This is a genomic window from Nocardiopsis gilva YIM 90087 (assembly GCF_002263495.1).
Classification (GTDB): Bacteria; Actinomycetota; Actinomycetes; order Streptosporangiales; family Streptosporangiaceae; genus Nocardiopsis_C; species Nocardiopsis_C gilva.
On sequence record NZ_CP022753.1, the window covers coordinates 615601 to 729078 of the forward strand.

Sequence of the window (113478 nt, forward strand, 5' to 3'; positions counted from 1 at the left end):
CAGGTGCGGTTCGGGTTCGAGGTCGGCGAGCGCGGGCAGCAGGTCGGCCCCGGCGACGATGAGGGGCGCCTGGGACCAGTCGCGCCCGGCGTGGGCGGTGGTGTGCGCGACGGTGACGTCGATGGCGGCGGCTGCGGCCAGCCGCAGCAGGTCGTCGAGGAGTTCGGGGGCATCGGTGATGACGAGGGGGCGCGGGGCGGTCGGGACATCCATTGTGGGTTCTCCCTGCGTGTGCGGTCGGGAGAACCACGATCACCGGCCACGGAGCATCCGGGAAAGTTCGATCCACAACCTGTGGATGACTTTCCCGAATGGCGGCGTGGAGTCTCTCGATTGGCGCCTTCGGCCCGGCGGGTGCGGAGGAGAAGCGGCGGCGAAGAGATAGGGAAGGGCCCGGAATAGCCGACAGGAATGGCAGCGGACGTGGCGACGGCCCCGCCGGGGGATGGCGGGGCCGTCGTACGGTCCGGCTCCGGGGGGTAGAGCCGGCTCCGTATTCCAGGGAGGCTTACAGAAGCGGCGGCCGGGAACTCGCTCGGGCTCCGGGCCGGTGACCACATCGTCACACGAGTTGGGGAGATGCGCTAGGTGCGCAGACCATAACGCGGGGAACTAGGGGTGCGCTCCGACGACCCGGAATCGACTTCGTGGCAGGGGATCCACGCCGAGACGGATGATCGGACATACTCTCAATCCAAGTGACAGACCTAGCACGTAACGTTACCACGATGGCCGTCGCGGGGTCCGGGTGAGGGGAAGGCGATGGGAGATTGCCGAGACGAGGGGTCTTTTCAAAGCCCCTGATCAGGCGTAGAAAGGAATTGAAGGTGGACACGGGCCACCAGACACGGCTCCCGGGTACCCACGCGTCACTAAGCCGCGGGAGGCAGGTCCAGGCCAGACGTTTCGCCTGGTCGGACGATATAACTTGCACGCATGATAACTCGTTGAGACGTGTCAGCGGCGGCGCCTTGAATCGGCCACATCGGGTCGGCGGGGCGCCGCTCGCATGTTCCGCGCACCCCCACTGAATGCGCGGAGTAGCCGTTCTCGTCGTCGGAAAAGTAATCCAACCGAGACCCGTGGCGCCCGTTCGTATGTTCCGACCATTCACCGCGTCCGCGGCCCCCGGTGCCGAGTCCGTGGATCGTGGATGTCAGCCGCGTTTCAGCGCCTCACACGTCGCCAGCGAGTCCCGCGCGCCGGCCTCCACCGCCCGGCAGCAGTACACGACCCACGCCCCCACGCCCTCCGGTGTCGCGGTCAGGTAGCCGCGCAGGGCGGGGCCGTACTCGTCCCGCAACTCCTCATGCCCCAGCTCCGAGGGCACCAGCGACTTCGGGTCCAGCCCGCGCTCGATCAGCGTGAGGCGCTCGGCGGCGCGCGCGATGATCCCGTCGCCCCACCCGAACGGGCGCAGCGCGGCCAGTTCCCCGTGGACGACCGCGCCCACCACCAGCGCAGGAACCGACGACCGGGTGGAGAGCAGCCTGTTCAGGGCGCGCAGCCGGGCCGCCACCTCGGCGGTAGTGGGCGCGGTACCGATGCCCAGCGGATCGTCCGCCGACTCCTCCTGCGCGCGGGGCCGACCCAGCCGCTCCGCCGGAACACCGTCGGCGGCGGCCAGCGTGTGCAGCCGCGCGAGCACCTGGTGTGGGGCCTTCGGCCACGTCTCCGTCAGCGTGCCCAGCTCACCGGAGACGCGGAGCGCGCCCTTGACGCGAGGATCCTCGCTCGCCCCGGAGCGGACGTGCTCCAGGGTCTCCACGGCGGCGTCGGCCCCCTCAAGAAGCGCGGACGCGCGTGCTCCCCGCAACGCCGACTCCATGGAGACGTCGGAGCTCCGACGGCGCAGCACGCGATGGCCGAGAAGGCGGTCGACGACGTCCCGCGCCTGCTCAACGGCCTCGCCGACGCCGGGAAGTTCCGCGATCCGCTGCAAGGGATCCACTGACGATGCACTCACAAACCCAAACCCTACGCGTGAGTAATAGCTGGGTGGTCCTCACCTCCCCTTGTGGGTAACACCACCCGCTTGATGAAGTGGTCTCGACCACATGGTTTATTGAGTCATACGACACACCAGTGAGGAGACCCAACAGTGGCTGAGACTCCCCAGGGGCAGGGGCACGAAACACTGTCCAACCTTCTTCAGGAGTCGCGGAGGTTCCCCCCGCCTGCGGACCTCGCCGCTCACGCCAACGCCACGGCCGACACCTACACGGCCGCTGAGGCCGACCGCCTCGGCTTCTGGGAGGATCAGGCGCGCCGGTTGACGTGGGGCCGGCCCTGGGACACGGTGCTGGAGTGGAACCCGCCCTTCGCGAAATGGTTCACCGGCGGCACGCTCAACGCCGCCGTCAACTGCCTTGACCGGCATGTGGACGCGGGGCGCGGCGACCGGGTCGCCTACTACTGGGAGGGCGAGCCCGGCGACACCCGCACCATCACCTATGCCCAGCTCAAAGACCAGGTTTGCCAGGCGTCCAACGCGCTGCTCGAACTCGGCGTGACCAAGGGCGACCGCGTCGCCATCTACATGCCGATGATCCCCGAGACGGTCGTCGCCATGCTCGCCTGCACCCGCATCGGCGCCGTGCACATGGTGGTCTTCGGCGGTTTCTCCGCCGACGCGCTCGGCACCCGGATCGACGACAGCGAGGCCAAGGTCGTCGTCACCGCCGATGGCGGCTACCGGCGCGGCAAGGCCAGCTCCCTCAAACCGGCCGTCGACGAGGCCGTCGCCAGCCGCCCCACGGTCGAGCACGTCCTTGTCGTGCGCCGCACCGGCCAGGACGTCGACTGGACCGACGGGCGCGACGTGTGGTGGCACGAGGTCGTCGACCGCCAGAGCACCGAACACGCGGCGGAGGCGCACGACGCCGAGCACCCGCTGTACATCATGTACACCAGTGGCACCACGGCGAAGCCGAAGGGCATCCTGCACACCACCGGGGGCTATCTCACCCAGGTCGCCTACACCCACTGGGCGGTGTTCGACCTCAAGCCAGAGACCGACATCTTCTGGACCGCCGCCGACATCGGCTGGGTGACCGGCCACTCCTACATCGTCTACGGCCCGCTGTGCAACGGAGCCACCTCGGTGATGTACGAGGGCACCCCCGACACCCCCCACAAGGGCCGCTTCTGGGAGATCGTGGAGAAGTACCGGGTCTCCATCGCCTACATGGCGCCGACGGCCATCCGCACCTTCATGAAGTGGGGCGAGGACATCCCCGCCGGGTTCGACATGTCCTCCCTGCGGGTGCTGGGCTCGGTGGGCGAGCCCATCAACCCCGAGGCCTACATGTGGTACCGGAAGAACATCGGTGGCGACCGCACGCCCATCGTCGACACGTGGTGGCAGACCGAGACCGGCGCGATCATGGTCTCCCCGCTCCCCGGCGTCACCGAGGGCAAGCCGGGAGCCGCCATGCGTCCGGTGCCCGGCATCGTCGCCGACGTCGTGGACGAGGAGGCCAAGCCCGTTCCCAACGGGGGCGGCGGGTTCATCGTCGTCCGCGAGCCCTGGCCGTCCATGCTGCGCGGTATCTGGGGCGACCCGGAGCGCTACAAGGACACCTACTGGTCGCGGTTCGAGGGCCTGTACTTCCCGGGCGACGGCGCCAAACGCGACGAGGACGGCGATATCTGGCTGCTCGGCCGCGTCGACGACGTCATGCTCGTCTCGGGCCACAACATCTCCACGACCGAGGTGGAGTCCGCGCTGGTCTCCCACTCCAAGATCGCCGAGGCGGCGGTCGTGGGTGCCAGCGACCCGGTCACCGGACAGGGCATCGTCGCGTTCGTGATTCTGCGCGGCGAGGCGGGGGACGGCGGTGACGGCCTCGTCAAGGAGCTGCGCGACCACGTCAGTGCCTCGCTCGGCCCGATCGCCAAGCCCCGCCAGGTCATGGTCGTGCCGGAGCTGCCCAAGACCCGCTCCGGCAAGATCATGCGCCGCCTCCTGCGCGACGTCGCGGAGAACCGGCAGCTCGGCGACGTCACCACCCTCACCGACTCCTCGGTGATGGACGTGATCGCGGCGAAGCTGCCCGAAGCGAAGGGCGACGAGTAGCGGCCGCGAGCAGCTACGAGGGCGCGGGAGGCCGGAAAAGATCAGCGGTCCAGCGGGTCTTCGGATAGCGCGGGCAACGAGCGAACGGGCACCCGGCGGGACGCTCGGGCGACCCCGTGCGGGCGCCCCACCGGGCACCGCGTCCGTGCCCGCCGCCTCTCCCACGCCCTCCCGTGCCCCGGCGCTACGCCGGGGCACGGCTTCTCACCGATCGGGTGCGCCCGTCCGGTCAAGCGCGCCTCGTGAGGTGCACGTGGCGCGATATGTGCAAGGATGCGTGTGACGTTTGCCGGAATGAAGGGAGCCACCTCGATGCCCGAGACCCGATCGGGTGGCCAGGGGCCTGAGGCGCCCAATACCGATGAGCGCTCGCTGGGAGAGCTCGTCTCCGAGGCCAGCGGGAACCTCTCCCGCCTCATGCGCCTGGAGCTGGAACTCGCGAAGCTGGAGATCGCCCGGGACGCGCGGCAGGTCGCCAAAAGCTCCGTGCTGTTCATCGTCGCCGCGGTCATGGGCCACATGGTGCTCATCCTGGCGTCGATCACCGCAGGCCTCGCCCTGTATGCCCTCGGCCTCGCCCCCTGGCTGGCCTTCCTCATCGTCACGGCCTTCTACGTGGTGATCGCCGGGATACTCATCTTCATCGGCCAGCGCAAGCTGCAACGGCTCCAGGGGATGCCCCGGACCAGCTCGACCATGGCCACGACCATGGCGGTGCTGCGGCGCGAGCACCCGGCCGATCTCTGAGCCGCGCGCCGCGGGCGAGGGCCGGGTCAGCCAATGAGCCATGACTGAGGAGTCCGCCGTCCTGATCGATGGACCCTGGACGCACAGGACGGTCAGTGCCGCCGGCACCCGCTTCCACGCGGCCGAGGCCGGAACCGGCCCCTTGGTTCTGCTGCTGCACGGATTCCCGCAGTTCTGGTGGTCCTGGCACGAGCAGCTGGTGGCCCTCGCAGAGGCCGGATACCGGGCGGTCGCGGTGGACCTGCGCGGCTACGGGGCCAGCGACAAGCCGCCGCGCGGCTATGACCTCGTCACCCTGGCATCGGACGCCGCCGGGCTCATCCGTGCCCTCGGCGAGGGCGAAGCCGTCGTCGTCGGGCACGCCTCCGGCGGCTTGCTCGGCTGGACGATGGCGACGTACTTTCCGAAGTCGGTGCGGCGCCTGGCGGTCCTCTCCATGCCCCATCCCCTGCGACTCCGCGGGGCGCTGGCGTCCTCCGGACAGGCCTGGGCCGGGCGGCACCTCCTCGGCTTCCAGGTGCCGATGCTCCCCGAACGCCGTCTCGTCGCGCACGACGCCGCGCGCGTGGCCGAGATGCTGCACGACTGGTCGCGGCCCGGATGGCCGGACCCCACGACGGAGCGCCGCACCCGCGATGCCTTCCAGATCCCCGGGGTGGCGCACAGCTCCCTGGAGTTCCACCGCTGGCTGTTCCGCTCCCAGGTGCGCCCGGACGGACGGCGCTACATGCGGCGCATGCAGCGCCTCATCGGAGTGCCCACCCTGCACGTTCACGGAGCGCTGGACTCCTACCTGCTCCCGGCGACGGCGCGGGGGTCCGGGCGCTACGTCAACGCCCCCTATCGCTGGCGGGTGATCGAGGGGGCCGGGCACTTCCCGCACCAGGAGCAGCCGCAGCGCGTCAACTCCGCTCTCATAGGCTGGTTGAACGACACCGAGCCCGACACGTGAGCGGCTGATCGGCGGGCGAACCGGGGGCGCGAGCACGCGAATCGGAGCATGCGCGCAGCGCGGGGGAGGAAAGGAACGGCATGAGCGGCACGAGTGGTGCAGGCAGTACCGGCAACACCGGCGAGAAGGACACGGCGCAGGCCGCCCGGGACCGCGATCCCCAGGGCCGGGCGCAGAACCAGCGCCCGCGCGACCGCTTCGGGCGCCCGCTCCCGCACGGCTCCCCCGGGGTGCCACGCGTGCCAGATGACGCGGTCTTCACCCCGGAGGAAGGGCTCACCGAGGCCCAGCGGCTACTGGACGACGGCTACGCCTTCAACGCCCACGAGGTCCTGGAGGCCGTCTGGAAGGCGGCCCCGGAGCCCGAGCGCGAACTGTGGCGGGGGCTCGCTCAGGTCGCCGTTGGGCTGACGCACGCGCAGCGAGGCAACCGCGTCGGCGCCGAGCGTCTGCTGCGCCGTGGCGCCGAACGTGTGGCCGCCTATGGGCCGTCAGCTCCGCACGGCGTGGACGCGCTGGGGGCCGCCGCCCAGGGGCGTGCGGTGGCCGACACGCTGGCCGATGGGACACAGCCAGCGGAGGGGATCGGCGGCGGTTTAGCGGACGAGGACGGCAACGGTGACGCAGCCGTGATCCCGGTCGACACCTCCGCACTGCGCCTGCGCCGCGCCGATCCGCGGAGCGGCGCCTAGCAAACCCGCGACAGGCGGCGCCAAAGCCAGTCTGACCTGCGCAGTTACCGGGTATGCGGTACGTACAACCGCATTCACCTCGGCGTGCGCTGAGCCACATCCTCGCCGAATCGCTGGCGGATGACGTCGAAGTCGGGTTGGCTAGGGACCGTATTGGGGGGCATCGCCATTATCGCCCGCGGGTGTTCACCCGCTGCGGCCGTTGGCTGTTACTGATGTTACGCATTCCGCTTTTGCGGCAGTATGTGGATTTTTACCCCTAATGTCTCGTTGCTTCAATTCTGATGGTGGACGAGAATTATGTCCGCCCATAAAGGTAAATTTCCTACTTTGAAGATCACCGTGTGATCACATATCCAGAGCGGTGTGCGGAAGATTGCGCCCCGCCCTCACTTTTCGCGTCGGCGGTGCGTAGAATCCCCGAGCATCGTGCCCGTTGAATGCGGCGGAATCGATGAATTTAATACATACATCAGTGGTGGCACCCCGCAAGACCCTGCTGCGCGTGCCGATGACCCTTCTGTTCGGGGCCACTCCGGACGGCGGTGCGCACAAGCGCGGGTCCGGAACGTGCCCGTCTCATAGGAGGACGGTTTGTCTGGGCTTAGCCTCGCTGCCGTAGGTGGCAACGGCCTGGCTCTGGAGGGCATGAATTTCACGCTGGTCATCGTGGTGCTGGTGGTGGCGCTCCTCGCGCTCGCCGTTGCCGGGATGCTGGTTCGTGAAGTTCTCGCCGCGGGCCAGGGAACCGAGCGGATGCAGAGCATCGCGCTTGCGGTACAGGAAGGGGCGGGGGCGTATCTCAAGCGCCAGTTCCGCACCCTGATCATATTCGTCGTCGCCATTCCCCTACTTCTCCTCCTTCTGCCCGCCGACAGCGAAGCCGTCCGTTACGGGCGATCGCTGTTCTTCGCGCTCGGCGCGATCCTCTCCGCGGTGACCGGATTCATCGGAATGTGGCTTGCGGTGCGGGGAAATGTCCGGGTCGCGGCCGCCGCGCGTGAGGGCGGTGAGAACAGCGGGCGCACCGCGATGCGGATCGCGTTCCGCACGGGCGGCGTCGCCGGCATGATCACCGTCGGCCTCGGGCTCCTCGGCGCCTCGATCGTCGTCCTGACGTACCAGGGCGACGCCCCCTTGGTGCTGGAGGGCTTCGGCTTCGGTGCCGCGCTGCTCGCGATGTTCATGCGTGTCGGCGGCGGCATCTTCACCAAGGCCGCCGACGTCGGTGCCGACCTGGTCGGAAAGGTCGAGCAGGGCATCCCGGAGGACGACCCGCGCAACGCCGCCACCATCGCGGACAACGTGGGTGACAACGTCGGCGACTGCGCCGGTATGGCGGCCGACCTGTTCGAGTCCTACGCCGTGGTGCTCGTCGCCTCACTGATCCTCGGCCGGGTCGCGTTCGGCGTGGAAGGCCTGGTCTTCCCGCTGCTGGTGCCGATGATCGGTGTCATCACCGCCATGATCGGGATCTTCGTCGTCGCACCGCGGCCCAAGGACAAGACCGCGATGGCCGCGATCAACCGGGGCTTCTTCATCTCGGCGATCATCTCCGCCGTCCTCGTCGCCGGTACCGCCGTGGCCTACCTGCCGAGCACTTTTGACGAGCTCGGCGGCGTCAGCGCGGAGATCGCAGCCCACGACGGAAACCCGCAGCTCATCGCGATCGGGGCCGTGCTCGTCGGCCTCGTCCTCGCGGCCGCGATCCAGCTACTCACCGGCTACTTCACCGAGACCAACCGGCGACCGGTCCGGGAGATCGGGGAGAGCTCGCAGACGGGCGCTGCCACGGTGATCCTCTCCGGCATCTCGGTCGGTCTGGAGTCCGCCGTCTACTCCGCCGTCCTTATCGCCGCGGCGGTCTACGCGGCCTTCCTGCTCGGTGGAACGTCCATCACGGTCAGCCTGTTCGCGGTCGCCCTGGCCGGTACCGGGCTGCTCACCACGGTCGGTGTCATCGTGGCCATGGACACCTTCGGGCCGGTCTCCGACAACGCCCAGGGCATCGCCGAGATGTCCGGCGATGTCGAGGGCAAGGGCGCCGACATCCTCACCAGCCTCGACGCCGTCGGCAACACGACCAAGGCCATCACCAAGGGCATCGCGATCGCCACAGCGGTGCTCGCCGCGACCGCGCTGTTCGGGGCGTTCCGCACCTCGGTTGAGGAGGCGCTCGGCGCGCAGGCCGCCACGTTCAGCCTCTCCATCGACCAGCCCAACGTCCTCGTCGGCGTGATCATCGGTGCCGCGGTGGTGTTCCTCTTCTCCGGCCTCGCCGTGATGGCGGTCGGCCGAGCGGCGGGACGTGTGGTGCTGGAGGTTCGCGACCAGTTCCGCAACCGTCCGGGAATCATGGACGGCACCGAGAAGCCCGAGTACGCGCGGGTCGTCGACATCTGCACCCGCGACTCCCTGCGCGAGCTGGTCACGCCTGGACTGCTGGCGGTGCTCACCCCGATCGCCGTCGGCTTCGCCCTGGGATACGCCCCCTTGGGCGCGTTCCTCGGCGGCGCGATCGCGGCAGGTGCGCTCATGGCCGTGTTCCTGGCCAACTCCGGCGGCGCCTGGGACAACGCCAAGAAGCTCGTGGAGGACGGGCACTACGGCGGCAAGGGCTCCGAGGCCCATGAGGCCACGGTCATCGGTGACACGGTGGGCGACCCGTTCAAGGACACGGCCGGCCCGGCGATCAACCCGCTGCTGAAGGTGATGAACCTCGTCGCGCTGATCATCGCACCGAGCGTGGTCATCTACGCGGGCAACGTCGGCCTCCGCGTCGGTGTCGCGGTGGTGGCGGTGGCGATCATCATCGGCGCGATCGTGTGGTCCAAGCGCCGTTCCGACGGCGGCCCCATGCCGACTCCGGTCGCGACGGGCGGGGACACCCCGGCGGTTGAGTCCGCCGAAGAGGGCGTCGATCCCGCGGCGCCGTCCCTCAACGGCAAGAAGTCCGCACCGGCTGGCGAGAGCGACGGCGACAACGACGACAAGGCGGAGGCGCGTGCCTCCGACGGCGGAGTCACGGAGTAGTCGCAAGGACCAGGCGGCAAGGAACAAGAAACGATGTTCCGACGTGTCCTTATCCAGATCAAGCTGCCAGAGGATGGCATCAGCGGATGCCCCGGGTGACAAGGAGGCGCGACCCGGGTCATCCGTCACGGACAACTAGATAGGAGGGTGGCCGTCTGAGCCAGAGAGGCTTCGGGCGGCCACCTTTGTGTGTCTGCCGAGCCACAGTTGCGTGTCTGAGCGTGGAGGGGAGGGAGACGGTTCCCCCAGGGACAGGTGGATGATCTGGATCTGCTGTCGCGCCACTGCGAGGGTGGGTTCTGTGGAATGCAGGGGACGCGGCTGAGTGAGAGATCCAGCCTCATAGGCTGGAGAAACCTAGCGCCGGAGTGACAGAGACAACGAGGGAGTGGCGGCTGGTGTCGGGAGCCAAGGGACTCGCCATCGTCCTGGCGGTGATGGTCGGCTTCATGGTCGCGCTGGCGATCATCGCAATGCTGGTGTCGCCATGACGACAGGTAAGCGACTGATCATTCTCCGGCACGCCAAGGCCGAGCACGGTTACGTCGGCACAGACCATGAGCGGGAGCTGACGGACAAGGGGCGCAAGCAGGCGCAAAAGGTAGGGGCGCTGCTGACGGAAGCGGACTGCATCCCCGACCACGTCATCTGTTCCACCGCCGTGCGCACCCGCCAGACACTCGACCTGGCGATGGAGCGGATGCCCCGTCGGCCGACGGTGGACTACGAGAGCGCCGCCTACATGGCGGGGATCGACACGATCTTCGACCTGATCAACGTCGTCGATGCGGACATCGAGACCCTGATGGTGGTCGGCCACAACCCGACTATGGCCCAGCTCGCCGCAGCGTTCCTAGAGGACGAGCCGTTGATGTCGTTCCCGACGGCCAGCGTCGCCCTCGTCAACCTGGAGGTCGACTGGCTGTACGCCGCACCGGGGATTGGGACGGCGCAGATCCTGACGTGACGGAGGCCCCGCCGTGAGGGGAGTTTCGCAGGTGAAGGGCGCGATGTATTGCGCCTGATGTCCGAGTTGGCGCAAACGGTAGCGACGGGTATAGTTCACCGAGTCGCTTCAAGGGGTCCGGCGGAGTTCGGGTCCTGGGGCGGCGGTCTTCTTTCCGGTCGCACGCGGGCCTGGCCCGGTGGGAGCGGCCGCTCTTCGCACGGTTCGACGCACGGATTTCGCCTGGCATACTGGCGTGTGCCCGGACAGCAATTCCGTGTCGGAAATCGTGTGCGGGCGGGTTTTATCGGGAGAGCGAACGCGAAACCGCCGATTTGGCGGGGCCCGCAGCCACCTGATAAAGTGAAGACACAACAAAGCGGAACGCACCGCCTCAACAGAAAAGCCAGACCAGGCAAATGACAGGTCGGCTCGTATGGGATGAGCGGTTGTTTCTTGAGAACTCAACAGCGCGTGTTTGTTTTTCTTTCAGCCAAGTTTGTTTTGGCCCCTTTTGAGCACACGGAACCCTTGGTGGTTGCGGGGTGCTCGGGGTTCCTTTGATTGGCCATGATGCGAGTCATGGTCGGTCAGGGTTATCTCTTCCAGGTTTACCCGCCATGCTTCGGCACGGCCGGGTTGTTTGGCCTTTGATGGAGAGTTTGATCCTGGCTCAGGACGAACGCTGGCGGCGTGCTTAACACATGCAAGTCGAGCGGTAAGGCCCCTTCGGGGGTACACGAGCGGCGAACGGGTGAGTAACACGTGAGCAACCTGCCCCTGACTCTGGGATAAGCCGTGGAAACGCGGTCTAATACCGGATACGACACCCTGCCGCATGGCGGGGTGTGGAAAGTACTTGTCGGTTGGGGATGGGCTCGCGGCCTATCAGCTTGTTGGTGGGGTGAAGGCCTACCAAGGCGATTACGGGTAGCCGGCCTGAGAGGGCGACCGGCCACACTGGGACTGAGACACGGCCCAGACTCCTGCGGGAGGCAGCAGTGGGGAATCTTGCGCAATGGGCGAAAGCCTGACGCAGCGACGCCGCGTGGGGATGACGGCCTTCGGGTTGTAAACCTCTTTTACCACTCACGCAGGCCCGGGTTTTCTTGGGTTGACGGTAGGTGGGGAATAAGGACCGGCTAACTACGTGCCAGCAGCCGCGGTAATACGTAGGGTCCGAGCGTTGTCCGGAATTATTGGGCGTAAAGAGCTCGTAGGCGGTGTGTCGCGTCTGCTGTGAAAGGCTGGGGCTTAACCCTGGTTTTGCAGTGGATACGGGCATGCTAGAGGTAGGTAGGGGAGACTGGAATTCCTGGTGTAGCGGTGAAATGCGCAGATATCAGGAGGAACACCGGTGGCGAAGGCGGGTCTCTGGGCCTTACCTGACGCTGAGGAGCGAAAGCGTGGGGAGCGAACAGGATTAGATACCCTGGTAGTCCACGCCGTAAACGTTGGGCGCTAGGTGTGGGGGCTTTCCACGGTTCCCGTGCCGTAGCTAACGCATTAAGCGCCCCGCCTGGGGAGTACGGCCGCAAGGCTAAAACTCAAAGGAATTGACGGGGGCCCGCACAAGCGGCGGAGCATGTTGCTTAATTCGACGCAACGCGAAGAACCTTACCAAGGTTTGACATCACCGGTAAACCATCGGAGACGGTGGGTCCTTTTGGGATCGGTGACAGGTGGTGCATGGCTGTCGTCAGCTCGTGTCGTGAGATGTTGGGTTAAGTCCCGCAACGAGCGCAACCCTTGTTCCATGTTGCCAGCACGTGATGGTGGGGACTCATGGGAGACTGCCGGGGTCAACTCGGAGGAAGGTGGGGATGACGTCAAGTCATCATGCCCCTTATGTCTTGGGCTGCAAACATGCTACAATGGCCGGTACAGTGGGCGTGCGATGCCGTGAGGTGGAGCGAATCCCTAAAAGCCGGTCTCAGTTCGGATTGGGGTCTGCAACTCGACCCCATGAAGGTGGAGTCGCTAGTAATCGCGGATCAGCAGTGCCGCGGTGAATACGTTCCCGGGCCTTGTACACACCGCCCGTCACGTCATGAAAGTCGGCAACACCCGAAACCTGCGGCCTAACCAGCTTGCTGGGGGGAGTGGGTGAAGGTGGGGCTGGCGATTGGGACGAAGTCGTAACAAGGTAGCCGTACCGGAAGGTGCGGCTGGATCACCTCCTTTCTAAGGAGTCTTATGGGCTGGTCGTGACATCGGCTGTTGTGGTCGGTGGCGGTCGGCGGACTCGAAAGTGGACCCAGGAGCAGGGTTTAGGCCTCGGTCTGGACCTGGCGCTGCTGGGATGGCTGAACTGAGAGACGAACTTCTGCACCTCGTCCTGGAAGACGGGGTGCGGGCGCGCTGTTGGGTGTCTGAGGATGCAACCGCTGGTTGTGTTCCTGCGTGCCACCCTGACGAAGACCCGCGTGGTCGCCTCGTCTCGCTGGTGCTGGTCGGCTGTTTCTCGGTTGGCTGGTGGTGCAGCGGGTGAGGGTTTGATCGCAGTGTGCGGTGTTGTGGTTGGGTGTGTGGCTGGTGTTTTGATTCGTGGATAGTGTGCGCGAGCATCTTGTATCTGTGGTGGCCAAGTTAGTGTGGCATACGGTGGATGCCTTGGCACCAGGCGCCGATGAAGGACGTGGGAGGCCGCGATAGGCCGCGGGGAGCTGTCAACCGAGCTGTGATCCGTGGGTGTCCGAATGGGGAACCTAGCCCGAGTTGTGTCGGGTTGCCGCCGTCTGAATGTATAGGGCGGTTGGTGGTGACGCGGGAAGTGAAACATCTCAGTACCCGTAGGAAGAGAAAACAACAGTGATTCCCTGAGTAGTGGTGAGCGAAAGGGATGGTGGCTAAACCGTGCGCGTGTGATAGACGGCAGTTGTTGCGTGTGCGGGGTTGTGGGATGTGCATGTTCGGGCCTGCCGGCCCGGAGCGCTGATGGTTGTTCTAGCCGAAGCCGTTGGGAAGCGGTACCGGAGTGGGTGAGAGTCCCGTAGGTGAAGGAACAGCCTAGGCGTTTGCATTCTCCCGAGTAGCGCGGAGCCCGAGGAATTCCGTGTGAATCTGGCAGGACCACCTGTCAAGCCTGAATACGTCCTGGTGACCGATAGTGCACAAGTACCGTGAGGGAAAGGTGAAAAGTGCCCCGGTGAGGGTCGTGAAATAGTACCTGAAACCGTGTGCTGTCAAGCCGTCAGAGCTCCTGCTTGCAGGGTGATGGCGTGCCTTTTGAAGAATGAGCCTGCGAGTTATGGTGTGTGGCGAGGTTAACCCGGGTGGGGTAGCCGTAGCGAAAGCGAGTCTGAAGAGGGCGAACATAGTCGCATGCTGTAGACCCGAAGCGGGGTGATCTACCCATGGCCAGGGTGAAGCGGCTGTAAGAGGTCGTGGAGGCCCGAACCCACCAGGGTTGAAAACCTGGGGGATGAGCTGTGGGTAGGGGTGAAAGGCCAATCAAACTCCGTGATAGCTGGTTCTCCCCGAAATGCATTTAGGTGCAGCGTCGTGTGTTGCTTGCCGGAGGTAGAGCGACTGGTTGGCTGATGGGCCCGACAAGGTTACTGAGGTCAGCTAAACTCCGAATGCCGGTTTAAGTTATAGCGCGGCAGTGAGACTGCGGGGATAAGCTTCGTAGTCGAGAGGGAAACAGCCCAGATCATCAGCTAAGGCCCCTAAGCGTGTGCTAAGTGGGAAAGGTTGTGGAGTTGCTGAGACAACCAGGAGGTTGGCTTAGAAGCAGCCATCCTTTAAAGAGTGCGTAATAGCTCACTGGTCAAGTGATTCTGCGCCGATAATGTAGCGGGGCTGAAGCACACCGCCGAAGCTGTGAAGCCCGGGCTTAGGTCCGGGTTGGTAGGGGAGCGTCGTGCGTCCGGTGAAGCCTCGGGGTGACCTAGGGGTGGAGGGTGTGCGAGTGAGAATGCAGGCATGAGTAGCGAAACACACGTGAGAAACGTGTGCGCCGATTGACTAAGGGTTCCTGGGGCAGGTTAATCCGCCCAGGGTGAGTCGGGGCCTAAGGCGAGGCCGACAGGCGTAGTCGATGGATAACGGGTTGATATTCCCGTACCCGTTCACACGCGCCCAGTACCGAGTCCTTTGATGCTAACCACCACTGAAGCGGTGGTGTGCCTTCGGGTGCGCTGTCGTGGAGGCGTGGGACCCAGGAGGGTAGTAGGTAAGTGATGGGGTGACGCAGGAGGGTAGCTCTACCGGGCGGTGGTTGTCCCGGGATAAGCGTGTAGCCCGAGAGATAGGCAAATCCGTCTCTCGTTACATGGGTGAGGCGTGATGTCGAGCCGTTTGTGGTGAAGTGAGTGATCCCGTGCTGTCGAGAAAAGCCTCTAGCGAGTGTGTGGGCGGCCCGTACCCGAAACCGACGCAGGTGGTCTGGTAGAGAATACCGAGGCGTTCGGGTGAACCATGGTTAAGGAACTCGGCAAATTGTCCCCGTAACTTTGGGAGAAGGGGAGCCCTGTCTGGTGATGGCCTTTGCGGTCTGAGCTGGGTGGGGTCGCAGATACCAGGGGAAGCGACTGTTTATTAAAAACACAGGTCCGTGCGAAGTCGTAAGACGCGGTATACGGACTGACGCCTGCCCGGTGCTGGAACGTTAAGAGGACCGGTTAGACGCGTTTACGTGTCGAGGCTGGGAATCTAAGCGCCAGTAAACGGCGGTGGTAACTATAACCATCCTAAGGTAGCGAAATTCCTTGTCGGGTAAGTTCCGACCTGCACGAATGGCGTAACGACTTCCCCGCTGTCTCAACCATGGGCCCGGTGAAATTGCACTACGAGTAAAGATGCTCGTTTCGCGCAGCAGGACGGAAAGACCCGGGACCTTCACTATAGCTTGACATTGGTGTTTGGGATGGTTTGTGTAGGATAGGTGGGAGCCGGTGAAGCCGCCACGCTAGTGGTGGTGGAGGCGTTGGTGAAATACCACTCTGGCTGTTTCGGGCATCTAACCCGCACCCGTGATCCGGGTGGGGGACAGTGTCTGGTGGGTAGTTTAACTGGGGCGGTTGCCTCCTAAAGGGTAACGGAGGCGCCCAAAGGTTCCCTCGGCCTGGTTGGCAATCAGGTGGTGAGTGTAAGTGCACAAGGGAGCTTGACTGTGAGACGGACGTGTCGAGCAGGTGCGAAAGCAGGGACTAGTGATCCGGCACCGGCGTGTGGAAGCGGTGTCGCTCAACGGCTAAAAGGTACCCCGGGGATAACAGGCTGATCTTCCCCAAGAGTCCGTATCGACGGGATGGTTTGGCACCTCGATGTCGGCTCGTCGCATCCTGGGGCTGGAGTTGGTCCCAAGGGTTGGGCTGTTCGCCCATTAAAGCGGCACGCGAGCTGGGTTTAGAACGTCGTGAGACAGTTCGGTCCCTATCCGCTGTGCGCGTTGGAGACTTGAGAAGGGCTGTCCCTAGTACGAGAGGACCGGGACGGACGAACCTCTGGTGTGCCAGTTGTTCCGCCAGGAGCATGGCTGGTTGGCTACGTTCGGGAGGGATAACCGCTGAAAGCATCTAAGTGGGAAGCTTGCTTCGAGATGAGGTCTCCTGCCCCTAAGAGGGGGTAAGGCTCCCAGTAGACGACTGGGTTGATAGGCCGGGTGTGGAAGCCTTGTGAGGGGTGGAGCTGACCGGTACTAATCGGCCGAGGGCTTGTCCACCGCAGATGGCTGGGTGCTCGCGCACACTATTTCATCACTCTTGAAGGTAGGGGTGGTGGAGCGTGATGATCGCACACGAATCGTTTTTGTTCTTTTTCATATGGTTGCCGCTCGTTGCGGCCCTTGGTTTTCCCGACACGGATCGTGTGGTTCGTGGTTTGGGGTTAGGGTTGCGGTGGTTTTTGCGAGGGGGTCACACCCGGTCTCATTTCGAACCCGGTCGTTAAGTTCCTCAGCGCCGATGGTACTGCCTCCATGGTGGGGTGGGAGAGTAGGACGCCGCCGCGCATTCTTTGAGGGAGGGGATCACCTGTTGGGGTGGTCCCCTCCTTTTTGTCGTGGTCTTTGTGATTTTGTGAAGAGAAACCGAGTGGACATCACTACGGCTCCCCCTCTAGCGTTATGGGCATGAAGCGCGCTGCTATGACGACGACGCCGGAGAGTGTCCCGGCGCGCTGATCCTTGTCTTAGTTCGAAGCCCGGGCGAGTGCCCCGGGGCTTCGGCGTTCGGTCACTCGCCCTTTGTACGCGAGGAGACCGTCATGTATGACCACCGCAAGCTCGGTCGCGAGCTGGAGCTGTTCGACACCAGCCCCCTGATCGGCTCTGGGCTGCCGTACTGGTTGCCTGACGGCGCGGCCGTGCGCCACGCCCTGGAGGAGTACATCCGCACTGTCGAGCAGCGGGCGGGCTATCGACACGTCTATTCGCCGGTGCTGGGGAAGCGGGAGCTGTACGAGATCTCCGGCCACTGGTCGCATTACAGCGACGACATGTTTCCCCCGATGGATGTGGGATCGGAACAGGTTGTCCTACGGCCGAGTCTGTGCCCACACCACGCAGTGATTTACCGTTCCCGTTCACACAGCTACCGCGAACTTCCCCTGCGCATGGCTGAGCTGGGCGGGATGTACCGGTCGGAGCTCTCCGGCGTGCTTGGAGGGCTGAGCCGGGTGCGGGCTATCCACCTTAATGACGCGCACATCTTCTGCACCATCGACCAGGTCGCGGCGGAGGCGGGGGCGGCTCTGGAGATGATCCGGCGAGCCTATGAGGCTCTCGGTATTGCCGCGGCCCGTTTTCGGCTCTCACTCCCTGGTCCCGATGGAAAATATGTCGCCAGGCCCGAGATGTGGGAGAGGTCCACCGCGCTGCTGACCGATGTCCTCGATCGCTCCGGCCTTTCCTATGAGGCAGTCGAGGACGAGGCCGCCTTCTATGGTCCAAAGATCGACGTTCAGGTGGTCGACGACGCTGGCCGGGAGACCACTCTGTCCACTGTCCAGGTTGACTTCCACCAGCCCGAGCAATTCGACCTGCACTACATCGGTGCCGACGGTAGGAAACACCGACCGGTCATGGTGCACCGCAGCATCATCGGCAGTGTGGAACGGGCTGTCGCTCACCTCATTGAGCAGCATGGCGGGGCCTTCCCTCCGTGGCTTGCCCCTGTTCAGTTGGTGATCCTCCCGATCTCCGAAGCCGAGGTGCCTAACGCTGTCGGGATCGCCCGGCAATGCGTCGACCTCGGACTGCGCGCTGAGCTCGTCGGGCCCGAACAGGGAAGCCTCGGTTCCCGCATCCGCGAAGCACGGTTGGTGCCCTACCAGGCTGTCATCGGCCCCAAGGAAACCGCAGATGACCATGTCGCCCTGCGGCTGCGTGATGGACGACGAATCGATCCACTACCCGCTGTCGAGGTCCTGAGGCACATAAGCGCACTCGTCGATGCCCACAGCAGCGATCTGTGGGATCTCTCCTGAAGCGCCTTCTCGCCTGTTCTCCAGGTAGAAGCACTAGCTCCCATCATGCCCACGACGCAGTGAGTGGGGCGCCGTGGGGGTGTGCCGGGCTTCCCGATGTCTATTCCGAGGTAGTTGGCGCGGGTTGAACAGCGGGGCGGGGTGCTGGGGTGTGGTTGTCCCCAGATGAGGTGCGGCCCTGCCCCGTCGCTGGCTCTCAGATTAGGGTGCGTTTTCGGGGGCGCTGGTTGCTCGCACCTGTGGGAGCACGACGACCGGGGAGATGCCGTGGCCGTAGGAGGTGTCCGGGGAGGGGCGCCGTGTCGGTGCCCGGGCGGCGGCGCAACTTATCCACAGCCGAGAAATCTTTCCTGGAACCCCCTATCCCTGCTGCTTAGCGTTGAGGGTATGAGCGATGGCACGGGTTTCACCTCCCCCTCTTCCCAGCCGCCGGGTGGCGGTGCGGGCGAGGCGGTGGCGTGCCTGCGCCGTGCTGCGGAGGTGTTGGGCGAGGTGGCCGGGGCCGACATCCCGCCCGGGGCTGAGCACACCGTGGGCGAGGACCTGATCCAGGTCCTGCGGGGCCTGGATGAGGTGAAGCTCGCTGCGGCCGATGCTGCGGGGGTGTTCGAGGCGCGTGGTGGGCTGGTGGGCTCGGGGCAGTTCAGGCTGTCGCATTGGTTGCAGCACACCGCGCACCGGTCTCCGGCCGAAGCGCGCCAGCTGGCGTCGTTGGCCCACCGCTCGGCGCATCTGGAGGAGTCCGAGCAGGCCTACCAGCAGGGCGAGATCTCTCTGGCGAAGCTGGAGCGCATCGCCCACTGGGTCAACGAGGGCCTGGCCTGCCGGTCGGTGCAGCGGTGGCCGGAGGCCGAGGCCTTCGCCCACACGGCTGAGGGTCCGTTGTTGGGGTTGGCGTGTGAGCCCGGGGTGACGGTGTGGGGCCTGGACCAGGTCGGACGGCGGTTGCGCTACACGTTGGACCCCTCCCGTCAGGAGAAGGAGTACCAGGACCGCTATGCGGGCCGGGGTGCGAGGTTTATCCGGGGGATGGATGACTCCTTCCACCTGGAGGCCTGGGGGGACGAGGCGTCGGGGGACGTGTTGCGCAACGCGCTGGACGCCTTTTTGGCCCCGCCGGCCACGGAGGGGGAGGAGCGCTCCTCCTACCAGCGCACCCATGACGCGTTGGTCGAGATGTGCCAGACCGTGGTGGAGCTGCCCGCCGAGCAGGCGCCGCGCCGCAGGGCCGGTGCCAACCCGGTGGCGTTGGTGGTCGGGCTCGACCTGCTGCAGGGCCAGGAGGGGGCGGGTCCGGCGGTCAGTGAGTACGGCACCCTGTGGCCGGCCTCGGCGGCCCGGGCGCACGCCACCGACGGCGTGCTGCGGCGGGTAGTGACCGATCCGGTCAGCGGGCAGCCGCTGGATGTGGGATACGCCCAGCGGCTGTTCTCCCCGGCGGTGCGCACCGCGCTGCTGGTGCAGCGCCAGAGGTGTGCGTGGCAGGGCGGGTGCGACCGGCCGATCGCGTGGTGCCAGGCCGACCACAAGGTCGCCTGGTGGGACGGCGGCCCCTCGGACCTGTCCAACGCCCAACCACTCTGCCGGTTCCACAACCTGGAGAAGGAGCACCGCCGGGCGCGGGAGCGCGGCTGGGCCCAGCGGCCCGCCCACGGCACAGGCCCCACCCCCGCCGCCGCGGGCGCCGGGAGGCCCGAGCTCCCCCGCCGCACCGACCGCCCCGACCGGGGTGCGCGCCCGCCGGCTGAGGAGTCCGGCGGGGGTGAGGGCGGCGCTGATCGGCCACCGGATGACACTGTTTGACGCCGCTTGCTCGTGTGATCTTGCCGGACCCGCCAGGTACCCCCGCCCGGCGGGCCATCGGCATGCCGTCAATACGCGGACGTGGTGAGGCGGGCGTCGGTTCGCCTGGCTCGCCCTGCGGCACCTGTTCGATCGGGGCGGACGGTGGCAACGTGCTTCACGCGATCACCGGCCCGCACCACACGCATCGACCAATCCAGTCGTTCAGCCGCTGCATCTGGGGGACCGCGAGTGGCCTCTCGCCCTTGTCTGCGTCAACTTCGGTGCCCGACTAATCGGCGCGGAGTACGCGTGGAGACTACAGTGCTCTGCTGTGACAGAAGCTCCCTTTATTCGCACCACCCGTGCGTTCTATGACGCGGTGGCCGCGGACTACGCCGCCTACTCCAAGGACGAACTGGCGGCCAAGCCACTGGATCGGGCGATGCTAGCTGCCTTTTCGGAACGCGTACGCGCCGCCGAGATCGCCCCCGTCGCCGACATCGGGTGTGGTCCTGGCGATGTGACGGCACGCCTCCGCAATCTTGGCCTGACGGACGTCTTCGGCGTTGACCTGTCGCCCGAGATGGTCGCGATCGCACGTCGCGCCCATCCCGATCTGCGATTCGACGAGGGCTCGATGACGGCCCTCGATATCCCGGACAGCTCCCTCGCCGGGGCCGTCGCCTGGTACTCCATCATCCATGTACCACCCGGCCAGCTCGCAGATGTGTTTGCCGAGTTCCACCGCGTTCTGGTCCCTGGCGGTCATCTGCTGCTCGCCTTTCAGGTCGGTGATCATCCACTCCATGTCGCTGAGCCGTTCGGCCAGCAGGTGTCGCTCGACTTTCTCCGGTTGTTGCCCGACCGCGTCGCCGAGATGCTGAGCCAGGCGGGGATTCCCGTCGAGGCGCAGCTGCTGCGCGAGCCCGACGGGGTCGAGAGGGTCCCGCAGGCATTCCTCATCGCCCGTAAGTCGGCGGAGAGCTGATAGAGACCGTGTATGACGGACCCTGCAATAGGGGCGGGTCCATGAGTGGGCAGGTACGGACTTCCAGGGAGAGGAATCGCGTCCGCTCACGTGTTCGCCCGCTGCTGCCCTCCCTCCTGTCGGGGGAGGGCACGGCCGTAGAGCAGGCGTCGTAGGAGAGCCTCGGCGGGGCCTGGACGGCCGGCGCGTTCCAGGGCGTAGGCCCCGGCAGCGGTGATGAGCCAGACTCCGAAGGCGAAGGCCGCCATGCTCGCGCTGCCCATCATCGCGCCCAGGCCCAAGCCCCAGGCGGCCAACACTGGGGAGAACAGCAGCGAGTGGGCTATGTAGCAGGACATCGACCGTTTGCCCACGGCCGCGACCGCCTGAACGGCGACGCTCTGCTCACCGCGCCGCCGCGACGACAGCCAGTGGGCCAGCAGAGCGAACAGCGCCACATACCCGAGGCCGCCAGCGACGCCGGTCACCTCCTGGAGCTGCGAAAGCGCCCCTTCCTCGCCGACCGCATTCGGAGGAACATCGACCAGATTGACGTGGGCGAGCGCGGGGAGCAGTCCACCCGACCAGCCAATAGCGACGCCGACCGCCGCCGTCCACCCGAGCAGCCGTAGGTGCCGGTGCGGCTCCTCCAGGATTCTCTGGCGTGCGGCCCAGAACCCGAGCAGCATCACGGCGTGTGTCCCGAATGCGAGCAATCCGCCCGCGATCGTGACGAATGCCCACGTCACCAGCCGTGTCTCCGCGGCGGCGATGGGGTCGGCCTCCCCCGCCGCATAGGCGACGGTCGATGGCTCGGTCGCGGGCGTGCCGATACTGCCGAGGTCGCCGGTGGCAAGCGCGGTGAACGCCGGTAGCGCCGTGAGTACAAGGATCGTCGCGGCCACCCCACTCCACACCAGCAGCGTGCGCTGCCTTCGCCGCAGAAAGAGCCAGCCGAGGATCAGACTCCCCAGCCCGTAGGCGCCGATGATGTCCCCAGCCAGGAGCAGCGCCGCGTGGACGAAGCCGAACGCGAGGAGTAGCAGACTGCGCCGACGTAGCAGTGCCACGCCCGCTCGCTCGGAGGCGCCCGCCTCGGTCTGGCGCATGTAGAGGCGCATCATGCCGTAGCCGAACAGGAAAGCGAACAGCGGATACGCCCGCAGGTCCAGCATCGTGATCATGGCGAACTGGACGACGCGGTCCGCTATCGACCCGTCGATCGGGTGCCACCCTGATGGTCCGTGCTTGGCCGCCCACAGGTGAAACGCTGTGTTGGACAGGACGATGAGGAGCAGCATCGCACCGCGGCCGAGGTCAGGGGCGAGCGCCCGTTCACTGGCCCGAACGCTGCCACGGGCGGAGCCCCTGGCGGGGTCGCGGTGGGTGGACCGAACGTCCGCGGACTGGGAAGGGGCGTCCTGAGAATTGGCGGCTTGGGCGTCGGCGGAATCGCGCATGCAAGGACGCTATGAGTGGCCGTTCTCGTGCCGCATCGCCCGATCGGCGGGGCTTCGGCGACGGGAGTCCCCGGGCTCTCTGCTCCCAGACGCCGAAAGTCGCTGTGTCCGTGACGTAGGTTTCGCGGGCCGAGGCACGAGGCGCCCGACACGCGCTCAGTCGCGAGGCACGGTTCCGGAGAACGTCACCCCTTCCCGCTGGTTGTCGAGGAGAACGAAACTGAGCTCGACCTGGAGGTAATCCTCCTGCGGCGGCATGGCGCAGGCGTACGTGGCTCTCTCCGTGCTTCCCGGGGCCACGGTCGTCGCGAACTCGCCCTCGACACCCTCGTCGGGGAAAGGCATCGTGGGTCGATCCCCCGCATCCTCGCCGACCAGGCACTTCACCCGCAGGCCGGACATCGGCAGCGGATCGGAGCCCATCGCGTTCGCCACCTCGACGGTGAAGAGGGCCATGTGCTCACTCTTCAGCGTCGCTCGGCGTGACTCCTTCACTGAGACATACACATAGTCGTCATAGGCGATCGAGCCGCCCAGCTTCTCCCAGGTGGTATTGGCCTGCACCGGCCCGCCAGGCTCCTCTTCGTATTCGGCGGGAACTGGCGGGGGTGCGTCGGGTGCGGGGGGTACGTCCGGCCCCGAGGTGACATCGGAGCCACCGCCGCCGTTTGCCAGCGCCGTGACCAGGGACGAGGAGAACTCGCCCATTGGGCCGGCCACAATCGATAGCGCGGCCAGCCCAATGATCCCGGCCAACGCCCACCGTTTGGTGACTTCCTTCTCGCTTGCGCGACGATCCGGATCGCGGCGTCCGTCGGAGGAATCAGACATGTCCGGATCCTAGGCGCATGCGTGACGCGTCCTCGTCCCGGGGCGGGGCCATCGGGCCGTCAACCTTGTCGCCAATGTGGCCACAGCATGCACGCGGATGGTCTATACTCAGAACCGTTGTCGCACTCCGACGCGGCCCATAGGTTTCCACGCTCCCGGTATCCGGGAGTGATGGGCAAGGTGTGCGGCGGCTATAGCGAGAGGGAAACACCCGGTCTCATTCCGAACCCGGTCGTTAAGCCTCTCAGCGCCGATGGTACTGCCCCCATGGTGCGGGGTGGGAGAGTAGGTCGCCGCCGCATTTTTCTTGAGGAGGGGGTCCTTGACTTCGGTCAGGGGCCCCTTTCGCGTTGCCGGGCATTGCCGATGACCTGGTCAGCGCAGCATGGTGACGACTTCGCCGGACTCTCGTAGCACCGTCGGCAGCGTCTCCGCCGCGGATGATGCGTTCTCCGTTGGAGTCCCTGGCTGAAGTCCCTCGGGGAGGTCGGCACGTCAGGGCGCCGACCGGCACCCCCGTCCCACCGGCCACCCGGGCAGGCCGGTCCGAACGCGCTCGCTCCGTTCTCAGCCGCCAACGACCTTGGCGAATGACTCCAGTTCCCGCGGAACATCGGCCCCGGCCGGCTGATAGACGACCTCGGTCGCGCCGGCCGCTTCCAACTGAGCGAGCTCGTGCCGCCACCCGTCGGTGTCGAGGGCCAAGCCGAGATCGCTGAGCAGTTCTCCCGTGCTGAAGGGACGGTCCAGCTCGTTGAGCCCGCACATATGTCCCTCGTGCATGACGAGGTGACGCGTCTCCGCAGGGATCTCGGCCTAGGCGGACGCCCAGGGTTCGGCCGCGGGGATGAGTTCCAGCCGGTCGAACTCCACGGCGAAGTGCATGATCGCCGCTGCGGCGTGCCCGGCGGTGCCGCGTCCCCGCTCCGAGCCGGGGTCCTCGCCGTCACGGAGCACGGTGCCGAATGTCAGGGCGGCACTCCAGTCGAACCCGGGTACCGGCGTCACGGCTCCGAAGACCCCATAACCCGATTCCCGCGCCACGGCTGCCCCTTTCGGGGCCTGGGCACCGACCAGGACGGGAACGTCGATGGGACGGGGCGGAGCGAACCCCGGCCGGTGCAGCATCTCGATGACCGCGCCGTCCCAGTTCGCTCGCTCTCCCCGCAGCAGCGCCCGGAGCACCCCGATGTCGTCGGCGACGTCCGACCACGGGCTCGGTCGAGTCCCCAGGCTGACCCGACCGGTGAACCCGGACCCGATCCCGACCGCGACGCGCGTCTACCCAGCCAGCGCGACGAGGGTAGCGATGCCTGCGGCGTTGACCATCGGGTGGCGAAGGGCGGGGACCAGCACGCCCGGGCCGAGGCCGATACGCTCGGTCAGTTCCGCGGCTCGGCAGAGCTGCACCCACCCGTCGGGGGGTACACGGCCGGTGAGTCGTAGAACCAGGCGTGCCGATAGCCGAGCTGTTCCGCGATCCGCGCATGCTCGTGGCTTTCGAGGGATGTGCTGAACGAGCACGACATCTTGAGTGCCAATCGGGCCTCCGCGAGTCACTCGCTGCTGGGGGAAAGGGCCATCCGGTCTTCCCGCAGCGTTACAGCGAAACGTATGAGGGCCCGGACATGGGGTCTTTCGCGAACACGCAGGGAAGTTGCCTCTCCCCGCAGAACTGCTTCGGTCAGGTCTCGGCGGATCCCTCGCCGTAACGTGCCTCGCGGGGTGACATCCCGAAGCGTCGCTTGAACGCTGTACTGAGGGCGCTCACGGAGGAGAACCCTGTGACGCGGGCCAGTTCCGTGATCGACATGTGCCGGTAGGTCGGGCTGCGCAGCCGGTCTCGGATCAGCCGCAGCCGCTCTTCGCGGATCAGTTCGCTCGGTGTAGTGCCCGCTTGCTGCAGGGCGACTTGCACCTGTCGGAGCGACCACCCAAGCGACCGACCCAGGATGGCGCAGTTCAAGTCAGGGTCGGCGGCATGTTCCCGGATGTGGCGGCGCACGACGGACTCAACGTCGGCCAGGTGCCGTGGGGAGTCGGGACGGTCATCACCTGCGGCGAGCATGCACACGAGCTCGACCAGCCGGTCACACACCGCGTCGAACTGCGAGGCGGTGAGGACCTCACGCTCTTCAAACAGGGCGACCATCACGTCGTTCACGACGCGTCCCAGACCGGTGGTCATGTCGAACCCCGTGGCCAGGGGCGCCGACAGTCCGAGTCGCTCGTTGACCTCACGCGCCGGGAACGTGGCGATGAGCGTGCTGTTGGCTCCCTTCTTCTCCAGGTCAAAAGGTTCGACCAGGGTGAACAGGGTCCCGCCACCGGGCACCAGCCGCGTCTGCTGATCGTGCTGACGGATGAACATCTCCCCGTCGAGCGGGATGAGCAGACGGTAGTCCTCGTCGTCTTCCTGGCGTGCCTGCTGCAGGGTGCGAATGTAATTGAAGGTGTTCGACGTGCACTGTGTTATCTGATAGGCGGCAGTGCGCTGGGCGACCATCCACCCACGAATTTGCTGGCATCAGGGAACCGGTAGTCGAGTGGGAAGTAGCACGAGCTGATGTGATCGGTCCAGAAATCGATTCGCTCGCCTACGCTGACTTCGCGCGTTGTGACCGTCTTCACCACATAATTTGCGTCAGTCAAGAGGGGCTTTCCTTTGTGCGGCCGCGGGTCGCCGCCAACCGCTTCACACCGTGGTGATCACTGAGGTCGTGAGTGTAATGCAGTCGCCCTTCGATCTGAGGGGGGCGCGGCGTCGATGGTCTGAACTAGTTGGGGTTCCCTAATTCAGCCGGTGATCTTTTATGTTCTGGCCGTGCACTGGATATGCGCGCGGTCGAGTATGTCTTTGGGTGCCCGGTGTTGGAATTTCCCGAACGAGTACTGAGGGGCGCTGTGTCTCCACGTAGAGCCTGCGTGGTCAGGTCTCCACGTCGCCCCCTTCGCCGTTGCGTGCCTCACGCGGGGTGATCCCGAAGCGCCGCTTGAACGCGGTGCTGAGGGCGCTCGCCGAGGAGAACCCTGTGGCATATGCGAGCTCGGTGATCGACATGTGCCGGTAGGCCGGGCTGCGCAGCCGATCCCGGACGAGCCGCAGTCGCTCCTCGCGGATGAGCTCGCTGGGCGTCGTTCCCGCTTGCTGCAGGGCGACTTGCACCTGCCGGAGGGACCACCCCAGTGACCGCGCCATTGCGGCGCAGTTCAACCCCGGGTCGGCGGCATGTTCCCGGATGTGGCGGCGCACCGCGTCCTCCACGTCGGCCAGCTGCCGAGGGGCGTCCGGCCGGTCGTCACCCATGGCGAGCATGCACAACAGTTCGACCATTCGCTCGCGCACGGAGTCGAATTGCATGGCGGTGAGGGACTCGCGCTCCTCGAAAAGGCCGCATATCATGTCATTCACGACGCGTCCCAGGCCGGTGCTCATATCGAATCCCGTGGCCAGCGGTGCCGACGCTCCGAGCCGACCGTTGATCTCGCTCGCCGGTATCGTTACAAGGATTGCGCTTTTGGCGCTCTCCCTATTGAGGTCGGATGGCGAGACCGGGGAGAACAGGCTCCCCTTCCCCGGTGTCAGCTGCGCCTGCTGGTCACCCTGTCGAATGAACACCCGCCCGTCGAGCGCGAGAAGGAGGCGGTAGTCCTCGTCGCCTCCCACTCGTGCCTGGCGCGGGGTGCGAATGTGGTTCAACATGTTTGATGCGGGCTCGTGAATCTGATAGGTGCCGGTGGACTGGGCGACTTTCCGCCCCATGAATCTGCCGATGCTGGGAAGACGGAAGTCAATCGGGAAGAACTGTTCTCTGGCATGGTTGCACCAGAAGTCGCCTCGTTAATGCTCTGCTATATCCCCTGTGGCGACTGTTTCTACGTGATAGTTCGCGTCGGACATCAAGGACTTCCCTTGCCGCGGTTACAGGTCGTCACCGGGCGCTTTAGTCGTGGTGATCGCTGGGCTCGAGAGTGTAATGCAACCGTCTTTCAAACTGAAGAGGCGCGGTGTTAATCGTCCGAATCCAAGAGAGTCGAGCACAGTCCCATGATCAAATCATGTGATGTTTTGTCGTTGAAGAAGCGTGCGGCCAAGTGCGTGAACGTATGTCTGGAAGCTGTGTCGCATGAACAAAATTGCACGAAGGATTCGGTGCTTTCCTTGGTGGCTGCCTGTGCCAGCCGACACCGCATGGATTCCTTTGCCAAGGGGAGGAACCCCCTCTCCAGAGGTGTCATGAGAGGTGTTATGCGCCTCTGAAAAAGAGCTCTGCGCGTGGGAAAAAGTTTCGAGGCTCACGCGCACCTAGCGTCGTCATAACCGCTCGTGATCTTGCCCATCACCTGGGAGACGCGGAGCAGTGCGCGGTATCCGGCCCGGGACCACCCCCGCATGCCTCGGAGCGCCCCTCACTCCTTACCAGGAACACCCCCCATACGTCTCGCTGTCGAGGAACTGATGGAGCACTACCTGTTGCCGGTGGCGTTCGTGATCGCCGTCGCTGGTCTCATCGCCCTGGCGGCTCTGCTGGTTCGTCAGCGGCTGGCCGCTGACCACCTGAGCCGGAGGAACGCCGAGCTGTCGACGGAGCTGCGTCTCCGCGACGAGGAGTTGCGCTACCTGGTCACCATCCGCCTGCCCAAGCTGGCCGAGGCACTGCACGACCGCCCGGTCACCGCCTCTGGCCCGCTGCACGATCGGACACTGGCCGGGACTGCCTTCGCCAAGGATGTCGGGGCGGTGGTGGACCTTTACACCGACGCCGTTCGTAACGCGCGGAGTCGTGCCGAGGACTCGGCCAAGTCGACGCTGCGGGCCATGATGCGCACCGTCCAGAGCCTCGCGAACGAGCAGCAGGTCGTCCTCTCCAATATGCAGGGCCGCCACGACGACCCGGACGTCCTGGAGGACCTGCTGAAGATCGACCACATGAACGCGCAGCTCGGCAGGCGGGCGCAGGCAACAGCGGTGCTCTGCGGATCCTGGCCCGGCCAGCAGCGGTCCTCCTCGCCCCTCACCGACGTCGTGCGCGGCGCCACCTCCCGGATCCGCGACTACCTGCGCATCAGGCTCCGCTCCTCGCTGAACACGGCCGTGACGGGCCGGGCGGTGGAGCCGGTTGTCCTCACCGTGGCCGAACTCCTGGACAACGCCGCGCGCCACTCGCAGCCCAACACCACGGTGGAAGTCAACTTCCAGCCGACCCACAACGGCGTGGCCGTCACGATCGACGACGCCGGCGTCGCCATGGACGCCGAGGAGCTCGCCCAGGCGGAGCGGATGCTGTCCGGCCAGCGCACCCCGGACATCCACCGCCTGGGCACCCCGCCCCAGGTCGGCTTCGCCGTGGCCGGTGTACTCGCCGCCCGGTACGGGTTCAGCGTCTCGGTCGACACCCGCTCGCCCTACGGAGGCGTGCGAGCCGTCGTGTTCCTCCCCTCCTCCCTGCTCACCGACGGCGCTCAGCGGCCCCCCATCGTCGAGGAGTCCACGAAACCGGTCGCCGCTGCGGCGCCGACGCCGCCACCGGAACCGCCCGGGCACGATGGCGCCGACACACCCCGGACGGCCGACGCTGGGCTGCCCAGCGGACTGCCCAGACGCCGCCGCCTCGAAGCCGCCGAGCCGCCCCCGGCGGAGAAGAACGCCGCTCCGGTCGCCGACCAGTCAGGCCGCCCGGCCCAGGATGTCGCCGCCGGGATGGGCGCCTGGCAGCGCGGAACCAGATCGGGACGCGCCGACGACGCCCCGCCCGAGAGTGAAGGGAAGGACCCCCGGCCATGAAGGAAGCCGAGAACAACAAGCTGGGCTGGATGCTCGACGACGCCCTGCGGATGCCGGAGACGCGCTACGCGATTCTGCTGTCCGCCGACGGGCTGCTCATGGCCCACTCCGACGCGATCAGACGGGACGATGCCGAACGTCAGGCCGCGGCGATGTCCGGGCTGCAGTCGTTGGCTCGCAGCACCGCCGATTTCTGCGGCGACGCGTCCACCCCGTGGCGGCAGACCGTCAGCGAGTTCGACGACGGTTACGTCTTCCTGGTTGCCGCGGGCTCCGGCGCCTATGTGGCGGTCTCCGCCTCCCAGAAGGTGGACATGGAAGCGGTCTCGTTCCGGCTGCAAGAGCTCGTGCAGCGGCTGGGCAAGGAGCTGACAGCCCCACCACGAGAGAGCGCCGGCGGTGCGTCGTGAGCCCGCGAGGCGAGCGGCCCCTGGTGCGGCCCCACGTCGTGACCGGGGGGCGCGCTCACCCGACCCGCAACATCTTCGACCTGGTCACGCTGGTGATGGCTGCCGGTGACCTGTCGAATGGTCTGCCCATGGCCGACCTCAGCCCCGAGAAGCGCCGGATCGTTGAGCTGTGCCGGGGCGGTTCGCTCTCGGTGGCCGAGGTCGCCGGGCACCTGGAGCTGCCCGTCAGTGTCACGAAGGTGCTGCTCTCCGACCTCGTCGACAGCGGCCACCTCGCCACCCGGGCGCCCGCTCCCGCGGCCCGGATCCCCCAGGCCCAACTCCTGCAGGAGGTGCTCGATGGACTCCGCGCTCGCCTCTGACGGCGTCTACCTGCGCGAATCCGTGCAGTCCGCGGTGAAGCTGCTGATCGTCGGCCATTTCGCCGTCGGCAAGACCACGTTCGTCGGCACGCTGTCCGAGATCCGTCCGCTGCGCACGGAGGAGACGATGACGCAGGCCGGGGCCCTCGTCGACGACCTGGCCGGAATCCGCGACAAGACGACCACCACGGTCGCGATGGACTTCGGGCGCCTCACCATCAGTGATCGCCTGGTGCTGTACCTGTTCGGCGCCCCCGGTCAGGCGCGCTTCAACCAGCTGTGGCAGGACCTGTGCCTCGGCGCCGTCGGCGCGCTGGTACTGGTCGACACCTCCCGGCTGGAGAGCTCGTTCGAGGTGATGGACCTGCTGGAGCAGCAGGGCGTCCCGTACGCGGTGGCGGTCAACCGCTTCGACGGGACACCCGACTTCCCCCTGGAGGAGGTCCGCGAGGCACTCGACCTGCTGCCGAGCACCCCGCTGGTGAACTGCGACGCCCGCGACCGTGTGTCCTCCACGAAGGCCCTCATCGCGCTCGTCGACCACCTCGTGAACCGCGACCATCAGGAGCAGATATGACTTTCGATTCCGCGGCCCCCGCGTCCGGCGGAGCCGGGCCGGCCCGCTTCCCGCTGTACGGGCCGGAATTCGCCGCCGACCCCGCTGCGGCCTACGCGCGGATGCGTGCCCGCGGGCCGATCGTCCCCGTCGAGCTGTCCCCCGGTGTCCCCGCCTCGCTGGTCATCGGCTACGACACCGCCCTCGACGTGCTCCGCGACCCTGGCACCTTCCCCAAAGACCCGCGCAGGTGGGAGGCGAAGATTCCGGCCGACTGCCCGGTGCTGCCGATGATGATGTACCGGCCGAACTGCCTGTTCGCCGACGGCGCCGTCCACGCGCGGTTGCGCGGTGCGGTCACCGACAGCCTGGCCCGGGTGGACGCGAGCGCGGTGCGCGGGTACGTCGAGCGGAACGCCGACACGCTCATCGACCACTTCGCTCCCAGCGGGGAGGCCGACCTGCTCGGGCAGTACGCGCAGATCCTCCCGCTGCTCGTCTTCAACGAGCTCTTCGGCTGCCCGCCCGACATCGGCGACCGCCTGGTCTACGGCATGAGGGGGATCTTCGACGGCGTCGACGCCGAGAAGGCGAACGCCGAGCTCACCCGTGGGGTCGCCGACCTGGTGGCGCTCAAGCGCGAACGCCCCGGCGCCGATGTGACGTCCTGGTTGCTCGACCACCCGGCCGAGCTCACGGACGAGGAGGTGATGCACCAGCTCGTGGTGCTCCAGGGCGGTGGGACCGAGCCCGAACAGAACCTCATCGCCAACGGGATGCGGCTGCTGCTGTACGACGACCGGTTCGCCGGCGACCTGTCGGGCGGCAGCCTTCCGGTCGAGGACGCACTTGACGAGATCCTGTGGACGGACCCGCCGATGGCGAACTACGGGGTCACTTACCCGCGGCGGGACGTGGAGCTCGCCGGGGTGCGACTGCCCGCGGACGAGCCGGTCGTCGTCAGCTTCGCCGCAGCCAACACCGACCCGTCGAAGGCGTCGGAGCACCGCGCGGGAAACCGGGCCCACCTGGCCTGGAGTACCGGACCGCACACCTGCCCGGCCAAGGGGCCGGCACGCCTGATCGCCTCCACCGCCATCGAGCGGCTGTTGGACCGGCTGCCGGACCTGGAACCGGCCGTCCCGGTCGACCGGCTCGAATGGCGGCCCGGACCATTCCACCGCGCCCTGGCGGCGCTGCCTGTCCGCTTTCCTGCCGAACCGGTGCACACCGTCCCCGGCGCGGGCGCGCGGCCCGAGGCGGACACAGGGACGGACTCAGGGGCGGACTCGGGGGAGGAAAGAGGGGAAGACACAGGGGCGGGCGCCGCCCGCGCCTCCGGACCTTCCCCTGACGAGTCGGACCGGGACTTCCCGCCGGTCGAGGAATCCACCCGCCGTCCCGAGGCAGCGCTCCCCAGTCGGCTGCGCTCGCTCCGGGACGTCCTCGCACGATTGTGGACCCGGCGGTAGCCGCCGGGAACGGCCCGCGGCGGCGTCGTACCCCTCCCGATCCGCTGCGGGCGCTCACTCCACGTCCCAGACGTACCGTCTGCGTGCCCCTCCCACGGCTGGTACCCGGGCCGGGCGCGTAATTTCGAGGGGCTACTGGCCCGACCCTCCACCCCTCCCGTCCGGTGGCGCGTCGGCCTCACGCACCACACACCCGGAGTCGGGCGGGAGGGGCCCCGGGAGTGGGGGTTCAGCCAGCCGGGAGCGCGCAGAACGCTCGCGTAGGCGATGGCGGCCGACACGCGCTCCCGCCGCGTCGTGGAGAAGGCCGGCCTCGGCTGCGTCCGCACCCTCTCCCGCTCCCGACCAATGGGAGCACCCCCATCGACGGCTCGGAGCACGGCGCGGCCACATCCGCGGCGACGGCACGGGGCGGGGCGCGACGAGCGTACGACGGGCGACGCCGTCGAACCCGGGACGCTACTCGGACTCGGGGCTGTCCCCGGCCGCGAGGTCGGCGGCCTCGATCTCCTCGCGGGAGACACCGAGGAGGAAGACGATCGCGTCCAGGTAGGGGACGTTCACCGACGTGTGGGCCTGTTCGCGCACCACTGGCTTGGCGTTGAACGCCACGCCCAGGCCGGCCGCGCGCAGCATGTCCAGGTCGTTGGCGCCATCCCCGATCGCCACGGTCTGCATCAGCGAGACCTCGGCCTCCTTGGCGAAGTGCCGCAGCGCCTGGGCCTTCCCCTCGCGGTCGATGATCGGGCCGACGAGCTCGCCCGTCAGCTTGCCGTCGACGATCTCCAGGGTGTTGGCCGCCGAGTAGTCAATGCCGAGGCGGTCCACCAGCGCGTCGGTGATCTGGGTGAACCCACCGCTGACGATCGCGCACTCGTAGTCGAGCCGCTTGAGGGTCCGGATCAGGGTGCGGGCGCCGGGCGTCAGCACGAGTTCCTCGCGGACCGCGTCGATGGCGGAGGCGTCGAGGCCCTTCAGCAGGGCGACGCGGCGGCGCAGCGACTCCTCGAAGTCGAGGTTTCCGCGCATCGCCTCCTCGGTCACCCGGGCGACCTCCTCGGCACATCCGGCGTGCGCCGCGAGCAGCTCGATGACCTCGCCCTGGATCAGGGTGGAGTCGACATCCATCACGATCAGGTGCTTGGCCCTGCGGTGCAAGCCGCTGCGCTGGACCGCCACGTCGATGGACTGGGTGGCGGCCTCCATGGCCAGATCTCCGCGCAGCCGGTCCAGATCGGTACCGGAGATGTCCAGTTCGATGGAGGTGACGGGGTAGCTCGACAGCCGCTCGATGCGGTCGATGTTGGACCCGGCCCGCGCGACGCAGGAGGCGATCGCGCCCAGCGCTCCCGGGCGCAGCGGGTCCGCCAGGACGGTCACGTGCAGGCGCCCGTCGCTTGAGGCGCTCACCCGCCCGCTGCCCTGCGAGAACTCCACATCCATGTCGATATCGATGGCGGTCTTCTCGACCGCGCTGCGGAGTTCGTCGAAGAGCCGTGCCTTGCTGACACCGGGGGCGACCGTGTCGTCCACGCTGAGCAGCGCTCCGAGTACGAGTCGACCGCCGATGACGACCTGTTCGAAATCGGACAGCGTCACCGGAAACACCGACAGTGTGCTCAGCAGGCGCGCGCTAACGCCGGGCCTGTCGCGTCCAGTAACGGTCACCAAGAGCGTCGAATCATCATTCATCGCGTGAACTACGGTACTCGGCCAGTTCGTGGGGGTGTAGGGCCGGGGGGTGAACATGCGTCCGCAGTTCACCTGACCTTCACCTGGGCGATGATTCGCGCAGGGGGGGCGAGCACAGAGTGCGATTATCGGTCCGTCTTGAACCACTTGCGCTTGGGGCCCTTGGCTCGGACGTCGATCGTGCCGAGGATGCAGGTCCCGGACAGCCTGATGGTCGGCGCGTTGGGGTCGGTCACCGCTTCCGTGCCTTGGAAGTCGGAGGTACCGAGGACCGCCGTTGTGTTGTTCACCACACGCACACCGTGCGGGACGGTGATCTCCAGGGTGCCGAGGAACACGGCGCAATGCACACTCACCTCGCGCTGCGTGAGAACGGCCTCGCGGAAGTCGAGGTCGATCGTGCCGAGGAGGGCCGAGACGTTGGTGCGCGGTTCCACGAGCCAGCGGCCCCTGCGGTCCGCCGAGCTGAGCACGGCGACGAGGTTCTCCTGGCCTTTGCTATCGGCCGCCAGCTGCCGCGCCGCCTCGGAGGACAGCGAAGCGGTCATGGGCAGGGCGCCGCTGTCGGCCGACCCCCGGAGGTCGGCGCCGTTCTGCTCGGACGGCGCGGGCAGGTCGTGGGTGATGGACGCCAGATCGCCCACGGTCGTGGCCCGGTACACCGCGTCGATCCGCTCTTCGTGCTCCTCATGGGTGAGGCGGCCCTCCGCAAGGGCCTCCCGGAGCCGCTCGGCGACGCGGTCGCGGTCGGCGTCTGATGCGCGGATGTGTTCGGGGTCCATCACTGTCCTCGTCTTCGGTTCCTCGCCACTGCCCCCAGTCGCCCCGTCAACCGGATTATCCCCGGTCAGCAACAGCTGTGCCGCTGGTCCGGCGACGACTTGACCTCGATGCCGCCCAGTAGCGCGTGACCGGTGATGACGACTTTGGGCGCCCCGGACGCGGGTTCGGGCCGGTCCTTCTCGATGCCGACGCCGCCGAGCACCGAGGTGACGCGGTTCTCGATCTCGACGCCGTGCGGCACGACCAGTGTCACGCCGCCGAGGATGACGGAGGTCTGCACGACGACCCGGTTCTGGGACATCAGGGCCTGGCGCATGTCCAGCTCGACGGAGCCGAGCAGGGTGGAGACGTTGGTGCGTGGTTCCACCAGCCAGCGGCCCTTTCGCTCGGCGGTGCTGAGCACGGCGATGATGTTCTCCGAGCCGGTGGCCGACGCGAGGAGTTCGGCGTCCTCCGGGGTCGTCGGCTGTGTAGGTGTCGCGGCGGCGCTGGAGGCCCCGGGCGCCGCGGCCGGGTTTCCGCCGGGCAGGTCGGCGGTGAGCGGGGCCAGCTCCTCCAGGGTTTTGGAGGTGTAGACGGCGTCGAGACGCTCGGTGTGCTCCTCATGGGTGAGTCGTCCCTCGCTGAGGGCTTGGGACAGCACCTGGGCGACACGGTCGCGGTCGGTGTCGGAGGCACGCAGCGGTGGCGGGGCGCCGGGTGCGCTGTCAGGCGAGCGATCAGGGGAGCGAGCAGGTGTGCGGTCGGTCGTGTCGTTCATAACTCCGAGTATTCGCTCTTGAGATCGCGCACGGATCCGGAGACAACCCTGGGGTTCCCCTGATTCGGTGGCGGGCCGACCCTGACGTGCCCCGGAACGGTCAACGGGCCGAGTGGCCAGCGGCCGGAACGGCAGGAGGACCGGCCCGCGGAAGCGTCCGAGCCCCTGCCCGCGATGGCGTCGGCGAAAGAGTCAGCCGCCGCAGGCCGCGCCGTAGGCGGCGACCTGGGCACGGCGCACCGCGCTGTCGAGAACGCGCAGTGCCTCGCGCCGGGCGGCCGCCTGCGCGGCGGACAGGCCGCGCCCGCTGTCCCGGTGGTCCCGCTCCGCGAGTCGGACCACGACGGCCAGGCGGTCGGCCTGGGCGGCGAGCCGGTGCGCCCGTTGCGGGTAGCCGGGGGCCAGCCCGTCGCCGGGGGCGCGTGCGGGATCGCGCAGGGCGTCCAGGGCGCTTTCGACCTCGGGTCCCCAGCCGCTGATGTCGTCGACCCGGCCGAACAGGTCGGTGGACTCGCGCATGGCGAGGGTCAACCGGTACTCCGCCTCGGCCAGCTGCATCGGCTCCGGTGCGGCGTCGGCGGCCGGGTAGGGCGCCCAAGCGACGCCCACGTACGACGAGCCCCGCCGGTCCTCGCTCGGGACGAGCCCGATCTGCCGATCCTTCAGCCGGATCAGCACGGCCTCGCGGGCCTCGATCGCGGCCGTGTTGAGGTCCGCCGCCCCCACGAGCCCGAGCGGATCGCCGGGCACAGGCAGGCACAGCCGGAAGGCGCTCAGCCCCAGGGGCCGCAGCCGGGCCAGAGTGGATCGCAGCGAGGCGCCGGGTTCGACGGGCAGCTCCGGCGCGGCGGTCGTCCCGATGGTGTTCGGCCCCGTGCGCCGTTCCACGGCGTCGACGGCGTCGTCGAGCCCGGCCTGTCCGGCCAGCCACGCGTTGCCCCAGGCGACCAGTGGCGGGGATGACAGTTCTCGCACCATGTGTTCCAGCCTAGATCGGTGGTCCGAACGGCACGCGCGTCCAGTAGGTTCACACCGTGCCGTCGTGGGCGGCGCGGGACCGAATCGGCCTGAACGCTGCACGCCGGGCGCGGGTGTGCAGCGGATCATCGGTCCGGAGCATCGGTGATGGCGGTCCGGTCGCCCGGCGAGCGCGGGTGCGGGCCATCGGGGTCAAGTGCGCGGAGAGGTGCAAGGAGAACGATGAACGGTCATGTGCTGCGTATGAACGGCGTGAGCGTGCGCCGCGACGACGCGGAGCTGGTGCGCGGTGTGGAGTGGATCGTCGAGGAGGACGAGCGCTGGGTCGTCATCGGCCCGAACGGCGCGGGCAAGACCACACTGCTGAGCATCGCGGCGACGCAGCTGTTCCCGACCGAGGGCGAGGTGGTGGTCCTCGACGAGCAGCTGGGCGCGACCGACGTCTTCGAGCTGCGCCCGCTGGTCGGGTTCGCCGGTGCCGCGGTGGCCAACCGGGTCCCCGACTCCACCAAGGTGCTCGACCTGGTGATCAGCGCTGCCTACGGCTACCTGGGCCGCTTCGGCGAGCAGTACGCCACCCCGGACTACGGCCGTGCCCGCGTGCTGCTCAACCAGTGGGGCGTGCTGCACCTGGAGGACCGCACCTACGGCACGCTTTCGGAGGGCGAGCGCAAGCGTGTGCTGATCGCCCGCTCGCTGATGGCCGACCCGGAGCTGCTGCTGCTCGACGAGCCCGCGGCCGGGCTGGACCTGGGCGGCCGGGAGGACCTGGTGCGGCGGCTCGGCACGCTGGCCGACGACATCGAGGCGCCGACGCTGGTGATCGTGTCGCACCACGTTGAGGAGATCCCGCCGGGGTTCACCCACGGTCTGCTGCTGCGCGAGGGGCGGGTCGTCGCCTCGGGGCCGCTGGAGGACGTGATGACCGCGGAGAACCTGAGCGAGACCTACGGCCTGCCGTTGAAGGTGGAGCGCGTCGGCGACCGGTGGACCGCGCGGGCCGTGTGACGCGGGGCCCGGGCCCGGGTCTGGGGGAGAGGTCCGGAGTAGGCGCCCGGAGAACACGTGGTACCGGGCGGTGCGTGCCCGGAGTGCGGGAACCGGTACCGATTCGGGGTATTCGGTGGCATTCGGGGATGCTCGGGGGAGACCGCGTTCCGCGAATAAAACTCATTTGGAAATGCGCGTAAAGGGGTGGCCGCAACCCGCATTCATGTCCGAATGTGGACATGTGATGTGGGTTTGATGTGTGGTTACGGGCGTTCCGTGCGTACGCGTGTTTGTTCGCGTTTTATGATCGCCGCGTGGGCGTCTGTGCCGGATTCGTCCGCGTCCATATGCAGCCTGTTACACCCCCGACAGGAGAGCCGGAGCCGCCTCGATGGGCACCATCGTCATCATCCTGCTGCTGTTCGTGCTGATCTTGGCCGTGATCGGCTGGCGTAGCGTCCGCATCGTCCCCCAGGCCATGGCCGATGTGGTCGAGCGTTTCGGTAGCTACCACCGCACGCTGAAGTCGGGATTCAACATCGTCGTCCCGTTCGTCGACCACGTCCGCGAGCGCATCGACATGCGGGTCCAGGTGGTCAGCTTCCCCTCGCAGACCGCCATCACCCAGGACAACCTCGCGGTCAACGTCGACACGGCCGTCTACATCAAGGTCACCGACCCCTACAACGCCGTCTACAAGATCGCCAACTTCATCCAGGCCGTCGAGCAGCTGGTCTCGGCCACGCTGCGCAACGTCATCGGGGGAATGGACCTGGAGCAGACGCTCACCTCGCGCGACCAGATCAACCGCGAGCTGCGCACGGTGCTGGACGAGGCCACGGGCGAGTGGGGTATCGAGGTCAGCCGCGTGGAGCTGAAGGCCATCGAGCCGCCGGAGTCGGTCCAGGAGGCGATGGAGAAGCAGATGCGCGCCGACCGCGCCAAGCGCGCGGAGATTCTCACCGCCGAGGGGCAGAAGCAGTCGGCGATCCTGCGGGCCGAGGGTGAGTCGTCCTCGGCGGTCCTCAGCGCCCGGGGCGCCGCCGACGCCGAGATGATCCGCGCGAAGGCCGAGGCGGACGCGACCACGCTGCGCGCCCGCGGGGAGGCGGACGCGATCACGATGGTGTTCAAGGCGCTGCACTCGGGTGACGTCAGCCAGGACGTGCTGGCCTACCAGTACCTGCAGAAGCTCCCGGAGATCGCCAAGGGCGACTCCAACAAGGTCTGGATCGTGCCCAGCGAGATGGGGAAAGCCCTGGAGGGCATCGGTGGCGTCTTCGATCGGGTGCGCCGCGAGGCCGCAGAAGAGAACGGGGACGGGGGCGCGACCGAGCCCCGGCGTTAGAGCAGTACAGCAGCAGAGCAGTACAGCAGCAGAGCAGTCGAGCTGGAGACCGGCGAGGGCCTGACACGACCTGGCGTCCGGCCTACGGCTCCCGGGGGCGCCCCGAGTCGGCACATCGGGGATTTGTAGGATGTATACAGGATGCCGCTGATTCCGCCGCCGCCGTTGGGGCGCGCGGGCGGCACGGCGGAGGCCAGTATCAGTGATGGCAACGGCGCCGTCCACTCACCTTCGAGGGGCCGGAATTGAGTCTGTGGGAAGCGCTCGCCATCCTGCTGGCGGGGATCGGGGCCGGGGGAATCAACGCGATCGTCGGCTCGGGCACGCTGTTCACCTTCCCGGTCCTGCTCGCCCTCGGATACCCGCCGGTGACAGCGTCGATCTCGAACAGCATCGGCCTCGCGCCCGGCTCACTCACCGGGGCGATCGGCTATCGGCGCGAGCTGGCCGGGCAGCGCCGCCGGGTGCTCCGGCTCGGGGCCATGTCGTGCCTCGGGGCGATCACCGGCGGGATCCTGCTGGTCAGCCTGCCTCCGGACGTCTTCGAGCGCGTGGTTCCCGTGCTGATCGGGCTGGCCTGCGTGCTCATCATGGCGCAGCCTCGCCTCGGCGCGTGGATGCGGCGGCGCCGGGCGGGCCGTTCCGAAGGAGGCCCGCTGCTGCCGCTGGGCGTGTACGGCGCCGGTGTCTACGGCGGCTACTTCGCCGCCGCGCAGGGCATCGTCCTCATCAGTGTCCTCGGCTTGTCCCTGGATGAGGACCTGCAGCGGGTCAACGCGCTGAAGAACGCGCTGACCTTCGCCGTCAACACGACGGCCGCCGTCTTCTACATCGTCTTCGCCTCGCCCGAATGGCCGGTCGTGGCCCTCATCGCGGGAGGATCGGTCATCGGAGGCTACGTTGGCGCCAGGTTCGGCCGCCTGCTCCGTCCGTTCGCACTGCGGGTGATCATCGTGGCCGTCGGACTCAGCGCGATGGTGCAGCTGGTGCTTGGCCAGATCTGACGCTTACGGAGGCGACACGTCCCGGGGTGGCGACGAACAGGTGTGGCGACGAACAGGGGCGGCGAATCCGGGGCTGAGCGGCGCGGATCCGCGGACCTCGGCCGCGCGATGCTCGGCTCCGAGCAGCAGGGCCAGGGACAGCGTCCGACGGTCCGCCCGGACATCCGCGCCCGATGCCGCGCCCGGCGAGGGGCGCGGCCCGGTGCGGTGTCGCGTCGTCGTCCCGCGCGGCGCGGAGGCTGTCAGCGCAGGTAGCCGCGGCGAGCGGCGTCCTCGGTGAGCGCGAGGGCATAGGCGCCCAGCGCCTCGGATCCCTCAGCGATCGTCTTCACCTTTTCGCGCACCTGCGCGGCGGTGATGCCGTAGCGGACCCAGGTGCCGCCCTCGGTGTGCCAGTTGGCGAGCATCGGGGCGAGCCTGTCGATGGCCTTGGCGAACCGGGCCTCGGGGGTCGTGCGCTCCTCGAACTCGTCCCACAGGGCGCGGGCGTGCGCGGCCTGGTCCTCGGGTAGCAGGGAGTAGATCCGGTCGGCCGCGGAGCGCTCCCGCTCGGGCTGGGAGACCGAGTCCTGGGCGTCGTAGACGAAGGTGTCTCCAGCGTCGATCTCGACGATGTCGTGTAGGACCAGCATCTCGACCACGCGGTCGATGTCGGTGCCCTCCGGCGCGTATTCGGCGAAGACCCGGGCGGTCAAGGCGAGATGCCAGGAATGCTCGGCGTCGTTCTCCCGCCGCGAACCGTCGACGAGCATGTTCCGGCGCAGGATCCGCTTGAGCTTGTCGGTCTCCAGGATGAACCGGAGCTGGGACGTGAGCCGTTCGTGATCGACCCCGCTGGCAAACACCGGTGCCGGTTCTGTCACGTAAGTCGCCCTCCTAGCGCGCTGCATGATCACGTAGAACCAGGGGGATGCCCGGCCGCCACACGGATGATCCCATGGAACGGGGGCCCATTGACCCCGGAGCGTCCGAGAAGAGAGGGGGCGGGAAGCGGCGGATGAACGCGTGGGTGCGCGAGACCGCGGCCGGTGTGGCTGCCATCGTCTCGTCCAGCTCCCTGCCCGTGCTCCGCTGTCGTCCCTGTGGCTGTGCGCTCCGGTGCCGCGCCCGCGTCCATTGCCGATGACGCGTTGTGGCATCGAGGGAAAGGGCGGCGCGGCGCTGTAACGAACCGCTGTAGCCAACAACGAGCCCAGCGCACCGCGATCCACGCCTGGTGGAAAGAACCGTATCGAGCTTCGACGCGCGAATCATCCGCGCCCCCGTACTTTTCCGTCCGATCATGCGCTCAGCGCGGGTGGTTCGACCGTCGTTCCCCGGCTCGGGGAACGACGGTCAGAGTCTGACCGTGGCCTCGGCGTCGGCGTTGAGGTGCTGGTGAAACCACTCGGTGAGGGCGCGATCGGCCAGGACGTTGCCCGGTGCGGGCGGACCGGGCTCCAGGCCGGGCTCGGGGCCCATGGTGTGAGCAAGGTCCGGAATCACGATCTGGCGTACCCCATGCGGCGCGTAGCGCGGGGCCAGGGCGTCGTGCAGGGCCTGGCCGTGCTGGGGCGGGACCACCTCGTCCATACCGCCGTTGATGATCAGCAGCGGCGGCTGCGGGCGCCGGGCCGCGAGGTCCTCCACGCGGGTGGTGAAGTCCAGCCATGCGGCGATCTCGCGGGACTCCTCGGTCCACTCGTAGGCGACCCCGAGTCTCCGCTCGCGGGCACCGAGCACCAGAGCCGGTTCGACAACCGGGTTGACCAGGCCCATCGCGCCGATGGGGAGCTTGCTCTCAGCAAGGGCGAGCAGGGCCGCGGCCGCACCGGCACCCACGCCCGCCAGGCCGATGGGGCCGTCGTGCACCGGGAACCGGTCGCGCAGCTCGGTGATGACGCGACCGAGTTCGGCCGCGGCCTGCTCGACGACGGGACCGAAGAGCTGGATCAGGTAGTCGGTCTGCCCGCGCCGGTTGACCTCGGCGACCCCGCCGTCGGGCAGGCGGGCGCCGAACATCGGCAGGCCGAGGTAGAAGCGCCATGCCGGTAGCGAGGCCATGGGGAGCGTGCCCGCGAGGGCGGTTTCGCTGCGCGGGGGCTCGAACGCGTGGAGTGAGACGATCACGGGGGCGGGGCCGTCGCCCCCGGCGACTACCGGCGGCATCGCCACGAAGGGAACACCGGCCGCGGTCCCGGTCGTCGGGCGAGTGAGCGTACTTTCGGCTACCACTGGGGGATCCTCCCATGTTCGAACGCCGTGCGCCGGTCTCGACGGGGCGGTCGCGGATCGCGAACCTCATCCGTGCGCGGCGGGCAACTTGCAGCCTAATTCAGGCGAAATGTCGGCTGAGGTAGCTGCGGAGAAGCAGTTTGGTTTCGTCGATGAGATGCTGGTCGCCCTCGGGATCGCAGCGGAATGCGAGCTTGAGGACGGCGTCGGCGGACTCGACGGCCACGGTGATGGCGCGGTCGAGCTCCGCGCTCTCCTCCACGCCGGCGATGGAGATGAGCAGGTCACGTAGGCGGGCGGCGATCACCTGGTTGTTGTCGTTGTTCGCGTCGAACAGGCGGATGTCGACCGCGTCGCCGAAGTGCAGACTACGGAAGCCCGGCACGTGGCGGTGCATGTCGAGGTACTCGTCGATGATCACATCGACGGCTTCGGACCAGTGTGAGAAGTCGCCCTGGGACAGCCGGTCGGTCACCCGCGCGCTGAACATGTCAAGGTAGCGCAGGCCGAGCGCCTGGGTGATGGCCTTCTTGTCCGGAAAGAACTGGTAGACCGATCCGATAGCGACGTTGGCGCGTTCGGCGATCCGGGTTGTGGACAGCTCGTCGTAGCCGACTTCGTCGAGGAGTTCGGCGCAGGCGTCCAGCATGCGCTGGACCCGGACCATGCTGCGTTGCTGGGCGGGGAGGCGGCGGAGGGGGGCTTGCGACAGGGCCTGCCCCGCGGTGTCGAGCATCGGCCATGCGGTATGTCCGAGGTGCCCGGTGGAACCATTACCGGATTCCTCGGCCTCCCGTGGCCTGGAGGTGGAACTGCGGGAAGTAGTCATCACGTCTCTATGATGCCTTTCCGGTTGGGAATGGTTCCCGTAATATCGCGCTTTTAAGGCGCTGACTTCGCTGGAAGCGGGGATATGGCCGGTTCCGGTCTGATGGAGTGCGGGATTCGGCGTCCACTGGCACGGTAAGGCGATCTCGGCGGGTTTGTCCCGCGGAGGAAGGCGCTGAAGAGGGCACGGAAGAGGACGTTGCGCGCCACCCGCGAGATGAGGGGCGCTGTGCGGGGCACCGTGAGCGGACGCGGGGTGCGGAGACCGCCGCCACGGGACCGCCACCGCTGCCTGGAACGCCATTGACCAGGCGGAACGTGGCGGCGAGGAGCCGCGGCACGCCCGATCCGGGGCACCGGCGGCGCCGGGGCCGGTCGGATGCGTGACGTGGTTCCGGTCGAATGACCGGCGCCCCTGAGGACCGGTGCGGCAACGGCCGCACACGGCCGGTAAACCTCCGGCTTTTCGCGTGCCGATTTTGCATCCTTACTGCGGATTATGCCGACTTGTCAGGGCGGAAAACCCCTGGTGGTCGCGCTGTCGACGCCCCTGTAGCGATGAGTGCCGAGCACCCCCGGGGAAGTGGCCGGGGAAGTGGCCGGGGATGGGGTCGAGGAAGGGGCCGAGGAAGTGGCGGCGCAAGCGAATCTCTGCTCCGTCGGGGCGGAAGGTCGGCGTCGAGAGAAGGCGTGTCCACAGCCGGAGAAGGTGCTCTTCCGCCGGGCGGCGAAAGGCGATTGAGTAGGAGCTGGATCACACGTTGTCCATGCTCCGGAGGCGACCGATGACCGACACCGGCATGACCAACCCAGAATCGGCCAACGCAGGGACGGCGAACGCAGGGACGAGCGCCGCCGTCACCCCCATTCCCGACACCGGTCCGGCCGAGCTCGATGACGTCATGGCCGCCGCCGCGGCCGCCGCCCCCGCTTTCGGCGGGCTGCGCCCGGCCCGGCGCGCGGCGATGCTGCGCGCTGTGGCCGACGCCCTCGACGCCGCGGCCGAGGAGCTCGTCCCGGTGGCGATCGCCGAGAGCCACCTACCCGAGGCCCGCTGCCGGTCTGAGCTCGGCCGGACCACGTTCCAGCTGCGCTTCTTCGCCGACCTGATCGAGGAGGGGGCCTACCTGGAGGCCGCCATCGACGTCGAGGACCCCGCATGGGGCATGGGGCCGCGCCCGGATGTGCGGCGGATGCTCGTCCCCTTGGGCCCGGTCGTCGTCTTCGGGGCGAGCAATTTCCCGTTCGCGTTCAGCACCGCCGGGGGCGATACCGCATCGGCGCTCGCCGCGGGGTGCCCGGTCGTCGTCAAGGCACATCCCGGTCACCCGCACCTGACCCGGCTCACCGGCCGGGTGGTCGCCCAGGCACTCGCCGACGCTGGGGCGCCCGCGGGTGTGTTCGCCGTCGTCCTCGGAATGGAGATCGGGCAGCGCGCGGTGCTGCACCCGTTGACGCGGGCCGTCGGGTTCACCGGGTCGATCCCGGGCGGTCGCGCCCTGCACGACCTCGCGGCGTCCCGCCCGGAGCCCATTCCGTTCTACGGCGAGCTCGGCAGCGTCAACCCCGTCTTCGTCACACGCGCCGCGATGAAGGCGCGCGGCGAGGAGATCCTCTCCGGCTACGTCGGCTCGTTCACCCTTGGCGCCGGGCAGTTCTGCACCAAGCCCGGCATTCTGCTGGTGCCCGAGGAGAGCGACCTGAGCACGCTCACCGGCGACGTCGCCGAAAGGGCCCAGGCGCCGCTGCTCAACCCGCGGGTGGCCGAGGGCTTCGAGCACCGCCTTGGCGAACTCGCCGAGCAACCGGAGGTCGAGGTGCTCGTGCGCGGGGCGCACACCGCCGAGGGGTGGACGCCCACGCTGCTGCGCACCAGCGTCGAGGCGCTCGTGCGGCACCCCGGCGTGCTGCTGGAGGAGTGCTTCGGCCCGGCATCGCTGATCGTCGGCTACACCGAGGAGGACCAGCTCGCGGATGTGGCCGGGCTGCTGCACGGCCAGCTCACCTCGACCGTGCACGCCGAGGAGGACGACCCCGTCGCGCCGCGGCTGCTGGAGCTCCTGACCGAGCGGGCCGGACGGGTGCTGTGGAACGGGTGGCCCACCGGGGTGTCGGTGACCCACGCGATGACCCACGGCGGCCCCTACCCGGCGACCACGTCGGTGCTGCACACATCGGTGGGTGCCACGGCCATCCGGAGGTTCCTGCGGCCGGTGAGCTACCAGTCCGTTCCCAACGCTCTGCTGCCCGAGGCGCTGCGCGACGGCAACCCGCTCGGTATCCCGCGCAAGGTGAACGGGAAGCCCGAATCCGGCTGACCGGCGACACGGCGTTCGGCCACGCTGCCGGGGTGCGCCAACTTCCGGGACGAGCTGCGGGAGCACGGGGTGCGAGCAGGCTGACAAAAGCAGGCTGGCAGGGGCGGGCTGACAAAGTGGTGTCAAAAGATCGATTCCGGCTTGGAGGGGCGGTTGGGGGCCGAGTAGCGTCGCGGCATGGACCGCTCCCTGACCGCCGAGGCCCCCGGTATCGAGGCCTTCATCCGCGACCTTCCCAAGGTCGAACTCCACGTCCACCTCGAGGGCTCCATGCGGCCCGCGACACTCATCGAGCTCGCCGCTCGGCACCGGGTGGAGGGCATCCCCGGCACACCGGAGGAGATCCGGGACTGGTACGAGTTCCGTGACTTCCCGCACTTCATCGAGGTCTACCTCGCCTCCGTCGAGGCGCTGCGCGACGAGGAGGACTTCGCGCTGCTGGCCGCCGACGTGGCCGCCACCCTGGCGGCGCAGAACGTGCGCTATGCCGAGCTGCACGTCAGCCTGTACGGCCACCTCATGCGCGGTATCCCGGCGCGGGTCGTGTTCGACGGTATCGAGCACGCCCGGCGTGAGGCGGAGCGCGAGCACGGGATCCACCTGCGCTGGATCCCCGACTTCCCCGGCGACTACGGCCTGGAGGCGGGCGAGGAGACCCTGGACGCGGTGCTGCGGGACGGGCCGGACAGCGTGGTCGGGTTCGGTGTCGGTGGAATCGAGGTCTCCCGTGCCCCGTTCACCGACCTGTTCGGTCGTGCGCGCGCGGCCGAACTGCACAGCCTTCCGCACGCGGGGGAGAACGGCGGCGCTGACCACGTCTGGGAGGCGCTGGACCTGCTGCACGCCGAACGCATCGGGCACGGCATCGACAGCATGGGCGACGAACGGCTGGTCGGTCGGCTCCGCGACGAGCAGATCCCGCTCGACGTCGCACCGACTTCCAACCTGCGGACGCGTGCCGTCGACACCATCGGCAAGCACCCCCTGCCCCGGATGATGGAGGCCGGACTGCTGGTCACCCTCAACTCCGACGACCCGCCGATGTTCGGCACCGACCTGCTCAACGAGTACCGCACCGCCCACGGCCTGGGCCTGGGGGCGCCCGAGCTCGCGACCTTGGCCCGCAACGGCGTGCGGGCTTCCTACCTTGACGCGTCGGCCAAGCGGGAAATGATCACCGAGATCGACGCGCTGCTCGCCCGCTTCCCGGCCCCGTAGGCCTGGCCGGCCTGGTGGGCCTGGTGGGCCTGGTAGGCGCGGCCCCCAGGGGCCCGGGAGCCGGCCGACCCGTCCAGCCGACGACCTGCGCGGTTCCGTCTCCGGTCGTGCCGGTCGGCCGTCATCCGGTGGGATCGGCGTGGTCATCGGCGTGGTCATCGGCGGGGCCAGCGCTCGCGCCCCCGCCCCGCTCGGCGGCGCCGGAGGGCCCATCGGAGGGCAGATCGGACGGGACCGACGCCAGGTCCGTCGCGCAGCTCGTGCGCAACCGCTCCCACTCGTCGCGGGCGTCATCGGCGGCGCCGCCCTCATAGGGAATCGGGACCCCGCCCTCGATCCGCGCGGGCAGCCAGTCGTCGTTGAGGACCGCGCCGTCCTGCATGGTCAGGGTCAGCACCCCGCTCTCGGCGGTGGGGCCGCTGAAGTTGTAGAAGACGAAGTTCCCCAGGCCGTAGTGGACGTAGGCGTTGCCGACGTAACCTCCGGGCGAGAGCACATGCGCATGGCCGCCGACCACGGCGTCGGCCCCGGCGTCGATGAGTTCCCGGGCGAGGCCGGGTGCGTGCGGCAGCGGGCAGTGCGAGCCCTCGAGACCCCAGTGCAGGAAGGTGACGACGGTGTCGGCCTGCTCGGCGGCGGAGCGCACCGCCGCGGTCAGCCGCTCGCGCATCTCGTACTTGGCGGACGCGAGGCCGGGCTGGTCCTTCCCAGCCGTCCAGGTGGGGACGAGGTGCTCGTCCATCACGTCGGTGGCCCCGATGATCGCGACGGAGTTGCCGTTGACCTCAGTGGTATAGGGCGCGTACGCCTCGTCGACGTTCTTCCCGGCCCCGACCACCGGAAAGTCGGCCTCCTCGGCGTTGCGCAGGGTGTCGCGCAGCCCGTCGACGCCGTAGTCCATGCCGTGGTTGTTGGCGACCGACACGACATCGACACCGGCGGCGTCGAGCGCGTCGAAGGCCGTCGCCGGGGCGCGGAACACGAACTCCTTGTCGGGAGCGCGTCTACCGCCGCCGGTGACGGCGGTCTCCAGGTTCACCATGGCGAGGTCAGCCGAGGACAGCGTGTCGGCGATCGGCCCGAGGGCGGTCGCCGGGTCGCTGTCGAGCCGTTCGTGCAGCAGACCGTCGAACATCACATCACCGCCGAAGGCGATGGTGAAGGGCGAGCTCGCGGCCGCCCCCTCGGGGTCGGTGGGAGAGGAGCTCTCGGCCGTCCCTTGGACGTCGCCTCCGGCGGTGCAGGCGGCTGCGACGGTGGCGGTGACCACGAGCGAGCCCACGCGCAGGGCTGTGGGCAGATGGCGGGAACTCCACGGAGCAGTGTCGACTCGGCTGGTCAATGGGGGGCTCCTGGGCAGAGGAGGGGACCTTACCTAGGTGACGCCTGATCGCTGGGCCGGAGTTGACCTTCGCGGCTGTCCGGATCCGGCCATGCGGGTGCGCCGGACGCGGGGATATGCAGTACGACCGCGACCATGCTCAAAAAGTGCTGCGGTAATCGCTGTGAGCAGCCCTCGTGTCCGACTCTTGATCGGATGGGGCGTCTCCCGGCGAGTGGCGCGTCTCTTTTGGATTGAATCGTTTTCTTGAACTAGTCCAATTTGTGTCCTAGTCTGAGACGCATGGACGACGCCGCCGACCTCCGTACGGCCGGGCTGCGGCGAGGTCACCGACGTCGACCGCGTGGTCGGGGCTGCTCCCTGTCTGGAGCCCTCCGACGACCACGGGTACTCCGTCGACAAGGCCGAGGTGGTGTTCTGGGGCGTTCGTCCACAGTCCCGTGCGGAGAGCGCGAGCACGGACGAGGGGAATGCCGACGCCGCGACAGGGCGCGCGTCATGATCCGTCCGGTCTCCGTACCGGTGTAACAGCCAGGGGAGCGGCGATCCGTCGCCGCTCCGACGAGGTCGCTTATTCCTTATCCCGAAAGGTGCGAGCAGTGAGCGTTCCCTACAGCGGTGTTTCCTACAGCACTGACGACGCCGGCCACCCGGCGCCGAGCGATGGTCTCTCGCAGTCGGTCGGCCCCAACGGGCCGCTGCTGCTCCAGGACCACTTCCTGATCCAGAAGATGGCGCACTTCAACCGCGAGCGGGTTCCCGAACGCGTGGTGCACGCCAAGGGCGGCGGCGCCTTCGGCGAGCTGGAGATCACCGAGGACGTCAGCCAGTTCACCTCGGCGGACCTCTTCCAGAAGGGCAAGAAGACGCCCCTGCTGCTCCGCTTCTCCACCGTCGCCGGTGAGCTCGGCAGCGCCGACAGCGCCCGTGACCCGCGTGGCTTCGCGCTGAAGTTCTACACCGAGCACGGCAACTACGACATCGTCGGCAACAACACACCGATCTTCTTCATCCGCGACCCCTCGAAGTTCTCCGACTTCATCCACTCGCAGAAGCGCCGCGCCGACAACCAGCTGCGCGACAACAACATGCAGTGGGACTTCTGGACGCAGAACCCCGAGTCGGCCCACCAGGTCTCCTTCCTGATGACCGACCGTGGTACCCCGAAGAACTGGCGCCACGTCAACGGCTACGGCAGCCACACCTTCCTCTGGTACAACGCCAGCGGCGAGAAGTTCTGGGTCAAGTACCACTTCAAGACCGACCAGGGCATCGAGAACCTCACCGCCGGTGCGGCCAAGGCCCTGGAGGCCGAGGACCCCGACGCGCACCGTCGCGACCTGTGGCAGGCCATCGAGCGCGGGGAGTTCCCCTCCTGGACCGTCAAGGTGCAGGTCATGCCGTTCGAGGACGCCGCCGACTATCGGTTCAACCCGTTCGACCTGACCAAGGTGTGGCCGCACGGCGACTACCCCGAGATCACTATCGGTAAGTTCACGCTGAACCGGAACCCGTCGAACTACTTCGCGGAGATCGAGCAGGCCGCGTTCGAGCCGTCCAACCTGGTGCCCGGTATCGGCGCCAGCCCGGACAAGATGCTCCAGGGCCGCCTGTTCTCCTACCCGGACACGCACCGCTACCGCATCGGCCCGAACTACCTTCAGCTGCCGGTGAACCAGCCGAAGTCGCCGGTCCGCAGCTACAACTTCGACGGCCCGATGACCTACGCGAACCAGGTCGACCCGGTCTACGCGCCGAACACCGTCGGCGGTCCGGTCGCCGCCGAGACGCTGTACGACGGCGAGCAGTACGAGGTGACGGGTGAGATCATCCGCTCCGCCTACAAGCTGCACAAGGAAGACGACGACTTCGGCCAGGCGCGCACGCTCTGGGAGAAGGTCCTCTCCGAGTCCGACCGCGCCAACATGGTGAGCAACATCGTCGGCCACGCCTCGGCCTCCGAGGTCACCGATGACATGAAGAAGCGCGTCGTCGAGTACTGGACCAATATCCACCCCGACCTCGGCACCGGTGTCGCCAAGGGTCTGGGCGTGCAGGGCTAGTAGCCGCTTCACCCACGGTGACCGGCAGCGGCGATCGGCTGCCAGAACCTGCCCCGGGTGCGGATCCATCGATCTGCGCCCGGGGCTTCCTTGTGTCCGGAACCAGGCACGCGGAGTAATTGACGAAATAGTGATGATTACGGATAAGGGGCAATATCTTCGACTATTTCGTGGGCCGTAGCTCTGTGGATCTCCAATGTCCGTGGGCGTGAGATGTGTCCGATTGAAGGTTTTATGTCGGTTTTCCAGTGGCTGCTCGCGAGTAAGTTGGCGACGCTCCTGTCGGGGGAATCCGGGGGTCTTCGCTCTCATATCCAGCGAATATGACAGAACGTGAAGGGCATAATGCGGACGGTTCTCGCCCTATCGGGAATTACTCGCCAAAAAGGTCGCGCATCCTCGAAAAGCTGCTAGGTTATGGACATCGGCGGCTCGGGAAACGTTCCGTCGCCTTTCCCTCCACATGATGGGACTCGGTCGGCTATAGCCGCCGCCCATAGCACAGGGCAGAAATCCCCCCGCATGTCAGCGGGACCTGCGGCCACTGCTACCCGCTCTCAGGTGGCGTCAGGGTCTTCCATGCTCGTCTTGCGAATGCGTCTGCGAAAGGTCATGCCTGAACATGATGCGTAAGAAGCTCTCCACCACCGCCTACGCGACTCTGCTCACCGCGGGCCTGGTCGTCGCGGCACCCGTCCCCGCTTTCGCCGGCCCCGAGACCAGCGGTTCCGGTGGTGTGGCCAGCGGCAACCAGGTCAGCGTCCCGGCGGACGTCGAGGCCAAGATCTGCGGCAACTCCGTCGCCGCGCTGGGTATCTCCAAGGCCAAGTGCAAGGAGGTCGCCAAGGTCCTCTACGCCTCCTCCGACGAGGGGGGCGCCAAGACCGACGGCTCCGGTGGCATCGGCAGCGGCAACCAGATCATCATGCCGGTCGACGCGGCCGTCGAGGTCTGCGGCAACTCTGCCGCCGTGGCCGGCGTCTCCAAGGCCAAGTGCGTCAAGGTGGTCAAGGGCGTGGCCTCCTCCTCGAAGAACGAGGGCGCGGAGACCGACGGCTCCGGTGGCATCGGCAGCGGCAACCAGATCATCATCCCCGTGGACGTCGCCGTCGAGGTCTGCGGCAACTCCGTCGCGGTCGGCGGGGCCTCGAAGGCCGACTGCACCAAGGTGGTCAAGGCCATGTCCTCGTCCTCGGACAACGAGGGCGCGGAGACCGACGGCTCCGGTGGCATCGCCAGCGGTAACCAGGTCATCGTCCCGGCCGACGTCGCCGTCGAGATCTGCGGCAACGCCGTCTCCGCTGTGGGAGTCGCGAAGGCCGACTGCATCAAGAAGATCTCCGACGGCAAGGGCGGTGACGACGGGGACAACGGCAACGGGGACGACAACGGCTCCGACGACAACGGCGGGGACAACGGCAACGGGGACGACAACGGCAACGGCGGGGACAACGGCTCCGACAACGGCGACGACAAGGGCAAGGACAACGGCAAGGGCTCCGACGACAAGGCCGACAACGGCGCGGAGAGCCCGGACGAGGGCGCCGAGTCGGGCGAGGACGCTGAGGTCGACCTGGTCGCCGACGACAAGAACGCCAGCGGGGGCCTGCCGGTGACCGGTGCCGCGCTCGGCGGCCTGGTGGCCGCTGGCATCGCGGCCCTCGGCGGTGGCGCCGCCGCCATGCGGTTCGCCCGCAAGCGCAAGGCCGCGGCCGACACCGACGCCGAGGTGTAAGGCAAAGCCGAGGTGTGAGGCAAACAGGTGTAAGGCGAAACCCGCTGATCGACCGGTGTGAATCCGGTCATCTCCACTGACCACGTGGCGCCGGGCCCGGGGATCTTCCCCGGGCCCGGCGTTCGTGTCGCCCGGTCTGGCCCGTGATCGAGCGTTCGGTCGGGCGCTGCCCTCCGCGTTCGTCGCTCCGCCGCTCAGACCCGGGGCGATGCGCGTGGCTCCAGGCCATCTCCTAACCTCGAAGGTGTGTTCCGGGTTCTCTTCTCATCGCGCATGCTGGCGTTCCACGCGCTGGTGCTGTTGGTCGTGCCGTCGTTCATCTGGCTGGGCTTCTGGCAGCTCGGCCGGTGGGAGGAGAAGCAGGCGGCGGCCAACCTGCAGCAGGCCAACATCGAGTCGGCCCCGGTCCCCGTCGAGAAGCTGACCGAGGTCGGCACGGACGTCGCCCGTGACGACCGGTGGAAGCCCGTCGAGGCCACCGGCACATACGACGCGGAACACGAGCTCCTGGTGCGCAACCGCAACGGCTCACGGGGCGTCGGCCTGTACGTCCTCACCCCGCTGGTGACCGATGACGGCCCCGCTCTCCTCGTGAACCGCGGCTGGGTGCCGATGCCGGCCACGGCCACCGCCCAGCCCGATGTTCCGCCCCCGCCCACGGGGGAGGTCACGGTCACCGGCAGGATCCAGTACAGCGAGACCCCGGAGAACACGGGCATCCGCGAACGCGGAGGCCTCCCCGAGGGGCAGATCATGATCATCGACGTCGACAAGATCGCCGCCGACCTGCCCTACCCCGTCTACGGCGGCTTCGCCGAACTCACTGACCAGGACCCTCCGTCCGACCCGGCCCCGGAACGCGTCGCCGCTCCCGAGACCAACATGGGGATGAATCTGTCCTACGCGGTGCAGTGGTGGGTCTTCACCGCCGTCGCCATCATCGGCTGGATCTTCCTCATGCGCCGCGAACTCCGCGATGCCCGGACCGCCGAGCAGAATCCGCCGGGTGACGGAGCATCCGTGAACGCGACCCGTGGATCCGATACGCACGACGATGCGGCCGAACCACCGTCGGACACGCCCGTGCGCACCGAATCCCGGAGTTGAGTACCGGCATTGATCCGGCCACCGACGACTGCGGGCCGATCCCCGTACCATTGCGCGCCGGACGCGCCTACTCGAAGCCGTGCCGCGTCCCGCCCCGGAGCGCCTTCGTCAGCACCGCGGGTGAACGTCCGAGGATGGACTGTCTGAGGCTAGAACCGTCTGAGGGAATGCTGTCTGAGGGTGAACGCCTGAGTCAGTACGGGGACTTGACGACGCTGTGGATGCGGGGCGCCCCCACGTCAGGGTTGGCGCAGACGGTGTCCTTGCCCCCGGTCGGGGCGTAGACTCCGCCGCCCGTCTCGTGGAAGCCCAGGTAAACCTGGATTCCGGCGACCCGGCTCGGCTCGCAGACCTCGGGATCGTAGTTCCCGTGACTGGGCTGGGCCAGGGTCATCAGCGCGACCCCCTCGGGCTCCAGGACGAAGGGCTCGCGGTTGGGCTCGGTGTACTCGGCCCAGGCGCCGACGCGGTCCCCTTGGTAGTCGTCGATCCAGTGCACGCCGAACCGGTCGTCCAACAGGCACGGCTCCTGGCGGGGTTTGTTGGCCTCGCCCTCGCCGCCGATTCTGATCATTGCGAACTCGATGTAGACGGTGCCGGCCGCGGCTCCGCGCGTATTCTCGATGATCTTGAAGTCGTCGGATCTACACCAGCGGATGTCGTCCGATGCGGATCCCGCGTCGGTGGTGGACTGGGCCGCCGCCGGTACGGCGCCGAGGGCAACAGCGGGTGCGGCGATCGCCGCGGTCAGCGCAGCGCGGATGATCCGTCGTCGGTTGTCGGACGTGTGAACGGTCATGGTGTGCCTCCGTGGTGGGGACGTGTGCCTCGTAGGACGGGGTGATGGCAGGAGGGGTTCACCCTCCGACGGCGCGCGGATTGGCCTGAACTGGACATCAGCGCAGGTAAACCCGGTTGGGCGGCAGTGGAATGGCGATCAACGGCACGCCTCGTCGGCTGCGAGGATGTGGGTATGACCGATGACCCGAACACAGCTAGCCCGCCCCCGTCCGCGACCGTCCGGGTGGCGCGGCGGGCGGCGGATGCCGACGAGAGTGCTCGGGCCAGCCGCACCTGGTGGGAGGACGCGGCCGACGCGTACCAGGCCGAGCACGGGGGATTCCTCGGCGACGACGCGTTCGTGTGGGGGCCGGAGGGCCTTGACGAGGCGCGGGCCCGGCTGCTCGGGAAACCGGAGGAGCTGCGCGGAGCCCGCGTCCTCGAAGTCGGGTGCGGGGCCGGGCAATGCGCCCGGTGGCTACGGAGCCAGGGTGTGGGCGAGGTCGTCGGGATCGATGTGTCGTACCGCCAGCTGCAGCACGCGCGGCGGATCGACGAGCAGATCGGGGCGGCGGTGACCGTGGCGCAGGCCGACGCCCAGCGCCTCCCGTTCGCCGACGGCTCCTTCGACGTGGTCTGCTCCGCCTACGGCGGGTTCCCGTTCGTCCCTGACGCCGCGGCCGCGCTGGCCGAGAGCGCGCGGGTGCTGCGCCCGGGCGGCCGACTGGCGTTCTCGGTGAGCCACCCGATCCGGTGGTGCTTCCCCGACGACCCCACCGAGGCCGGGCTGGTCGCCTGCGACTCCTACTTCGATCGGCGCGCCTACGTCGAAGAGGACGACGCGGGCCGTGCCATCTACGTCGAGCACCACCACACCCTCGGCGACTGGGTGCGCTCCATCGCCACCGCCGGACTTTACCTGCGCGACCTCGTCGAACCCGAGTGGCCCGAGGACAACGAGCAGACGTGGGGTGGCTGGAGCCCGCTGCGCGGCCGCATCATCCCCGGCACCGCCATCTTCGTCGCCGAGAAACCGCCGGTGCCGTAGGCGGATCCGCGGGGAGCCGTGCGGGAGGTGGCGCGGGGCCGGACGGGATCAGAAGTTGATCATGTGTCCGGCCAGGCCGTGGACCGCCTCCTTCACCGCCTCGCTGAGCGACGGGTGGGCGTGGATGTTGCGGGAGACCTCGTGGACGGTGAGGTCCCACTGCTGGGCCAGTGTCAGTTCGGGGAGCAGCTCGGTGACCTCGGGGCCGATCATGTGGGCGCCGATGATCTCCCCGTACTTGCCGTCCGAGAGGAGCTTGACGAAGCCGCGCGAGTCGCCGAGCCCGTGCGCCTTGCCGTTGGCCGTGAACGGGAACTTCGCGACCTGCACGTCGAACCCGGCCTCCCGTGCCTCGGCCTCCGTGTAGCCGAAGGAGGCGATCTGCGGCTGGCAGTAGGTGGCGCGCGGGATCATCCGGTAGTCGATCTCCATCGTCTCGGCGTCGGCGATGGTCTCGACCGCCACGATGCCCATGGCCTCGGCGGTGTGGGCGAGCATCAGCTTGGCCGTGACGTCACCGATGGCGTAGATGTGCGGCACGCTGGTCCGCCCCCGGGAGTCGATGTCGATGGCACCCCGCTCGGTGACCTTCACCCCGGTCTTCTCCAGCCCGTAGCCCTCGACGTTCGGCGCGAAGCCGATGGCTTGGAGGAGCTTGTCGGCCTCCAGCGTGCGGCGGCTCCCGTCGGCCGCCGTGACCTCGGCGCGGACCTTCTCGCCGGTGTCCTCGACGGACTCCACCCGGGTGGAGGTCATGACCTCCACACCGAGGCGCTTGTACTGCCGGGCCAGCTCGGCGGAGACGTCGGCGTCCTCGGTCGGCGCCATCCGGTCGAGGAACTCGACCATGGTCACCTCGACGCCGTAGTTGCGCAGCACGTAGGCGAACTCGATCCCGACCGCCCCGGCCCCCGCGACGATGGCGCTCTCCGGAAGCTCCTCGGTGAGAATCTGCTCCTCGAAGGTGACCACCCGCTCGGACAGGGATGTGCCGGGAAGCAGCTTGGCAGAGGCCCCGGTGGCGATGACGGCGTGGTCGAAGGTGAGGGTGGCCGTCTCGCCGCTCTCCGAGCTCACGCTAAGGGTGTGGTCGCTGGTGAACGTCCCCCGCCCGGTGAACTCGGTGATGGCGTTCTTCTTCATCAGGTAGTGAACGCCCTTGACCCGGCCGTCGGCCACTTTTCTGCTGCGCTGATAGGCCTTGGCGTAGTCGAAGCGCACACTGCCCTCGACCTCGATCCCGAACGTCGCGGCCTCGTTGGTGAACAAGTGGGCGAGCTCGGCGTTGCGCAGCAGCGCCTTGGACGGGATACAGCCCACGTTGAGGCAGACGCCGCCCCAGTACTTCTCCTCGACGACCGCGACTTGCATGCCCAACTGCGACGCCCGGATCGCGGCCACGTAGCCGCCGGGGCCCGCGCCCAGAACAACCAGGTCGAAGTGCTGTCCCATCAGGGGACCTCCTTGGATGCGACTGTGTCGGTGGATTTCCTCGTCGGTACGGATGTTCGCTGTGGGCGGGAGGGGCCGGATCTGCTCACGACGGTAACGCGGGGGAGACGACAGGACCGTCTACGACCCGTCCTTCGGCGGGTTTTCCCAGGGGCAGCTTTCCCAGGGGCGGGCGTCCCGCGGCGGACCTTCCTGGGGCACGTCGTCGAGGGGGTCGATCAGCGCGTCGACCAGCGCGCGGACGCTTCACGCCGCGCGCTCCGCTCGCGCCCGCTCCAGCTCTTCGGGTAGTGCGGCCAGGATGGACGGAATCAAGCCGGGGAAGCGTGCTTCCAGGTCGTCATAGCGCAGTCGGACCCACCTCTTGCGGCCGTCGAGCCGGGTCGAGGTCACGCCCGCTTCACGGAGCAGCCGGAAGTGGTGTGACAGCGTCGACTTGTGCACGGCCACGCTCCACTCCTCCACCGCGCAGCGGCGCTCGGAGTCGAGCTCGTGGTCCTCGGACAGGCAGGCGAGGAGCCGGAGGCGCACCGGGTCGGCGAGGACGTTCAGGACGGTGGAGAGCCTGAGCTCACTCCGGGCCGGTTGGGGCAGCAGGGACATGGGCGCGGCACCCCCTCCAGGTAACTGTTTGACAGGCTTCAAACGATGATGCGACTTGTTCTGTTTGATGTCAATCCAACAATGGCGAGCGCGGGAACGGCCCCGCCCATCACCCGATCCGGGGCTTGTGTGAACACCGCGGATGAGCGTGACCGCCCACGGACCCTGATCCCGGCCCGGCGAGGTGCGGAAACCGGGACTCTTTCGCGAATCTGGGCGGATGTGCCGGAGGATGGCCCCGGTACACCTCCCTCAGAGATCGGAGTTCCCCTCATATGGCGCGGACATTTCATAGGCGGCGGACACTGCGGGCCGTCGCGCTGCTGGCCGCGGGCAGCGTTCTGCTCGGCGGGTGCAGCATCACCGGCGACGTCTCCTCGTGGTTCGGTGACGGCTCCGGGCCGCCGAAGGTCGAGGAGGACTTCCCCTACACCAAGGAAGGGCGGATATTCCAGGACACGGGCCAGGACGCGCGGATGCGCTTCTCGATCAACGGTCTGGAGCGCACGCCCGACTACACGGTCATGTACTACGACGTGGAGTACATCGACGACATCCGGGGCGGCAACCGCAACCTCGCCATGCCCGACACCCTCGTCGACCCGATCACCGGGCGGGTGTACCGCGAGTACCTGGATGAGGAGGGCCTGAAGTACGGATCGGTCAGCCCCGGCCCCAAGGGGCTGTATCCCGTGTTCGACGGGGTCGCCAATGAGTACCGGCGCTACTTCCCGCCCATCCCCGAGGAGGTCAAGCAGGTGACCTTTGTCGGCAGCGGCCTGGGGGCGATGACCGGGATCCCGATCCAGGACGTGGACAAGGAGCGGCCCGACCCGGAGGACCCCAACGGCAAGGACCACCTCACCCCCTCCGACCCCCCGCCCGCCGGAGAGAACCTCACGTTCGAGAACCGGAGGCCGGACGACGACGCCGTCGCCGACCAGGGCGCGGTGGAGAGCTTTGTCGACTCCGAGATCGCTTCGACCACGCGCGATGGCGACAAGGAGACCATCGCGCTCCACTCCGACGTCATGTTCGATTTCGACAAGTCGGACCTCACCGACGAGGCCGAGGAGGTCGTGCGCCAGGCTGCCGCCTCGCTGGCCAACAACGTCGACCCCGACGACCGCGAGATCACCGTCATCGGGCACACCGACGGCATCGGCACCCACGACTACAACGACAAGCTCTCCCTGCGGCGCGCCGAAAACGTGCGCAAGCTGCTGCGGGAGGAGATCGGCAGCGGATACACCTACAAGGTGGAGGGGCACGGCAAGCGGGAGCCGATCGCGCGCGAAGGCGGCCCCGACGACGAGCAGGCGCGGGCCCGCAACCGCCGGGTGGAGTTCTCCTACAAGGTCGACCGGTCCACGGATCCCGTGGAGGACGAGGCCGATGACGACGGCCTGGGCGTCGCGGAGCGCAGTGTCGGCTGGCCCGCGCCGTTCACCGACGACAACGGCGCGGTCGCCGCGACCGCGGAGAAGGACGGCGTGCAGCTGGACGTCTACCCGCTGCGCCGTGACGGCGCCTATGTCATCGGGACGGTGGAGCTGACCAACACGACCCGTGAGCCGGTCTCGCCGGATATGGGTGGAGCGGACGCGGTGCAGGCCGGCGGCCCGGAGAAGTTCAGCAAGGGGACCCTGGGCGGGTTCCAGCTGGTGGATCCCGAGACCAAGCTGGTGCGCTACGTCGCGCAGATGAACTTCGGCGACGACAAGTACAGCGGGTTCGCCGAAGACGTGCATGAGCTCCAGCCGGGCAAGCCCTACGAGCTCGTCGCGGTGTTCCCCGCTCCGCCGGAGAGCGTCGAGGAGCTGACCCTGCGGGCCGGACCCTTCGGCGAACTTCCGGAGATCCCGATCGAGCAGCGGTAGCCCGGAGGCGCGGCCCCGTTGACCCCTGGGGGTCCCGTCGCGCCGGGAGGTCACACGGAACGGGTTCTCCGCTCGGGACATCGCGTCGCGGCGGGGGACCCGTCGTCGTTCGACGGCCGGAGGCCGTCGCTGACCTCGGCTATCCCCTCTCTCTTACCGCTCGGCCTTCTCAGCGGCCGCGAGGACGAGCTTTTCCAGGTCCTCCTTGGTGGCGTCGGAGAACATGGCGCTGGCCGACACGTGGAAGTCGCCGGGCAGGGAGAGATAGAGGTGCTTGGCGGAGCCTTCGACGGTGGAGATGTACTTCAGTTCGCCGCCCAGCTCGACGGTCTTGTCGGTCCGGTAGGTCTCGGTGTCCACGGGCACGTCGACCTCCCAGTTCATCTCCTCCTGGCCGCCGGGCACCTGGATGATCTGGGCCCGGTTGCTCGGGTCGGTATTCACCGTGAAGGTGAGGATGATCGACGGGGCGCCCGCCGCGTCCGCCCCGTCCTCGGCAGCGCCGGAGTCACCGCTCGGGTCACTGGCCGCGCCCCCGGACCAGGAGCACGCCACCTCCTCGGCGTCGGACGCGCCCTCGACCTCCCCAGCGGTCTCGTCGGCGGTGCTGCCCCGCGGCGCCAGGTCGCCGACGAGCTCTGCGGCGCCGATGTCCTCGCAGGAGCCGGGCAGGGCGAACGCGGGCCCGGCCTGCTGTGCCGAGGCGCTGGGGGACGGCGACGGCGAGGCTTCTGCGCCTAGCCCCTCCCACAGCTCGCCGTCGGTGGGGATGACGTCGCAGCCGACGAGGACGGCGCCGCCCACGACGACCGCGCCGAGGGCCACGACGGAGCAGGAGAGGGGGGAGGAGGGGACGAGTCGCATGGAAGGCCTTCGGGGTCGGGGACTCAGGGGCGGAGACACGGACATGCGCCACGGGGGAGCGGCACCGGCGCGGACGACACACGGAACCGTAGCAAGAAGGGGGATTCCGGCGGCGCGTATCGGTTCCGCACCGGTGCACCTGTTGCTGGCCATCCCCGGGGCTGGCCGTGGATCAGCCGCGGATCACCGGTGGCTCACCCGTTCGCCTCCTTGGTGAGCCGCTCGGTCGTCGCGCGCAGGGCGCCGAGATCCACCCCGGCGTCGGTGAGGACGCGCACGGCGGCTCCTTCCTCGACACGCAGCGTCCCCAGCAGTAGGTGTCCCGCGGTGATGGTCTGGTGCCCGAAGTGGATCGCGTAGCGCAGCGACAGCTCCAGGGCCTTCTTCGCGTCCTTGGAGAAGGGGATGTGCGCGATCGGCAGGATGCCGCGACGCCGCGGCGCGGCGTCGGAGGCGGTTCGCCGCACGCCTTCGCGCAGCTCGTCGAGGTCCCCGCTGTGATCGCGCAGCGCACGCGTCCCGGTCCCGGCGTCCTCGGCCATGAGCGCCAGCAGCAGATGCCCGGTGCCGATGCTGCGGTGTCCCAGCTCGCGTGCCTCCGCCTGGGCGCCGACGGTGACCCGGCGGGCTTCGTCGGTGAATCGCTCGAACATGGTGAAGCACCCCATTTCGCGTCGTCAGAGCAGCGGCGGATGGGTTCTCCGCCACCGTGTTGTCAATCTATGTTGACGACATTCGGCGTGTCAACTTTTGTTGACGGAACTGGGGTCTCCGGGGTGTGCGACGGGGTGCGACCGCCCCTGAACGACGAAACCCCTGCTGCGCGGCTGAGGCGCGACAGGGGTGTGTGGAACAGGGACAGAGAGGAGAGGCGGAGGAGGCCGGGGAAGAAAGGCGGGCGCGCTAGTCTTTCGCGGGTTTGCGCAGGTGGTGGATCCACGCCGGGGGGATGTTGGGTAGGACCCGCTTGGACTCGATGCCGTAGCGGTTCACCCACTCCTCCACCACCCAGCTGGACTGGGCCTGGCGCAGGTAGTCATGGCGCGACGCGACGATGGCCTTGATCTCCTTCGTGTAGAGGTAGCCGAAGAAGGAGAGGTGGCCGCCGGGGCGCAGCACGGTGAAGTAGTAGTCGAAGATCTCCCGCACCTCCTCCGCCGTGAAGTTGGCGAAGGGGAGGCCGGAGACGATCACGTCGTACTCCCGGTCGGTTCCCAGGTCGGTGACCGGCGCCTGGTGGACCGTCGACTGCTCGGCGACCCGGGACAGGGCCGGGTCGGTCTCCAGCAGGCCCCGGAGGTAGGTGGCGAACTCCGGGTTGGTCTCCACGAGATCGAGGGCGTCGCCGGGCTGCATGGCGGCGGCGATGGCGCGGGACACAGGGCCGGTCCCCGAGCCCGCCTCCATGATGCGCAGCGGAGCGGTCGGGTCCTCGCGCTCGGCAACGAATCTCGCCAGATGGTTCGCGAGCACCGGCCCGCTGGGGAGAACCGCTCCGGTCGCCCGGAAGGTACGGAATGCCTCTCGGAAAAACAGACCGGTGTCGCGCAGGCGGGTATCAAGGCTGAACGGATCGGAGAAGCTCTGGGTCGGTGCCATATCGTCCACGCTAGCGTCCCTTAGCTAAGCTCCCTGTTAATCGCGGGGTTGTCGAGGTTCGGACCCACCATGAAGCGCCTTGATCATGTCCGTTTGTCCGTTTTGTTGGATGGGTCTTGTGCTTTTCCACAGCGGTCCGCAACGCGTTGATCAACGCGAAATGGAGTGGCGCACTTACCCGTTGTCCCCTGTCCAATAATGCGACCGGCCGGTAACATGCCGCCGTATGAGCGGATCGCGCAATCCTCGAACGGCAGTGGTCACCGGTGCGTCGACCGGGATCGGTGAGGAGTACGCCCGCAAGCTCGCCGAACGCGGGTACGCGCTCGTCCTCGTCGCCCGCCGGGCCGAGGCCATCGAGCGGCTCGCCGCCGAGCTGAGCGAGCGCCACGGGATCGACGCGCGCACGCTCCCCGCCGACCTCACCGACGACGCCGACCTGGCCCAGGTGGAGGAGCGGCTCAGTGCCGACGGCACAGGGGACGACGCTCCGATCGACCTGCTGATCAACAACGCGGGTCGAGGCGAGGGCGGGACGTTCACCAAGATGGACCCCGACACCATCGACGCCATGCTCTCCCTCAACGTCCGCGCTGTCCTGCGCCTCGCCCGCGCGGTGCTGCCGGCCCAGATCGCCCGCCGCGAAGCGGGCGAGCACGGCGCGCCGCTCGGCGTGATCAACGTGGCGTCGGTCGCCGGCGAGCTGACGGTCAATCCGCACGGCTCGGTCTACGGCGGCAGCAAGAAGTTCGTCACGCTGTGGAGCGAGAGCGTCGCCCTGGAAGTCGCCAAGCACGGCGTGCACGTGACGGTCGTGCTCCCCGGCTATGTGCGCACCGACATGACCCGCGATGTTCAGGACAAGGGGCTGCCCGACTTCGCGTGGATCCCCAAGGAGCGCATCGTCCGCGACTCCCTGCGCGCTTGGGCGGGCGGCCGCACGAAGGTCGTCCCCGGCGCCCAGTACAAGGCCGCCGACAACCTGCTCCGCGTCATCCCGCGCAGCGTGTTCAAGTCGGTGGCGCGCAGGTTCGGCTGATCGGAGGGCGCGGTCGCGGCCGCGTTGTCGCTCTTCGTCACCCCCGATCCGCCGGGTCGGGTCACCGAACGGGTCGCGATGCGCCTACCCTGGGAGGGCACGTCGTCTAGCGAAGAGTGATCATGAAGACCTTCGAAGAGCTGTTCGCCGAGCTGTCCGAGAAGGCCGAGACCCGCCCCGAGGGGTCGGGAACGGTGGCCCAACTCGACGCCGGCGTGCATGCCATCGGCAAGAAGGTCGTCGAGGAGGCCGCGGAGGTCTGGATGGCCGCCGAGTACGAATCCGACGAGGCCGCCGCCGAAGAGATTTCCCAACTCCTCTACCACCTCCAGGTCCTGATGCTGGCCCGCGGCCTGCGCCTGGAGGACGTCTACAAGCATCTGTAGGTCGATCCTGGACCTGCGACACCTCGCCCCGGGATCGACCGCGCAGTCGACGTCCACACCGACATGCTTGAGCCGATGAGTAGGGGAATCACCTCCCATGAAGGACTACCTCCGTATCGCCGTGCCCAATAAGGGCCAGCTCTCCGAGCCCGCCAGCGCCATGCTCCGCGAGGCCGGATACCGCCAGCGCAAGGACTCGCGCGACCTCGTCCTGGTCGACCCGGACAACGAGACCGAGTTCTTCTTCCTCCGTCCCAAGGACATCGCCGTCTACGTCGGCGAGGGGATCCTGCAGGCCGGGATCACCGGCCGGGACATGACGCTCGACTCCCAGGCGCCCGTCGACGAGGTGCTGCCGCTGGGCTTCGGCGGCTCCACCTTCCGCTTCGCGGCGCGCGACGGCGCGTCCATGAAGCTGGAGGACCTGCGGGGCAAGCGCATCGCGACGTCGTTCGACGGTCTGCTCCGCTCCTACCTGGCGGACCGCGGCATCGACGCCCGGGTCATCCACCTCGACGGCGCCGTGGAGAGCTCCATCCAGCTGGGTGTGGCCGACGCCGTGGCCGACGTCGTGTCCACCGGTACGACGCTCCGCCAGGCCGGGCTGGAGATCTTCGGCGACCCGATCCTGCAGTCCGAGGCCGTCCTGATCCGGCAGCGCGACGCCGACGACGACCCCAAGATCGAGCAGCTGCTGCGTCGTCTGCGCGGGGTCCTCGTCGCCCGCGACTACGTGATGATGGACTACGACGTACACGCCGAACGGCTGGACGACGCCGTCGCGCTCACCCCCGGCATGGAGGGCCCGACCGTCTCGCCGCTGCACCGCGAGGGCTGGGTCGCCGTGCGCGCCATGGTCCCGCGCCGCGACGCCCAGCGGATCATGGACGACCTGTGGGGGATCGGCGCACGCGCCATCCTCGTCACCGACATCTACGCCTGCCGCCTTTAGCCGCCCGCGCATCACCGAAACGCCCTCGACGCCCGGCCCCACCCGCCGCAGGGCCGCCCTGTTGGAGCCGCCGCGATGTCCACCCACGGCCTGCGACCGGACCCCGAGCCCGAGGTCCTCGCGCGTGCCACGGGGGAGACCGGCGGCGACCTGGTGCTGCGGCGGGTCGGGGCCGACTTCGAGATCTACAGCAACGGCGTCGCGCTCATGGACACCCGGGACGGGGCGTCCGAGCGGCGGATGGTGCGTGCCGCCCTGGACGCGCTGCCCGGCGAACCCGCCGGGGCACGTGTGCTCATCGGGGGCCTCGGCATGGGGTTCTCCGCGCGCGAGGCCCTGGACGACGCCCGCGTCGGCCACGTCCGCGTCATCGAGCTGGAACCGCTGGTCATCGCGTGGCACAGCGGCCCGCTCGCCGACGTCGCGGGGGACCTGCCGGCTGATCCGCGGTGCGAGCTGACGCGAGGGGACATCGTCACCTGGCTGCGGGACGCCGCCGATCACGCGTCGACCGGCGGTGAACAGGTCGGCTATGACGTCATCTGCCTGGACACCGACAACGGCCCGGACTGGACGGTCGTGGAGGGCAACGGCCGGTTGTACGAGCCCGCGGCACTGGGCCGGCTGGAGCGCCTGCTGCGCCCCGGCGGTGTGGTCGCCTTCTGGAGCGCGATGCGGGCGCCCACGTTCGCGGCGCTGCTGGGACAGCGCTTCGGCGGGGTCGACACGATCGAGGTCCCGGCACGCCGGGGCGAACCCGATGTCGTCTACCTCGCGCGACGTTCGGCCGACTGATTCGGGCGACCCTTACCTGAGCGCGACCGCTTCCGGCCGCACGGCGTACCCCGCTCTTATCCCTGGCGTCTGCCAAGCGCATGTTTGATAATGCGCAGAACGGGCGGGTACCTCCGAGTAGGAACGGTCAGCGCGACGGGACCTACAGGGATTGAGGCCCACATGGACACGGATCGGACGGGTACAGACGCCAGCGACACAGGGGGTCCAGACACAGGGGGTACAGCCACAGGGAGTCCAGGCATAGAGCGCACGGATACAGAACGCGAGGGCGCCGAGCACTTCGGTCGCCGCTATGTCGGAAAGGCGGCCATCCTCACCGGTGCGGCCTCGGGAATCGGCCGGGCGACGGCGCTGCGGCTGTCGGCCGAAGGTGCACGGCTGCTCGTCGTCGATCGGGATGAGGAGGGGCTGAAGGAGACCGTCCGGCTGGCCGAGGAAAGCAACGGGGCGGGCGGGCCGCGGCTGGTCCCGGTGGTCGCAGACGTGGGCGACGAGCGGGAGGCGCGATCGGCGGTGGCCACCGCCGCCGAGCGATTCGGCCGGATCGACCTGCTGGTCAACGTCGCCGGGATGCTCAGTGTGACTCCGCTGGCCCAGCTCGGCGTCGACGAGTGGCGTCGGCTGCTCGACGTCAACGCGCTCGGGACGATGCTGTTCTGCCGGGAAGCCCTGCCGCACCTCATCGCGAGCAAGGGAGTGGTGATCAACACCGCCTCGACCTCGGCGACGCATGCCCATCCCCTGATGACCGCCTACGCGGCCTCGAAGGGAGCGGTACTGGCGTTCACCCTGAGCCTGGCCGCCGAGCTGGCGCCGCACGGCGTGCGGGCCGTCGCGATCTCCCCCGGCGGGGTGACGACGCCGATGACGCGGTCGACCCGGTTCCCCGAGGGGTCTGAGCCCGTCGCCGCCTACTACCGTCGGATCGTTCCGCAGATGGGGACGCTGGGCGCGCCCGAGCAGATCGCCGGGACTATCGCCTTCGCCGGATCTGCGGACGCCGGCTACATGACCGGCGTCGAGCTGCGCGTCGATGGCGGATCACACAACTGAGCGGCCCCGCGCCCCTCTCCGGCGGGATGCTGTCGTCGCCCCCGTCACCTGGGCAAACGTAAGGGGACCGCCCCTCGGGGGTGCGGTCCCCTCCACGGCCCCGCGTCTCGCAGCGGAGGCCCGGCCCCGGTCACTCGGCGGAGGCGCGGCCGTCGGCCTGCTGCTTCTCGATCTCCTTGCGGACCTCCTCCATGTCGAGTTCGCGGCACTGCTTGATGAGGTCGTCCAAGGCGTCCTTGGGGAGTGCACCGGGCTGGTTGAAGATCACCGTCTTGTCCCGGACGACCATCAGGGTCGGGATCGACTGGATGTCGAATCCGGCGGCCAGTTCCTGCTGCGACTCGGTGTCCACCTTGGCGAAGAGCAGGTCGGGGTTCTCGTCGGACGCCTGGTCGAAGATCGGGGCAAAGGTCTTGCACGGACCGCACCATGAGGCCCAGAAGTCGATCAGGACGAACTCGTTATCCGTCAGGGTCTCGTTGAAGTTGTCCTTGGTGAGCTCGAAGGTGGCCACGAAGTCTCCTGAGTCGTCGAGGTTGTGTCTACTGGCTAACGCCTCGTAGAGCGGTCGTGCCCACTGTTTTGTTCCGCATGCGTGCTGAGGAGTTACGGAGCAGGGAATCGTCACGCTCGGTTTTCCCTGCAAAACACATGGTGAATACCGAGTTGGGAGGAAAGGCCCAGTGTGGCTAGTGTCGACTGATAGGAGGACGAATCATCTCGGTGTGCGGGGGGAACGGCGTGGGCATAGGCAGGCCGCCGGTGTTCCGGCGCGGTGAAGCGGCGGAGGGCGAGGAGCCCGACTACCGCTTCACCCTGGCCAACGAACGCACCTTTCTCGCCTGGATCCGCACGTCGCTGGCGCTGGTGGCCGGGGCGGTCGCGGTGCTGCACCTCGTTCCGCTGGACTGGCGTGCGGAGCTCAAGCTGGTGGTGGGCCTGGCCCTCACCGCGCTCGCGGTCATCATCACCATCTACGCGCCCGTGCGCTGGGTGCGGGTGCAGCGCGCCATGCGTCTCGGCCGACCGCTGCCGATGAGCGCCCTGCCCGTGATCACCACGATCGGCATCGCGATCGTCTGCGTCGCGGTGCTGCTCGGCAACTATTGGCGGTGAGCCCGATGGGCAGAGCGGACCCGAGGAGGGCGCGGACCTGGGATGCCGCCGGAGGCGCGACCGGGGGCACCTCCGGGGGCACAGCCGCGGACGGAGGCGACGGCGCAACCGGGGCCCGCCCCGAGGACAGGGACGCCGGGCTGCAGCCGGAGCGGACGTTTCTCGCCTGGCAGCGCACGCTGATCGTCATCTTCGTTGTCGCACTTCTCTACCTGCGCGATCCGTTCCAGAACGGCGCGTCAGGGTCAGGGAGCGGGCCCGACCCCATCTTCCGGTTGGCGGCTGTTCTGGTGGTGGCGGTAGCGGTGGGCATCCTCATGGCGCATCTGCGGCGGCGCTGGCGCGCGACCGACCAAGGTCTGCATGATGACGCCACTGGGAACCCGCCCGCACCGCTGGCCTCTCCGTGGGCGATCTACCTGCTGAGCGGGTCAGCGGCAGCGATCGCCACCGTGGTCGCGGTGAGCGCGCTCTTCGGATTCGGATAGGGCGAATCGGGACATTCAGGATCGGGACGCTGCGTGGTGGGGCACCCGCCGGGAACGGTGGGTGTGCGTGTCCCGGTGGGCCGGACGGACGGGATCCGGCCCGGAGGGTGGTCAGACCACCGCTGCCTGGGGCGCGGCATCCTCGGCCCTCTTGTACTCGATGATCGACGTGATGATGTCGTTGAGGTCGCGCTGTGGGGCGTAGTCGATGAGGCGGTTGGCGAGGGTGGTGTCGGGCATGCGGCGCTGCATGTCCTCATACCCCTTCCCGTAGGCGTCCGCGTAGGACACATACGAGATCTCGCTGGAGGAGCCGGTGAGCTCGAGGACGCGGTCGGCCAGTCCCTTGATCGAGACCTCCTCCTGTCCGCCCAGGTTGACGGCTTTGTTGTAGGCCGCGGGGGTGTCCATGAGCCGGACGACGGCGGGGATGATGTCGAACACCGAGCCGAAGCAGCGGCGCTGGGTGCCCTCGCCGTAGACGGTGATGGGTTCGTTGTTGAGTGCTTGGGAGACGAAGCGGGGCACGACCATGCCGTAGCGCCCGGTCTGACGGGGGCCGACGATGTTGAAGAACCGGGTGATGACGCAGGGGATGCCGGACTGCTCGCCGTAGATATGGGCGACGAGCTCGTCGAGGCCCTTGGCGGCGGCGTACGACCAGCGGCTCTTCAGTGGTGACCCGAGGACACGGTCGGCGTCCTCGGTGAGGCCGTCGGCGTCGTTCTTGCCGTAGACCTCACTGGTCGAGGCGACCATGAAGCGGGCGCCGTGCGAGACCGCGGCTTCGACCACGTTCTCGGTGCCGTGCAGGTTGGTGTGGAGAGATCGCAGCGGGTTGTCCACAATCGTGTGGACGCCGACCGCCGCGGCGAGATGGAAGACGGTGTCGCTGCCCGCGATCACATCACTGACCAGACTCTGATCCAGGATCGAGCCCTTGACCAGCTCGAACGATGTGTTCTGGGCAACCTGTTCGAGATTGGACTCCGATCCGGTGGACAAATCGTCCAGGACGGTGACCTCATGCCCGTGGGCGATGAGGTAATCGCAGAGATGAGAACCGATGAAGCCGGCACCGCCGGTCACAACAGCCTTCAACGTTGCCTCCCCCTCCAAGGGTGCGGTTGTACATAGCTGATTCGGATTGCGTGCGGTGAACTGGGACGGGAAACACGGGGGCCTCGGCGCTCAGGCAAGCCAGCGCAGGGCGTGGTAGCCCTCGGCCAGTGCGACTCCGCTCTGCATCCCGCGCAGGGCGGCCAGACTCCGGAGCGTGAGCTCCGACCGGGTGTGCGGATGGTCGTGGATCTGGGTGCCGTACAGGCGCATGCCGGCGATCTTCGCGTCGAGGTCGTGTTCCGCCAGTTCGACGAGGAGGTTCGGTGAGGCGGACGCCTCGTACCTCCACTGGTCGGCGGCCTCCTCGTAGGCGAGCACCACGTCGGGGTGGTGCCGCAGGGCGTTATTGGACGGGCGCAGGGCCGTGTGTACGGCCTCCGCGGTGACTTGGTGATCCTGGTTGTAGCTGGTCCGATGGGGGGCGAGTACCACCGTCGGCTTGAGGTTCGCGATGGACAGCGGGCTCTGCCGCTCGATCGCGTTGCACAGCTCGAAGCGGGGCACCTGGTCGAGCTTGAGGTGGTACTCGTCGCCGGGAAAGGCGACGTGCCAGTCGTCCCAGCGGAAGTAGTCGGCGACCTCCTTGATCTCGGCGTACCGCTCGTGGGCGGTGGAGAAGCCCTTGGGTGACAGGTCGGCGGTGTCGCCAACGGTGAGGAACTGGATGAAGACGTGGGCACCGGCAGCCTTGGCTTTGTGCATCAGCCCGCCGCAGCCGAGCGTTTCGTCGTCGGGGTGGGGGGCGAAGATGAGGATGCGCTGCTCGGACCAGTTGATCGTCATGCCATGTCCTTCGAAAACGGGGGATTATCTAGGCAGTACGGCAGTGAGCACGGTGCAGATCACTCCACCTGGTCATAGAAGACGTCCACGCAGGTGTGATGGTTGGCACACCGGGTTGTTCCGGTCAGGCCCCGGCGGTGGGGGCGCGTGCCGCGCGGAGCAGCCCGAGGCCGTCGGGACCGACGTTGAGAAGCAGGTCCAGGGCGGCCACGCGGGGCAGGAACTCGCCCTTGCCCCGGGCGGGTTGCGGGTATTCCGGGTGCTGGAAGTTCTGCCATTCGACCTCGATTCCGTACTTCTGGAAGAGGCCCTGGTCGACGTAGTCGCGGGCGCCGTCGCCGGAGAGCATCACGTCGGCGCCGACCTTCGCGCAGATCTGTGCCAGCAGCTCGGACTTCTGACCGGGGAAGTCGCCGAGGTCGCTCGCGAGGACGATCGGCGTGGTGATCCCGAAGCCGGTCAGGAGGAAACGGGTGGAGGCCATCGAGAGGTCGATGAGGCGCTCCCACTCGGTGTCGTAGAGGCGCAGGAAGTCCTGGCCGAACCGGTCGAAGAACGGGGCTCCGCGGTAGCAGTGCTCCGCCAGTGTGCGGCGGTGTTTCTCCTGCCACTTCTGATCGTTGTTGATCAGTTTGTCCATGATTCTGTCGTTCCGGTTTCCTTGGATAACCGGGACGGAGAGCAGTACTGGACCGCTCTTCGAGGCGACGTAGTTGCGATTCTGCCAACCTCGGCGCTCGTACTGAACATGATCGAGTACGACAAAAAGGTCACATCGATCGATTTTGTCGATGAGGCCCAGCCAGGGCAAGTAATGCGGCTGGTGCATGGCGACGCGCACTGCGGTTCCTCTCCGAGGCGGGGGATACACGCGCCATGGGCGCGTGCCGGCGATGGTCGGGGTCGGTCCTGGTCGAGGATCCGCCGCTGTCCTCTGTGGATCGAACTTCAGGGTGCCGGTCGTTGATCAAGTTGAAATACGAAGAAACTACGTATACGGGATGAGTGGATCCCATCCCCACTCGGTATTGCATCAACAGGACTCACTGGCCGCAAGTCCATGCATACGATTTGTGTGGCCTACATAGGTCGCGGAAGTCGGTGAACTTCCTGCTTATGGGAAACGTCATCCTAATGCTGGCTTTGTCGGTTACCGTCAGTCCGAAACTGTCCCCTCAGGAGGGTTACCGGTGCGTACCGCCCGTTTCATAGGGAGTTGGGTCGCAGGGCTGCTCGCCCTCACCCTCGCTGTGACAATGTTCATCAACTGGCTGCAGTTCGTCTTATCCTCGGGCACGGCGGGGCCCACCCCTCTCTTCCTGTGGATGGCCCTCGGCGTGAACCTCTTCGTGTGGACCGTCATCGGTGGCGTCCGCCTTGGTGACGACGGTGTGCGCGCACTGCTCGCGAGGAGGGCCGTACCCGAGAGGCGAGGCGCACATGCCGGTGCCGCCGGTGGCGGAAGAGCGCCCAGTGACGAGCGTGCGCTGGTCCGTCAGCAGGCAGTGAGAGGCGCGGGCGGCGGCGGCAGTGGGTCCGCGGTCGGCACGGTCACCGTGACCGGTGGGGATGACGCCGACGGCGGACCGGCGGCCGGCACCGGGATCGCGGCCGTGGGGGCGACCGGGATCGACCAGATCACCCTCGCGGTCATCATCCCGGCGCACAACGAGGAACCGGTGATCGACGGGGCCATCAAGTCGGCGCTGCGGCTGTTCAACCGCTGGGACATCTATGTGGTCTCGGACAGCTCGAAGGACGCCACGGCCGATATTGCGGCCGAAACCGGTGTCAACGTCCTGGAGCTGCTCACCAACCGCGGCAAGGCCGGGGCGATTGAAGCAGTGATCCAGGAATTCGACCTAACCGAAAACTACGACGGCGTCGTCATCCTCGACGCCGACACCGAGCTCGACGAGAAGTACGTCTCGGGGGCGCGCAAGCAGCTCAGCGACCCCTCGGTCGCCGCTGTGGCCGGGTTCGTGGTGGCGGAGTGGAAGCCGAAGGAGCGCACCCTGATCGGTCGGCTCATTTCGGCGTACCGGGACCGGCTCTACTGGCTCCTCCAGTACCTGCTCCGCTTCGGCCAGACGTGGCGGCACACCAGCTGCACCTTCATCGTCCCGGGATTTGCCAGCGTGTACCGGAGCTCGGTGCTCAAGCAGCTCGACATCAACCCCAAGGGGCTGGTCATCGAGGACTTCAACATGACGTTCGAGGTGCACCACCGGCACCTCGGCCGGATCTCGATGAACCCCAACACCAAGGCCTACTGCCAGGATCCCTTCACCATCGGCGACTACATCAAGCAGGTGCGGCGCTGGACGCTGGGCTTCTGGCAGACGGTGCGGCGGCACGGGGTGTGGCCGAGCCTGTTCTGGTTCGCGCTGTTCTTCTACATCCTGGAGGTGCTGTTCGTCGCGGTCATGCTGATCATCATGGCCGGGCTCGCGCTCTTCACGCTGGTGCCGGAGGTCACCGGTGACGCGGTGCTCTCGCTCGGGTTCTACTCGACGGGCTACGAGGCGGTGACGGCGGTCCTGCCGCTGACCGCGATCGCGGTGGGGATGTTCGTCCCGGACTACGTCCTGACCTGCGTCATGGCCACGATCCGGCGGAGGCCGAGCTACCTCATCTATGGACTCTTCTTCCTGCCGATGCGGCTCATCGACTCCTATCTGACGCTGCGCACCATCCCGCAGGCCTGGACCGCGACGTCCGACGGCCGGTGGAGCAGCCCCACCCGGGCGTCCGGCTCTCTGTAGTCCGGGAGAAGCCGTAGCCCGGGAGAAGCCGTAGCCCGAGAGAGAAAGAACCCACCACCCCCGCGCCGACGCCCCCGACCCGTCTCAACCGCTGACCCTCCCGACCCCCGCCCGCCCTCCACCCACATCGTCCTCCACTCACACGGCCCTCCACTCACACCGCCCTGTCGCACCGACCACCAGCCAGAACGCCGCCATCCTCTGCAACGCGCCCCGAATGCCGACCGCTTACTACAACACGTAGTCTCGAAGGACAATGCAGTTCTCCGGGGGTGGCCACATCGCGCCACCCCCGGATCCATGTCGTTCGACCGATCGTCCTGAGGTGCCACCAGTGGATAAGAAGCGTCTGCCCTTCACGCTGTACCGCGTGTTGGCGTATGTGACGGGTGTTCTCCTGCTGCTGCTGACGTTCGTCGCCATGCCGGCCAAGTACCTGATCGGTGAAGCCGCGCGGTTCTCGCTGGTGGCGGCCCCGGCCGGAATGGAGCAGTGGTTCGGAGACGACACCGTGCTGATGAAGCTGGTGGCGCTCCCGCACGGCTACATCTACATGCTCTACGTGCTCGTCGTGGTCTGGCTCGCCATGGACCGCCGCTGGAGTGCGGGCCGCACGGTCGGCGTGGCCTTGGCCGGAACGATCCCGTTCCTGGGGCTCATCCTGGAGCACCGCCTGGCCAAGGCGGAGAAAGCCGCGATGGACGCCGAGGCGGCGTCGGCCGGTCAGGAAGCGGCCGCGGCCGAGCGCTGAGCCTCGGACTCCGCCTCGCCTCCGTCATCCGCCGAGCCGTCGCCCCGCTGGCGGTCGGCCCCGACCTCGCGACGCATCAGCGAAACCCAGAACACGATGGCGGCGATACCGAAGATCACCCACTGGGCGGCGTAGCTGAGGCTCCGCCAGTTCCAGATGATCTCCTTCGGCGGGCTCGGCGGGGGGATCACCTCGGCTTGGGGAGCCGAGGAGGTCGCGGGCGGATCCGCCGGGTCCTGCTCGGCCATGGTGAGGTACCCCTCGTAGAGCCGGTAGGGCCACTCGTTCACCAGCACGGCCGTGGAGATCCGGTCGATCTGCCCCTCCGGAACCGTCAACGGGACGTAGCCGTCCTCCGCCGACTGCGGAGGACGCAGCCAGCCGGTGACGGTGACCTTACCCTCGGGCGGAGCGGGCATTTCGTCGACCTTGTCGACGTCCTCGGCGTGGATCCAGCCACGATTCACCGCGACCGCGACGCCATCGTCCGTGACCAGCGGGAAGACGACGTAGTAGCCTTCCTCCCCATCGGGCGACAACGCGGGCGCCAACCGCCGCGCGTCGGCGTCGTAGGTGCCGCGAGCGGTGACCGCACGGTTCGCGTCATCGTCGGGCATGTAGTCGCCGGGCTGGAGGACGGTCTGCAACCGCGCGGCGTCGTCGAGGTCCTGCAGCGGGTTGGTGATCACTTCCCGCGAGGGCTCCTGCGCTCGGACGTACTGCCAATAACCCAGGCCAAAGCAGGAAACGGCGACGACCACGGCGGCCAGGTGGATGCCGATCCATCGAGGTTGCAACAGCGGGAAACGCACCTTCCCAGGTTATGTCCGGCTCGGCGGGCGGCTGCCATGACCCCCGTTTGACGATCGGCTTGCAACCTTGGTTCGTTGAAGAGCCGCGAGTGGAGATCACTTTAAGTAATTTCCTGTGACTGAGGGTTGTTTAGCCAGGTCGTCGTGGGTAATGTACGTACTAGCGCGAGAGAGAAATCACTGAAATCGTGCTACGCGAGCTTTCACAGGTCGCGACTCCAGGGGGGAGGAGTCGGCGACCGTTCCCAAGCGAGGGCCGCCGCCGTGATTTTGAGGGGGGACACGGTGGCGGCCCTCGCATTTTTGTGTGCGCAGGCCCGAAACGGTCGCGCGGGCGCGGCGCGCGGTCTGGCCGTGCCGGTTGTCGTAGCCCCGTCCTAGGATGCGCGGACAGTCGAGGAGAGGAGCGGTGGCATGCACGACCATCCGGATCTGGGCCCGGCCGCGCGCCGGATGAACGACGTGGTCGCGGGGATCCCCGACGGGAAGCTCTCAGCGCCGACCCCGTGTACCGACACCTCCGTGGGTGACCTGCTCGACCACGTGATGGGGCTGGCGCTCGGCTTGCGGCGGGCGGCCGAGAAGACCGGGTCGTCTGCGGACGACCCGCCTCCGGCGCCCTCGGCCGCGAACCTGCCGTCCGACTGGCGCGAGGTCCTGGCCCGGCGGCTCGACGACCTTGCGACAGCGTGGCGGGCCCCCGAGGCCTGGCAGGGCGCCACGGAGGCCGGGGGCGTCGAGCTCTCCGGGCAGGAGGCGGGGATCGTCGCTCTGGACGAGCTGGTCCTGCACGGCTGGGACCTTGCCCGCGCCACCGGCCAGTCCTACGCGTGCGACCCCGCGGACGCCGAGGCCTGCCTCGCCTTCGTGGCGAATGTGCCCGAGGACCCGCAGGCGCGCGAGGGCCTGTTCGGGCCGGTCGTCGATGTCCCGGAGGGCGCCCCGCTGTTCGACCGCCTTCTCGCACTCAGCGGCCGCGACCCGTCGTGGGCCCCCGCCTAGCATCCGTCTTTCCCGCCCACATCAGCGGCGTGCGGGAGGCCACCCCGCTTCCGGCGTCCTCGCGCATTGGCGGCAGGAACGGGCGGACGCCGCCAGCATCGCGTGGGACGCGGCCCCCGCCGCCGCAGCCAGGGCGATCACCGGCCAGTTCGCGGACCACGGGGACACCACCGCGAGTGCCGCCGTCGCGATGGGCATCGCAGCGGCCGCGGCGGTCCCGCTCCACGCGACCGCGCGGGCCAGGCCTTCCGGTGCGGTGAACAGGCCTTCCGGAGCGCTGAAACGGCGCGCGAGTCCTCCCGTCGCGGCCAGCGCCGCCACCGCGAGCAGGGCGGCGAGCACCGCGAGTGCGGCCAGATTCGCGGCCAGTGCCTCGGCAGCGCCCGAGGGGCGCCAGGCAGCGGCCGTCCACGCCCCGGCCCAGCAGGCGGCCAGCAGAGGAACGGTCAGCAGCACCGTCCGCGCGGTACTCCGCACCTGGGCGATCGTCAGCTCCCGCTGGCAGCTCGGCGCCAGCTCTTCGGGCGTGCCGAACTCGCGCACCGCTGCGCGGACGGCGTTCGGGTACGGGACGCCGCTAAGGGCGTGCGCCTCGACCGTGTCAGCGAGCCCGTCGCGGATCTCGCTGACCATGCGGGCCTTCGCGCGGGTCGGCCCCCGCAGGGCGCCCGCCAGCTCCGCGGAGTGCGCCTCGACGGGGTCCAGGTGCCGGGCGGCGCCGCTCACGTCGCGATCCCGGGCCGCGTGGCCGGGTCGAGGACGGAGCCGATCGCCGCGGTGAACCTCCGCCACGCGGCGCGCTCGTCGTCCAGGCCGCGCCGCCCGGCGTCGGTCAGCTCGTAGCAACGCCGCCGCCGCTCGCCCACCGACTCCCAGCTGCTGTGCAGGAAACCCAGCCGCTCCAGCCGCTTCAAGGCCGGATAGATCGTCCCCGCGCGCAGTTCGAGCGCGCCTCCGCTGCGCTCCTGGACCGCGGTGATGATCGCGTACCCGTGCAGCGGGCCCGACTCCAGTGCGGCCAGCAGCAGCCCGTCGAGGTGTCCTCGCACCGTGTCCGCCTTCATGGGGGCAGCCTACCGGACGATTATGTAGGCAGTGTATATATTGGCTGCCTACATAAAAGCGACCCCTCGGAGGAGCCGACGTGACCAAGGTGCTGCTGTCCCTGCACGTACTCGCCGCGATCCTGGCGGTCGGACCGATCGCCGTGGCCGCCTCGCTCTTCCCCCGCTACGCCCGGCAGGCCGCGGCCGTGAGCGGAGGCCGGCCCGCCGCGGTCGCCGCCGTCCTGCACCGGGTCTGCCGGGTCTACACCGTGGTCGGCATCGCGGTCCCGGTCCTCGGGTTCGCCACGGCCGCTCAGATGGGCGTACTGGCCGACGCCTGGGTGATCGCCTCGGTGGTGCTGACCGGCGCCGCCGCCGTGCTCCTCGGCGCGGCCGTTCTGCCCGCGCAGGGGCGGATGCTCGCGGCGGACGGCGCCGAGGCGCGGTCGGCCGCCCGGCTCGCCATGCTCACCGGGGTCTTCAACCTGCTCTGGGCGGTCGTGGTGGTGCTGATGATCGTCCGCCCCGGCTCGACCACGGGGGCGTGATGGTGCGGGCGCTGCGCATCGCGGCCATGGTCGAGGCCGCCTCTCTGACGGTCCTGCTGGCCAACCTCGCCACGGTCCACGCGCCGGCGGTCTCCTCGCTGGCCGGGCCCGTCCACGGCACGGCCTACCTCGCCGTCATCGCGGCCGTCTGGCTTGCCCCGACCGGGGCCGCCTCGGGGCCCCGATGGCGCGCCGCCGTCCCGGGAATCGGCGGCCTCATCGCACTGCGGCGCCTGGACCGCCGCGGCGCCGACCCTTCCACCTCTCCAACCGACAACCCGCAGAAAGGCACAGCCGATGGACACCCTCTATGACGGCCTGGACTTCCCGCGCACCGAGACGGCGCTGAAGGCGCTGCGCTTCGCCAAGCGCGTCGAGCACGCGGCGGCCTTCAACCACAGCATGCGCACCTACTTGTACGGCCGCTTCGTCGGTGAGCGGGAGGGCCTGCTGCCGGGCCGCGACTACGACGACGAGCTGCTCTTCCTCGGATGCGTCCTGCACGACGTGGGCCTGAGCGCCGAGGGCGACGGCGACCAGCGCTTCGACATCGACGGCGCCGACCTCGCGGCGCGCTTCCTGACCGAACAGGGGCTTCCGGAGGACAGGGTCGAGGTCGTCTGGGACGCGATCGCGCTCCACCTGTGCTTCGACGTCGCCCGGCGCAAGCGCCCCGAGATCGCGCTGGTGACCACCGGCGCCGGGTATGACCTTGGCGTCGACGCTCGCCACCCCCTGCCCGACGGCTACGCCGACCGGGTCCACGCGGTGCTTCCCCGGCTGCACGCCGCCGCGGTGCTGCACGACGAGATCATCGAGCAGGGGCTCGCCAAGCCGGGGAAGGCGCCCATGTTCAGCCTCCCGGGCGAACTCGTCCGCCAGCACACCGGGAAGGCCTGGCCCACCTGGGAGCAGCTGGCCCGGCAGGACGCCGGGTGGGGCGACTACGACGGCTACGCAGGGTCGGTGCGGTAGCCCTCGCGTCGGTGGCCGCCCCTCGCCGCTCCCCGGGAGAGTGGCCGTGTGTCGGCTGCGGGCGCCAGACGAGCGGGGGAGCGGTGACGTCGGCCCGCAAGCGCGGGTGATCGGTGTGTCGGCCTCATCGGGAGGGACTGTCACCGGCTCGTCATGGAACGCGAAACGCCCTGTCAAAGCAGGTGTCCATGCTGGTGGGGTGGCCGTCATCCGGTCGTAGGCTGATGCGCGATTCCCAAGGTCCAGGAGAGTGCCGCGCCGTCATGACACGTGTTCTGCTGATCGAAGACGACACCGCCGTGCAGAAGGGGGTGACGCTCGCGCTGCGCCGACGCGGTCATGAGATCGAGGTGGCCGGCAGCGGGGAGGCCGGGCTGCCCGCACTCCAGCGGTTCGAACCCGAGCTCGTCCTGCTGGACCTGATGCTGCCGGGCATGAGCGGGCTGGAGGTCTGCCGCCGTATCCGGGAGGAGCGGCAGGTGCCGATCATCATTCTCTCCGCCCGCGGCGATGACATCGACATGGTGGTCGGCCTGGAGGCCGGTGCCGATGACTACGTCGTGAAACCGGCCAGCGGGGAGGTGCTGGAGGCGCGCATGCGCGCCGTCTTGCGGCGCGTGGTCCCGCAGCGGGCGACGGCGGAGGGGGATGTGGACGCGGGCGCCGTGTCGGCGCCGCAGGTGGAGACACAGGTGGAGACACACGGCGCGCTGGCCATTGATCGGGCGGGGCTGCTGGTCTCCAAGGCGGGCGCGGAGGTCGTGCTCGCGCCGTCCGAGCTCAAGTTGCTGCTGTTCCTGTCCGCCGCGCCCGGCCAGGTCTTCAGCCGTCAGCAGCTCCTCGAACAGGTCTGGGAGCACAGCTTCTACGGCGACGCGCGCCTGGTCGACGCGTGCGTCATGCGGTTGCGGGCCAAGATCGAGGATGATCCGCGCTCGCCCAGCTACGTGCAGACCGTTCGGGGTTTCGGCTACCGGTTCGGGCCGCTGTGACCGCGATCCCGCGTCCGCCGCGGCGCCTGGCCGGGTGGGTAGCGCAGCGCTGGGGGCTGCGACCGCGGTTGGTCGTGGGGTTTCTCGTCGTCGCCGTCCTCAGTGCCCTGCTCACCGCCACCGTCACCTTCCGCCAGGCGCGCGGCGCGATCCTGGAGCGCTCGCAGGAAGCCGCCGTCAACGACCTGCGCACGCAGGTCGACTCTCTGGGTCCCGACCTCGTCGTCCCGCCGCAGGAGGAGGACCTGCGCGACTTCGCGCTGCGGCTGGAACAGGCCGGAGGCTCGCACCCCTGGCGCGTCTCCGTTTCGTATGCGGACGGGCCGATCATCCCCGGTCCCCCGAAGGGAGAGCAAGGCAGCGCCCTCGCCTCGCTGCGCGCGGCCGTCGGCGACCGGCGCTCAACCGTCTACCAGCGGGTGGACCGCGACGGCGACCCTCGGCTCGTCATCGCGATGCCGGTGGACTTCGCCGATGGCGGCACGCCCTCCGGCGTCGTGGTCTACGCCGACATGTCGCTGAGCGACGAGCGCGACGATATCGCCGCGCTGGTCACCGCCGCTCAGGTCGGCGCGGTGCCCGCGCTCGTGCTCGCCCTCGTCCCGGCGCTCATCGCCGCCCGCCGGGTGCTGCTCCCCGTGCGACGGCTCCAAGAGGCCGCCGAGCGGATCACCTCCGGCGAACTCGACACCCGCCTTCCCGTCTCGGGCAGCGACGAACTCGCCGACCTCACCCGCACCTTCAACACCATGGCCGCCGCCCTGGAGTCGAGCGACACCGAACTGCGCCGAATGGAGGCCAACGCCCGACGCTTCGCCGCCGATGTCTCACACGAGCTGCGCACCCCGCTCTCCGCGATGACCGCGGTCACCGGAGTCCTGGATGAGGAGGTCGAGCGACTCGACCCCGACACCGCCGACGCGGTCCAGCTCATCAGCCAGGAGACCGCCAAACTGGCCCGCATGGTCGAGGACCTCATGGAGATCTCCCGCTTCGACGCCGGAGCGGCCGCCCTCCAGCTCGACGAGGTCGATGTCGCCACGGCTGTCCGCAAGACGCTGCGGCTCAGAGGGTGGGACGACCAGGTCGAGGCGGAGCTGCCCGAGGGACTGCGGGCGCGCCTGGACCCCCGCCGTATCGACGTCGTCCTGGCCAACCTGATCAGCAACGCGCTGCGGCACGGCGGCGCTCCGGTCCGGCTGCGCGCCTGGGCTGAGGGGGGACGGCTGCTCATCGACGTCGCGGACGACGGTCCCGGCATCGACCCCGAAGCCCTCCCGCACGTCTTCGACCGCTTCTACAAGGCCGACGCCGCACGCGCCCGCTCCGAGGGCAGCGGCCTGGGACTGGCCATCGCGATGGAGAACACGCGGTTGCACCACGGCACGCTGACCGCCGCTAACGCGCCTGAAGGCGGGGCCGTGTTCACCGTCTCCCTCCCGGTCGATCCCGACGAGGGTGGCGGTAGGGAGGGCGCGCCGGACGGTGCCGGTCGCCGCGACGGTTCCGATGGTCCCGCGGATCCCGGCGGTATGTCCGGGGGGCCGATGTGATCCGACCGACCCGTCCGCGCGGTCGCGCCGCGACCGCGCTCGCGCTCGCGCTCCTCGCGCTCGCAGGATGCGGTATCCCACCGACCGACCCCGGCGTGGCCGGTGGCCCCGCGCGGGGCATCCAGCGGCCGGGCGCGGACAGCCACACCGCCCGCCTCATCTTCGTCGGTTCGTCGGGTCCCCAGGCGGTCGCACGACCAGTCGAGGGCCCGGTCGATGCGCGGGAGGCCATGGACCTGCTCCTGGACGGCCCCTCCGCCGCCGAGCGGGAACGCGGGCTGTTCACCGAGGTGCCGCCCATGAGCGGTGGCGTTCGCGTCACCGCCACTGAGGGAGCGGTCGACGTCTACATCCCGATGAAGGCGTCCGCGCTGCCGGTGGCGGCGGTCAGCCAGCTCGTCTGCACCGCCGCCAACGCCGACATCCCCGGGGACCGCCCGCCTGCGGAGGTCGACGTCCGCATCTTCGAAGAGAAGCGGTACCCCTGGCAGCTGCGCTGTGGCGACTCCGGCAACGCCTATCCCACCGGCGGCTCCGACGGGCCCGACTGACCCGGGCGGCCCCACCGGCGGCTGGAGGGCCTCAGATGGTTGATGGGAGATCTTCGGCCTGGCCGGGTGGCGGCAGGCGAGCAGCGGACGCATGAGCGGGACGGCGCGCCCGCGGGCCTCCGGCGGCGCGTTTACGGCGCCACACCACCGCTCCCTTCGTTGATCTCGGCGACGTGCACCTAATACTCGTTGGTATTAGGTGCACGTCGCCGAGATCAACGAACGGGGAGGCGGGAAACCTGCCCGGGCTGGGCGGGGCCACTCCAGCCGACTCCCATCACCGATCTCAGCAGACGGGCTGTCACACAACGCTCATCCGCCGCGCACACAGCGGCGACGGTGGTACGGCGGACCCATCACACCGGCTCCTTAACGTCGGCCGCGCACACATCACGCGAGGCAGAAATTTTGAGGAGTCCGATGACTGACACGCCCGCAGCGGAGCGGATACCAGCCCCCGGTCCCGCCCAGCGCCACCGCCCGACCCCCGGCGGCCGCCGCGCCGCGCTCGGCCGCCTTCTGGGCGTCGACGCGGTGCGCGCGCTGGCGATCTTCGGCATGGTCTGGATGCACTTCGTCCCCACCGGGTGGCTGGAACCCACCCCCTTGGGCCAGGACTGGCCGACCATCCTGCAGTGGCTGAACCAGTTCACCGACACTCGGGCGCGGAGCCTGTTCTTCCTGCTGGCCGGGGTGTCGGTGGCGCTGATGACGGGCGGAGCGGCCCCGCTGGCGGGCCGGGAGATGCGCGCCGCGCGCATGCGCATCGCCGTGCGCGCCGCCGTGCTCTTCCTCCTGGGCCTCTGCCTCGCGGAGATGTCGGGAGCTGCGAACATCATCACCGCGTACACCGGTTGGCTGCTGTTCCTGCTGCCGTGGACGGCGCTGCGCACGCGCACGCTGTTCGGCGCGGCCGGGGTGTTCGCCGTGGCGTCCCCGGTCTTCAAGATCGCGTCGATGAACTGGGGTCAGGACTGGGGGTTCATGCCCGCGTTCGGCCCGGGAGCGCCCCAGCCGGCCGAGGGCCTGTCCCTCCTGCTCGCCCCCGGCGACTGGCTGACCGTCTTCCAGAACTACGTCTTTGGCGCCGACACCATCTACGCGCTGCCGCTGCTGCTCGCGGGTCTGGCCATCGGCCGACTCGACCTGCGTGACCACGCCGTCCGGGTGCGCATGGCGGTGACCGGCCTCGGCCTCGCCGCCGGTGCGTGGGCGGTCTCCTGGATCCTGCTGGCACCGCTCGGGCTCGGCGCCGCGATCGACCGCTACCAGGAGGCCATGGCCGTTCCGCCCCCGCCCGCCGCGGACGGTGCATTGCAGATGCCGCTGGTGCCGTGGGCTGAGCTCGTCGCGCTTTCCTGGCCCGGCCCGGGAATCCCGCAGTTCAGCGTGGTGGAGATCGCGTGGATGGTGGGCGTCGCTCTCGCGCTGCTCGGCGGGCTGCTGATCCTCATGGACCGTGCCGTGTGGCGCAGGGCGCTGTGGCCGCTGGCGGCCGCCGGGAGTATGGCGCTGACCTGGTACTTCGTGCAGGATGTCATCGGTCACCGGCTGATGAGCGCCGGCGCGGCCGGTGGCGGCCACGACCCGCAGTCGATGGTGCCGTATGTCCTGTTCGTCGTGGCGGTACTCGCCCTGTCGGCGGCCTGGCGGTACTTCTTCCGCCGCGGCCCGCTGGAGGCCCTGGTGCACCGGGCGATCACGTGGGCGGTCCCGCGCCGGGCGCACTGACCGCTCCCGTGGTCCGCGCTGATCCGTCCCTGGCCCCCGCGCGCTACACCGGCGAACCGCCACGCGCGCGGGGCGCCGTCAGGGCTCTACGCGTCGGGCGTCTCGGTACGGGAGATCCATTCGTAGACCGGAAGCCTGCCTTCCGGGGTCTCCTCGTGCCGAGGCGTCACTTTGAAGTGCTCATACCCGCCTTTGAAGGGGATTCTGATCTCGATCCCCGGTGGAGTGATGGGCACGATGCGCGCGGGCAGATCTTCGGGCCCGCCCTCCAGGAAGGCTTTCACGCGACTGGTCATACCCCTGAGACTTCCACCTGGAGCCGCGATTGACCAGCACCAACGCCGTTTCGGGTGTGGGGGTCACGAGGCCAGGCGGCGTTCCTCCAAGGGTGGGGTGAGGGCGTCGGCGGTGTGATCCAGCGACAGGCCCAGCGCACGGCAGAGCGCGACGACCGTGAAGAAGGCGGGCGTCGGGATGCGTCCCGACTCGATCTTGCGCAGCGTCTCGACGGAGATCCCCGCCTGGGCGGCGATCTGAACCATGCTGCGCTCGCCGCGCACTTCGCGGAGCAGGTGCCCCAGCCGCTCGCCGCGATCGCGCTCTTCGGGGGTCAGCGGAACTCGAACCATGACCGTGATACTAATACGGGATAGTAATACCGGTATAGTTATTCGAACCAGGAGGAGTTCGCATGGTGGAGCTCAAGACGCCGTCCGAGATCGAGGCGATGCGCGAGGCCGGCCGAATCGTCGCCCAGGCCCTCGACGCCGTGCGCGAGCACGCCGCGCCCGGGGTGCCGATGGCTGAGCTGGACGCCCTGGCCCGCAGGGTCATCACCGACGCGGGCGCCGAGCCGCTGTTCCTCGGGTACCATCCCGACTGGGCGCCCACTCCGTTCCCTGGCACTATCTGTGCCAGCGTCAACGACGCGGTCGTGCACGGCGTCCCCAACGGAGGACGGCTGAGAGACGGCGACGTGGTGAGCATCGACTGCGGAGCGCGCCTGCGCGGCTGGTGCGGCGACGCGGCCATCACCTTCACCGTGGGACGGGGGGATCCGGCCGACACCGCCCTCATCGCGGAGACCGAGCGTGCGCTGAGCGCCGGGATCGAGGCGGCGCGGCCGGGCGCCACCCTGGGCGACGTCTCCGCGGCGATCGGGCACGTCACCCGGGACGCGGGATACGGAGCCGTCGCCGATCACGGGGGCCACGGGATCGGCCGCACCATGCACGAAGCACCATTCGTTTCCAACGACGGGCGCGGCGGCCGCGGCATGCGGTTGAGGCCGGGCCTGGTCCTGGCGCTGGAGCCGATGCTCACGCGAGGCAGCGGCGCCTACCGCACGGACGCTGACGGGTGGACCGTGCGCACCCTCGACGGCAGCCGCGCCGCGCACAGCGAGCACACGGTCGCCGTCACCGAGGACGGGCCGATGGTTCTCACCGTTCCGTGACCCGGGGGTCCGGCGTGCGTCGGTCGACGCGCGGTGACGCCGCACGTGGTGCGTCGGGCCGAGCCCGCTGACCTGGACCCTGAGCCGGAACACCGGGTCGCGTCCGCTCCCGGCCGTTCGGGTCGATTACGCCGGGCGCAGAAGCCGGGGAATTCTCCTCTCGGCGGATGGCCCGAGGCGGTGGGGCGGCATAGTGTCGGTGCCATCGACACCTGTGGTGGCATGGTCGGCGGTGGAGGGATCCATGAGCGAACGCGCGTTGCATTCCGTCCCGGACGCTCGGGAGGAGGACGAGCCGCTGATGCGGGACCTCATCGGCGATCTCCTGCGGCGGGCGCGGCTGGAGCAGGGCCGCACTCTGCGCGAGGTCGCGGAGGAGGCCCAGGTGTCGCTGCCCTACCTGTCGGAGATCGAGCGCGGCCGCAAGGAGCCCTCCTCCGAGGTGCTGGCCGCGGTCTACCGAGCGCTGGGGCTGCAGCTCATCGACCTGGTGGGCGACCTGCACACGCAGCTCATGCCGCGGCCCGAAACCATCCGGCCGATCTCCGCGCCCTCTATTTCTGGACCCGGCCCGCAGGCCATGCTGCTGGCCGCCTGATCACGGCCGGTGGCGGCCTCGCGCCGCCCCCGGCCCCGGCCGGCCCTCTTCTCTTCGCCTACGCTGCCGCGCGGGAGGCGAGTTCCCGCGTGGTGATCAGGCTGTCCACCAGCCCGTAGTCCTTCGCCTCGTCCGCCGTGAGGATCTTGTCCCGGTCGGTGTCCTCCCGCAGCCGCTCCACGGTCTGGCCGGTGTGGCGGGCCAGGATCTCCTCGATCTGGGACCGGATCCGCAGCACCTCGGCCGCCTGGATCTCCAGGTCGGCGGCTTCGCCCTGCCCCTGCGTCGACGGCTGATGCAGCAGCACGCGCGAGTGCTCCAGCGCCATCCGCTTGCCCGGCGTCCCGGCCGCGAGCAGGACCGCGGCCCCCGACGCCGCCTGCCCCATGCACACGGTCGCGATGTCGGCGCGGACGAACCGCATGGTGTCGTAGATGGCCGTCACCCCCGTGATGGAGCCGCCGGGCGAGTTGATGTAGAGGTTGATCTCGCGCTCGCTGCTCTCGTAGTCGAGGTGCAGCAGCTGCGCCATGACCACGTTGGCGACGCTGTCATCGATCGCGGTCCCCAGGAAGATGATCCGCTCGGAGAGCAGCCGGCTGAAGACGTCGAAGGAGCGTTCCCCGTTGGGTGTGCGCTCGACGACCATCGGGACCGTGTACTGCCCGCTCATGCCGTGCCTCCCGTGCTCTGCGTCGTGTCACTCACCGGGGTCCGGGCGGCCGCCGGACTGAACCCGAATCTGCGGGCGGCGTCGCCTCCCAGGTCCGCCGCAGACCGCACCACGCGGTCGACGAACCCGTACTCCCTGGCCTCCTCCGCCGTGAACCAGCGGTCGCGGCGCTGGTCCTCGGCGATCGTCTCCACCGTCTGGCCGCTGTGCTCGGCGATGAGCTCCTGCATGGTGCGCTTGGTGTAGGTCAGGTTCTCGGCCTGCACGGCGATGTCCGCCGCCGTTCCGGCCAGCCCACCGGAGGGCTGGTGCATCATGATCCGCGCGTGCGGCAGGCTGTAGCGCTTGCCGGCCGTCCCCGCACAGAGCAGGAACTGCCCCATGCTGGCCGCGAAGCCCATGGCCAGCGTCGCGACGTCGTTCGGGATGAAGCGCATCGTGTCGTAGATGGCCATCCCCGCCATGACGGACCCACCCGGGCTGTTGATGAACAGCGTGATGTCGCGCTTGGGGTCCTCTTCCGAGAGCAACAGCATCTGCGCGCAGATCCGATTGGCGATCGCGTCGTCCACCTGCTGCCCCAGCACGACAATCCGGCCGTGGAGCAATCGGGTGGCGATCTGGTCGTCGAACGGCGCCGTGGCGGTCTCCGCCGCCGCGAGCCGTGGAACGGTCGAAAGCATGTGTCCTCCTCCATCCGGCCGCCGCTGGGATGGGCGCTCGCCCGTCCCGGCCGGTGCGATTCCAGCCTGTGGGGCGGACGCGGGCGGAAGCGAGCGTTTCTGCCGTGCGGAGATCTGCTGTGGGCAGAGCGGGCAGCGAGGGTGACCGGAGGTGCAGGTCAGCGAGATAGCGGGCGCACAGCGGGGGCTCTCGGTTCCGCCGTTGAGGAGAGCGGGGTGGCCGTCCCGCCCAGGGGAGGACGGCCGCGGTTTCCGGCGCGCTGTGAGCGCGCGCGTGCTCTTCTGGGGCCGCGGGGGAGATCCGGGTGGGAAGGGGCCTGTGCCAGGGTGGCCCCTCCCCACCCCGTCCGAGGGCAGGAGGGTTCCGGTGGTCTCCCGGATACGCCTCGGCCGATGGTTGCCTACAGGGCCAGGCGGAACGTGGGGTTCGAGACGGTGGCGATCACGCGGGCGGAATCGGGCTTCTGCGGGATGCCGTACCGGACCTCGGCATGCGGGGCTCCCTTGAGGAACGTGGTGTCGGCGATCACCACCTGGTAGGGGTCGGGCGTGCTGGACACCGGGATATCGGTGACCAGGAACCAGCCGTAGTAGCCGGTGTCCGGTGCGTAGAGGAAGAACTCACCACCGGCGTAGTCCTCCCGTACCAGGTCCTCGTTGAGGACAAGCGCCCAGTACCGGACCGGGTTGCCAGCGGGCCACATGGTCCGTTCCTCGGCGTGGAGACCGGTCAGTTTCAGGTCGGTGAAGGGGTTGTCCGACATGCGAGCTCCAGGAAGTGAAGACTGCCCCTCCATGGGCGGCGTCGTGCTCTCGGCCGCTAGGGCCGGTCCGCTCGGCACGATCGCCATGGCTATGGCGGACGCCGACATGGTCGCGGTCAGTCCGCGGACAACGTTGTGCATCTCGTCCTTTTCTCGGTGAAAGTGAACGACCAGCGGCCATGCTCAGCGGTATGGCGGTGCACTGGGTGCGAATTCTCGTTCCATCCGTGAACGCGTGACCACTATGAGTGATGTTGTCAGGAGTCCGGGTGTACGGCAAGAGCGGTGGTTTCGCTGGCGTCTTGGTGTTTTCGCTGGTAGATCGGTTTCCTTTCTTTCCAGTGGGGATTGGTTGCCTGGTCGGACGGGGGCGAGATGTTCTTTGTTCGTCCGACGAGAGCGCGACCGACAGTGATGGCGCCGAGGGTGGTGCCCGGACGAGGGGAGGGCGGTGCCGCTCGGCACCGCCCTCCCCTTGTGTCTCCTGACGTCCGTCCCTACTGCGTGAACTCCTCGGCCCAGGCGGCGGTGGTGGAGGCACCGTCGAGGGACTCGCGGATGATGTCGGCGTGCCCCGCGTGCTGGGAGGTCTCCCGAATGAGGTGGAGCAGAATGCGGCGGGCGGTCCACGAGGTGTTCGGCGGGAACCACGGAGCCTCGGGCAGCTTGGCGGCGATGTCGAGGCTGGGCAGCGCCGCGACGGCCGCCTCGGTCTCGCGCGCTACCTCGTCGTAAAGGTCGAGCATGCCGCTCAGCGTCTCACCGTCCACCAGCCGGAACTCGTCGGCCCACCGCGCCTCCTGTGCGGCCGGGTCCTGCTGGCCCGGCTGGTCACCGCCGAACGCGGAACGCCCATTCATAACGTTGATCCAGCCCCGCTCGACCCGCGCGACGTGCTTGATCAGCCCGCCCAGACACAGCTCACTCGGGGTGGTGCGCGCCGCGGCCTGCTCGTCGCTCAGGCCGCGGACGGTCAACCGCAGGTTCTTGCGCTGCTCGGCCAGGATGTCCAGCAGCTCGGTGCGCTCGCTGACCGCGTTCTCGACCGACTCCGCCATGGGGACCACCCATTCCTTCCGCTGTCTCGCGTGTCCTTTCCCAGCGGTCCCCAACCTAGAGATGATCGCGGTCAGGAACGGTCCGCGATTGACCACGATCACCATGGATATTCGGGCGTTCTCCCGACCTCCCCCTTCGCGTCCCGCCGCAGCCTCCCGGGGCGGGGCGCCGTCCGGTCTGTGGGTCGGAGGTCTGGGTCGGAGGTGTGGGTTGGAGGTGCGGGCCGACCGCCTGCACGGTCAGTGTTTCAGGGCGCAGTTTCAGGGCGCATCCTGCGAATTCCGGCCTCCGAAAGGGGGAATGTGGATACGCTTTTCCCAGCTGTCCCAGGAGGTCACGCATGACCGTCGCTCCGCTTCACTACCGGTTCGACGGGTCGCGGCATGCTCCGGTGGCGCTCTTGGTCCCCTCGCTCGGTACCAAGTGGCCGGTGTGGGAGCCGCAGATGCCGGAACTGACCCGTACGCTGCGGGTCCTGCGGATCAACCATCGCGGCCACGGGGCCACGCCCGCCCCGGACGGGCCCTACACCATGGACGACCTGGGCAATGACGTGCTCGCGCTCCTCGACACGTGTGAGATCGGCCGATTCTCGATCATCGCGGCCGGAACCGGGGGAGCGCTCGCGTCCTGGGTCGCGGCGGCCCGACCCGCACAGGTGCGCCGACTGGCGTATGTGGCGGGGACGACCGGCGCGCCGCCTGCACTCCCGCGGGCCAACATCGCGGCGCGCGTGCGGCGCGGCGGGATGGCTGCGGTGTCGGCGGAGATCACCCGTTCGTGGTTCACACCGGAGTTCGCCGAGCAGCGCCCCGATGTGGTGGCCCGCATGGTCGACGAGTTCGAGGGCATCTCCCCGGTCGGCTACGCCGGGCACTGCCACGCGCTGGACGGTCTTGACCAGCGATTGTCCCTCTCCCGTATCCGGGCGCCGACCCTCGTCCTCTCGGCCGCGCACGACCCCTTCCTCCCGCCCGGCCACGGCCGACGGCTCGCCGACGCCATCCCCGGCGCGCGGTTCGAGGTGATCCCCCGGGCCGCCCATCTCGTCGGAATCGAGCGCGCCGATCGCGTCAACGAGCTGCTCATGGAGCACGTCGCCGGTTGAAGCCGGCGGTGGTGGCGGAGGATATGATCTGCTGTGGCGGTGGGGCCCGCCGCCTCGCCGCCCAGCGGCGGGGGAACCGCGACGTCAGCCCAGTCCCATCCGTGGCGGCCCCCGGAGCCGCACGGAGGCACACTGCGGTCGTCGTCGCCAACGGTCCCTGTCAGCCGTGGAACGTCAGCTGATGGGAGCCGTTCATGACCCGTCCCGGGGGAGCGCATGCGCCCGAACCCGATCCCGGACTCGCCCACCTCCCGGTCGACTCCGATGTCGACCTCCACTTTCCGCGCCAGGTGGGTGAACTGCGCGAGGCTCCGTGGGCCGTCCCCGCGGCCATCGCGCTCGGCGGCGCGCTCGGCGCCGCGGCCCGCTACGGGATCGGTGTCCTGCTGCCGCACGCCCCCGGCGAGTTCGCCCTCTCGACGCTCCTGATCAACGTCTCGGGCTGCCTCCTCATCGGGTTCCTCATGGTGGTGGTCACCGACGTGCGGCCGGAACTGCGCCTGGCGCGCCCGTTCTTCGGGGTCGGGATGCTCGGCGGCTACACCACCTTCTCCACCTACATCGTCGACGTGCAGCAGATGCTCAACGCCGGTGCGGCCGGGCCCGCGCTCCTCTACCTCGGCGGCACCCTCATCGGGGCGATGGCGGCCGTGTGGGCGGGGATCGCCCTGGCCGAGCGGGTGTTTCGGGCGCGGATCGCCGCCCGGCGGGAGCGGGATGGGGCGGGGGTCGGCCGATGACCGTGCTCATGGTCGCCCTCGGTGCGGCGATCGGGGCGCCGCTGCGCTACTTCACCGACCGTTTCGTGCAGGCCAGACACGACTCGGTCTTCCCGTGGGGGACGCACGCCGCGAACGCCACGGCCTGCCTGCTGCTCGGCTTCGTCAGCGCGCTCGCCCTGCCCGGATGGGCGGTGGCGCTGTTCGGAACGGGCCTGCTGGGTGCGCTGTCCACCTACTCGACCTTCGGCTACGAGACGTTCCGGCTGCTGCAGAACCGCGCGCGCTTTCTCGCCTTCGCCAACGCCGCCGCCTCCATCGCGGCCGGGCTGGGCGCGGCCTTCATCGGTGCGGCCGTCGCCGGTGCGCTGGCCGGCTAGCGGATGTCCGCCGCGTTCTCCTCGGACCCCGCGTTGCCTTCCCCTCCCAGGTCGTCCAGGGATTCCTGCTCGGACGGCCGCAGGGGGCGGCTGATCTCGATCAGGTAGCCGTCGGGGTCGCGGAAGTGCGCCGCGCGGATGCCCCACGCCGACCAGTTCTTGGGCGGAGAGGCCTGTGGTGCCCCGGCCGCGACCAGCTCGGCCGCTGTGGTGTCCACGTCCTCGACCTCGAAGACGATCGAACAGCGGTCCTGGCCGGGCAGCGCGGCGTTCTCGCCGGTGGTGCCGAGCGCCTCGGCGATGACGTCGCGCTCGCAGACCACCAGCCGGGTCTGTGAGTCGACGTCGAATTCCGCGTAGCGCGTGACCTCCGATCCCCACAGCACGGGGAGCTTGAGTATGTCGCGGTAGAAGCGGAAGCACGTGAGCTGGTCGTCGACCAGCAGGCGGATGTAGCTGCAGCGCACAGCGGGCCTCCCCGAGTCCGAGTCAGTGACCGCGAGCGGTGACCGTGACGACGGCACTGCCGGTGGCAGGGCCGGCTATCCGGTCACATCCGGCGTCTCCCTTCCCATCTTCCGTCCTGAGACCAGTATCCGCCCGCCCTACATGCCCGAGAGTCTGTCCGGATCCGGTCAAGTCCGAGGTCAGGCCATCTGAGAGCGATTCTGGCATAGTTCGGATTCGCCATCTTGTAGTACAAGTGCTATCAATTGTCGTGGAACCCGGATGGAAAGGCGTAGTCGTATGACAGTGGCTAGAGCGGCGGGTCTCGTCCCGCGCGCGGCCTCGGGGGACGCCGAGGGCACCGTGGTGAGCGTGCGCGATCTGCGGATGCGCTATGGAAGCGTGGATGTCCTCAAGGGTGTGGACTTCACCGCGGACCGGGGCGAGGTGGTCTGCCTGCTCGGTCCTAATGGGGCGGGCAAGTCCACCAGCATCGAGATCCTCGAAGGCTTCCGGATGCGCTCGTCCGGAGACGTGAATGTGCTCGGTGCGGACCCGGCCAAGGGAGACGAGGCCTGGCGCGCTCGGCTCGGCGTGGTCCTGCAGTCCTGGCGTGACCACGGGAAATGGCGGGTGCGGGAACTGCTCGCGCACATGGGGAGCTTCTACGCGTCCTACTCCACGCCAGCCGTTCCGCGCCCGCGTGACGTCGACGACCTCATCGCGGCGGTCGGCCTCACCGAGCACGCCAACAAGAAGGTCTCCACCCTCTCGGGCGGCCAGCGCCGACGCCTCGATGTCGCCGTCGGCATCGTCGGCAAGCCGGAGCTGCTGTTCCTGGATGAGCCCACGGCAGGCTTCGACCCGGAGGCGCGCCGCGACTTCCACGACCTCGTGCACCGGCTCGCAGACGAGGAGGACACCACCATCCTGCTCACCACGCACGACCTGGACGAGGCGGAGAAGCTGGCCGACCGCATCCTCATCCTGGCCGGAGGCCGCATCGTCGCCGATGGCAGCGCCGACCGGCTCGCCTCCCAGGTCGAGAGTGACGCCGAGGTGAAGTGGAGCCGCGACGGCCAGCGGTTCGTCCACTCCACACCCGACGCCACGGGCTTCGTCCGCGAGCTGTTCGCGCAGTACGGCGACGACATCACCGACCTGGAGGTGCAGCGGGCGACGCTGGAGGACGTCTACATGGCCATGGTGCGCCGCCACGAGACCGGCCACGCCGACGCGGCGGCCCAGGAGTTCACGAAGGAGAGCCGATGACCACCGCCACCATCAACGCCGTAAAGGCCGGGCTCTCCCGAGGCTGGATCGAGTACCGGCAGTCGTTCGGCAGCCTGCAGGATCTGTTCGGCTACTTCGGCTCGACCGCCATCTTTCTGGTCATCGGGATCGCCTTGGGTGGTGAGCAGATGGACGACACCGGTATCGCGGTGGGCGCGATGACGATGACCGGGGGCATCGCGTTCCTCATGACCATGGCCGGAATGACGACGGTGGCCCAGGTGCTGGCCACCGAGCGCGAGGACGGCACCCTGCTGCGGGCCAAGGCCCTACCCAAGGGCATGATCGGCTACTTCATCGGCAAGTCCGTGCACATCCTGTTGGTCACCACTACCAGCCTCGTGTTCATGCTGGTGGTGGCGACCCTGCTGATCGACGGTTTCTCGGTGGATGGGCCCGGCGACGTGCTCACCCTCGTCTGGGTATTTGTCCTGGGCCTGCTCGCCACCGCGCCCATCGGGGCGGTCATCGGCTCGCTGGTCACCAACCCGCGGCTGGCCATGGGCATCATCATGCTTCCGGTGATGGGGATGGTGATGATCTCCGGGACGTTCTTCCCGATCGATTTCATGCCGCAGTGGCTGCAGGGGATCGCACAGGTCCTCCCGCAATACTGGATCGCCCTGGGCGTGCGCTCGGTCTTCCTGCCGGACAGCATGCTCTCCGTCGAGATCGGCGAGTCGTGGCGGCATCTGGAGACGGCCGGAGTTCTCGGTGCCTGGGCCATCGTCGGGCTGATCGTGGCACCATTCGTGCTGCGGCGCATGGCCCGCCGCGAGTCCGGGGCGCGTGTCCAGGCGGCGCGGGAGAAGGCGATCCAGCGTGCCTACTGAGCCATGGGGCCGCTCTGGCGCGGTAGCGTCGCGCGGCCGTGACCGGCTGAGCCGGAGGATCCCCCGCTGGGAGCGTAAGTCCAGCACCGGGACGGGTACGGAGGAAAGGGGGTGGGACCTTGACCGAGACGAAGGGCGCGAGCTCGCGCGGACGGGCGAAGAGCGCCGCGGCGGCTGAGCAGGTCTACAACCGCATCGCCATGCTCCGGGCCGAGCGCGGGATCTCCCGCCGCCAGCTCGCCGAGACGCTCGGCGTGCACTACCAGACCGTGGGCTACCTGGAACGCGGCGAGTACAGCCCCAGCCTGTACCTGGCGCTGCGCATCGCGCAGTACTTCGAGGTCCCGGTGGAAGTGGTGTTCTCGACCGAGCCCTTCCCCCGCATCGGCAGCCAGTAGCCGATCGCGGCGCGGGCGGCGGTCGACAGACCACGGCGCAGAACAGCTGGAAGAACAGCTAGAGGAACAGCAGGTCGGGTCCGGCCCAGCCGTAGGTGTCGCGGTGCCGGACCTCGGCCAGCTCCTCCTCGGAGAGCACGCGCGGTTCGCCCAGGCGGCGGGCGTCGATGTAGACCCCGCACAGCCACTCCAGCAGCCGCGCGTGCTCGAACGCCTGCTCCAGGCCGTCGCCGATGCCGACGCCGCCATGGTTGGCGAGCAGCGCGGCCCGCTTGCCCTTCAGCGCCTTGACCACCTGGTCGGAGAGGTCGCCGCTGCCGTAGGTGGCATAGCTGGTGACCGGGATCGCGCCGCCCAGCCGCGCGGCGTAGTGGTGGATCGGCGGGAGCTCGGCGAGGACCGACGCGACGGAGGTGGCGTTCGGGGTGTGCGCGTGTACGACCGCAGTGGCGTCGGTCTCGCGGTAGACGGCCATGTGGAGGGTGGTCTCTGCCGCGGGCTCGCGGCGGCCTTCGAGTACGCCGCCGTCGACGGAGAGCACCGGGCAGTCCGCCGGTTCGACGCGGTCCAGAGCGACTCCCGCCGGGGTCACGGCGACGAGGTCGCCGCACCGGGCACTGACGGTGCCTCCCTCGCCGTGGGCGAGCCCGTGGTCGAAGAGTCGGCGGGCCGTCAGGCACACGTCTCTACGCTCTTGCTCCAGCAGCATGTTTCCTCACGCCAGGGTCGATGGGCGGGCCGGGGGCAGGGGGGACGCCCGCGATCCATGGTGGCCGCAGCGTCCGATCGGTTCACTCGGATGTGCCTCATTCGGTTAGGCACACCTAATCACGGTAACCCGCCGTGGCGTGCTTCGGCCAGTGGTCCGCGTCTCCTCCGCGGCCTCCGCCCCGGTCACCGCGTGCCGATAACCCGTTCTTGATGGGATCGAGATCCGGTGGCAACACCGAGTGTGAGACGCGTTACACCTTCGGGGTCTTGCCCCCCACTCGTAGTTACTCAAAGTAATCGATTTCGGTCGCGTTGCGTGATACGCATCACCGTTGCGCGTAGCCAAAACCGGTGTTTTCGCAGGTCAGAGCCGGATTAAACGAAACATATCGGCTAGGTAAAGAAGGTACGGTGGCCGTTTGTGGACAAATTTCCAGGGCAAGACGGTTCCGTGATGCAACCCTACGTAACGCTCCCGAGCAAGCAGTACCTTTCTGAACCCGGTTCCAAGACCGCGACAAGTCTGTACATCGACGGCGCCTGGAAGGCGGCCTCCGGCGGTGGGACGCGCGACGTCCTCAACCCCTACGACGCCTCCGTGCTGACCGTCGTCAGCGAAGCCGGCCCGGCCGACGCCGAGGTCGCGGTCGCCGTGGCTCGTCGTGCCTTCGACGAGGGCGACTGGCGGCACCGCCCGGCGGGCGAGCGTGGGGAGATCCTGAACCGCATCGCCGACCTGCTGCAGCGCGATCGCGACGAGATCGCCCTGATGGAGTCGCTCGACACCGGCAAGACGATCGAAGAGGGCGGTATCGACGTCGACGACGTCACCGCGGTCTTCCGCTACTACGCGGGCCTCGCCGACAAGGACGCCGGCAAGATCATCGCCGCGCCCGAAGGCGTGTCCAGCAAGGTGGTCTACGAGCCGGTGGGGGTGTGCGCCATGATCACCCCCTGGAACTACCCGCTCCTCCAGCTCTCCTGGAAGATGGCCCCGGCGATCGCCGCCGGCAACACCATGGTCATCAAGCCCAGCGAGATCACCCCGGTGACGACCTGCAAGCTCGTCGAGCTCGCCGAGGAGGCCGGTTGCCCGGCCGGTGTGGTCAACATGGTGCTCGGCACCGGCGCCGAGGTCGGCGCGGCCATGGTCGAGAGCCCCGACGTCGACCTGGTCTCCTTCACCGGCGGCCTGGTCACCGGTAAGCGGATCATGGCCGGCGCGGCCGAGACGGTCAAGAAGATCGCGCTGGAGCTGGGCGGCAAGAACCCCAACATCATCTTCCCCGACGTCGACCTGGACACCGCGGTCGACTACGCGCTCAACGCGGCGTTCTTCCACTCCGGCCAGGTCTGCTCGGCCGGCGCGCGGCTCATCGTGCACGAGGACATCCACGACGAGTTTGTCGCCGAGCTCGCCCGCCGCGCCGACGCCATCCGGATCGGCTGCGGCCAGGAGGAGGGCGTCCGCTGCGGGCCGCTGGTCTCCGCCGAGCACCGCGCCAAGGTCGAGGCGGCCGTGGCGCGCGGCGTCGAGGAGGGCGCCCGGATCATCGCCGGCGGCAAGCGCCCCGACGAGCCGGACCTCGCCAAGGGCTACTTCTTCCGCCCGACGGTCTTCGTGGACTGCGACCGGAGCATGGACATCGTGCAGACCGAGGTCTTCGGCCCGGTCGTCACGGTGGAGAAGTTCCGCACCGAGGCCGAGGCCATCGAGCTGGGCAACGACACCGACTACGGCCTGTCCGGCGGCGTGTGGACCAACGACACCGGGCGCGGTGAGCGCGTCGCGGCCGCCCTGCGCCACGGCACGGTGTGGGTCAACGACTACGGCCCCTACTTCCCGGGGGCCGAGTGGGGCGGCTTCAAGCACTCCGGCGTCGGCCGGGAGCTGGGACACGCCGGGCTCGACGAGTACCGGGAGGCCAAGCACATCTACCGGAACCTGGATCCGCAGCCGCAGCGCTGGTTCGGCTAGGCCACCGGTCGCGGACGTCAGGATCGGCCCCGCCGCCGACGGGCGGTGGGGCTCCGGCATGTCCGTAACAAAGTCGTGAATTCAACTTCTTCGGGTTCCCAGCCCGGACGTGACACACCGGCCGGGAACCCGCCCCGACATATCAGCTCGAAAGGAGCCCACGTGTCCGCAAGCGAATCCACCTTCGATTACGTGATCGTCGGTGGGGGCACCGCCGGGTCGGTGATCGCCAACCGGCTCACCGAGGACCCCGACACGAGCGTCTGCGTCATCGAGGGCGGCCCGTCCGACGTCGGCCTCGACCGGGTGCTCAACCTGCGCGACTGGCTCGGCATGCTGGAGAGCGACCTCGACTACGGGTACACCACGACCGAGCAGCCCAACGGCAACTCGCACATCGTGCACTCCCGCGCCAAGGTCCTCGGCGGCTGCTCCTCCCACAACACCCTCATCAGCTTCCGCCCGTTCGCCCAGGACCTGGACGACTGGGTGGCCGCCGGTGCCGAGGGCTGGGACAACGCCACCGTGCAGGCCTACGCCGACCGGCTGAAGAACAACATCATCCCGATCGCCGAGAAGGACCGGAACCAGCTCATCAAGGACTGGGTCGAGGCCTCCTCCACAGCGACCGGCGTCCCGGTCGTCGAGGACTTCAACGCCGAGACCTCGCACCGCGGCGGCTTCAACGACGGCGTCGGCTTCCTGTCGATCTCCTACGACCCCTACTCGGGGAAGCGCTCCTCGGCGTCGGTCGCCTACCTGCACCCCATCATGGGCGAGCGCGAGAACCTCACCCTGCTGCTGGAGACCTGGGCCGACAAGCTCGTGTTCGACGGCGACCGCGCCACCGGCGTCGAGGTCGAGCTGGCCTCGGGCGAGCGGCGCACCGTCTCCGCAACGCGGGAGGTCATCCTGTGCGCCGGCGCGATCGACACGCCGCGCCTGCTGATGCTCTCCGGTGTCGGCCCCCAGGACGACCTCGCCAAGGTGGGCATCGACGTGCGGCACGACCTGCCGGGTGTCGGCGAGAACCTGATGGACCACCCGGAGTCCATCATCATGTGGGAGACGTCCAAGGACGTCCCGGACAACACCGTCATGCACTCCGACGGTGCCCTGTTCATCCGGCGCGACAAGAGCGACCCGCGCCCGGACCTGATGTTCCACACGTACCAGATCCCGTTCGACGACAACACGAAGCGGCTCGGCTACGAGTCGCCGGCGTGGGGCCGGGCGATGTGCATGACGCCCAACATCCCCCGCTCGCGCTCGCGCGGCAAGCTCTGGCTGACCAGCTCCGACCCCAAGGAGAAGCCGGCGCTGGACTTCCGCTACTTCACCGACCCGGACGGCTACGACGAGAAGACCATCGTCGACGGTCTGAAGATCGCGCGGCGGATCGCCGAGACCGAGCCGTTCAAGTCCTGGATCGAGCGTGAGGTCGCGCCCGGTCCCGGTGTCACCACCGACGAGGAACTGTCGGAATACGGCCGGCGTGCCGCGCACACCGTGTACCACCCGGCCGGTACCTGCAAGATGGGCGCCGCCGACGACCCCACGGCCGTCGTCGACCCCCAGCTGCGCGTGCGGGGCCTGTCGGGCCTGCGCGTGGCCGACGCCTCGGTCTTCCCGAGCATGCCGTCGCCCAACCCGATGGTCACCGTACTGACCATCGGCGAGCGTGCGGCCGACCTGATCCGCGCGAGCTGACGCCCAGAGGCACCGCCCCCCTGCGACTCGGGGCGGTGCACCGGACCTCATCCGACGAGCGGGCCGTCCGGTCCTCACAGATCCCAGACGGCCCGTTGCAGCAAAGAAGACAGCCAGGAGAGCCATTTAATGAACTCCCCGACACCAGAGAACGCCGGAGAGCCCCACTATCAGAGCGGGGGCGAGCCGAAGATCTCCGTCCGCAACCTGTGGAAGATCTTCGGTAAGAACGCCGGTTCCATCATCGGCACCGACAACGAGCGGCTCGACCAGGAGACCGTGCTGGAGAAGACCGGCTGCACCGTGGCGGTGCGCGACGTCTCCTTCGACGTGTACCCGGGTGAGACATTCGTCGTCATGGGCCTCTCCGGATCGGGGAAGTCCACGCTCATCCGCTGCCTGACCCGGCTGATCGAGCCCACCCACGGCGCGGTGCTGCTCGAAGGGCAGGACATCGAGCAGCTCCCCGACCAGGAGCTGCGCGAGGTGCGCCGCCGCAAGATGTCGATGGTCTTCCAGCACTTCGGGCTGCTTCCGAACCGCAAGATCATCGACAATGTCGCCTACGGCCTGGAGATCCGCGGCCTGAGCAGGGCCGAACGGCACGCCCGCGCCGCCGAGATGATCGAGATGGTCGGCCTCAGCGGCTATGAGAACCACAAGCCCGGACAGCTGTCCGGCGGCATGCAGCAGCGCGTCGGCCTCGCCCGCGCCCTCGCGGTCGACCCCGAGGTGCTCCTGTTCGACGAGCCGTTCAGCGCGCTCGACCCGCTGATCCGCCGCGACATGCAGGGCGAGGTGCTGCGGCTGCAGCGCGAGCTGCGCAAGACCTCGGTGTTCATCACCCACGACCTGGACGAGGCGCTCAAGCTCGGCGACCGGATCGCGATCATGCGCAACGGCGAGATCGTCCAGGTGGGCACCCCCGAGGAGGTCGTCGGCAAGCCGGCCGACGACTACGTGCGCGACTTCGTCTCCGACGTCGCGCGGACGACCGTGCTCACGGTGAGCTGGCTGATGCGTCCGGCGCGGTCGGACGAGTCGCTGGACGGCCCCGAGACCTCCCCGAAGACGATCGTCAGCGACGTCGTGCCGATGCTGGCCGAGGGCACCGCCCCGGTGCGGGTCACGGAGAACGGTCGCCTGCTCGGTGTCGTGGGACGCGAGGACGTCCTGCGCGCGATCGCCGAGGAACAGGGCGACGCCGCGGTCGGCGCCACTGCGGAGGCCTGATCATGGCCGCTACGCCTACGCCTACACAGTCACAGACCCCCCAGTCCACCCAACCGTCCGGCGGCGGCACGGCCACGACGTCGTCCTGGCGGACCTGGGCCACCAACCGCTGGATCCAGACCGGCGCCGTCCTGCTGGTGCTCGTGATCGCGGGCGCGCTGCCCTACGTCCGGGCGCCGTTCCCGCCAGAGACCGGCGTCTGGCTGGACGAGAACCTCAACGCGCTGTACACCTGGGTCGTCTCCAACCGCGACACCAGCCCGATCTTCATCTACGGGTTCAACTACCTGTCGGTGGGGCTGGGCTCGTCCGTTGCGATCATCGACGACCTGCTGCAGGCACTCACCTGGCCGGGCGTGGTCGTCCTGGGCGCCTTCGCCGCGTGGCGCACCGCGGGCTGGCGCGTCATGCTGGTCGTCCTCGCGGCGTTCGCCGTCTTCGGCGTCACCGGGCTGTGGAACGACGCGATGACCACGCTCGCGCTGATCATCACCTCGGTGCTGCTCGCGCTGATCGTCGGTGTCCCGCTGGGCATCGCCGCCGGGCGCAGCGACCGGGTGCAGCGCATGGTCCGGCCGGTGCTGGACTTTATGCAGATCATGCCGGCGTTCGCGTACCTGATGCCGATGCTGCTGCTCTTCGGTATCGGCAACCCCGCCGCGGCGGTGGCCACCACCGTGTACGCCATCCCGCCCGCGGTGCGCATCACCTCCATGGCGATCCGCAACGTCGACAAGGGCGCGATCGAGGCCGCCGTCTCGCTCGGCTCCACCAAGTGGCAGATGCTGGGCAAGGTCCAGCTGCCTCTCGCCAAGCGCACGATCCTGCTGGGCGTCAACCAGACGATCATGCTCGCGGTGTCGATGGTCGTCATCGCCTCCGTGATCGGCGCCGGCGGTCTGGGCGACGCGATCTACCAGGCGCTGTCCAAGATCAACATCGGCCGTGCGCTGGAGGCCGGCCTGGCCATCGTCATGCTGGCCATCGCGCTGGACCGGGTCACCGGAGCCGTCGGGCACGGGGCGCACACGCCGCGGATCCCCAAGCGCCTGCGCGGGTGGGTGCTGGGCGTCGGTCTTGTCGCGACCGCGGCCGTGGCGTCGCTGGGCGTCGAGCGGTGGCCCCTGGAGTGGCGGCTGCACATCGCCCGCCCGGTGAACGACTTCACCCACGCCTTCGAAAGCGCCATCGGCGGCTTCACCGACGCGCTGGGCGTGTGGCTGCTGGACTGGGTGCTGCAGCCGCTGAAGCTCACGCTGATGGAATCCCCGTGGTGGCTCGTCGTGCTGGCGTCGGCCGCGCTCGGCTGGATCTTCGGCGGCCGCCGCGTCGGTGTCACCTGCGGCGTCGCGATCCTCGGCGCCGGGCTGCTGGGCCAGTGGAACCGCAGCATGGACACGTTGTCGCAGATCCTGGTCGCGGCGGTCGTCGTCCTACTCATCGGGCTCGTCCTCGGTGTCCTCATGGCGCGCCACGACGTCTTCGCGGCGATCCTGCGTCCCGTCCTGGACGCCATGCAGACCCTCCCGCCGTTCGTCTACCTGATCCCCGCCGTGGCGCTGTTCGCCGCCGGGCGCGTGCCCGCGCTGGCCGCGGCCGTGGTGTTCGCGCTCCCGCCGGTGATCCGGCTGGTCAACGACGGAATCAGGGGGGTGCCGCAGCAGACCGTGGAGGCCGCGCTCTCGCAGGGCTCCACCAAGTGGCAGCTGCTCACCAAGGTCCAGCTGCCGCTGGCCCGCTCGTCGCTGCTGCTCGCGGTGAACCAGGGCATCATGATGATCCTTTCCATGGTGGTCATCGGTGCCCTCGTGGGTGGCGGCGCGCTCGGATACGGCGTTGTGTTCGGGCTGAAGCAGAACGAACTGGGCCTCGGACTCACGTCGGGTCTGGCGATCGTGTGCCTGGGGATCTTCCTCGACCGGATGACACAAGGTAGGAGAACCAATGCGTAAGAAGCCGACCATCACGACCGCCGCCAAGGCGGCCGCGGCCGCCTCGGCCGTTGTTCTCGCGTCGTCCTGTGCCGCCCAGACCGGCGATGGCGCCGGCGGGGGCGAAACCGTCCGCATGGCGGTCAACGGCTGGGTGGGCTACGAGGCTTCGGCCGCGGTCCTGACCTACCTGCTGGAGAACGAGCTCGACGTGAAGGTCGAGCAGAAGCAGATCGACGAGCAGCCGTCCTGGCAGGGCATGAACGACGGCGACATCGACGTCGTCGTGGAGAATTGGGGCCACGAGAACCTGATGAAGCAGTACGGCCCCGAAGGCAACGACACCGTTGTCGACGGCGGGCCGAACGGCAACAAGGGGACCCTGGGCTGGTACGTGCCGAAGTACCTGCTGGAGGAGTACCCGGACATCAACACCTACCAGGGTGTGAAGAAGAACGCCGAGATCTTCAAGACCGCGGAGAGCGGCGACAAGGGCGAGTTCCTGGCGGGCGACCCCGGGTTCGTCACCCAGGACCAGGGCATGATCAACCACTTCGACATGGACCTGAAGATCGTCTACGCCGGCTCCGAGGCCGCCGAGATCACCACCATGCGCAAGAAGTACGAGGACAAGAAGCCCTTCCTCGCCTACTTCTACGAGCCGCAGTGGCTGCACAACGAGCTCGACCTGGAGCACGTGGAGTTCCCGAAGTACGAGGAGGGCTGCGCGGACGACGAGGACGACGTGTCCTGCGGCTACCCCGAGTACGACCTGAACAAGATCTTCCGCAAGGACTTCGCGGAGGAGAACAGCGAGGCCTACCAGCTCCTCAAGAACTGGAAGTGGAGCAACGAGGACCAGAACGTGGTCGCCGAGATGATCGCGCAGCAGCAGCTGGACCCCGAGGAAGCCGCGCAGAAGTGGGTCGAGGGCAACAAGGACGTCTGGGAGTCCTGGATCCCCGAGGGCGCCAAGAGCTAGCCGCCCGCGGGCGTCGCCCGGACGCGAGCACAAGAGAATAAGAGAATAGAGGAAGCGGTGGTGGGCCGTGCGCCCTGGTGCGTACGCCCGCCACCGCTGCCGTATGCGGGGTGGAGCCGACCGTTTCCTGAGGTGGACGGGCCCATCGGCGCCACCCGAGACCGCCCCGCAGTATCACCTCCCTGTTGAGCACACCCCCAAGGCAGGACACCCCCATGATCGATCAGAGATTCCGACGGGCCGCGGTGAAGGCGACGGCCGTCTCCCTGGCGGCGCTGCTCGCCGCCTCGTGCGGAGCTGCGGACGGCGGCGACGACCCCGCCGGAACGGACACGGTACGGATCGCGCTGAACGGCTGGGTGGGATACGAGGCGGACGCCGCCGTTCTCTCCTACCTGATCGAACATGAGCTCGGCGGGAAGACCGAGCTGGTCGAGGAGGATGAGGAGTCCTCCTGGGCCAGTCTGGGTGACGGCTCGGTCGACGTCATCCTGGAGAACTGGGGCCATGAGGACCTCATGGAGCTCTACGGCTCCAAGGAGAGCCAGCGCGTCGTCGACGGCGGCCCCAACGGCAACAGCGGCAGCATCGGCTGGTATATCCCGCAGTACGTGGTGGACAAGTACCCGGGGATCGAGACCTACAAGGGCCTCAAGGAGCACGCGGACATCTTCACCGGTGCCCAGAGCGGCGACATGGGCCGCTTCCTGGCCGCCGACCCCTCGTTCGTCACCCAGGACCAGGGCATGATCAACCACTTCGACATGGACCTGGAGATCTCCTACGCGGGGTCGGAAGACGAGCAGATCGCCGAGGTCCGCAAGGCGTATGCGGAGAAGGAGCCGGTGCTCTTCTACTTCTACGAGCCGCAGTGGGTCCACGAGGAACTGGATCTGGTGAAGGTGGACTTCCCGGACTACGTGTCGATGTGCGAGATCGACCCGGAGGACGTCGGCTGTGACTACCCGAAGTATGAGCTGAACAAGGTCTTCCGCAAGGGCTTCGCCGACGAGGGCGGTGCGGCCTACCGGCTCATCGACAACTGGGAGTGGACCAACGAGGACCAGAACGAGGTCGCCCAGATGATCGCGGAGAAGGGGATGTCCCGCGATGAGGCCGCCAAGACCTGGGTCGAGGACCACCCCGACACCTGGAAGCCGTGGATTCCGGCCGACGCCTGAGTAACCCCTCGTGTGGGCGGTGGCGCGTCCCGCGCGCCGCCCACACGGTCCGACCGCGGCCGCGTTAGCGCTCGTGCCGGAGCCGCTGCCACACCCAGTAGACGTTCAGACAGGCCGCGATGAACCCCGCGGTGAAGACGACGACCAGCGGAACCGAGTCGGTCAGCAGCACCGCGAGTACCGTCGCGATGAGCAACACCCCCGCCCCGAAAACCGCCAGGATCAGCCGGAACCCCAGAGCACTGGCCGGGCGATCATGGCTCCCCAACGGCCCCTTCAACCGCCCGCGGCGCATGCCCGCTCCTTCACGTTTTCGCTTACCCCCTCATCCTAGGGCGCACTGGTGTTCCGCGACGTTCGCCCGCCGTGCGCCGAAGGCGACGTGCCGCCGACCGTGCCGACCTCGGTGGCCGGGACGCCGTGGCGGGTGCACAGCTCGGCGAAAGCGGCCTCGGCGTCGGGGCGGATGGCGACGAACGGGTCGTCATCCAGGGTGATCCGGCTGCCCGTGCCTCCGCGCATCGCCGACTCCGCCAGGGCGACGACCAGGCCGCCGTCCGACAGGTTGTGGGCGGCCGCGTTCGTCTACCACTTCACAGTGGGCAGCCTGAGGATTCCGAAATCCCTGCCCGGAGCCAGTCGAAGGTTTAGAATATTCTTAAGTTATGGTGGGTGGTGGCAGGAGGAGTGGATTGGCTGCGTGGGAGATCTTCCTCACTGACGAGGTGGGGGAATTCCTTGACACTCTGTATGCCACTGATCCTGAGTCCCACAGGCTCGTCAACCAGGCGATCCTGGTGTTGGAACGAAACGGCCCCGCGGAAGGTCGGCCGTTGGTTGACACCGTTACAGCTTCGAACATCCCCAACATGAAGGAGCTGCGACCTGGATCGACGGCGCGCAGCGAGATCCGGATCCTGTTTGTCTTCGACCCTTGGCGTTCCGCGATACTGCTCGTAGCAGGGGACAAGGCAGGAAACTGGCGGCGATGGTACCGGGAGGCAGTGCCCCGGGCGGAGCGGCTGTATGAGACCTACGTGGTGGAGCGCCGGAAGGAAGTGGAGCCGTGAGCGGGTATCAGCGATGGCGGACCAGCGGTCACCTTGAGCGTGCGATCGCGACCGCTGGAAGCTCTGACGAGTTTGAGAGCGGTGTTCGCCGACTGCAGGACGAGGCGCAGGGGTGGCGACTGGCCGAAATGCGTAAGCGGCGACACCTGACACAGGTTCAGGTCGCCCAGCGCATGGGAGTCTCGGTGGGCCGCATCTCGCAGATTGAACAGGGTGACGTCTCAACCAGGGAGGTCCTTGACCGTTACGTCGCCGCGCTTGGTGGCACGCTCAAACTGGTGGCGGACTTCGGGGATGAGCAGCTGATGGTCGGCTGACTTCCGTCTCCACGAATGTGCGGTGGGGCGCGACCATTGTTCCCGCCCCACCGGTGCTGTGGTCCGACATCTACTCGCTGTCGAAGATCTCCGGCAGGGTGCTCTCGTAGGCGGTGCGCAGGTCGTCGAGTTCGATGTCGAAGCCGCCGCCGGGGTGGGTGACCGACAGGGACGTGCCGCCGACCGTGCCGATCTCACCGGCCGGGACGCCGTGGCGGGTGCACAGCTCGGTGAACGCGGCCTCGGCGTCGGGGCGGATGGCGACGATCGCGCGGGCCGTCGACTCGCTGAACAGGGCCGTGAACGGGTCGTCGGGCAGGGTGACCCGGCAGCCGGTACCGCCGCGCAGCGCCGACTCCGCGAGTGCCGCGACCAGGCCGCCGTCCGACAGGTCGTGGGCCGCGGCGATCACGCCGTACTCCGCGCCGCTCGCCAGCACCTCGCCCAGGGCGGCTTCAGCCGCCAGGTCGACCTTGGGCGGAACGCCGCCCAGGTGGCCGTGGACGGTGTCGGCCCACACCGAGCCGCCCAGCTCGTCGGCGGTCTCGCCGAGCAGCAGGATCTTCGCGCCGTCGGCGTCTGGGCCGAAAGCCGTGGTCAGCCGGTCGTTGATGTCGTCGATCACGCCCAGCACGCCGATGACCGGCGTCGGGTTGATCGCCGCCTCGCCCGTCTGGTTGTAGAAGCTGACGTTGCCGCCGGTGACCGGGGTGCCGAGCTGCTTGCAGGCGTCGGCCAGGCCCGTGGTGGACTCGGCGAACTGCCACATCACCGCCGGGTCCTCCGGCGAGCCGAAGTTGAGGCAGTTGGTCACCGCCAGCGGACGGGCGCCGGTGGCCGACACGTTGCGGTAGGCCTCGGCGTAGGCCGCCTGGGTACCGGTGTACGGGTCCAGGCGGGTGAAGCGGCCGTTGCCGTCGGTGGCCAGAGCGATCCCGCGGGTGCCGTCCTCGGTCACCCGCACCAGGCCGCCGTCGTGCGGCGTGGCCAGCACGGTGTTGCCGAGCACGTAGCGGTCGTACTGCTGGGTGACCCAGGTCGGGTCGCACACGCCCGGGGCGGCGAGCACGCGCAGCACCTGCTCGCGCAGCTCGGCGTCGGTCTTGGGCCGCTCCAGCCGGGCCGGGGTGTCGGCCCGCAGGTCGTCCTGGCTGTCCGGGCGGGCGTAGGGCCGCTGGTAGACCGGGCCCTCGTCGGAGGCGGTGCGCGGCGGCATGTCCACCACGGTCTCGCCGTGCCAGGTCATCACCAGGCGCCCGCCGCGCTCGGCCTCCTGCGGCGTGACGTCGGCGACCTCGCCGATCTCGGTGGCGAGGATGTTCCACTTGGCGCAGACCGCCATGAACTCGTCGAGCCGCCCCGGCTCGACGATGGCCATCATGCGCTCCTGCGACTCGCTCATCAGGATCTCTTCGGGCGTGAGCCGCGGGTCGCGCAGCGGGACCCGGTCCAGCTCGATCCGCATCCCGCCGGTGCCGCCCGCCGCGAGCTCGGTGGTGGCACACGAGACGCCCGCTGCCCCGAGGTCCTGGATGCCCACGACCAGGTCCTTGGCGAACAGCTCCAGGCTGCACTCGATGAGCAGCTTCTCCAGGAACGGGTCGCCCACCTGCACGCTGGGCCGCTTGGCGTGGCTCTCGTCGTCGAACGACGCGCTCGCCAGCACCGACGCGCCGCCGATGCCGTCCGGGCCGGTGGTGGCGCCGAACAGGACCACCTTGTTGCCGGGCCCGGGCGCCTGGGCGAGCTTGATGTCCTCGTGCTTCATCACGCCCACGCACAGCGCGTTGACCAGCGGGTTCGCCGCGTATCCCGCGCCGAAGCCGATCTCGCCGCCGATGTTGGGCAGCCCCAGGCAGTTGCCGTAGAACGAGATGCCGGAGACGACGCCGGGCAGCACCCGGCGGGTGTCGGCGGCGTCGGCCGGGCCGAAGCGCAGCGCGTCCATGACGGCGACGGGGCGCGCGCCCATGGTGAGGATGTCGCGGACGATGCCGCCGACACCGGTGGCCGCGCCCTGGTGCGGCTCGACGTAGGAGGGGTGGTTGTGCGACTCGATCTTGAAGGTCACCGCGTAGCCGTCGCCGACGTCCACCACACCGGCGTTCTCGCCCATGCCGACCAGCAGCGCGTCGCTCTGCGGCGCCTTCTCGCCGAACTGCCGCAGGTGCGCCTTGGAGCTCTTGTAGGAGCAGTGCTCGCTCCACATGACCGAGTAGATGGCCAGCTCGGCGGAGGTGGGGCGGCGGCCCAGGATGTCGCGGACGCGCTGGTACTCGTCGTCGGCCATGCCGAGTTCGGCGTAGGGCTGCGGGGTCTCCGGCGTCGTCTCGGCGGTGGCGACGGTGTCGAGCGTGGCTGCCTTGGCTGCTTCGGGCATCGAGTTTCCGTTCGGGATGTGCGGTGTGCGACCGGCGGGTTCGTGAAGATCGGTCAAGAGAGCGGATCCTGCGCGTGCGCGATCACCAGGCCGGCGGTGCTCCCCGGTGTGTAGGGGGAGGTGCTGCCCTGGACCAGGACGGACCCGTTGGTCAGGTAGGTCTGGCTGAGGGGGACGTCGTCGGGGCTGTCCGCGCCCTCGGGGAGGATCCGGCCCCAACCGTCGTCGATGAGGTGCCGGTAGACGGTCTCGACGGCCTCCTCACCGCTGTCCGCCTCCTCGGCGGTGATGGCGACGACCCGGTAGCACTCCCCGCGCTCGCACTGCTGGCCGAGGTCGGCGTACTCGGTGGCGTCGGGTGCCTCGCCCAGCGCCGCCATCTCGGGCGCGGGGACCGGGGCCTCACCCTCCTGTTGCTGGTCGGACTGGGCGAAGAAGGCGTTGAAAAGTCCCACCGCCCCGCTGGCTACCAGGCCGACGGTGACCACGGCGACCAGGAGGATCATCATCCTCCGGGAGCGAAGCAGTGACATCATCGTTGAAACGTCCCCCAAGGTGGCGGTCGCGCGGGTCAGCCCCCGCTGGCCGCTGTCGCGCCGAGTACCGGCGAGCCGTCGGTCAGGTGCGCCAGCACCGAGGCGAAGAAGCCCAGGCCGTCGACGGAGGGCCCGGTGAGCGCCTCCACCGCGTGCTCGGGGTGCGGCATGAGCCCGACGACGTTGCCGTGGTCGTTGGTGATGCCCGCGATGTCGCGGCGCGAGCCGTTGGGCGCGGTGCCGACGTAGCGGACGACCACGCGTCCGGTGCGCTCCAGCTCGTCGAGGGTGGCGTCGTCGGCCACGTAGGCGCCCTCGCCGCTCTTCAGGACGACGAGGATCTCCTCGTCGCTCGAGTAGCGGTTGGTCCAGGCGGTGGCGGTGGACTCGACCCGCAGGCGCTGGTCGCGGGTGATGAAGCGGAGCGAGGAGTTGCGCGTCAGCGCGCCCGGCAGCAGGTGGCTCTCGCACAGGATCTGGAAGCCGTTGCAGATGCCCAGGACCGGCAGGGCGCCCGACTTCGCGGCCGGGACCAACTCCGTCATGATCGGCGCGAACCGGGCGATGGCGCCGCAGCGCAGGTAGTCGCCGTAGGAGAAGCCGCCGGGCAGGACGACGGCGTCCACACCCCGCAGGTCGGCGTCGTCGTGCCAGAGCGCGACGGGCTCGGCGCCGGCGAGGCGGATCGCGCGCATGGCGTCCGTGTCGTCGAGGGAACCGGGGAAGGTGACGACGCCCACACGGGCTGTCATGGGCACTCTCCGAAAGATCGTCGGTGGGAGATCGGGCCGTTTGGTGTGGTTGGTGAACCGAGGTCGACACGACCGGCGCATCCGGTCCCGAGGGTACCTGCTGACCTCCGCTGTTGGGGTGGCGGGTGGGGCGTGGAGTGGTCGCGCGTCGGGCGATGGCCGCGGACCTCGCCGCCCTGTCGTCGCCGCCGACCGGCCGCGGCCGTCGAGGGCCGCGGCCGGCGCCGATCCGGCCCTGGTCAGCAGGGCAGCGGAAGTACGGTGGCCGCCCCGCACAGGGGGTGGCGTGTCGGTTCGGTGGCGTGTAGGTGCTTGTCCATCCACACCGTCACTCCGCTGGACGCGGTGGCATGGAAGACCACGTCGTCCATGAGGGCCCGCATCAGCAGAATGCCCCTTCCCGACTCCCATTCGAGTTCTGGAAGGGGCACCCGGCCCGCCCGGAATTCCGGGCCTTGATGACTGATCTCCACGAGGCACAGTGAGGAGCGGAACCGCACCCGGACCGCGTAGTCGGGGGCGGGGTCTCCGTGGTCGACGGCGTTGGCGCAGGCCTCGGTGGCGGCGATCAGAATCGGGTAGCTGCAGTCGTCGCAGACGCCGCGGGCGCGGAGCGCGGTGCGGAGAACGTCCCGCATCACGGCGACGGTGTACGCCTGACGGGGGAGGGTGATCGAGAATTGCTCATCCATCAACAAACCCTCACGACCGTTCGTCACTTGTTGGGGAAACTTCCCGGGGGAAGCGTGACGAAACGGGACGTTCGGGCCGTTAGGGGTGTGCTGTGCCTCATGCGGGGTGCCCAGGGGCTGGGTCCCCGGGCGCCTCTCCGGTGATCCCGGCGAAGTGCGGGCGTCAGGCGACGCGCAGCTCGAAGTCCTCGATGACCGGGTTGGCCAGCAGCGTCTCGGCGAGGCGGCGGATGTCGGCCAGCTTGGCGTCGTCGACCTCGCCCTCCACCTCCACCTCGAAGCGCTTGCCCTGGCGCACCTGGGTGACGCCGTCGAAGCCGAGGCGGCCGCACGCCCCCACGATCGCCTGGCCCTGGGGGTCCAGGATCTCCGGCTTGAGCATGACGTCGACGATGACGCGGGCCACAGGGTCCTCCACAGTTGTGCCGCACTTCACGGGCTCGGGCGGGCGCCGCTCCACGCTGCGGGAGGGGCCGGGAAAAGCGTACGGCACCTGCGCACACTCTGGTCTTCCGGGGCTCCGCGCGTCCCTTCCTTACCGCATACTTACGCCTGGGAGATACCGATTCGCCCCATTGGTGACACTCATCACCCTGATTCATGGCATCATAATGGGCTCTTTCGTGCGTCTACCAGGGTGGCAGCGATCATCCGGTCGTCCTTAAGGGGGAGATTTGGCGACCATCGAACTTGAGCGCACCGCCGCTACCGAACAAGCCCCGGAAACCCCGGAGGAACTGGACTTCGTCACGGCGGTGACGCCGTACGCCGACCAGCTGTACCCCACCGCGCTGCGCATGACGCGCAACGCGGCCGACGCCGAGGACCTGGTCCAGGAGACGTTCACGAAGGCGTTCGCCAACTTCCACCAGTTCAAGGCCGGGACCAACCTGCGGGCCTGGCTGTACCGCATCCTGACCAACACCTTCATCAACGGCTACCGCAAGAAGCAGCGCGAGCCGCGCCAGGACTCCACCGACGAGATCAAGGACTGGCAGCTCGCCGCGGCCGACGCGCACACCTCGTCCGGTGCCCGCTCCGCGGAGATGGAGGTGCTCGACCACCTTCCCGACTCCGACATCCGCGTGGCCCTGGCGGAGCTGCCCGAGGAGTTCCGGCTCGTCGTCTACCTCATCGACATCGAGGGCTACTCCTACAAGGAGGTGGCCGCTCGGATGGGGACCCCGCTGGGCACCGTCATGTCGCGGCTGCACCGCGCCCGTCGCCAGCTGCGCGAAATGCTCACCGACTACGCCCGTGAGCGGGGAGTGCGCGCGGCCGCCTGACGCGACCGGCTTCCCCCGCCCCGACGCATAACGCACAGAAGGACGTCACGCATAGTGACGTCCTTCTGTGCGTTCGGTGATCATTTTGCGGTGATGGCGGGGCGTGGCGCGTGCATCGGGAGGCCGAGTCGGCTCCCGGCGACGGGGTTTGTCGGATGTCCGAATTTTTCTTCGGACGGCCTTGCGAAAGGTAGGAAGTCCTGGTAGTTGCGCTTTTGGGCTTCTTGGAGATCATGGGTTGCAACCGAAAAGGTGTGACCGAGGCCTTGCGCCAACCGTGGTGAGTTCTGTCACGATGTCGGTAGGGCTGCCTGCCCATACCCGTTACCCCGGGTAAGCGGGCTGAGATCCGGCCGACCAGCGGTACCCCGCGAAATCGGCCCCGAGAACCCCGAGGAGCGACAGGTGTCGAACAACACCGCGCATGAGGAACCGGAGCTGGTCCAGCTCCTGACCCCCGAGGGGGTGTTCACAGAGCACCCCGACTACCCGCTCGACATCGACCCCGAGGAACTGCGCGGGCTCTACCGCGACCTTGTTATGGTCCGCCGGGTCGACACGGAGGCGGTGGCGCTGCAACGCCAGGGCGAGCTCGGCCTGTGGGCCTCGCTTCTCGGCCAGGAAGCGGCGCAGATCGGTTCGGGGCGCGCGCTGCGCCCGGACGACATGGCCTTCCCCTCCTACCGCGAGCACGGCGTGGCGTGGTGCCGCGGCATCGAGCCCCGGGAACTGCTGGGCATGTTCCGCGGCGTGACCAACGGCGGCTGGGACCCGGCCGAGCACGGCTTCCACCTGTACACGATCGTGATCGGCAGCCAGGCCCTGCACGCGACCGGCTACGCCATGGGCGTGCAGCGCGACGGGTCCGTCGGCGAGGACGGGGCCGCGGTCATCGCCTACTTCGGCGACGGGGCCACCAGCCAGGGCGACACCAACGAGGCGTTCAACTTCGCGGCGGTCAACCACGCGCCGGTCGTCTTCTTCTGCCAGAACAACCAGTGGGCCATCTCCGAGCCGCTGGAGCGCCAGTCCCGTGTCCCGCTGTACAAGCGCGCCGCCGGGTTCGGCTTCCCGGGCGTGCGCGTCGACGGCAACGACGTCCTCGCCTGCCTCGCGGTCACCCGCGCGGCGCTGAACAGCGCCCGCGAGGGCCAGGGGCCCACCCTCATCGAGGCCTTCACCTACCGCATGGGCGCGCACACCACCAACGACGACCCCAGCCGCTACCGCGTCTCCGCGGAGCTGGAGGAGTGGGAGCGCAAGGACCCGATCCAGCGGCTGCGCACCTACCTGGAGAAGGAGGGGATCGCCGACGAGGCGTTCTTCGCCGAGGTCGAGGCCGATGCCGACAAGCTCGGCGAGCGCGTGCGCCACGAGTGCAGGACCATGTCCGATCCCGACCCGCTGGACATCTTCAACGAGGTGTACGCGGAGCCGAACGTCCACATCGACCGCCAGCGCGCGGAGTTCGCCGACTATCTCGCCTCCTTCGAGGACAGCGGCGCGGAAGGAGGCCGGTGACCCTATGAGCACGAAACTGACGATCGGCAAGGGCATCAACGCGGGGCTGCGGCGCGCGATGGAGGCCGACCCCAAGGTCCTCATCATGGGCGAGGACGTCGGCAAGCTCGGCGGCGTGTTCCGGGTGACCGACGGCCTGCATAAGGACTTCGGCGCCGACCGGGTCATCGACACCCCCCTGGCCGAGTCGGGCATCATCGGCACGGCGATCGGCCTGGCACTGCGCGGCTACCGCCCGGTGTGCGAGATCCAGTTCGACGGCTTCTTCTTCCCGGCCACCAACCAGACCTTCACGCAGCTGGCCAAGATGCATCGCCGCGCGGCGGGCAAGGTGAAGCTGCCCGTCGTCATCCGCATCCCCTACGGCGGCGGCATCGGCGCGGTCGAGCACCACAGCGAGTCCCCCGAGGCGTACTTCGCGCACACCGCCGGGCTGCGCGTGATCACCGTGGCCAACGCCGTCGACTCCTACTGGATGATCCAGCAGGCCATCGCCTCCGACGACCCGGTGGTCTTCTTCGAGCCCAAGCGGCGCTACTACGAGAAGGCCGAAGTCGACACCGAGGCGCCGCTGCACACGGCCACCCCCATGGGCAGCGCGCGCATCGCCCGACCCGGCGCCGACGCCACCCTCCTCGCCTACGGACCCATGGTCAAGACGGCCCTGCAGGCCGCCGAAGCCGACACGGACCACTCGATCGAGGTGATCGACCTTCGCTCCCTCGCGCCCGTCGACTACGACACCGTCGTCGAGTCGGTGAAGCGCACCGGACGCCTCATCGTCACCCACGAGGCACCTCTCACCAGCGGTCTGGGCGCGGAGATCGCCGCCCGGGTCACCGAGGCGTGCTTCTACCACCTGGAGTCTCCGGTCATCCGGGTCGCGGCCTTCGACACCCCCTATCCGCAGTCCCGGCTGGAGGAGCACTACCTGCCCGACCTGGATCGGGTACTCGACGGTGTCGACCGCGCGTTCGCGTTCTAAGGGAGCCAGGTGAGCATGGTTCAGCAAGGAGTTCAGGAGTTCCGCCTGCCCGATGTGGGTGAAGGGCTCGTCGACGCCGAGATCCTGCAGTGGTACGTGCAGCCCGGCGACGAGGTCAAGGTCAACCAGATGATCTGCGAGATCGAGACCGCCAAGGCCGCCGTGGAGCTGCCCAGCCCGTTCGCCGGGACCGTCACCGAGCTGCTGGTGGAGGCCGGGGAGACCGTCGAGGTCGGCACCCCGATCATCCGGGTGTCCGACGGGAGCGGCGGTGCCGCGCCGGAGGCTCCTGCGGCGGAGGAAGCCGTCGCGGCCCGCGCCGAGGAAGAAGAGAAGGGGGAGGAGGAGAAGGAGAAGCCGCTGGTCGGCTACGGCGAGAAGGCCGCGCCCACGCAGCGCCGTCGCCGCAAGCGTCCGCAGGGTGCGGCGGTTCCGGCAGCGGAGGCTCCCGCCGCCCCGCAGGCCCCGGCGACACCCGCCCCTGCGCAGGCGCCGCAAGCCGCGCCGTCGACGGAGCAGTCGGCCGCCCTCAACGGCGGTGCCACCCACGTCCTGGCCAAACCGCCCGTGCGCAAGCTCGCCAAGGACCTCGGTGTGGACCTGCGTGCGGTCACGCCCACCGGGCCCGGCGGCCTGGTGACCCGCGAGGACGTGCACCGCCACAGCGAGGCGGCCGCCCCCGCACCGGCCCCGGCCGTTCCGGCCCCCGCCGAGGCGCCCGAGGCGGCCGAGGCGGCCGAGGCACCGGCGGCGTCCGTGAGCGGGGAGTTCGCGGCACGCGAGCAGCGCATCCCGATCAAGGGCGTGCGCAAGCGCACCGCCGCGGCGATGGTGAACAGCGCCTTCACCGCCCCGCACGTCACCGAGTTCCTGCAGGTCGACGTCACCAAGACGATGAAGGCCGTGCGCAAGCTCCGGGAGCGCCGCGAGTTCGCCGACACCAAGGTCTCCCCGCTGCTGCTGGTGGCCCGCGCCCTGCTCACCGCCGTACGGCGGAACCCCGAGGTCAACGCCTCGTGGGACGAGCAGGCCCAGGAGATCGTGGTGAAGAACTACGTGAACCTGGGGGTCGCGGCGGCCACCGAGCGTGGCCTGGTCGTGCCCAACATCAAGGACGCGGGCACAAAGCCGCTGCCCGACCTCGCTCGCGAGCTGCAGCGGCTCACCGATACCGCCCGTGCGGGCAAGACCACTCCGGCCGACATGACCGGCGGCACCATCACCATCACCAACGTCGGCGTATTCGGCGTCGACGCGGGCACGCCCATCCTCAACCCGGGCGAGGCCGCGATCCTGGCGTTCGGTCAGATCCGCGACATGCCGTGGGTGCACAAGGGCAAGCTCAAGGTCCGCAAGGTGACGACGCTGTCGCTCTCCTTCGACCACCGCCTCGTCGACGGCGAACTGGGCTCGAAGGTCCTGCGCGACGTCGGCGCGGTCCTGGAGGACCCGGAGACGGTCGCCCTGGCCTGGGGCTGACCGGCTCGCGCAAGGCAACGGACACGCTACGGACCGGCCTCGGGGACGCCCCGAGGCCGATCCGTGTCTCCACCAGTGCCTGTGGGAGCGGCGCACACGCGCGGGACACGCCGATCGGTGATGCGCCGCGGTGAACCGGCGGCACGTCCGATACGTGTCCTCGGCAGTGGGTCGCCCCTGTCGTCCACAGCATGTGGATGTGGATCTAGCGCGGGCGGGGGCGACCTCTTTCCCCTTCTCCACCCGCCACGCGGCCGTCTCCGAAGCGGCGCGATGGCTCCGGCCACGCGTGCTCTCCGGCCCCGATCGAGCAGGGGAAGGGCGGGCCGGAGATGCGGTGTGACGTTCGCACATGACCGCAGGCAGGGGAGCCGGCCCCGCGCAGGGTGCGGATCAATGACTCCGGGGGGATGCTCGCCGCCTGCCCGAGCCCCTAGATTCCCTGCCACCGATTCCCTTCCAGAAGGAGGCCAACAGCGGTGGCATGCAGCTCTCGTCACGCTTCCCTGCGCAGCGGTGTTCTCTGCACCGTTGTGTCCGTGGTGGCCATGCTTGGGATCGCCTGGGCGGCGTGGGACCTCCTGCCGGAGGTTGTCACGACCCGGGAGGCCACCGTGGACCGAACCGCGACGGAGGTGTCCCGGTGGGTTGTGGTCGGCGCTGTCCCGGCCGCTGCCGTTCTGTGCACCGTTCTGATGGTCGGCGCCCGTCCGTTCGACAGGTTCATCGTGCGGTTCCTGGGACGCCTCGGGCTTCCCGCGGGCGACGGCGATCGAGACCGTGTCCGGGACCTCAACGCGGTGCTGATCACGCTGGCGCTGTTCTTCTTCGTGACGCACTGCGTGATCATCGCGTACGAGGCGGGCGCGGAGTTCCCGGTGGTCCCTGTGGCCCTCGCCCTCGTCGGGGCCGTTGTAGCGACACTCGGGGTGCTCCTGCGCGACCGCCTTGTTCGCGACACCGTCGTGCTCGCGCGGGCGATCAGGAGGTCAGGCCGATGACCCCGGGTGGGAGGCGGTCCGGCGACCACGCCGAAGACCCGCGATCCAGTGCACGACGGCAACCGCACCGATGATGGTGATCGCCACGCTCACGCCGACGCGCAGCAGCACTGGGATGGGCGGGAAGTTGGCGAGGTTGTAGACCAGGTGGGCGGCCATGAACGGCCACAGGAGGGAGACCTGGCGGTAGACGAGGAGGAACCCCGCCATCCAGACCAGGGTGAGTGCGAGCGCCTGGGGGCCGTAGTAGAGGTGGAAGGGCGTGCGCAGCACGACCAGCACCAGCAGCTGTGTCGGCCAGCTCCAGCCCAGACGGGTCATGATGGCCATGGGCAGGGCCAGAAGTAGCGGTTCCTCCACAACGCCGCCGTGCACTTCGGTGACGAACGCCCGCCACAGCTCTGTCGAGGGCGCGGGCGTCGGCCAGGCGGGGAAGAGGTAGAGCACTTCGAACCCGAGCTTCATCGCCAGGTAGGCGGCGCCGGCCGCGCCGATGGCGCGCCACAGGGAGTCACCGCGCAGCCCCAGCTCGGTGCCGGACAGATACAGCCAACGGTGGGCCAGCAGGAGTGCGGTGGGGGCGACGACGAAGCCGATCGCGAACGTGGCGAGGACCAGGGTGAGCGCCGCCGGAGCCGGGAGGTCGATCTCCATCGGGGCGCCGACCAGGATGCTGACGGCCACGGCGATGGAGAAGCCGAAGGAGAGCAGGTAGCCCACGATCGCCAGGGACCAGGCGCGGGCCG

106 protein-coding genes, 4 rRNA genes and 3 pseudogenes (2 of these 113 cut by a window edge) are annotated in these 113478 nt (G+C 68.6%); 67 read left to right on the top strand and 46 right to left on the bottom strand.

Annotation, left to right across the window (positions count from 1 at the left end; all coding sequences use genetic code 11):
- Together ssd and CDO52_RS03105 are read right to left on the bottom strand one after the other, a co-directional pair.
- Positions 1–213, bottom strand: the start of a protein-coding gene (ssd, locus tag CDO52_RS03100; protein WP_094932190.1) for a septum site-determining protein Ssd. 891 nt of this gene lie to the left of the window's left edge; 213 of the gene's 1104 nt are visible here — the first part of the coding sequence; its start codon is at positions 211–213; its stop codon lies off the left edge, out of view.
- Positions 214–1156: 943 nt separating this feature from the next.
- Positions 1157–1966, bottom strand: coding sequence for a Fic family protein (locus tag CDO52_RS03105; RefSeq protein ID WP_026126449.1), 810 nt, complete (start codon positions 1964–1966; stop codon positions 1157–1159).
- Between the two features lie 135 nt (positions 1967–2101).
- On the opposite strand from CDO52_RS03105, the gene acs reads away from it, so the two are divergent.
- The 13 genes from acs (at position 2102) to CDO52_RS03165 (ending at position 20652) form a co-directional block, all read left to right on the top strand.
- Complete coding sequence (gene acs / locus CDO52_RS03110) at positions 2102–4078, top strand: acetate--CoA ligase (protein WP_094932191.1); 1977 nt, start codon at positions 2102–2104, stop codon at positions 4076–4078.
- A gap of 312 nt (positions 4079–4390) precedes the next feature.
- On the top strand, positions 4391–4825 hold the full coding sequence (locus CDO52_RS03115) for a phage holin family protein (RefSeq protein ID WP_033302439.1): 435 nt from the start codon (positions 4391–4393) through the stop codon (positions 4823–4825).
- Between the two features lie 40 nt (positions 4826–4865).
- Positions 4866–5777: an alpha/beta fold hydrolase gene (locus tag CDO52_RS03120; RefSeq protein ID WP_017621899.1), complete on the top strand. Its 912-nt coding sequence runs from the start codon at positions 4866–4868 to the stop codon at positions 5775–5777.
- 80 nt (positions 5778–5857) lie between these two features.
- Positions 5858–6469 (top strand): DUF309 domain-containing protein, encoded by a 612-nt coding sequence (locus CDO52_RS03125; RefSeq protein ID WP_017621900.1) that lies wholly within the window; start codon positions 5858–5860, stop codon positions 6467–6469.
- 648 nt (positions 6470–7117) lie between these two features.
- Positions 7118–9502, top strand: coding sequence for a sodium-translocating pyrophosphatase (locus CDO52_RS03130; protein ID WP_017621901.1), 2385 nt, complete (start codon positions 7118–7120; stop codon positions 9500–9502).
- Between the two features lie 368 nt (positions 9503–9870).
- Positions 9871–9993 (top strand): hypothetical protein, encoded by a 123-nt coding sequence (locus CDO52_RS29040; RefSeq protein ID WP_269769172.1) that lies wholly within the window; start codon positions 9871–9873, stop codon positions 9991–9993.
- Positions 9990–10469: a SixA phosphatase family protein gene (locus tag CDO52_RS03135; RefSeq protein WP_017621903.1), complete on the top strand. Its 480-nt coding sequence runs from the start codon at positions 9990–9992 to the stop codon at positions 10467–10469. Before CDO52_RS29040 ends, CDO52_RS03135 begins: the two co-directional genes overlap by 4 nt.
- Positions 10470–11098: 629 nt before the next feature.
- Positions 11099–12632, top strand: a 16S ribosomal RNA gene (locus CDO52_RS03140).
- Between the two features lie 397 nt (positions 12633–13029).
- Positions 13030–16117 (top strand): 23S ribosomal RNA (locus CDO52_RS03145).
- A 170-nt stretch (positions 16118–16287) separates the two neighbouring features.
- Positions 16288–16404 (top strand): 5S ribosomal RNA (rrf, locus tag CDO52_RS03150).
- Together the 16S, 23S and 5S rRNA genes form the textbook arrangement of a ribosomal RNA operon.
- A gap of 170 nt (positions 16405–16574) precedes the next feature.
- The gene (thrS, locus tag CDO52_RS03155) at positions 16575–17879 is read left to right on the top strand and encodes a threonine--tRNA ligase (protein ID WP_269769187.1); all 1305 of its coding nucleotides are present in this window, start codon (positions 16575–16577) and stop codon (positions 17877–17879) included.
- Between the two features lie 387 nt (positions 17880–18266).
- Positions 18267–19682, top strand: a complete 1416-nt coding sequence (locus CDO52_RS03160) for an HNH endonuclease signature motif containing protein (protein WP_094932192.1) — start codon at positions 18267–18269, stop codon at positions 19680–19682.
- Positions 19683–19995: 313 nt separating this feature from the next.
- Positions 19996–20652, top strand: coding sequence for a class I SAM-dependent methyltransferase (locus tag CDO52_RS03165; RefSeq protein WP_017621524.1), 657 nt, complete (start codon positions 19996–19998; stop codon positions 20650–20652).
- A gap of 86 nt (positions 20653–20738) precedes the next feature.
- On the opposite strand, the gene CDO52_RS03170 is transcribed toward CDO52_RS03165, so the two are convergent.
- Both CDO52_RS03170 and CDO52_RS03175 read right to left on the bottom strand, forming a co-directional pair.
- Positions 20739–22091: a DUF418 domain-containing protein gene (locus CDO52_RS03170; protein ID WP_152471879.1), complete on the bottom strand. Its 1353-nt coding sequence runs from the start codon at positions 22089–22091 to the stop codon at positions 20739–20741.
- A gap of 156 nt (positions 22092–22247) precedes the next feature.
- Positions 22248–22922 carry a hypothetical protein gene (locus tag CDO52_RS03175; protein ID WP_152471878.1) on the bottom strand — a complete coding sequence of 225 codons (675 nt, stop codon included), beginning with the start codon at positions 22920–22922 and terminating at the stop codon, positions 22248–22250.
- 183 nt (positions 22923–23105) lie between these two features.
- Between CDO52_RS03175 and rrf (CDO52_RS03180) the strand changes: the two genes are divergently transcribed.
- Positions 23106–23224, top strand: a 5S ribosomal RNA gene (gene rrf, locus CDO52_RS03180).
- A 265-nt stretch (positions 23225–23489) separates the two neighbouring features.
- Here rrf (CDO52_RS03180) and CDO52_RS28000 read toward each other — a convergent pair.
- The 5 genes and pseudogenes from CDO52_RS28000 to CDO52_RS29050 form a co-directional block, all read right to left on the bottom strand.
- Positions 23490–23705 (bottom strand): hypothetical protein, encoded by a 216-nt coding sequence (locus CDO52_RS28000; RefSeq protein WP_198345821.1) that lies wholly within the window; start codon positions 23703–23705, stop codon positions 23490–23492.
- A 33-nt stretch (positions 23706–23738) separates the two neighbouring features.
- Positions 23739–24482: pseudogene (locus tag CDO52_RS28005) on the bottom strand (LLM class flavin-dependent oxidoreductase).
- A gap of 124 nt (positions 24483–24606) precedes the next feature.
- Positions 24607–25428 (bottom strand): helix-turn-helix domain-containing protein, encoded by an 822-nt coding sequence (locus CDO52_RS03190; RefSeq protein ID WP_017621518.1) that lies wholly within the window; start codon positions 25426–25428, stop codon positions 24607–24609.
- 423 nt (positions 25429–25851) lie between these two features.
- Positions 25852–26256, bottom strand: coding sequence for a helix-turn-helix transcriptional regulator (locus tag CDO52_RS29045; RefSeq protein ID WP_332459819.1), 405 nt, complete (start codon positions 26254–26256; stop codon positions 25852–25854).
- Positions 26254–26739 (bottom strand): annotated as a pseudogene (locus CDO52_RS29050) (AraC-like ligand-binding domain-containing protein); the annotation flags it as partial. The gene CDO52_RS29045 and the pseudogene CDO52_RS29050, both read right to left, overlap by 3 nt.
- A 642-nt stretch (positions 26740–27381) precedes the next feature.
- On the opposite strand from CDO52_RS29050, the gene CDO52_RS03200 reads away from it, so the two are divergent.
- Genes CDO52_RS03200 through CDO52_RS03220 form a run of 5 tightly spaced genes read left to right on the top strand, consistent with a single transcriptional unit; the run spans position 27382 to position 31507 of the window.
- Complete coding sequence (locus CDO52_RS03200; RefSeq protein WP_017621515.1) at positions 27382–28707, top strand: ATP-binding protein; 1326 nt, start codon at positions 27382–27384, stop codon at positions 28705–28707.
- Entirely contained in the window at positions 28704–29117 is a 414-nt protein-coding gene (locus CDO52_RS03205) for a roadblock/LC7 domain-containing protein (RefSeq protein WP_017621514.1), read from the top strand. The genes CDO52_RS03200 and CDO52_RS03205 overlap by 4 nt, the downstream gene beginning before the upstream one ends.
- Positions 29114–29479 carry a DUF742 domain-containing protein gene (locus CDO52_RS03210; RefSeq protein WP_017621513.1) on the top strand — a complete coding sequence of 122 codons (366 nt, stop codon included), beginning with the start codon at positions 29114–29116 and terminating at the stop codon, positions 29477–29479. Before CDO52_RS03205 ends, CDO52_RS03210 begins: the two co-directional genes overlap by 4 nt.
- Positions 29457–30056 (top strand): GTP-binding protein, encoded by a 600-nt coding sequence (locus tag CDO52_RS03215; RefSeq protein WP_017621512.1) that lies wholly within the window; start codon positions 29457–29459, stop codon positions 30054–30056. Before CDO52_RS03210 ends, CDO52_RS03215 begins: the two co-directional genes overlap by 23 nt.
- Complete coding sequence (locus CDO52_RS03220) at positions 30053–31507, top strand: cytochrome P450 (protein ID WP_017621511.1); 1455 nt, start codon at positions 30053–30055, stop codon at positions 31505–31507. Before CDO52_RS03215 ends, CDO52_RS03220 begins: the two co-directional genes overlap by 4 nt.
- A 459-nt stretch (positions 31508–31966) precedes the next feature.
- On the opposite strand, the gene serB is transcribed toward CDO52_RS03220, so the two are convergent.
- The 4 genes from serB to CDO52_RS03240 all read right to left on the bottom strand — a co-directional run bounded on the left by serB (position 31967) and on the right by CDO52_RS03240 (position 35720).
- Positions 31967–33199 (bottom strand): phosphoserine phosphatase SerB, encoded by a 1233-nt coding sequence (gene serB / locus CDO52_RS03225; RefSeq protein WP_033302191.1) that lies wholly within the window; start codon positions 33197–33199, stop codon positions 31967–31969.
- Between the two features lie 125 nt (positions 33200–33324).
- Positions 33325–33981 carry a DUF1707 SHOCT-like domain-containing protein gene (locus CDO52_RS03230; protein ID WP_017621509.1) on the bottom strand — a complete coding sequence of 219 codons (657 nt, stop codon included), beginning with the start codon at positions 33979–33981 and terminating at the stop codon, positions 33325–33327.
- Positions 33982–34046: 65 nt separating this feature from the next.
- Positions 34047–34742 carry a DUF1707 SHOCT-like domain-containing protein gene (locus CDO52_RS03235; protein WP_094932193.1) on the bottom strand — a complete coding sequence of 232 codons (696 nt, stop codon included), beginning with the start codon at positions 34740–34742 and terminating at the stop codon, positions 34047–34049.
- A 192-nt stretch (positions 34743–34934) separates the two neighbouring features.
- Positions 34935–35720 carry a hypothetical protein gene (locus CDO52_RS03240; protein WP_094932194.1) on the bottom strand — a complete coding sequence of 262 codons (786 nt, stop codon included), beginning with the start codon at positions 35718–35720 and terminating at the stop codon, positions 34935–34937.
- A gap of 222 nt (positions 35721–35942) precedes the next feature.
- Here CDO52_RS03240 and CDO52_RS03245 point away from each other — a divergent pair, with 222 nt between their 5' ends.
- The 3 genes from CDO52_RS03245 (at position 35943) to CDO52_RS03255 (ending at position 39062) form a co-directional block, all read left to right on the top strand.
- Complete coding sequence (locus CDO52_RS03245; protein ID WP_017621506.1) at positions 35943–36728, top strand: ABC transporter ATP-binding protein; 786 nt, start codon at positions 35943–35945, stop codon at positions 36726–36728.
- Between the two features lie 373 nt (positions 36729–37101).
- A complete protein-coding gene (locus CDO52_RS03250; RefSeq protein WP_017621505.1) occupies positions 37102–38058 on the top strand; it encodes an SPFH domain-containing protein in 957 nt (318 codons plus the stop codon).
- A 245-nt stretch (positions 38059–38303) separates the two neighbouring features.
- Entirely contained in the window at positions 38304–39062 is a 759-nt protein-coding gene (locus tag CDO52_RS03255) for a sulfite exporter TauE/SafE family protein (protein WP_094932195.1), read from the top strand.
- Positions 39063–39304: 242 nt separating this feature from the next.
- Here CDO52_RS03255 and CDO52_RS03260 read toward each other — a convergent pair whose 3' ends face one another.
- The 3 genes from CDO52_RS03260 to CDO52_RS03270 form a co-directional block, all read right to left on the bottom strand.
- Positions 39305–39925 carry an HD domain-containing protein gene (locus tag CDO52_RS03260; RefSeq protein ID WP_026126366.1) on the bottom strand — a complete coding sequence of 207 codons (621 nt, stop codon included), beginning with the start codon at positions 39923–39925 and terminating at the stop codon, positions 39305–39307.
- A 472-nt stretch (positions 39926–40397) separates the two neighbouring features.
- Positions 40398–41276 (bottom strand): alpha/beta hydrolase family protein, encoded by an 879-nt coding sequence (locus CDO52_RS03265; RefSeq protein ID WP_017621503.1) that lies wholly within the window; start codon positions 41274–41276, stop codon positions 40398–40400.
- Positions 41277–41376: 100 nt separating this feature from the next.
- A complete protein-coding gene (locus tag CDO52_RS03270; RefSeq protein ID WP_026126365.1) occupies positions 41377–41943 on the bottom strand; it encodes a TetR/AcrR family transcriptional regulator in 567 nt (188 codons plus the stop codon).
- Positions 41944–42904: 961 nt separating this feature from the next.
- On the opposite strand from CDO52_RS03270, the gene CDO52_RS03275 reads away from it, so the two are divergent.
- Together CDO52_RS03275 and add are read left to right on the top strand one after the other, a co-directional pair.
- Entirely contained in the window at positions 42905–44422 is a 1518-nt protein-coding gene (locus tag CDO52_RS03275) for an aldehyde dehydrogenase (NADP(+)) (RefSeq protein WP_051060938.1), read from the top strand.
- Positions 44423–44599: 177 nt separating this feature from the next.
- A complete protein-coding gene (add, locus tag CDO52_RS03280) occupies positions 44600–45640 on the top strand; it encodes an adenosine deaminase (protein ID WP_017621500.1) in 1041 nt (346 codons plus the stop codon).
- Positions 45641–45761: 121 nt separating this feature from the next.
- Here the strand turns inward: add and CDO52_RS03285 are convergent, their stop codons facing one another.
- Positions 45762–46982: a CapA family protein gene (locus CDO52_RS03285; protein ID WP_152471876.1), complete on the bottom strand. Its 1221-nt coding sequence runs from the start codon at positions 46980–46982 to the stop codon at positions 45762–45764.
- Between the two features lie 470 nt (positions 46983–47452).
- On the opposite strand from CDO52_RS03285, the gene CDO52_RS03295 reads away from it, so the two are divergent.
- The 3 genes from CDO52_RS03295 (at position 47453) to CDO52_RS03305 (ending at position 51887) form a co-directional block, all read left to right on the top strand.
- The gene (locus tag CDO52_RS03295; RefSeq protein WP_094932196.1) at positions 47453–49045 is read left to right on the top strand and encodes a catalase; all 1593 of its coding nucleotides are present in this window, start codon (positions 47453–47455) and stop codon (positions 49043–49045) included.
- 622 nt (positions 49046–49667) lie between these two features.
- A complete protein-coding gene (locus tag CDO52_RS03300) occupies positions 49668–50780 on the top strand; it encodes a chaplin family protein (protein ID WP_017621496.1) in 1113 nt (370 codons plus the stop codon).
- A gap of 246 nt (positions 50781–51026) precedes the next feature.
- A complete protein-coding gene (locus tag CDO52_RS03305; protein WP_332459802.1) occupies positions 51027–51887 on the top strand; it encodes an SURF1 family cytochrome oxidase biogenesis protein in 861 nt (286 codons plus the stop codon).
- Positions 51888–52080: 193 nt separating this feature from the next.
- Here CDO52_RS03305 and CDO52_RS03310 read toward each other — a convergent pair whose 3' ends face one another.
- Complete coding sequence (locus CDO52_RS03310) at positions 52081–52686, bottom strand: DUF4232 domain-containing protein (RefSeq protein WP_017621494.1); 606 nt, start codon at positions 52684–52686, stop codon at positions 52081–52083.
- A 174-nt stretch (positions 52687–52860) separates the two neighbouring features.
- Between CDO52_RS03310 and CDO52_RS03315 the strand changes: the two genes are divergently transcribed.
- Positions 52861–53715, top strand: coding sequence for a class I SAM-dependent methyltransferase (locus CDO52_RS03315; protein WP_094932197.1), 855 nt, complete (start codon positions 52861–52863; stop codon positions 53713–53715).
- A 48-nt stretch (positions 53716–53763) separates the two neighbouring features.
- Here the strand turns inward: CDO52_RS03315 and lpdA are convergent, their stop codons facing one another.
- Complete coding sequence (gene lpdA, locus CDO52_RS03320) at positions 53764–55167, bottom strand: dihydrolipoyl dehydrogenase (RefSeq protein WP_017621492.1); 1404 nt, start codon at positions 55165–55167, stop codon at positions 53764–53766.
- A gap of 246 nt (positions 55168–55413) precedes the next feature.
- The gene (locus CDO52_RS03325) at positions 55414–55770 is read right to left on the bottom strand and encodes an ArsR/SmtB family transcription factor (RefSeq protein WP_017621491.1); all 357 of its coding nucleotides are present in this window, start codon (positions 55768–55770) and stop codon (positions 55414–55416) included.
- A 275-nt stretch (positions 55771–56045) separates the two neighbouring features.
- Here CDO52_RS03325 and CDO52_RS03330 point away from each other — a divergent pair, with 275 nt between their 5' ends.
- The gene (locus tag CDO52_RS03330; protein WP_017621490.1) at positions 56046–57650 is read left to right on the top strand and encodes an OmpA family protein; all 1605 of its coding nucleotides are present in this window, start codon (positions 56046–56048) and stop codon (positions 57648–57650) included.
- 153 nt (positions 57651–57803) lie between these two features.
- On the opposite strand, the gene CDO52_RS03335 is transcribed toward CDO52_RS03330, so the two are convergent.
- The 3 genes from CDO52_RS03335 to CDO52_RS03345 form a co-directional block, all read right to left on the bottom strand.
- Positions 57804–58514 carry a hypothetical protein gene (locus CDO52_RS03335; RefSeq protein ID WP_017621489.1) on the bottom strand — a complete coding sequence of 237 codons (711 nt, stop codon included), beginning with the start codon at positions 58512–58514 and terminating at the stop codon, positions 57804–57806.
- 194 nt (positions 58515–58708) lie between these two features.
- Complete coding sequence (locus tag CDO52_RS03340; protein ID WP_026126360.1) at positions 58709–59167, bottom strand: Clp protease N-terminal domain-containing protein; 459 nt, start codon at positions 59165–59167, stop codon at positions 58709–58711.
- Positions 59168–59417: 250 nt separating this feature from the next.
- Positions 59418–60113 carry a class I SAM-dependent methyltransferase gene (locus tag CDO52_RS03345; protein WP_017621487.1) on the bottom strand — a complete coding sequence of 232 codons (696 nt, stop codon included), beginning with the start codon at positions 60111–60113 and terminating at the stop codon, positions 59418–59420.
- Positions 60114–60339: 226 nt separating this feature from the next.
- Between CDO52_RS03345 and CDO52_RS03350 the strand changes: the two genes are divergently transcribed.
- The 5 genes from CDO52_RS03350 (at position 60340) to CDO52_RS03370 (ending at position 64341) form a co-directional block, all read left to right on the top strand.
- On the top strand, positions 60340–61152 hold the full coding sequence (locus CDO52_RS03350; protein WP_026126359.1) for an SDR family NAD(P)-dependent oxidoreductase: 813 nt from the start codon (positions 60340–60342) through the stop codon (positions 61150–61152).
- 122 nt (positions 61153–61274) lie between these two features.
- Positions 61275–61538: a phosphoribosyl-ATP diphosphatase gene (locus CDO52_RS03355; RefSeq protein WP_026126358.1), complete on the top strand. Its 264-nt coding sequence runs from the start codon at positions 61275–61277 to the stop codon at positions 61536–61538.
- 97 nt (positions 61539–61635) lie between these two features.
- The gene (gene hisG, locus CDO52_RS03360) at positions 61636–62490 is read left to right on the top strand and encodes an ATP phosphoribosyltransferase (RefSeq protein WP_017621484.1); all 855 of its coding nucleotides are present in this window, start codon (positions 61636–61638) and stop codon (positions 62488–62490) included.
- A gap of 75 nt (positions 62491–62565) precedes the next feature.
- A complete protein-coding gene (locus CDO52_RS03365; protein WP_017621483.1) occupies positions 62566–63285 on the top strand; it encodes a spermidine synthase family protein in 720 nt (239 codons plus the stop codon).
- A 162-nt stretch (positions 63286–63447) separates the two neighbouring features.
- A complete protein-coding gene (locus CDO52_RS03370) occupies positions 63448–64341 on the top strand; it encodes an SDR family NAD(P)-dependent oxidoreductase (RefSeq protein WP_017621482.1) in 894 nt (297 codons plus the stop codon).
- Between the two features lie 130 nt (positions 64342–64471).
- On the opposite strand, the gene trxA is transcribed toward CDO52_RS03370, so the two are convergent.
- Positions 64472–64855 (bottom strand): thioredoxin, encoded by a 384-nt coding sequence (gene trxA / locus CDO52_RS03375; protein ID WP_017621481.1) that lies wholly within the window; start codon positions 64853–64855, stop codon positions 64472–64474.
- 227 nt (positions 64856–65082) lie between these two features.
- Between trxA and CDO52_RS03380 the strand changes: the two genes are divergently transcribed.
- Positions 65083–65457, top strand: a complete 375-nt coding sequence (locus tag CDO52_RS03380) for a YidH family protein (RefSeq protein ID WP_051060937.1) — start codon at positions 65083–65085, stop codon at positions 65455–65457.
- A gap of 5 nt (positions 65458–65462) precedes the next feature.
- Positions 65463–65945 carry a DUF202 domain-containing protein gene (locus CDO52_RS03385; RefSeq protein ID WP_017621479.1) on the top strand — a complete coding sequence of 161 codons (483 nt, stop codon included), beginning with the start codon at positions 65463–65465 and terminating at the stop codon, positions 65943–65945.
- Between the two features lie 111 nt (positions 65946–66056).
- Here CDO52_RS03385 and CDO52_RS03390 read toward each other — a convergent pair whose 3' ends face one another.
- The 3 genes from CDO52_RS03390 to CDO52_RS03400 all read right to left on the bottom strand — a co-directional run bounded on the left by CDO52_RS03390 (position 66057) and on the right by CDO52_RS03400 (position 68679).
- On the bottom strand, positions 66057–67046 hold the full coding sequence (locus CDO52_RS03390; protein WP_026126356.1) for an NAD-dependent epimerase/dehydratase family protein: 990 nt from the start codon (positions 67044–67046) through the stop codon (positions 66057–66059).
- 90 nt (positions 67047–67136) lie between these two features.
- Complete coding sequence (locus CDO52_RS03395) at positions 67137–67850, bottom strand: PIG-L deacetylase family protein (RefSeq protein ID WP_017621477.1); 714 nt, start codon at positions 67848–67850, stop codon at positions 67137–67139.
- Positions 67851–67974: 124 nt separating this feature from the next.
- A complete protein-coding gene (locus tag CDO52_RS03400; RefSeq protein ID WP_193373715.1) occupies positions 67975–68679 on the bottom strand; it encodes a WbqC family protein in 705 nt (234 codons plus the stop codon).
- Positions 68680–69040: 361 nt separating this feature from the next.
- Here CDO52_RS03400 and CDO52_RS03405 point away from each other — a divergent pair, with 361 nt between their 5' ends.
- Together CDO52_RS03405 and CDO52_RS03410 are read left to right on the top strand one after the other, a co-directional pair.
- The gene (locus CDO52_RS03405) at positions 69041–70615 is read left to right on the top strand and encodes a glycosyltransferase (RefSeq protein WP_026126354.1); all 1575 of its coding nucleotides are present in this window, start codon (positions 69041–69043) and stop codon (positions 70613–70615) included.
- A gap of 334 nt (positions 70616–70949) precedes the next feature.
- Entirely contained in the window at positions 70950–71366 is a 417-nt protein-coding gene (locus CDO52_RS03410; RefSeq protein WP_017621474.1) for a DUF3817 domain-containing protein, read from the top strand.
- Here CDO52_RS03410 and CDO52_RS03415 read toward each other — a convergent pair.
- Positions 71339–72178: an SURF1 family protein gene (locus CDO52_RS03415; protein ID WP_026126353.1), complete on the bottom strand. Its 840-nt coding sequence runs from the start codon at positions 72176–72178 to the stop codon at positions 71339–71341. The two genes, CDO52_RS03410 and CDO52_RS03415, sit on opposite strands and share 28 nt — an antisense overlap.
- 414 nt (positions 72179–72592) lie before the next feature.
- Here CDO52_RS03415 and CDO52_RS03420 point away from each other — a divergent pair, with 414 nt between their 5' ends.
- Positions 72593–73180: a TIGR03086 family metal-binding protein gene (locus CDO52_RS03420; protein ID WP_094932198.1), complete on the top strand. Its 588-nt coding sequence runs from the start codon at positions 72593–72595 to the stop codon at positions 73178–73180.
- A 21-nt stretch (positions 73181–73201) separates the two neighbouring features.
- Here CDO52_RS03420 and CDO52_RS03425 read toward each other — a convergent pair whose 3' ends face one another.
- Both CDO52_RS03425 and CDO52_RS03430 read right to left on the bottom strand, forming a co-directional pair.
- The gene (locus tag CDO52_RS03425) at positions 73202–73906 is read right to left on the bottom strand and encodes a permease prefix domain 1-containing protein (protein ID WP_017621471.1); all 705 of its coding nucleotides are present in this window, start codon (positions 73904–73906) and stop codon (positions 73202–73204) included.
- The gene (locus CDO52_RS03430) at positions 73903–74244 is read right to left on the bottom strand and encodes a PadR family transcriptional regulator (protein WP_017621470.1); all 342 of its coding nucleotides are present in this window, start codon (positions 74242–74244) and stop codon (positions 73903–73905) included. Before CDO52_RS03430 ends, CDO52_RS03425 begins: the two co-directional genes overlap by 4 nt.
- A gap of 80 nt (positions 74245–74324) precedes the next feature.
- Here CDO52_RS03430 and CDO52_RS03435 point away from each other — a divergent pair, with 80 nt between their 5' ends.
- The 7 genes from CDO52_RS03435 to CDO52_RS03465 all read left to right on the top strand — a co-directional run bounded on the left by CDO52_RS03435 (position 74325) and on the right by CDO52_RS03465 (position 80576).
- Entirely contained in the window at positions 74325–74774 is a 450-nt protein-coding gene (locus tag CDO52_RS03435) for a hypothetical protein (protein ID WP_017621469.1), read from the top strand.
- Positions 74774–75088 carry a hypothetical protein gene (locus tag CDO52_RS03440; RefSeq protein WP_017621468.1) on the top strand — a complete coding sequence of 105 codons (315 nt, stop codon included), beginning with the start codon at positions 74774–74776 and terminating at the stop codon, positions 75086–75088. The genes CDO52_RS03435 and CDO52_RS03440 overlap by 1 nt, the downstream gene beginning before the upstream one ends.
- Positions 75072–75749, top strand: a complete 678-nt coding sequence (locus tag CDO52_RS03445; RefSeq protein WP_017621467.1) for an HD domain-containing protein — start codon at positions 75072–75074, stop codon at positions 75747–75749. Before CDO52_RS03440 ends, CDO52_RS03445 begins: the two co-directional genes overlap by 17 nt.
- Positions 75750–76012: 263 nt before the next feature.
- Complete coding sequence (locus CDO52_RS03450; protein ID WP_094932199.1) at positions 76013–76741, top strand: response regulator transcription factor; 729 nt, start codon at positions 76013–76015, stop codon at positions 76739–76741.
- Positions 76738–78294, top strand: coding sequence for a sensor histidine kinase (locus CDO52_RS03455; RefSeq protein ID WP_232524372.1), 1557 nt, complete (start codon positions 76738–76740; stop codon positions 78292–78294). Before CDO52_RS03450 ends, CDO52_RS03455 begins: the two co-directional genes overlap by 4 nt.
- On the top strand, positions 78291–78845 hold the full coding sequence (locus tag CDO52_RS03460) for a hypothetical protein (protein ID WP_017621464.1): 555 nt from the start codon (positions 78291–78293) through the stop codon (positions 78843–78845). The genes CDO52_RS03455 and CDO52_RS03460 overlap by 4 nt, the downstream gene beginning before the upstream one ends.
- A gap of 420 nt (positions 78846–79265) precedes the next feature.
- Positions 79266–80576: a DUF418 domain-containing protein gene (locus CDO52_RS03465; RefSeq protein WP_017621463.1), complete on the top strand. Its 1311-nt coding sequence runs from the start codon at positions 79266–79268 to the stop codon at positions 80574–80576.
- 86 nt (positions 80577–80662) lie between these two features.
- Here the strand turns inward: CDO52_RS03465 and CDO52_RS03470 are convergent, their stop codons facing one another.
- Both CDO52_RS03470 and CDO52_RS03475 read right to left on the bottom strand, forming a co-directional pair.
- Entirely contained in the window at positions 80663–80872 is a 210-nt protein-coding gene (locus CDO52_RS03470; RefSeq protein WP_017621462.1) for a DUF5988 family protein, read from the bottom strand.
- Positions 80873–80935: 63 nt separating this feature from the next.
- Entirely contained in the window at positions 80936–81205 is a 270-nt protein-coding gene (locus CDO52_RS03475; protein ID WP_017621461.1) for a helix-turn-helix domain-containing protein, read from the bottom strand.
- Positions 81206–81267: 62 nt separating this feature from the next.
- Here CDO52_RS03475 and map point away from each other — a divergent pair, with 62 nt between their 5' ends.
- A complete protein-coding gene (map, locus tag CDO52_RS03480) occupies positions 81268–82032 on the top strand; it encodes a type I methionyl aminopeptidase (RefSeq protein ID WP_017621460.1) in 765 nt (254 codons plus the stop codon).
- A 244-nt stretch (positions 82033–82276) separates the two neighbouring features.
- Positions 82277–82630 (top strand): helix-turn-helix domain-containing protein, encoded by a 354-nt coding sequence (locus tag CDO52_RS29055; RefSeq protein WP_017621459.1) that lies wholly within the window; start codon positions 82277–82279, stop codon positions 82628–82630.
- Positions 82631–82688: 58 nt separating this feature from the next.
- On the opposite strand, the gene CDO52_RS03490 is transcribed toward CDO52_RS29055, so the two are convergent.
- The 4 genes from CDO52_RS03490 to CDO52_RS03505 form a co-directional block, all read right to left on the bottom strand.
- Positions 82689–83303: an ATP-dependent Clp protease proteolytic subunit gene (locus CDO52_RS03490; RefSeq protein WP_017621458.1), complete on the bottom strand. Its 615-nt coding sequence runs from the start codon at positions 83301–83303 to the stop codon at positions 82689–82691.
- The gene (locus tag CDO52_RS03495; protein WP_017621457.1) at positions 83300–83986 is read right to left on the bottom strand and encodes a ClpP family protease; all 687 of its coding nucleotides are present in this window, start codon (positions 83984–83986) and stop codon (positions 83300–83302) included. The genes CDO52_RS03490 and CDO52_RS03495 overlap by 4 nt, the downstream gene beginning before the upstream one ends.
- A gap of 401 nt (positions 83987–84387) precedes the next feature.
- Positions 84388–84891, bottom strand: a complete 504-nt coding sequence (locus CDO52_RS03500; RefSeq protein ID WP_152471875.1) for a hypothetical protein — start codon at positions 84889–84891, stop codon at positions 84388–84390.
- A gap of 356 nt (positions 84892–85247) precedes the next feature.
- The gene (locus tag CDO52_RS03505) at positions 85248–85808 is read right to left on the bottom strand and encodes a DinB family protein (protein WP_017621454.1); all 561 of its coding nucleotides are present in this window, start codon (positions 85806–85808) and stop codon (positions 85248–85250) included.
- Positions 85809–86149: 341 nt separating this feature from the next.
- Between CDO52_RS03505 and CDO52_RS03510 the strand changes: the two genes are divergently transcribed.
- The 3 genes from CDO52_RS03510 (at position 86150) to CDO52_RS03520 (ending at position 88016) form a co-directional block, all read left to right on the top strand.
- Complete coding sequence (locus CDO52_RS03510) at positions 86150–86917, top strand: alpha/beta fold hydrolase (RefSeq protein ID WP_094932200.1); 768 nt, start codon at positions 86150–86152, stop codon at positions 86915–86917.
- 194 nt (positions 86918–87111) lie between these two features.
- The gene (gene crcB / locus CDO52_RS03515) at positions 87112–87657 is read left to right on the top strand and encodes a fluoride efflux transporter CrcB (protein WP_017621452.1); all 546 of its coding nucleotides are present in this window, start codon (positions 87112–87114) and stop codon (positions 87655–87657) included.
- Positions 87654–88016 (top strand): fluoride efflux transporter FluC, encoded by a 363-nt coding sequence (locus CDO52_RS03520; protein ID WP_017621451.1) that lies wholly within the window; start codon positions 87654–87656, stop codon positions 88014–88016. The genes crcB and CDO52_RS03520 overlap by 4 nt, the downstream gene beginning before the upstream one ends.
- On the opposite strand, the gene CDO52_RS03525 is transcribed toward CDO52_RS03520, so the two are convergent.
- The gene (locus tag CDO52_RS03525; protein ID WP_017621450.1) at positions 88013–88483 is read right to left on the bottom strand and encodes a VOC family protein; all 471 of its coding nucleotides are present in this window, start codon (positions 88481–88483) and stop codon (positions 88013–88015) included. The genes CDO52_RS03520 and CDO52_RS03525 overlap by 4 nt on opposite strands.
- Before the next feature lie 280 nt (positions 88484–88763).
- Here CDO52_RS03525 and CDO52_RS03530 point away from each other — a divergent pair, with 280 nt between their 5' ends.
- The 3 genes from CDO52_RS03530 to CDO52_RS03540 all read left to right on the top strand — a co-directional run bounded on the left by CDO52_RS03530 (position 88764) and on the right by CDO52_RS03540 (position 90987).
- Positions 88764–89735 (top strand): ABC transporter ATP-binding protein, encoded by a 972-nt coding sequence (locus tag CDO52_RS03530; RefSeq protein ID WP_017621449.1) that lies wholly within the window; start codon positions 88764–88766, stop codon positions 89733–89735.
- A complete protein-coding gene (locus CDO52_RS03535; protein WP_017621448.1) occupies positions 89732–90589 on the top strand; it encodes an ABC transporter permease in 858 nt (285 codons plus the stop codon). The genes CDO52_RS03530 and CDO52_RS03535 overlap by 4 nt, the downstream gene beginning before the upstream one ends.
- 200 nt (positions 90590–90789) lie before the next feature.
- Positions 90790–90987, top strand: coding sequence for a helix-turn-helix transcriptional regulator (locus CDO52_RS03540; RefSeq protein ID WP_033302173.1), 198 nt, complete (start codon positions 90790–90792; stop codon positions 90985–90987).
- Between the two features lie 58 nt (positions 90988–91045).
- Here the strand turns inward: CDO52_RS03540 and CDO52_RS03545 are convergent, their stop codons facing one another.
- On the bottom strand, positions 91046–91696 hold the full coding sequence (locus CDO52_RS03545; RefSeq protein WP_026126351.1) for a class II aldolase/adducin family protein: 651 nt from the start codon (positions 91694–91696) through the stop codon (positions 91046–91048).
- Positions 91697–92152: 456 nt separating this feature from the next.
- On the opposite strand from CDO52_RS03545, the gene CDO52_RS03550 reads away from it, so the two are divergent.
- The 6 genes from CDO52_RS03550 (at position 92153) to CDO52_RS03575 (ending at position 100713) form a co-directional block, all read left to right on the top strand.
- Positions 92153–93676, top strand: coding sequence for an aldehyde dehydrogenase family protein (locus CDO52_RS03550; RefSeq protein ID WP_017621445.1), 1524 nt, complete (start codon positions 92153–92155; stop codon positions 93674–93676).
- Between the two features lie 162 nt (positions 93677–93838).
- Positions 93839–95386 carry a GMC family oxidoreductase gene (locus CDO52_RS03555; protein WP_017621444.1) on the top strand — a complete coding sequence of 516 codons (1548 nt, stop codon included), beginning with the start codon at positions 93839–93841 and terminating at the stop codon, positions 95384–95386.
- Positions 95387–95515: 129 nt separating this feature from the next.
- Positions 95516–96619 (top strand): quaternary amine ABC transporter ATP-binding protein, encoded by a 1104-nt coding sequence (locus CDO52_RS03560; protein ID WP_017621443.1) that lies wholly within the window; start codon positions 95516–95518, stop codon positions 96617–96619.
- Positions 96620–96621: 2 nt separating this feature from the next.
- On the top strand, positions 96622–98571 hold the full coding sequence (locus CDO52_RS03565) for an ABC transporter permease (protein ID WP_017621442.1): 1950 nt from the start codon (positions 96622–96624) through the stop codon (positions 98569–98571).
- Entirely contained in the window at positions 98564–99532 is a 969-nt protein-coding gene (locus CDO52_RS03570; protein WP_157745396.1) for an ABC transporter substrate-binding protein, read from the top strand. Before CDO52_RS03565 ends, CDO52_RS03570 begins: the two co-directional genes overlap by 8 nt.
- A 215-nt stretch (positions 99533–99747) precedes the next feature.
- The gene (locus tag CDO52_RS03575) at positions 99748–100713 is read left to right on the top strand and encodes a glycine betaine ABC transporter substrate-binding protein (RefSeq protein ID WP_017621440.1); all 966 of its coding nucleotides are present in this window, start codon (positions 99748–99750) and stop codon (positions 100711–100713) included.
- Positions 100714–100777: 64 nt separating this feature from the next.
- Here the strand turns inward: CDO52_RS03575 and CDO52_RS03580 are convergent, their stop codons facing one another.
- The gene (locus CDO52_RS03580; RefSeq protein WP_017621439.1) at positions 100778–101008 is read right to left on the bottom strand and encodes a hypothetical protein; all 231 of its coding nucleotides are present in this window, start codon (positions 101006–101008) and stop codon (positions 100778–100780) included.
- 83 nt (positions 101009–101091) lie between these two features.
- A pseudogene (locus tag CDO52_RS03585) lies at positions 101092–101292 on the bottom strand (hypothetical protein); the annotation flags it as partial.
- A gap of 113 nt (positions 101293–101405) precedes the next feature.
- Between CDO52_RS03585 and CDO52_RS03590 the strand changes: the two are divergent.
- Together CDO52_RS03590 and CDO52_RS03595 are read left to right on the top strand one after the other, a co-directional pair.
- A complete protein-coding gene (locus CDO52_RS03590) occupies positions 101406–101783 on the top strand; it encodes a type II toxin-antitoxin system RelE/ParE family toxin (RefSeq protein ID WP_017621437.1) in 378 nt (125 codons plus the stop codon).
- Positions 101780–102100 carry a helix-turn-helix domain-containing protein gene (locus CDO52_RS03595; RefSeq protein ID WP_017621436.1) on the top strand — a complete coding sequence of 107 codons (321 nt, stop codon included), beginning with the start codon at positions 101780–101782 and terminating at the stop codon, positions 102098–102100. Before CDO52_RS03590 ends, CDO52_RS03595 begins: the two co-directional genes overlap by 4 nt.
- 70 nt (positions 102101–102170) lie before the next feature.
- On the opposite strand, the gene purL is transcribed toward CDO52_RS03595, so the two are convergent.
- The 5 genes from purL to purS form a co-directional block, all read right to left on the bottom strand.
- On the bottom strand, positions 102171–104480 hold the full coding sequence (purL, locus tag CDO52_RS03600) for a phosphoribosylformylglycinamidine synthase subunit PurL (protein ID WP_026126349.1): 2310 nt from the start codon (positions 104478–104480) through the stop codon (positions 102171–102173).
- 53 nt (positions 104481–104533) lie between these two features.
- Positions 104534–105016: a hypothetical protein gene (locus tag CDO52_RS03605; RefSeq protein ID WP_026126348.1), complete on the bottom strand. Its 483-nt coding sequence runs from the start codon at positions 105014–105016 to the stop codon at positions 104534–104536.
- A gap of 35 nt (positions 105017–105051) precedes the next feature.
- Positions 105052–105768, bottom strand: a complete 717-nt coding sequence (gene purQ / locus CDO52_RS03610) for a phosphoribosylformylglycinamidine synthase subunit PurQ (RefSeq protein WP_017621433.1) — start codon at positions 105766–105768, stop codon at positions 105052–105054.
- 239 nt (positions 105769–106007) lie between these two features.
- Positions 106008–106460, bottom strand: coding sequence for an ATP-binding protein (locus CDO52_RS03615; protein WP_017621432.1), 453 nt, complete (start codon positions 106458–106460; stop codon positions 106008–106010).
- A gap of 163 nt (positions 106461–106623) precedes the next feature.
- Positions 106624–106866: a phosphoribosylformylglycinamidine synthase subunit PurS gene (purS, locus tag CDO52_RS03620; RefSeq protein WP_017621431.1), complete on the bottom strand. Its 243-nt coding sequence runs from the start codon at positions 106864–106866 to the stop codon at positions 106624–106626.
- A gap of 268 nt (positions 106867–107134) precedes the next feature.
- Between purS and CDO52_RS03625 the strand changes: the two genes are divergently transcribed.
- The 5 genes from CDO52_RS03625 to CDO52_RS03645 all read left to right on the top strand — a co-directional run bounded on the left by CDO52_RS03625 (position 107135) and on the right by CDO52_RS03645 (position 112732).
- Positions 107135–107746, top strand: coding sequence for a sigma-70 family RNA polymerase sigma factor (locus CDO52_RS03625; RefSeq protein ID WP_017621430.1), 612 nt, complete (start codon positions 107135–107137; stop codon positions 107744–107746).
- 405 nt (positions 107747–108151) lie between these two features.
- Positions 108152–109267: a pyruvate dehydrogenase (acetyl-transferring) E1 component subunit alpha gene (pdhA, locus tag CDO52_RS03630; RefSeq protein WP_017621429.1), complete on the top strand. Its 1116-nt coding sequence runs from the start codon at positions 108152–108154 to the stop codon at positions 109265–109267.
- Between the two features lie 4 nt (positions 109268–109271).
- The gene (locus CDO52_RS03635) at positions 109272–110252 is read left to right on the top strand and encodes an alpha-ketoacid dehydrogenase subunit beta (RefSeq protein WP_017621428.1); all 981 of its coding nucleotides are present in this window, start codon (positions 109272–109274) and stop codon (positions 110250–110252) included.
- A 15-nt stretch (positions 110253–110267) separates the two neighbouring features.
- On the top strand, positions 110268–111731 hold the full coding sequence (locus tag CDO52_RS03640; protein ID WP_094932792.1) for a dihydrolipoamide acetyltransferase family protein: 1464 nt from the start codon (positions 110268–110270) through the stop codon (positions 111729–111731).
- Between the two features lie 539 nt (positions 111732–112270).
- On the top strand, positions 112271–112732 hold the full coding sequence (locus tag CDO52_RS03645) for a hypothetical protein (protein ID WP_157745399.1): 462 nt from the start codon (positions 112271–112273) through the stop codon (positions 112730–112732).
- On the opposite strand, the gene CDO52_RS03650 is transcribed toward CDO52_RS03645, so the two are convergent.
- On the bottom strand, positions 112721–113478 hold the 3' portion of the coding sequence (locus CDO52_RS03650) for a CPBP family glutamic-type intramembrane protease (protein WP_017621424.1). The gene runs 46 nt beyond the window's last position; only the last 758 of its 804 coding nucleotides appear in the window; its start codon lies off the right edge, out of view — the gene reads right to left on this strand; it ends in the stop codon at positions 112721–112723. The two genes, CDO52_RS03645 and CDO52_RS03650, sit on opposite strands and share 12 nt — an antisense overlap.

Coding starts and splice junctions, on each gene's coding strand:
- map (WP_017621460.1), top strand. CDS start 81,268: ATGGTGGAGCTCAAGACGCCGTCCGAGATCGAGGCGATGCGCGAGGCC.
- CDO52_RS03440 (WP_017621468.1), top strand. CDS start 74,774: ATGGTGCGGGCGCTGCGCATCGCGGCCATGGTCGAGGCCGCCTCTCTG.
- CDO52_RS03230 (WP_017621509.1), bottom strand. CDS start 33,981: ATGGACCCCGAACACATCCGCGCATCAGACGCCGACCGCGACCGCGTC.
- CDO52_RS03240 (WP_094932194.1), bottom strand. CDS start 35,720: ATGGTGCGAGAACTGTCATCCCCGCCACTGGTCGCCTGGGGCAACGCG.
- CDO52_RS03540 (WP_033302173.1), top strand. CDS start 90,790: ATGCTCCGGGCCGAGCGCGGGATCTCCCGCCGCCAGCTCGCCGAGACG.
- CDO52_RS03385 (WP_017621479.1), top strand. CDS start 65,463: ATGGGCAGAGCGGACCCGAGGAGGGCGCGGACCTGGGATGCCGCCGGA.
- CDO52_RS03420 (WP_094932198.1), top strand. CDS start 72,593: ATGCACGACCATCCGGATCTGGGCCCGGCCGCGCGCCGGATGAACGAC.
- CDO52_RS03395 (WP_017621477.1), bottom strand. CDS start 67,850: ATGACGATCAACTGGTCCGAGCAGCGCATCCTCATCTTCGCCCCCCAC.
- CDO52_RS03200 (WP_017621515.1), top strand. CDS start 27,382: ATGGAGCACTACCTGTTGCCGGTGGCGTTCGTGATCGCCGTCGCTGGT.
- CDO52_RS03170 (WP_152471879.1), bottom strand. CDS start 22,091: ATGCGCGATTCCGCCGACGCCCAAGCCGCCAATTCTCAGGACGCCCCT.
- CDO52_RS03560 (WP_017621443.1), top strand. CDS start 95,516: ATGAACTCCCCGACACCAGAGAACGCCGGAGAGCCCCACTATCAGAGC.
- CDO52_RS03530 (WP_017621449.1), top strand. CDS start 88,764: ATGACAGTGGCTAGAGCGGCGGGTCTCGTCCCGCGCGCGGCCTCGGGG.
- lpdA (WP_017621492.1), bottom strand. CDS start 55,167: ATGGGACAGCACTTCGACCTGGTTGTTCTGGGCGCGGGCCCCGGCGGC.
- CDO52_RS03365 (WP_017621483.1), top strand. CDS start 62,566: ATGTCCACCCACGGCCTGCGACCGGACCCCGAGCCCGAGGTCCTCGCG.
- purL (WP_026126349.1), bottom strand. CDS start 104,480: ATGCCCGAAGCAGCCAAGGCAGCCACGCTCGACACCGTCGCCACCGCC.
- CDO52_RS03535 (WP_017621448.1), top strand. CDS start 89,732: ATGACCACCGCCACCATCAACGCCGTAAAGGCCGGGCTCTCCCGAGGC.
- CDO52_RS03125 (WP_017621900.1), top strand. CDS start 5,858: ATGAGCGGCACGAGTGGTGCAGGCAGTACCGGCAACACCGGCGAGAAG.
- CDO52_RS03500 (WP_152471875.1), bottom strand. CDS start 84,891: ATGCACAACGTTGTCCGCGGACTGACCGCGACCATGTCGGCGTCCGCC.
- CDO52_RS03235 (WP_094932193.1), bottom strand. CDS start 34,742: ATGAACGACACGACCGACCGCACACCTGCTCGCTCCCCTGATCGCTCG.
- CDO52_RS03215 (WP_017621512.1), top strand. CDS start 29,457: ATGGACTCCGCGCTCGCCTCTGACGGCGTCTACCTGCGCGAATCCGTG.
- CDO52_RS03355 (WP_026126358.1), top strand. CDS start 61,275: ATGAAGACCTTCGAAGAGCTGTTCGCCGAGCTGTCCGAGAAGGCCGAG.
- CDO52_RS03130 (WP_017621901.1), top strand. CDS start 7,118: ATGAATTTCACGCTGGTCATCGTGGTGCTGGTGGTGGCGCTCCTCGCG.
- hisG (WP_017621484.1), top strand. CDS start 61,636: ATGAAGGACTACCTCCGTATCGCCGTGCCCAATAAGGGCCAGCTCTCC.
- CDO52_RS03310 (WP_017621494.1), bottom strand. CDS start 52,686: ATGACCGTTCACACGTCCGACAACCGACGACGGATCATCCGCGCTGCG.
- CDO52_RS03270 (WP_026126365.1), bottom strand. CDS start 41,943: ATGGTCCGGGTCCAGCGCATGCTGGACGCCTGCGCCGAACTCCTCGAC.
- CDO52_RS03445 (WP_017621467.1), top strand. CDS start 75,072: ATGGACACCCTCTATGACGGCCTGGACTTCCCGCGCACCGAGACGGCG.
- CDO52_RS03490 (WP_017621458.1), bottom strand. CDS start 83,303: ATGAGCGGGCAGTACACGGTCCCGATGGTCGTCGAGCGCACACCCAAC.
- purQ (WP_017621433.1), bottom strand. CDS start 105,768: ATGACAGCCCGTGTGGGCGTCGTCACCTTCCCCGGTTCCCTCGACGAC.
- CDO52_RS03635 (WP_017621428.1), top strand. CDS start 109,272: ATGAGCACGAAACTGACGATCGGCAAGGGCATCAACGCGGGGCTGCGG.
- CDO52_RS29055 (WP_017621459.1), top strand. CDS start 82,277: ATGAGCGAACGCGCGTTGCATTCCGTCCCGGACGCTCGGGAGGAGGAC.
- CDO52_RS03465 (WP_017621463.1), top strand. CDS start 79,266: ATGACTGACACGCCCGCAGCGGAGCGGATACCAGCCCCCGGTCCCGCC.
- CDO52_RS03430 (WP_017621470.1), bottom strand. CDS start 74,244: ATGAAGGCGGACACGGTGCGAGGACACCTCGACGGGCTGCTGCTGGCC.
- CDO52_RS03115 (WP_033302439.1), top strand. CDS start 4,391: ATGCCCGAGACCCGATCGGGTGGCCAGGGGCCTGAGGCGCCCAATACC.
- CDO52_RS03325 (WP_017621491.1), bottom strand. CDS start 55,770: ATGTCCCTGCTGCCCCAACCGGCCCGGAGTGAGCTCAGGCTCTCCACC.
- CDO52_RS03640 (WP_094932792.1), top strand. CDS start 110,268: ATGGTTCAGCAAGGAGTTCAGGAGTTCCGCCTGCCCGATGTGGGTGAA.
- CDO52_RS03340 (WP_026126360.1), bottom strand. CDS start 59,167: ATGTTCGAGCGATTCACCGACGAAGCCCGCCGGGTCACCGTCGGCGCC.
- CDO52_RS03580 (WP_017621439.1), bottom strand. CDS start 101,008: ATGCGCCGCGGGCGGTTGAAGGGGCCGTTGGGGAGCCATGATCGCCCG.
- CDO52_RS03205 (WP_017621514.1), top strand. CDS start 28,704: ATGAAGGAAGCCGAGAACAACAAGCTGGGCTGGATGCTCGACGACGCC.
- add (WP_017621500.1), top strand. CDS start 44,600: ATGGACCGCTCCCTGACCGCCGAGGCCCCCGGTATCGAGGCCTTCATC.
- CDO52_RS03370 (WP_017621482.1), top strand. CDS start 63,448: ATGGACACGGATCGGACGGGTACAGACGCCAGCGACACAGGGGGTCCA.
- CDO52_RS03520 (WP_017621451.1), top strand. CDS start 87,654: ATGACCGTGCTCATGGTCGCCCTCGGTGCGGCGATCGGGGCGCCGCTG.
- CDO52_RS03175 (WP_152471878.1), bottom strand. CDS start 22,922: ATGTCTGATTCCTCCGACGGACGCCGCGATCCGGATCGTCGCGCAAGC.
- CDO52_RS03605 (WP_026126348.1), bottom strand. CDS start 105,016: ATGATGTCACTGCTTCGCTCCCGGAGGATGATGATCCTCCTGGTCGCC.
- serB (WP_033302191.1), bottom strand. CDS start 33,199: ATGAATGATGATTCGACGCTCTTGGTGACCGTTACTGGACGCGACAGG.
- CDO52_RS03545 (WP_026126351.1), bottom strand. CDS start 91,696: ATGCTGCTGGAGCAAGAGCGTAGAGACGTGTGCCTGACGGCCCGCCGA.
- CDO52_RS03295 (WP_094932196.1), top strand. CDS start 47,453: ATGCCGACGCCGCGACAGGGCGCGCGTCATGATCCGTCCGGTCTCCGT.
- CDO52_RS03160 (WP_094932192.1), top strand. CDS start 18,267: ATGAGCGATGGCACGGGTTTCACCTCCCCCTCTTCCCAGCCGCCGGGT.
- CDO52_RS03550 (WP_017621445.1), top strand. CDS start 92,153: ATGCAACCCTACGTAACGCTCCCGAGCAAGCAGTACCTTTCTGAACCC.
- CDO52_RS03615 (WP_017621432.1), bottom strand. CDS start 106,460: ATGGATGAGCAATTCTCGATCACCCTCCCCCGTCAGGCGTACACCGTC.
- crcB (WP_017621452.1), top strand. CDS start 87,112: ATGACCCGTCCCGGGGGAGCGCATGCGCCCGAACCCGATCCCGGACTC.
- CDO52_RS03335 (WP_017621489.1), bottom strand. CDS start 58,514: ATGCGACTCGTCCCCTCCTCCCCCCTCTCCTGCTCCGTCGTGGCCCTC.
- CDO52_RS03330 (WP_017621490.1), top strand. CDS start 56,046: ATGGCGCGGACATTTCATAGGCGGCGGACACTGCGGGCCGTCGCGCTG.
- CDO52_RS03570 (WP_157745396.1), top strand. CDS start 98,564: ATGCGTAAGAAGCCGACCATCACGACCGCCGCCAAGGCGGCCGCGGCC.
- CDO52_RS29045 (WP_332459819.1), bottom strand. CDS start 26,256: ATGGTCGAACTGTTGTGCATGCTCGCCATGGGTGACGACCGGCCGGAC.
- CDO52_RS03350 (WP_026126359.1), top strand. CDS start 60,340: ATGAGCGGATCGCGCAATCCTCGAACGGCAGTGGTCACCGGTGCGTCG.
- CDO52_RS03135 (WP_017621903.1), top strand. CDS start 9,990: ATGACGACAGGTAAGCGACTGATCATTCTCCGGCACGCCAAGGCCGAG.
- CDO52_RS03220 (WP_017621511.1), top strand. CDS start 30,053: ATGACTTTCGATTCCGCGGCCCCCGCGTCCGGCGGAGCCGGGCCGGCC.
- CDO52_RS03300 (WP_017621496.1), top strand. CDS start 49,668: ATGATGCGTAAGAAGCTCTCCACCACCGCCTACGCGACTCTGCTCACC.
- CDO52_RS28000 (WP_198345821.1), bottom strand. CDS start 23,705: ATGCACGAGGGACATATGTGCGGGCTCAACGAGCTGGACCGTCCCTTC.
- CDO52_RS03450 (WP_094932199.1), top strand. CDS start 76,013: ATGACACGTGTTCTGCTGATCGAAGACGACACCGCCGTGCAGAAGGGG.
- CDO52_RS03190 (WP_017621518.1), bottom strand. CDS start 25,428: ATGGTCGCCCAGCGCACTGCCGCCTATCAGATAACACAGTGCACGTCG.
- CDO52_RS03400 (WP_193373715.1), bottom strand. CDS start 68,679: ATGCACCAGCCGCATTACTTGCCCTGGCTGGGCCTCATCGACAAAATC.
- CDO52_RS03120 (WP_017621899.1), top strand. CDS start 4,866: ATGACTGAGGAGTCCGCCGTCCTGATCGATGGACCCTGGACGCACAGG.
- CDO52_RS03575 (WP_017621440.1), top strand. CDS start 99,748: ATGATCGATCAGAGATTCCGACGGGCCGCGGTGAAGGCGACGGCCGTC.
- CDO52_RS03470 (WP_017621462.1), bottom strand. CDS start 80,872: ATGACCAGTCGCGTGAAAGCCTTCCTGGAGGGCGGGCCCGAAGATCTG.
- CDO52_RS03345 (WP_017621487.1), bottom strand. CDS start 60,113: ATGGCACCGACCCAGAGCTTCTCCGATCCGTTCAGCCTTGATACCCGC.
- CDO52_RS03275 (WP_051060938.1), top strand. CDS start 42,905: ATGACCAACCCAGAATCGGCCAACGCAGGGACGGCGAACGCAGGGACG.
- CDO52_RS03505 (WP_017621454.1), bottom strand. CDS start 85,808: ATGGCGGAGTCGGTCGAGAACGCGGTCAGCGAGCGCACCGAGCTGCTG.
- CDO52_RS03510 (WP_094932200.1), top strand. CDS start 86,150: ATGACCGTCGCTCCGCTTCACTACCGGTTCGACGGGTCGCGGCATGCT.
- CDO52_RS03565 (WP_017621442.1), top strand. CDS start 96,622: ATGGCCGCTACGCCTACGCCTACACAGTCACAGACCCCCCAGTCCACC.
- CDO52_RS03250 (WP_017621505.1), top strand. CDS start 37,102: ATGGGCACCATCGTCATCATCCTGCTGCTGTTCGTGCTGATCTTGGCC.
- CDO52_RS03245 (WP_017621506.1), top strand. CDS start 35,943: ATGAACGGTCATGTGCTGCGTATGAACGGCGTGAGCGTGCGCCGCGAC.
- CDO52_RS03315 (WP_094932197.1), top strand. CDS start 52,861: ATGACCGATGACCCGAACACAGCTAGCCCGCCCCCGTCCGCGACCGTC.
- CDO52_RS03495 (WP_017621457.1), bottom strand. CDS start 83,986: ATGCTTTCGACCGTTCCACGGCTCGCGGCGGCGGAGACCGCCACGGCG.
- CDO52_RS03475 (WP_017621461.1), bottom strand. CDS start 81,205: ATGGTTCGAGTTCCGCTGACCCCCGAAGAGCGCGATCGCGGCGAGCGG.